At 69.6% G+C, this 88555-nt stretch carries 81 protein-coding genes (1 of these 81 cut by a window edge); 33 read left to right on the top strand and 48 right to left on the bottom strand.

Features of this window, described 5'->3' with window-relative positions:
* A partial coding sequence (locus AD72_RS06760) for a sigma factor (RefSeq protein ID WP_425480755.1) occupies nucleotides 1-325 on the bottom strand: 325 nt, incomplete at its 3' end.
* A 200-nt stretch (nucleotides 326-525) separates the two neighbouring features.
* On the opposite strand from AD72_RS06760, the gene ybaK reads away from it, so the two are divergent.
* Nucleotides 526-1002, top strand: coding sequence for a Cys-tRNA(Pro) deacylase (ybaK, locus tag AD72_RS06755; protein WP_031465537.1), 477 nt, complete (start codon nucleotides 526-528; stop codon nucleotides 1000-1002).
* A gap of 13 nt (nucleotides 1003-1015) precedes the next feature.
* Here the strand turns inward: ybaK and htpG are convergent, their stop codons facing one another.
* Genes htpG through AD72_RS06740 form a run of 3 tightly spaced genes read right to left on the bottom strand, consistent with a single transcriptional unit; the run spans nucleotide 1016 to nucleotide 4340 of the window.
* Complete coding sequence (htpG, locus tag AD72_RS06750; protein WP_031465536.1) at nucleotides 1016-2926, bottom strand: molecular chaperone HtpG; 1911 nt, start codon at nucleotides 2924-2926, stop codon at nucleotides 1016-1018.
* Between the two features lie 53 nt (nucleotides 2927-2979).
* A complete protein-coding gene (locus AD72_RS06745) occupies nucleotides 2980-3585 on the bottom strand; it encodes an alpha/beta hydrolase family protein (protein WP_031465535.1) in 606 nt (201 codons plus the stop codon).
* Complete coding sequence (locus AD72_RS06740; RefSeq protein ID WP_031465534.1) at nucleotides 3582-4340, bottom strand: SOS response-associated peptidase; 759 nt, start codon at nucleotides 4338-4340, stop codon at nucleotides 3582-3584. Before AD72_RS06740 ends, AD72_RS06745 begins: the two co-directional genes overlap by 4 nt.
* A gap of 54 nt (nucleotides 4341-4394) precedes the next feature.
* Between AD72_RS06740 and aroA the strand changes: the two genes are divergently transcribed.
* The 3 genes from aroA to AD72_RS06725 all read left to right on the top strand — a co-directional run bounded on the left by aroA (nucleotide 4395) and on the right by AD72_RS06725 (nucleotide 7666).
* Entirely contained in the window at nucleotides 4395-5654 is a 1260-nt protein-coding gene (aroA, locus tag AD72_RS06735) for a 3-phosphoshikimate 1-carboxyvinyltransferase (RefSeq protein WP_031465533.1), read from the top strand.
* Nucleotides 5651-6655 (top strand): ribosome small subunit-dependent GTPase A, encoded by a 1005-nt coding sequence (rsgA, locus tag AD72_RS06730; protein WP_031465532.1) that lies wholly within the window; start codon nucleotides 5651-5653, stop codon nucleotides 6653-6655. The genes aroA and rsgA overlap by 4 nt, the downstream gene beginning before the upstream one ends.
* Before the next feature lie 78 nt (nucleotides 6656-6733).
* The gene (locus AD72_RS06725; RefSeq protein ID WP_031465531.1) at nucleotides 6734-7666 is read left to right on the top strand and encodes an SCO4651 family lipoprotein; all 933 of its coding nucleotides are present in this window, start codon (nucleotides 6734-6736) and stop codon (nucleotides 7664-7666) included.
* 12 nt (nucleotides 7667-7678) lie between these two features.
* On the opposite strand, the gene AD72_RS06720 is transcribed toward AD72_RS06725, so the two are convergent.
* The gene (locus tag AD72_RS06720; protein ID WP_031465530.1) at nucleotides 7679-8185 is read right to left on the bottom strand and encodes a DUF6912 family protein; all 507 of its coding nucleotides are present in this window, start codon (nucleotides 8183-8185) and stop codon (nucleotides 7679-7681) included.
* A 23-nt stretch (nucleotides 8186-8208) separates the two neighbouring features.
* Complete coding sequence (locus tag AD72_RS06715) at nucleotides 8209-9603, bottom strand: WS/DGAT/MGAT family O-acyltransferase (protein ID WP_037345010.1); 1395 nt, start codon at nucleotides 9601-9603, stop codon at nucleotides 8209-8211.
* 74 nt (nucleotides 9604-9677) lie between these two features.
* Here AD72_RS06715 and AD72_RS06710 point away from each other — a divergent pair, with 74 nt between their 5' ends.
* On the top strand, nucleotides 9678-10448 hold the full coding sequence (locus AD72_RS06710; protein ID WP_031465528.1) for a TrmH family RNA methyltransferase: 771 nt from the start codon (nucleotides 9678-9680) through the stop codon (nucleotides 10446-10448).
* A 75-nt stretch (nucleotides 10449-10523) separates the two neighbouring features.
* Entirely contained in the window at nucleotides 10524-11009 is a 486-nt protein-coding gene (locus tag AD72_RS36380) for an Rv3235 family protein (protein WP_156365068.1), read from the top strand.
* Between the two features lie 69 nt (nucleotides 11010-11078).
* Here the strand turns inward: AD72_RS36380 and secA are convergent, their stop codons facing one another.
* The 17 genes from secA to AD72_RS06620 all read right to left on the bottom strand — a co-directional run bounded on the left by secA (nucleotide 11079) and on the right by AD72_RS06620 (nucleotide 31186).
* A complete protein-coding gene (secA, locus tag AD72_RS06700; protein WP_031465526.1) occupies nucleotides 11079-13865 on the bottom strand; it encodes a preprotein translocase subunit SecA in 2787 nt (928 codons plus the stop codon).
* A 147-nt stretch (nucleotides 13866-14012) separates the two neighbouring features.
* A complete protein-coding gene (gene hpf / locus AD72_RS06695) occupies nucleotides 14013-14690 on the bottom strand; it encodes a ribosome hibernation-promoting factor, HPF/YfiA family (protein WP_031465525.1) in 678 nt (225 codons plus the stop codon).
* Between the two features lie 415 nt (nucleotides 14691-15105).
* A complete protein-coding gene (locus tag AD72_RS06690; protein ID WP_031465524.1) occupies nucleotides 15106-15771 on the bottom strand; it encodes a ComF family protein in 666 nt (221 codons plus the stop codon).
* 57 nt (nucleotides 15772-15828) lie between these two features.
* Nucleotides 15829-17625, bottom strand: a complete 1797-nt coding sequence (locus AD72_RS06685; protein ID WP_156365067.1) for an LpqB family beta-propeller domain-containing protein — start codon at nucleotides 17623-17625, stop codon at nucleotides 15829-15831.
* On the bottom strand, nucleotides 17622-19283 hold the full coding sequence (mtrB, locus tag AD72_RS06680; protein ID WP_037345007.1) for an MtrAB system histidine kinase MtrB: 1662 nt from the start codon (nucleotides 19281-19283) through the stop codon (nucleotides 17622-17624). Before mtrB ends, AD72_RS06685 begins: the two co-directional genes overlap by 4 nt.
* A gap of 96 nt (nucleotides 19284-19379) precedes the next feature.
* On the bottom strand, nucleotides 19380-20057 hold the full coding sequence (gene mtrA, locus AD72_RS06675; RefSeq protein WP_020496361.1) for an MtrAB system response regulator MtrA: 678 nt from the start codon (nucleotides 20055-20057) through the stop codon (nucleotides 19380-19382).
* Between the two features lie 61 nt (nucleotides 20058-20118).
* Nucleotides 20119-22395: a SulP family inorganic anion transporter gene (locus AD72_RS06670; RefSeq protein WP_037345006.1), complete on the bottom strand. Its 2277-nt coding sequence runs from the start codon at nucleotides 22393-22395 to the stop codon at nucleotides 20119-20121.
* A 120-nt stretch (nucleotides 22396-22515) separates the two neighbouring features.
* Nucleotides 22516-23175, bottom strand: coding sequence for a dTMP kinase (locus AD72_RS06665; RefSeq protein WP_031465520.1), 660 nt, complete (start codon nucleotides 23173-23175; stop codon nucleotides 22516-22518).
* A 10-nt stretch (nucleotides 23176-23185) separates the two neighbouring features.
* Complete coding sequence (locus tag AD72_RS06660) at nucleotides 23186-23509, bottom strand: cytotoxic translational repressor of toxin-antitoxin stability system (RefSeq protein WP_231644746.1); 324 nt, start codon at nucleotides 23507-23509, stop codon at nucleotides 23186-23188.
* A gap of 96 nt (nucleotides 23510-23605) precedes the next feature.
* Nucleotides 23606-24043 carry a prevent-host-death protein gene (locus tag AD72_RS06655; protein WP_031465519.1) on the bottom strand — a complete coding sequence of 146 codons (438 nt, stop codon included), beginning with the start codon at nucleotides 24041-24043 and terminating at the stop codon, nucleotides 23606-23608.
* A gap of 128 nt (nucleotides 24044-24171) precedes the next feature.
* Nucleotides 24172-25662, bottom strand: coding sequence for an adenosylhomocysteinase (ahcY, locus tag AD72_RS06650; protein WP_031465518.1), 1491 nt, complete (start codon nucleotides 25660-25662; stop codon nucleotides 24172-24174).
* Between the two features lie 141 nt (nucleotides 25663-25803).
* The gene (locus tag AD72_RS06645; RefSeq protein ID WP_031465517.1) at nucleotides 25804-26751 is read right to left on the bottom strand and encodes a cation diffusion facilitator family transporter; all 948 of its coding nucleotides are present in this window, start codon (nucleotides 26749-26751) and stop codon (nucleotides 25804-25806) included.
* 12 nt (nucleotides 26752-26763) lie between these two features.
* A complete protein-coding gene (gene manA, locus AD72_RS06640; protein ID WP_031465516.1) occupies nucleotides 26764-27981 on the bottom strand; it encodes a mannose-6-phosphate isomerase, class I in 1218 nt (405 codons plus the stop codon).
* Nucleotides 27982-27996: 15 nt separating this feature from the next.
* A complete protein-coding gene (locus AD72_RS06635; RefSeq protein WP_031465515.1) occupies nucleotides 27997-29133 on the bottom strand; it encodes an SIS domain-containing protein in 1137 nt (378 codons plus the stop codon).
* Nucleotides 29134-29334 (bottom strand): Trm112 family protein, encoded by a 201-nt coding sequence (locus tag AD72_RS06630; RefSeq protein WP_031465514.1) that lies wholly within the window; start codon nucleotides 29332-29334, stop codon nucleotides 29134-29136.
* Between the two features lie 13 nt (nucleotides 29335-29347).
* Entirely contained in the window at nucleotides 29348-30724 is a 1377-nt protein-coding gene (locus AD72_RS06625; RefSeq protein WP_031465513.1) for a phosphomannomutase/phosphoglucomutase, read from the bottom strand.
* Between the two features lie 87 nt (nucleotides 30725-30811).
* Complete coding sequence (locus AD72_RS06620; protein WP_031465512.1) at nucleotides 30812-31186, bottom strand: DUF3499 domain-containing protein; 375 nt, start codon at nucleotides 31184-31186, stop codon at nucleotides 30812-30814.
* A gap of 120 nt (nucleotides 31187-31306) precedes the next feature.
* On the opposite strand from AD72_RS06620, the gene AD72_RS06615 reads away from it, so the two are divergent.
* Nucleotides 31307-31768, top strand: coding sequence for a metallopeptidase family protein (locus tag AD72_RS06615; RefSeq protein ID WP_031465511.1), 462 nt, complete (start codon nucleotides 31307-31309; stop codon nucleotides 31766-31768).
* A gap of 29 nt (nucleotides 31769-31797) precedes the next feature.
* Here the strand turns inward: AD72_RS06615 and AD72_RS06610 are convergent, their stop codons facing one another.
* Both AD72_RS06610 and AD72_RS06605 read right to left on the bottom strand, forming a co-directional pair.
* Nucleotides 31798-35043, bottom strand: coding sequence for a glycosyltransferase (locus AD72_RS06610; protein ID WP_063890714.1), 3246 nt, complete (start codon nucleotides 35041-35043; stop codon nucleotides 31798-31800).
* 26 nt (nucleotides 35044-35069) lie between these two features.
* On the bottom strand, nucleotides 35070-35378 hold the full coding sequence (locus AD72_RS06605) for a WhiB family transcriptional regulator (protein WP_231644745.1): 309 nt from the start codon (nucleotides 35376-35378) through the stop codon (nucleotides 35070-35072).
* 258 nt (nucleotides 35379-35636) lie between these two features.
* On the opposite strand from AD72_RS06605, the gene AD72_RS06600 reads away from it, so the two are divergent.
* The gene (locus tag AD72_RS06600; protein WP_031465508.1) at nucleotides 35637-36410 is read left to right on the top strand and encodes a site-2 protease family protein; all 774 of its coding nucleotides are present in this window, start codon (nucleotides 35637-35639) and stop codon (nucleotides 36408-36410) included.
* A gap of 13 nt (nucleotides 36411-36423) precedes the next feature.
* Here AD72_RS06600 and AD72_RS06595 read toward each other — a convergent pair whose 3' ends face one another.
* Complete coding sequence (locus AD72_RS06595) at nucleotides 36424-36990, bottom strand: class I SAM-dependent methyltransferase (RefSeq protein ID WP_082468789.1); 567 nt, start codon at nucleotides 36988-36990, stop codon at nucleotides 36424-36426.
* Nucleotides 36991-37044: 54 nt separating this feature from the next.
* Between AD72_RS06595 and AD72_RS06590 the strand changes: the two genes are divergently transcribed.
* From AD72_RS06590 to AD72_RS36375, 6 genes are all read left to right on the top strand, one after another.
* Complete coding sequence (locus AD72_RS06590; RefSeq protein ID WP_031465506.1) at nucleotides 37045-37794, top strand: AraC family transcriptional regulator; 750 nt, start codon at nucleotides 37045-37047, stop codon at nucleotides 37792-37794.
* 45 nt (nucleotides 37795-37839) lie between these two features.
* Nucleotides 37840-38829: a 2-phospho-L-lactate transferase gene (gene cofD / locus AD72_RS06585; protein ID WP_031465505.1), complete on the top strand. Its 990-nt coding sequence runs from the start codon at nucleotides 37840-37842 to the stop codon at nucleotides 38827-38829.
* Between the two features lies 1 nt (nucleotide 38830).
* A complete protein-coding gene (locus AD72_RS06580; RefSeq protein WP_031465504.1) occupies nucleotides 38831-40177 on the top strand; it encodes a coenzyme F420-0:L-glutamate ligase in 1347 nt (448 codons plus the stop codon).
* Nucleotides 40174-40710: an NUDIX hydrolase gene (locus tag AD72_RS06575; protein WP_031465503.1), complete on the top strand. Its 537-nt coding sequence runs from the start codon at nucleotides 40174-40176 to the stop codon at nucleotides 40708-40710. The genes AD72_RS06580 and AD72_RS06575 overlap by 4 nt, the downstream gene beginning before the upstream one ends.
* Before the next feature lie 51 nt (nucleotides 40711-40761).
* On the top strand, nucleotides 40762-42510 hold the full coding sequence (locus tag AD72_RS06570; protein ID WP_037345001.1) for a TIGR03767 family metallophosphoesterase: 1749 nt from the start codon (nucleotides 40762-40764) through the stop codon (nucleotides 42508-42510).
* Nucleotides 42511-42662: 152 nt separating this feature from the next.
* A complete protein-coding gene (locus AD72_RS36375) occupies nucleotides 42663-42815 on the top strand; it encodes a hypothetical protein (protein WP_156365066.1) in 153 nt (50 codons plus the stop codon).
* 9 nt (nucleotides 42816-42824) lie between these two features.
* Here the strand turns inward: AD72_RS36375 and AD72_RS06565 are convergent, their stop codons facing one another.
* Nucleotides 42825-43415, bottom strand: coding sequence for a hypothetical protein (locus tag AD72_RS06565; protein ID WP_031465501.1), 591 nt, complete (start codon nucleotides 43413-43415; stop codon nucleotides 42825-42827).
* A 63-nt stretch (nucleotides 43416-43478) separates the two neighbouring features.
* Between AD72_RS06565 and AD72_RS06560 the strand changes: the two genes are divergently transcribed.
* The 3 genes from AD72_RS06560 (at nucleotide 43479) to AD72_RS06550 (ending at nucleotide 46422) form a co-directional block, all read left to right on the top strand.
* Nucleotides 43479-43886 (top strand): PaaI family thioesterase, encoded by a 408-nt coding sequence (locus tag AD72_RS06560; RefSeq protein ID WP_031465500.1) that lies wholly within the window; start codon nucleotides 43479-43481, stop codon nucleotides 43884-43886.
* 44 nt (nucleotides 43887-43930) lie between these two features.
* Complete coding sequence (locus tag AD72_RS06555) at nucleotides 43931-45181, top strand: C39 family peptidase (RefSeq protein ID WP_031465499.1); 1251 nt, start codon at nucleotides 43931-43933, stop codon at nucleotides 45179-45181.
* 152 nt (nucleotides 45182-45333) lie between these two features.
* Nucleotides 45334-46422: an S-(hydroxymethyl)mycothiol dehydrogenase gene (locus AD72_RS06550; protein ID WP_031465498.1), complete on the top strand. Its 1089-nt coding sequence runs from the start codon at nucleotides 45334-45336 to the stop codon at nucleotides 46420-46422.
* Nucleotides 46423-46465: 43 nt separating this feature from the next.
* Here the strand turns inward: AD72_RS06550 and AD72_RS06545 are convergent, their stop codons facing one another.
* A complete protein-coding gene (locus AD72_RS06545) occupies nucleotides 46466-47686 on the bottom strand; it encodes an FAD-dependent monooxygenase (protein ID WP_031465497.1) in 1221 nt (406 codons plus the stop codon).
* Nucleotides 47687-47789: 103 nt separating this feature from the next.
* Here AD72_RS06545 and AD72_RS06540 point away from each other — a divergent pair, with 103 nt between their 5' ends.
* The 7 genes from AD72_RS06540 to hutI all read left to right on the top strand — a co-directional run bounded on the left by AD72_RS06540 (nucleotide 47790) and on the right by hutI (nucleotide 57231).
* The gene (locus tag AD72_RS06540; protein ID WP_031465496.1) at nucleotides 47790-48674 is read left to right on the top strand and encodes a GntR family transcriptional regulator; all 885 of its coding nucleotides are present in this window, start codon (nucleotides 47790-47792) and stop codon (nucleotides 48672-48674) included.
* Between the two features lie 55 nt (nucleotides 48675-48729).
* Nucleotides 48730-50178, top strand: a complete 1449-nt coding sequence (locus AD72_RS06535) for an FAD-binding oxidoreductase (RefSeq protein ID WP_037344998.1) — start codon at nucleotides 48730-48732, stop codon at nucleotides 50176-50178.
* An 89-nt stretch (nucleotides 50179-50267) separates the two neighbouring features.
* Entirely contained in the window at nucleotides 50268-51806 is a 1539-nt protein-coding gene (gene hutH, locus AD72_RS06530; protein ID WP_031465494.1) for a histidine ammonia-lyase, read from the top strand.
* Nucleotides 51803-53449: a urocanate hydratase gene (gene hutU, locus AD72_RS06525; protein WP_031465493.1), complete on the top strand. Its 1647-nt coding sequence runs from the start codon at nucleotides 51803-51805 to the stop codon at nucleotides 53447-53449. The genes hutH and hutU overlap by 4 nt, the downstream gene beginning before the upstream one ends.
* Nucleotides 53449-54633 (top strand): allantoate amidohydrolase, encoded by a 1185-nt coding sequence (locus AD72_RS06520; RefSeq protein ID WP_031465492.1) that lies wholly within the window; start codon nucleotides 53449-53451, stop codon nucleotides 54631-54633. The genes hutU and AD72_RS06520 overlap by 1 nt, the downstream gene beginning before the upstream one ends.
* Nucleotides 54630-55913, top strand: coding sequence for a formimidoylglutamate deiminase (locus AD72_RS06515; RefSeq protein ID WP_031465491.1), 1284 nt, complete (start codon nucleotides 54630-54632; stop codon nucleotides 55911-55913). The genes AD72_RS06520 and AD72_RS06515 overlap by 4 nt, the downstream gene beginning before the upstream one ends.
* A gap of 169 nt (nucleotides 55914-56082) precedes the next feature.
* A complete protein-coding gene (gene hutI / locus AD72_RS06510) occupies nucleotides 56083-57231 on the top strand; it encodes an imidazolonepropionase (RefSeq protein WP_031465490.1) in 1149 nt (382 codons plus the stop codon).
* Between the two features lie 12 nt (nucleotides 57232-57243).
* Here hutI and AD72_RS06505 read toward each other — a convergent pair whose 3' ends face one another.
* The 5 genes from AD72_RS06505 to AD72_RS06485 all read right to left on the bottom strand — a co-directional run bounded on the left by AD72_RS06505 (nucleotide 57244) and on the right by AD72_RS06485 (nucleotide 64538).
* Nucleotides 57244-58767, bottom strand: a complete 1524-nt coding sequence (locus AD72_RS06505) for a molybdopterin-dependent oxidoreductase (protein ID WP_031465489.1) — start codon at nucleotides 58765-58767, stop codon at nucleotides 57244-57246.
* A gap of 70 nt (nucleotides 58768-58837) precedes the next feature.
* On the bottom strand, nucleotides 58838-59017 hold the full coding sequence (locus AD72_RS06500) for a DUF6104 family protein (RefSeq protein ID WP_020496327.1): 180 nt from the start codon (nucleotides 59015-59017) through the stop codon (nucleotides 58838-58840).
* Nucleotides 59018-59030: 13 nt separating this feature from the next.
* Nucleotides 59031-62690 carry a multifunctional oxoglutarate decarboxylase/oxoglutarate dehydrogenase thiamine pyrophosphate-binding subunit/dihydrolipoyllysine-residue succinyltransferase subunit gene (locus tag AD72_RS06495; RefSeq protein ID WP_425480756.1) on the bottom strand — a complete coding sequence of 1220 codons (3660 nt, stop codon included), beginning with the start codon at nucleotides 62688-62690 and terminating at the stop codon, nucleotides 59031-59033.
* Nucleotides 62691-62886: 196 nt separating this feature from the next.
* Nucleotides 62887-63819, bottom strand: a complete 933-nt coding sequence (locus tag AD72_RS06490) for a Gfo/Idh/MocA family protein (protein WP_037344993.1) — start codon at nucleotides 63817-63819, stop codon at nucleotides 62887-62889.
* On the bottom strand, nucleotides 63816-64538 hold the full coding sequence (locus AD72_RS06485; RefSeq protein ID WP_063890713.1) for a class I SAM-dependent methyltransferase: 723 nt from the start codon (nucleotides 64536-64538) through the stop codon (nucleotides 63816-63818). Before AD72_RS06485 ends, AD72_RS06490 begins: the two co-directional genes overlap by 4 nt.
* 34 nt (nucleotides 64539-64572) lie before the next feature.
* Here AD72_RS06485 and upp point away from each other — a divergent pair, with 34 nt between their 5' ends.
* Complete coding sequence (gene upp / locus AD72_RS06480) at nucleotides 64573-65196, top strand: uracil phosphoribosyltransferase (RefSeq protein WP_031465485.1); 624 nt, start codon at nucleotides 64573-64575, stop codon at nucleotides 65194-65196.
* Nucleotides 65197-65210: 14 nt separating this feature from the next.
* On the opposite strand, the gene AD72_RS06475 is transcribed toward upp, so the two are convergent.
* From AD72_RS06475 to guaB, 4 genes are all read right to left on the bottom strand, one after another.
* Nucleotides 65211-66923, bottom strand: a complete 1713-nt coding sequence (locus tag AD72_RS06475; protein WP_031465484.1) for a GMC family oxidoreductase — start codon at nucleotides 66921-66923, stop codon at nucleotides 65211-65213.
* A 50-nt stretch (nucleotides 66924-66973) separates the two neighbouring features.
* Nucleotides 66974-67486 carry a GNAT family N-acetyltransferase gene (locus tag AD72_RS06470; protein ID WP_051898082.1) on the bottom strand — a complete coding sequence of 171 codons (513 nt, stop codon included), beginning with the start codon at nucleotides 67484-67486 and terminating at the stop codon, nucleotides 66974-66976.
* Nucleotides 67483-68607 carry a GuaB3 family IMP dehydrogenase-related protein gene (locus AD72_RS06465; protein WP_031465482.1) on the bottom strand — a complete coding sequence of 375 codons (1125 nt, stop codon included), beginning with the start codon at nucleotides 68605-68607 and terminating at the stop codon, nucleotides 67483-67485. Before AD72_RS06465 ends, AD72_RS06470 begins: the two co-directional genes overlap by 4 nt.
* A 79-nt stretch (nucleotides 68608-68686) precedes the next feature.
* On the bottom strand, nucleotides 68687-70153 hold the full coding sequence (gene guaB / locus AD72_RS06460; protein ID WP_156365070.1) for an IMP dehydrogenase: 1467 nt from the start codon (nucleotides 70151-70153) through the stop codon (nucleotides 68687-68689).
* 228 nt (nucleotides 70154-70381) lie between these two features.
* Between guaB and AD72_RS06455 the strand changes: the two genes are divergently transcribed.
* Complete coding sequence (locus AD72_RS06455) at nucleotides 70382-70792, top strand: DUF5319 domain-containing protein (protein WP_425480754.1); 411 nt, start codon at nucleotides 70382-70384, stop codon at nucleotides 70790-70792.
* 79 nt (nucleotides 70793-70871) lie between these two features.
* On the opposite strand, the gene AD72_RS06450 is transcribed toward AD72_RS06455, so the two are convergent.
* The 4 genes from AD72_RS06450 to AD72_RS06435 all read right to left on the bottom strand — a co-directional run bounded on the left by AD72_RS06450 (nucleotide 70872) and on the right by AD72_RS06435 (nucleotide 74114).
* Nucleotides 70872-71840 (bottom strand): anti-sigma-D factor RsdA, encoded by a 969-nt coding sequence (locus AD72_RS06450; protein WP_082468787.1) that lies wholly within the window; start codon nucleotides 71838-71840, stop codon nucleotides 70872-70874.
* Nucleotides 71840-72415: a sigma-70 family RNA polymerase sigma factor gene (locus AD72_RS06445; RefSeq protein WP_031465478.1), complete on the bottom strand. Its 576-nt coding sequence runs from the start codon at nucleotides 72413-72415 to the stop codon at nucleotides 71840-71842. Before AD72_RS06445 ends, AD72_RS06450 begins: the two co-directional genes overlap by 1 nt.
* A 182-nt stretch (nucleotides 72416-72597) precedes the next feature.
* The gene (locus AD72_RS06440) at nucleotides 72598-73194 is read right to left on the bottom strand and encodes a response regulator transcription factor (protein ID WP_026197018.1); all 597 of its coding nucleotides are present in this window, start codon (nucleotides 73192-73194) and stop codon (nucleotides 72598-72600) included.
* Between the two features lie 170 nt (nucleotides 73195-73364).
* A complete protein-coding gene (locus tag AD72_RS06435) occupies nucleotides 73365-74114 on the bottom strand; it encodes a hypothetical protein (RefSeq protein WP_156365064.1) in 750 nt (249 codons plus the stop codon).
* 303 nt (nucleotides 74115-74417) lie between these two features.
* Between AD72_RS06435 and AD72_RS06430 the strand changes: the two genes are divergently transcribed.
* Nucleotides 74418-74714, top strand: coding sequence for a WhiB family transcriptional regulator (locus AD72_RS06430; RefSeq protein ID WP_026197017.1), 297 nt, complete (start codon nucleotides 74418-74420; stop codon nucleotides 74712-74714).
* A gap of 140 nt (nucleotides 74715-74854) precedes the next feature.
* Here the strand turns inward: AD72_RS06430 and groL are convergent, their stop codons facing one another.
* Together groL and groES are read right to left on the bottom strand one after the other, a co-directional pair.
* On the bottom strand, nucleotides 74855-76474 hold the full coding sequence (gene groL, locus AD72_RS06425; RefSeq protein WP_031465476.1) for a chaperonin GroEL: 1620 nt from the start codon (nucleotides 76472-76474) through the stop codon (nucleotides 74855-74857).
* A 91-nt stretch (nucleotides 76475-76565) separates the two neighbouring features.
* Complete coding sequence (groES, locus tag AD72_RS06420) at nucleotides 76566-76874, bottom strand: co-chaperone GroES (protein ID WP_031465475.1); 309 nt, start codon at nucleotides 76872-76874, stop codon at nucleotides 76566-76568.
* 289 nt (nucleotides 76875-77163) lie between these two features.
* Here groES and AD72_RS06415 point away from each other — a divergent pair, with 289 nt between their 5' ends.
* A complete protein-coding gene (locus AD72_RS06415) occupies nucleotides 77164-78723 on the top strand; it encodes an alkaline phosphatase D family protein (RefSeq protein WP_031465474.1) in 1560 nt (519 codons plus the stop codon).
* On the opposite strand, the gene tsaD is transcribed toward AD72_RS06415, so the two are convergent.
* From tsaD to tsaB, 3 genes are read right to left on the bottom strand one after another with little or no spacing between them, the layout of a single operon-like run.
* Nucleotides 78720-79760 (bottom strand): tRNA (adenosine(37)-N6)-threonylcarbamoyltransferase complex transferase subunit TsaD, encoded by a 1041-nt coding sequence (gene tsaD, locus AD72_RS06410; RefSeq protein WP_031465473.1) that lies wholly within the window; start codon nucleotides 79758-79760, stop codon nucleotides 78720-78722. The genes AD72_RS06415 and tsaD overlap by 4 nt on opposite strands.
* Entirely contained in the window at nucleotides 79757-80245 is a 489-nt protein-coding gene (gene rimI, locus AD72_RS06405) for a ribosomal protein S18-alanine N-acetyltransferase (protein WP_082468786.1), read from the bottom strand. Before rimI ends, tsaD begins: the two co-directional genes overlap by 4 nt.
* Complete coding sequence (tsaB, locus tag AD72_RS06400) at nucleotides 80242-80877, bottom strand: tRNA (adenosine(37)-N6)-threonylcarbamoyltransferase complex dimerization subunit type 1 TsaB (protein WP_031465471.1); 636 nt, start codon at nucleotides 80875-80877, stop codon at nucleotides 80242-80244. The genes rimI and tsaB overlap by 4 nt, the downstream gene beginning before the upstream one ends.
* 56 nt (nucleotides 80878-80933) lie before the next feature.
* On the opposite strand from tsaB, the gene AD72_RS06395 reads away from it, so the two are divergent.
* Nucleotides 80934-82343 carry an acyl-CoA synthetase gene (locus AD72_RS06395; RefSeq protein WP_031465470.1) on the top strand — a complete coding sequence of 470 codons (1410 nt, stop codon included), beginning with the start codon at nucleotides 80934-80936 and terminating at the stop codon, nucleotides 82341-82343.
* A gap of 106 nt (nucleotides 82344-82449) precedes the next feature.
* Nucleotides 82450-84096, top strand: a complete 1647-nt coding sequence (locus AD72_RS06390) for an alpha-amylase family glycosyl hydrolase (protein ID WP_197284889.1) — start codon at nucleotides 82450-82452, stop codon at nucleotides 84094-84096.
* A gap of 12 nt (nucleotides 84097-84108) precedes the next feature.
* On the opposite strand, the gene AD72_RS06385 is transcribed toward AD72_RS06390, so the two are convergent.
* Nucleotides 84109-84681 (bottom strand): TetR/AcrR family transcriptional regulator, encoded by a 573-nt coding sequence (locus AD72_RS06385; RefSeq protein WP_031465468.1) that lies wholly within the window; start codon nucleotides 84679-84681, stop codon nucleotides 84109-84111.
* Between the two features lie 69 nt (nucleotides 84682-84750).
* Complete coding sequence (locus tag AD72_RS06380; protein ID WP_031465467.1) at nucleotides 84751-85122, bottom strand: SPW repeat domain-containing protein; 372 nt, start codon at nucleotides 85120-85122, stop codon at nucleotides 84751-84753.
* A 205-nt stretch (nucleotides 85123-85327) separates the two neighbouring features.
* Between AD72_RS06380 and ccrA the strand changes: the two genes are divergently transcribed.
* The 3 genes in view from ccrA to AD72_RS37105 are tightly spaced (at most 50 nt apart) and all read left to right on the top strand, a layout consistent with a single transcriptional unit that may run on beyond the window.
* Entirely contained in the window at nucleotides 85328-86659 is a 1332-nt protein-coding gene (ccrA, locus tag AD72_RS06375) for a crotonyl-CoA carboxylase/reductase (RefSeq protein ID WP_031465466.1), read from the top strand.
* 50 nt (nucleotides 86660-86709) lie between these two features.
* On the top strand, nucleotides 86710-88143 hold the full coding sequence (locus tag AD72_RS37110; RefSeq protein ID WP_051898063.1) for a coiled-coil domain-containing protein: 1434 nt from the start codon (nucleotides 86710-86712) through the stop codon (nucleotides 88141-88143).
* Nucleotides 88144-88151: 8 nt separating this feature from the next.
* Nucleotides 88152-88555 carry the 5' portion of a GNAT family N-acetyltransferase gene (locus AD72_RS37105; RefSeq protein ID WP_051898056.1) on the top strand. Its footprint extends 166 nt past the window's final position, so only the first 404 of its 570 coding nucleotides appear in the window; the start codon lies at nucleotides 88152-88154; its stop codon lies beyond the right edge, outside the window.

Here is an 88555-nt window from a genome sequence, read left to right as displayed (position 1 = left end):
GGTGCCTGGCGCTAGTGCCGTTGATGTAGGTGTTGGTCAGGATGCGGTACAGCCACGCCTTGAGGTTGGTACCGCGGCGGAACGAGGCGAACGCGGAGTACGCCTTCAGGTAGGTCTCCTGCACGAGGTCCTCGGCATCCGCCGGATTGCGGGTCATCCGCAGCGCGGCCGAGTAGAGCTGATCGAGCAGCGGCATCGCGTCGCGCTCGAACCGCGCCGCCCGCTCCTCGGGTGACTCCTGCGGCTCCTCCTCGGACACCGCCTCATTCACGGCCGGTTCGGTGACCGCCGTCGCCTCGTGTTCTTCGGCACTAGCGCCAGGCACCTGGCTCCCTCCGATTGCACTCCCTGTGCTCGTTTCGGGGCCTGCCTCGGCCCTCGCGGCCAAGGGTACTCGCCGTGGTCGCGGCGCCGTGCACGTGCGCGATCCGCTCGCCAGTTCGGTCATCACGTGTGCGGAAACGCCGGACCGGCCGCGCGCATTCCCGCTCCCACCGGCTGGCATGCACGTCCTACAGTACGGACATGGCGGGAAAGGCTACGCAGGCCACGAAGGTGCTCGACCGCGCGCGGCTGCACTACGCGCTGCACGGTTACACGGTCGAACAGGACGGCGAGTCCTATGGGGCCGAGGCCGCGGCCGCGCTGGGCATCGAGCCGGAACGGATGTTCAAGACGCTGGTCGCCGAGGTGGACGGGACGCTGCGGATCGGGGTCGTCCCGGTCTCCGGCAAGCTCGACCTCAAGGCGCTCGCCGCCGCGGCCGGGGGCAAGCGGGCGCGGATGGCCGAGGTCCCGGACGCGCAGCGGGCCACCGGCTATGTGGCGGGCGGGATCGCCCCGCTCGGGCACCGCCAGCGCATCCCGGTGACCGTGGACGAGTCCGCGCTGGTCTTCCCCACGATCTACTGCAGCGCGGGCCGGCGGGGGCTGTCCATGGAACTGGCCCCCGCCGACCTGGTGCACGCCGCCGGGGCGAACACCGCCCCGATCGCCGGCTGACGGAACTACAGCGCTACAGCGCCTTGGCGAGCCGGTCCGCCAGGATGTTGGCGAACCTGGCCGGTTCCCGCACCTCGCCGCCCTCGGCGAGCAGCGCCATGCCGTAGAGCAGTTCGGCGGTCTCGGCGAGGCCCTCGGCGCCGTTGTCCTCCTCGTATGCCTTGCGCAGCCCGGTGACCAGTGCATGCTTCGGGTTGAGCTCGAGGATGCGCTTCACGGTGGGGATCTCCTGCCCCATCGCGCGGTACATCTTCTCCAGGGTCGGCGAGACGTCGAAGGTGTCCCCGACGATGCAGGCCGGGGAGCTGGTCAGCCGGGAGGACAGCCGGACCTCCTTCACCTCGGCGTCCAGCTGGCCCTGCATCCAGGTGAGCAGATCGGCGTACTCCGCGCGCTCGCCCTCGGTGTCCGAGTCCTCGGAGTCCTCCAGGTCCACCTCGCCCTTGGCGATCGACTGGAACTGTTTTCCGTCGAATTCGCCGACCGAACCGACCCACATCTCATCGACCGGATCGGTGAGCAGCAGCACCTCGCGGCCCTTTTCCCGGAACGCCTCCATGTGCGGGGAATTCTCGATCTTGGCGCGCGATTCACCGGTGATGTAGTAGATCTGCTCCTGACCTTCGGGCATGCGCTCGATGTATTCCCGGAGCGTCGTCTGCTTTTCCGCGTCCTCGGTCGAGTCGAACGAGGAGCATTCCAGGATCAGCTCGCGGTTCTCGGTGTCGTCGAGCAGCCCCTCCTTGAGCGCCTTACCGAACTGCTCCCAGAACGTGGTGTAGCGCTCCGGATTCTCGGTCATCATCTCCTTGATGGTGCCGAGTACCTTTTTCACCAGGCGCCTGCGCACCGCGCGGATCTGGCGGTCCTGCTGGAGAATCTCCCGGGACACGTTGAGCGAGAGATCCTGCGCGTCCACGACGCCCTTGATGAACCGGAGGTATTCCGGCATCAGCGCCTCGCAGTCGTCCATGATGAACACGCGCTTGACGTAGAGCTGCACACCGCGCTTGCGTTCCCGCATGAAAAGGTCGAACGGCGCCTGCGCGGGAATGAACAGCAGCGCCTGGTATTCGAAGGTCCCCTCCGCCTTCATGTGAATGGTCTCGAGCGGATCGAGGAAATCGTGGCTGATGTGCTTGTAGAATTCCTTGTATTCGCTTTCCTCGACCTCGTCACGGGAGCGTGCCCACAGCGCCTTCATCGAGTTGAGCGTTTCGACCTCGGTCGATTTCTCGCCCTCGGAATCGGTCTTCTCCACCGTCATGCGAATCGGCCAGGAGATGAAGTCCGAGTACTTCTTGACGATGTCGCGCAGCACCCGCTCCTGGGTGTAGTCGCGCATCTGGTCTTCCTCGTCGGCCGCCTTCAGGTGCAGCGTGACCGAGGTCCCCTGGGTTGCGGAATCCACCGTCTCCACGGTGTAGGTGCCCTCTCCGGAGGACTCCCAGCGGGTCGCTTCGGTCTCCCCCGCCTTGCGGGTCACCAGGGTGACCTTGTCCGCGACCATGAAGCTCGAGTAGAAGCCGAGGCCGAACTGCCCGATCAGCTCCTGCGCGGCCGCCTCCGTCTTGCCCGATTCCTGCGCGGCGCGCAGCTCGGCGAGCAGTTCCGCGGTCCCGGACTTCGCGATCGTGCCGATCAGGTCCACAACCTCGGCGCGGGACATCCCGATGCCGTTGTCGGTGACGGTGAGGGTGCGCGCCTCCGGATCGGCGGACAGCTCGATGTGCGGATCACTCGTGTCCACCTCGAGGTCCTTGTCCTGATACGAGGCGAGGCGCAGTTTGTCGATCGCGTCCGAGGCGTTGGAGACCAGCTCACGGAGGAAGGTGTCCTTGTTCGAGTAGATCGAATGGATCATCAACTGCAGCAGCTGCCGCGACTCCGCCTGGAATTCGATCGTCTCTGCCTGCGGGCTCACTTGAAGTTCCCTCCATTGACTTGCGAAAAAATCATGACCACCAGTGCCGGCGATTATAGGACGGGCAGGGTCCGCTCGAGCCATTCACCGATCACCCTGGCGACCCCCGCGGTGTCCGCCTTGAGCGAATGATCCCCGGCAAGGGTCGCCAGCTCGGTCCGGCCACGGGCCACCGGACGGCCGAACGGGTCCCGCTCGCCCTGCACGACGAGGGCGGGCACCTCGACCCCGTCCAGTTCCTCCTGTCTGCTGCGCTCCGGTTTCCCCGGCGGGTGCTCCGGAAACGCGAGGCAGAGCACCGCCGCGGCCCCGCCTTCGGCGGCCGTGCGGCAGGCCACCCGGGCCCCGGAGGACCGCCCGCCGAACAACATCGGCAGCTCATCGCCGCGCAGCTGCCCGGCGACGGCGAGCCAGGCGGCGTCGAGCTGACGGGCCGGGGCCGGGGCGCGCCGTCCCGCGACCCGATAGGGCTGCTCCACCTGCGCGACGCTCACCCCGGCGGCGAGCGCGGCCTCGGTGGCCGCGATCAGATCGGGTGCGCCGAAACCGCCACCCGCCCCGTGGCCGAGCTGCAGCAGGGCACGAGGGCGCTCGGCCTCGTGCCGGTACACCCGTGCCGGACCGTGCGGGGTCTCGATCTCGGTCCCTGTCTCACTCATGGTTGCTCGAACAGGCTCGCCGGTGCTTCCGGTTCGTGCCGCTCGACCAGCGCGGCGCCGTTGTTGCGCACGCTGTTCACCCGCGCGCTCACCGGGCGCAGCTCGAGCTGTTCGGCATAGCCGGTGTCGGGGTGCCGCAACAGCTCGGTCACATCCCTGCTGTCCGGATCCAGCCAGTGCGCGAGCGCGTCCTCGGGAAGTACGAGTGGCATCCGGTCGTGGATCTCGGTGAGCGCCCCGGTCGCCGCCGTGGTGAGCACGGCGGCGGTCAGCAACAGGCCACCGTCGGGGGCGTGCCAGGCAGCCCAGATCCCGGCCATGGCCAGGCTCGCGCCGTCCTGGCGGGTCATGAAATACGGCTGCTTGACGAGCTTGCCGTGTTCGTCGAGGTCCTTGCGCCACTCGTACCAGCCGTCCGCGGGCAGCACACAGCGCCTGCTCGCCAGGGAAGCCTTGAACGCCGACTTCTCGTGCACCGATTCGGCGCGCGCGTTGATCATCCGCGCGGCGCCCTTCGTGTCCTTGGCCCAGTGCGGGACCAGACCCCAGCGCAGCACCCGCAGCGAGCGCTGCACCGCGGACGGATCCGCGACCCCGTGCTCATCGCGCGGATGCCGGTCGAGCACCGCGACGACCGGATCGGTCGGGGCGATGTTGTAGTTCTCCGAAGGCCCCTGCTCCCCGGTCCGGTCCACCGCGGCGAACTCGTTCGCCAACATCGCCGGGCTCTTCGCGGCCGCGTACCTGCCACACACATTTCCATCGTGGCACGTGGCGACCTGTCGCGGCGAGCATGGGATCATGTGCCCATGCAGACCGCATGGCCAGCCCCGACCGCACCGGCACCGGTACGCGCGACGGTGACCGTCCCCGGTTCGAAGTCGATCACCAACCGGGCGCTGCTGCTCGCCGCCGCGACCGCGGGCACCTCCACCGTCTCCGGGGCGCTGCGCAGCAGGGACACCGAGCTGATGCTGGACGCTCTGCGCGGGCTCGGGGTGGACTGCGCCGGTGCGGACACCGAACTGACCGTGACATCCACCGGAACCCCCTCGGCCCCGGCCGCCGTCGACTGCGGGCTCGCCGGAACCGTGATGCGGTTCGTTCCGCCGTTCGCCGCACTCGCCGAGGGCGCGGTGACCTTCGACGGAGACCCCTACGCGCGGCAGCGCCCGCTCGGCACGGTGCTCGACGCGCTGCGCGAACTCGGCGCCCGGATCGAGGGCTCGGCGCTGCCGTTCACCATCACGGGGGCGGGCACTCTGGCCGGCGGCGAGGTCACCATCGACGCCTCGGCCTCCTCCCAGTTCGTCTCCGGGCTGCTGTTGTCCGCGCCCCGGTTCGAGAAGGGCATCGTGGTGCGCCACGACGGCAAACCGGTCCCCTCGCTGCCGCACATCGACATGACGGTGGCGATGCTGCGCGAGGCAGGGGCCGAGGTGGACGACGGTGAGCCGAACACCTGGCGGGTGGAGCCCGGAGCGCTGCGCCCCCGGGGCTGGGTGGTCGAACCGGACCTGTCCAACGCGACACCGTTCCTCGCCGCGGCCGCCGCGACCGGCGGCAGCGTCACCGTTCCCGGCTGGCCCGCCGAGACCACGCAGCCGGGCCAGGGCATCCGGGCGATCCTGGAGCAGATGGGGGCGAGCGTGCGGTTCGCCGAGGGCGCGCTCACCGTGACCGGTCCGCGCGCGCTGTCCGGGGTGGATGTCGACCTGCACGAGATCGGCGAGCTCACCCCGACCGTCGCCGCGCTGGCCGCGCTCGCCCGGACCCCGTCCGAACTGCGCGGGATCGCACACCTGCGCGGGCACGAGACCGATCGCCTCGCCGCGCTCGCCGCCGAGATCCGCGGGCTCGGTGGCGTGGTGCACGAGCGCGAGGACGGGCTGCGCGTGGAGCCCGCCCCGCTGCACGGCGGTGCCTGGCACGCCTACGACGACCACCGCATGGCCACGGCAGGGGCGATCGTCGGGCTGGTGGTGCCCAGGGTGGACATCGACGACATCGGTTCCACGGCCAAGACGATGCCCGAGTTCCCGAAGCTGTGGCGGGGCATGCTCGCGTGAAGAACCGGGACTGGCGCTCGATCGACGAGTCCGATGTGCGGGTTCGCCCCTCCAAGGGCACCCGTCCCCGTTCCAAGCGCCGTCCCGAGCACGCCGACGCGGTACCCGCCCTGGTCACCACGGTCGACAGGGGCCGCTGGTCCTGTGCCGTGGACGCCAAGCAGGACCGGGAGGTCGCCGCGATGCGGGCCCGCGAGCTCGGCAGGACCCCGATCGTGGTCGGTGACCGGGTGGACCTGGTCGGCGATACCTCCGGGCGCCCGGGCACCCTGGCCAGGATCGTGCGGGTGGCCGAACGGTCCAGCGTGCTGCGCCGCACCGCCGATGACACCGATCCCTATGAACGGGTCGTGGTGGCCAATGCCGAGCAGCTGGTGATCGTGACCGCGCTGGCCGATCCACCGCCGCGCGCCGGGTTCATCGACCGCTGCCTCGTGGCCGCCTACGCGGGCGGGCTGCGGCCGCTGCTCTGCCTGACCAAGTCCGATCTCGCCGACGCGGACGAGCTGCGCGGCGCCTATGCCGAGCTCGAGGTACCCACCGTGGTCACCCGCGCCGACCGGGAGAACACCGAGCTGGCCGAGGCCCTGCACGGCACTGTCTCCGCACTCGTCGGGCATTCCGGGGTGGGCAAGTCCACCCTGGTCAACCAGCTCGTGCCGGATGCCGACCAGCGCATCGGCGCGGTCAGCGCGGTCGGCAAGGGGCGGCACACCTCGGTCGCAGCGCTCGCCCTCCCGCTGCCCGGCGGCGGATGGGTCGTGGACACTCCCGGCGTGCGCTCCTTCGGGCTCGCGCACGTCACCCCCGAGGACATTCTCACCGCCTTCGAGGAGTTCGCCGAGGCCGCCGAGGAGTGCCCGCGCGGCTGCGGCCACCTCGGCCCGCCCGGCGATCCGGGCTGCGTGCTGGACTCGATCGTCACCGAGGGCAATGGCAGTCACGGAAGGTTGCTTTCTCTGCGCAGGCTGCTCGCGTCCCGGGCGGGCGTTGCCGGATAATGGTAGGGTCCCGCTCGGTTGTCTTTGGTTAATCGGCAATTCTCGAACACTGTCATAGCGGAGCCGATAGGAAGATAAATGGTGCGCAAACGGGGACTCACGATCGGCGCGGGAATAGCCACACTCGCCCTGCTGGCCGGCTGTGGATCAGCGAATGAAAACGCCATGCAACATCCGGGAAACAATGCCGCGAACGCCGATCTGAGCAACACGTTCCGGGATGTCACCACCTTGGTCGACACGGTTTCCTACAAGCAGAACACCGCGAAGACGAGCAAGGTGAAGCTGTCCGGGAACGTGATGGGCCAGCAGCTCACCGGACAGGGCGCGATCGACCTGTCGAACATCGGCTCCCCGGCGATGAACATGACCGTGAACGCCATCGGCAAGCAGATGAGCATGGTCTTCAAGGACAAGGCGATGTACGTGCACCTGCCCGAATCCGAGCGCGCGGCCGCGGACAAGTCCTGGGCGAAGATCGATGCGAATGGCAACGATCCGCTTTCCAAGACCATGGGCAAGATCTTCACGCAAATGGGCGATTCCGCGGATCCTTCGAAAACACTCGAACGGATTAAATCAACCGGACGTCTCATGGGCGCCAAGCAGGAAAACGTTAACGGCCAGCGAACCACGCATTACACCATTCGGATGGATACGCGGAAGCTTTTCAAACAGCAGGTCGACGAGTTGAGCAAATCACTCGGAAGCGGTATTCCGAAGCAGGCGGAACAGGAACTGAACAAATCCACCGCGCGCATGCCGAAAACCATGCCCGCCGATCTGTGGCTGAACGACGGACAGCTGCCGGTCAAGTTCACCATGACGCTGCCCTCGGCAAATACGGTCGGTGGCCATGCCACACCGGTAAAAGTGAACGCGAATTACTCCGACTGGGGTAAACCGGTCAGCATTCAGGCGCCCGGCAAGGACCAGGTGACGGACTTCGGCGCGATGCTGCGTGCCGAACTCGGCAAGCTGTCCATGGCCATGCCGCGCGGCGGCAAGTAACCCCCGGGTCCCTCAGGACGGGCCGTGCTCGAACAGCTCGAGGAAGAACGGGAGCTCCTGCGGGGCGTACCAGGACAGCTCGTGGTCCTCGGCGGAGCCGACCGCGAATTCGGCGTCCCCGTCCCCGAGATCGGCCGCGTCGATGACCTCGGCGGCCTTCGCCACATCCCCTTCGGCCTCCGCATCGTCCACGTGCACCGCGGCCACCGTGCTCAGCGCGACGGGACCGGTGAGCCGGACCGCGGCGAGGTCCAGATCGGCGCGCGGGGTGGCGTCCTCGACATCCGCGGCGATCACCGCCCGGCGCCGGGGCGTCTCCTCCTCGGCGGACAACAGCCGCAACGCGGCCCGCGCCGCCTCGAGCAGCGCCGCGTACTCCAGCTCCTCGGTGTTGCCCGAGGTGTAGGACTCGCGCAACGCCGGAGTGAGCGCGAAGGCGGTGCCGCCGACCGCGGTCAGCTCGGTCTTGTCCACCAGTTCGCGCAGCATCGGGATGGTCGCCGGCAGGTAGATTCGCATTTCGGTCCTGTCCTTGTTCGGTATCAGTTCGTCAGTTCCGCGGATTCCAGCTCGGCCGTTCGCCGGTGCAGCTCGCCCAGTTCCGCCTCGAGCAGCCCGGCGAGCTCGCCGACATCGGCCAGCGCGGCACGATCGGCGTTGAGTCCGAAGTAGACACCGCCGTCGTAGGAGCTCACTCCGATCGCGAGGGCCTGGTTGCGCAGCAGCGGAACGACCGGGTACATCTCCACCATCCGCGCACCCGCGGCATAGAGCGGGACCTGCGGGCCGGGGACATTGGTGATCACCAGATTGAACACGTGCCTGGTGAACCCGCTCGCGGTGCGGGAGCCGAGCGCGTGCAGGGTCGCCGGTGCGAGCCCGTGCGCGTGCAACAGGACCCGCGCCGCCACCGAGTGTCCCGATTCGGTGTGCGCCCGCAGCTGGTTGCGCACCTGGCGCAGCCGACCGAGCGGATCCGGCTCACCGACCGGGAGATCGACCAGATAGGGAGTCACCGTCTCGTCGTCGTCCTCGTTCGTGGACAGCGGGACGAGCGCGCGCACCAGACTGCCCGGATCCAGCGGTTCCCCGCGGCCGGTGAACCAGCTCCGCAGTGCCCCGGCGACCACGGCGAGCACCACGTCGTTGACCGTGGCGCCGACCCGTTCGGCGATGTCCCGGTAGGCGCCCAGTTCCGTGGCGCCGGTGGCGAACCTGCGGTGCGGACCGAGGGCGGTGTTCAGCGGCGAACCGGGCGCGGGGCGGGTCAGCGCACTGCGGAGCGCACCGAGGGTGTCCCGGCATTTGCGCACGCTCGCGGCGAGGTCCCCGACCGCGAGCCGGGCGGTGTCCAGCAGCTCGACCGGACTGGCCAGTGCCTCGCGCAGGGCGTCGAGCAGCAACCGGGGCCCGCTCGGCGCGGACCGGGGTGACCAGGACCAGCCCGCCTCGGCGCGTTCGCGCGGACCGGGATCGAGGATGGCCTGGCCGATCTCGATCGCGTCGATACCGTCCACGAGGGCGTTGTGCGTCTTGGTGATGATCGCCAGCCGGTCCTCGGCAAGGCCTTCGACGAGATAGACCTCCCACAGCGGGCGTTCCCGGTCCAGCGGCCGGGACATGAGGCGTCCGGTGAGCTCGCGCAACTGCTCTGCCGAGCCCGGCTTGGGCAGCGCGGAACGGCGCACGTGGTAGGTGATGTCGAACCGCTCGTCGTCCACCCACACCGGGCGGGCCAGCTGCAGCGGTACCTCGAGGACCCGCTGCCGGTAGCGCGGGATCAGGGCGAGCCGCCGCTCCACCAGATCGACGAGCGATTCGTAGTCGAAGCCGGTGCGCGGGCGCGCGAACACCGCGACACTGCCGATGTGCATCGGGGTCGCCGGGTCCTCGGCGAAAAGCAGCGAGGCGTCGAACGCGCTGAGCCGGTCGGGCATGGGACCGATCGTCGCACATCCGCGCAGCACGGCGCCCCGAGCCACCAGCGACGCCGCCTGGGAGACTGACCGGCGTGACCGACAAGCAGCGCTCGCCCCGGGACCGGTTCCTGACCGTCTACGGGCGTAAACCCGTGCTCGAAGCACTCGGTGATCCGGAACTGACCGTGGACAAGGTGGTGCTCGCCGAGACCGCGCGCGGGGAACCGGTGCGCACCATCCGCGCGGCCGCCCGCGAGCGCGGGGTCCCGGTGCACAGCGCGAGCGAACACCGGGTCAAGGTGCTCGCCGGGAACGGAAAGCAGGACCAGGGTGTGCTCGCCGATGTGCTCGCCCCGCGGATGCGCCCGCTCGCCGAGGCGCTCGAGCCGGGGAACGGGCGGCTGGGCCCGGTGCTGCTGCTGGACGGGATCACCACCCCGGCGAATGTCGGCATGATCCTGCGCACCGCGACCGCGGCGGGCCTCGCGGGGATCGTGGTGCCGCACAAGGGCGTCGCCTCGCTCGATCCGCTGGTGGTCAAGGCCTCGGCCGGGATCGCCTTCCACGCGCCGATCCTGCGCGCCCCGACCGCGGCCGATGCCGCCGAGCAGCTTTCCGAGGCCGGGTACCGGCTGTTCGGGCTCGCCTCGGACGGGCCGGAAGGGCTGTTCGAGGCCGGGTTCCCGGACCGCGTGGCGTTCGTGCTCGGCGGCGAGACCTCCGGGGTTTCCACCGCCGTGCGCGCGCACATCGGTGACTGGCTCTCGATTCCGATGCCCGGTGCGGCCGAATCGCTGAACGTCTCCGCGGCCGCCGCCGTGCTGTGCTTCGAACTGGTGCGCCGGGATCACACCGGCGGGTGAGTTCTGTCCGGACCTGTGCCGCGCTCCGCACTGTGCATGCGTACCGGATCGCGCCACGGGAAAGGGAGGTTCACCGTGTTCGCCATACCCCGACCACGACCACGAAGACTGCTCGCCGAGGCTCCCAACGGTGAGCCCGAGGCCGGTCGCCTCGGCGCCGCCGACCCACCCGGCGCGGACGGGCCCGGTTTCCCGGCCGCGGTCCGCCCGCTCGACCGCCGTTTCCCCGGGCAGCGCACCCTGGCCGCGCTGCTGCGGGCGCTGCTCGAGGTGCTCGACGGCCGCCGCCCACTCGGCGCGCTGGGGAACCGGGCCTTCGACGGGCTGCTCGCTCCCGCGGTGACCGCGGGAATCACGAACCGCATCCGCACCAGGGGGTTCAGCGCGGAGCGGATGCTCACCGGGCTCGCCTTCGCGATGACCCACCGGGCGAACGCGCTGGAGATCTGGGGCAGCGCGCGGGAACCCGCTTCCGGGCGGACGGTCGCGCTCGCCGCGCGCGTCGAACTGTGCGGTGCACACCTTCCCTGGTGGTGCACCGCCTTCACGGTGCTGGACTGAGCGGCGCCGGAACGAACGAAGCGGTACCGCGGGAGCGTGCTCCCGCGGTACCGCCTGGCCGAACCCGGATCAGCCGCGCTTGGCGGCCTTCTTCTGCTTCTTCGCCCGCTCGCGCTCGGCGGCGCGCCGCTCCCGGCGGGTGACGCCGCCCTGCTCGTCCTCGTCGTCCCCGCGGCTGTGCCGTGCCTCGGCCTGCCCGTCCTCGTTCGGCCCGGACAGGGTCAGCTGCGATTCGGCGGGCTCGTCGAGACCTTTGCCGCGCAGTGCGGGAGGAACCTGGCTCTCCTCGGCAGCGGGCGCCGCGCCCTGCTGCTGCGCGGCCTGGCCCTCTTCGCCTTCGGCGGCCTCGACCTGGAGGTTGAACAGGAAGCCGACCGATTCCTCCTTGAGGCCCTCGAGCATGCCGTTGAACATGTCGTAGCCCTCGCGCTGGTACTCGATCAGCGGATCGCGCTGCGCCATCGCGCGCAGGCCGATGCCCTCCTTGAGGTAGTCCATCTCGTAGAGGTGTTCGCGCCATTTGCGGTCCAGCACGGACAGCAGCACCCGCCGTTCGAGTTCGCGCATCGCGCCCTCGCCGACCATGCCGTCGATCTCGGACTCGCGCTCCTGGTAGGCCCGCTGCGCGTCGGAGACGATCACCTCGCGCAGCGACTCCGGGGTGAGGTCGTCCAGGTTGCCGGTTTCCTCGTCAGCCACGCCCTCGGTCAGCTTCTCGTGGTCGAGCGAGATCGGGTACAGGGTGCGCAGCGCGGACCACAGCTGCTCGAGGTCCCAGTCCTCGGCGTACCCGTCACTGGTTGCGCCGCTCACGTAGGCGGTGACCACATCGGTGACCATGTGCCGGATCTGCTCCTGCAGATCCTCGCCCTCGAGGACCCGGCGGCGCTCGGTGTAGATGACCTTGCGCTGCTCGTTCATCACCTCGTCGTACTTGAGCACGTTTTTGCGGATCTCCATGTTCTGCGCCTCGACCTGGGTCTGCGCGCTCTGGATGGCCTTGGAGACCCGCTTGGAGGTGATGGCCATGTCGTCCGGGGTGTTCAGCCAGTTCATGATGCTCTCGACCAGCTGCGCGTTGAACCGGCGCATGAGCTCGTCGGTCAGCGAGAGGTAGAACTTCGACTCACCGGGGTCACCCTGACGCCCGGAGCGGCCGCGCAGCTGGTTGTCGATGCGCCGGGACTCGTGCCGTTCGGTGCCCAGCACGTACAGCCCGCCGGCCTCGCGGACCTCCTCGGCCTCGGCCTTCACCGAGTCCTTGGCCTTCTCCAGCTCCGCGGGGTAGGCCTGCTGCCACTGGTCGAGGTGCTCGACCGGGTCGAGACCGCGCTCACGCAGCGCCCGCTCGGCGATCGTCTCGGGGTTCCCGCCGAGCATGATGTCGGTACCACGACCGGCCATGTTGGTGGCCACGGTGACCGCACCCTTGCGCCCGGCCTCGGCCACGATCAGCGCCTCGCGATCGTGGTGCTTCGCGTTGAGCACCTCGTGCGGCACCTTGCGCTCCACGAGCAGCTTGGAAAGGTACTCGGAGCGCTCGACCGAGGTGGTGCCGATCAGCACCGGCTGGCCCTTCTCGTAGCGCTCGGCGATGTCGTCGGCGACCGCGGCGAACTTGACCTCCTCGGTCTTGTACACCACGTCCTTGCCGTCCTTGCGGACCATCGGCCGGTTGGTCGGGATGCTGACCACGCCCAGCTTGTAGGTCTGGTGGAACTCGGCAGCCTCGGTCTGCGCGGTACCGGTCATCCCGGAGAGCTTGTCGTAGAGCCGGAAGAAGTTCTGCAGGGTGATCGTGGCCAGCGTCTGGTTCTCGGCCTTGATCTCCACGTGCTCCTTGGCCTCGATGGCCTGGTGCATGCCCTCGTTGAACCGCCGCCCGGCGAGCACCCGGCCGGTGAACTCGTCCACGATGAGCACCTCGCCGTTGCGGACGATGTACTCCTTGTCCTTCTTGAACAGCTCCTTGGCCTTGAGCGCGTTGTTCAGGTAGCCGACCAGCGGGGTGTTCGCGGACTCGTAGAGATTCTCGATGCCGAGCTGGTCCTCGACGAAGGTCACCCCGGCCTCGGTGACACCCACGGTGCGCTTGCGCTCGTCCACCTCGTAGTGCAGGTCCTTGCTCATCAGCGGGGCGAGCCTGGCGAACTCGGTGTACCAGCGCGCGGACTGCTCGGCGGGCCCGGAGATGATCAGCGGAGTACGCGCCTCGTCGATGAGGATCGAGTCGACCTCGTCCACGATCGCGAAGTTGTGCCCGCGCTGCACGCACTCGTCGATGCTCCAGGCCATGTTGTCGCGCAGGTAGTCGAAGCCGAACTCGTTGTTCGTGCCGTAGGTGATGTCGGCCTGGTAGGCGGCGCGCCGCTCCTCGGGCTGCTGCTCGGCCACGATCACCCCGACGGTCAGGCCGAGGAAGCGGTGGATGCGGCCCATCCACTCGGCGTCCCTGGAGGCCAGGTAGTCGTTCACGGTGACGACGTGCACGCCCTTGCCGGAGATGGCGTTGAGGTAGCAGGGCAGCACCGCGGTCAGCGTCTTGCCCTCACCGGTCTTCATCTCGGCCACGTTGCCCAGGTGCAGCGCGGCACCACCCATGAGCTGCACGTCGAACGGCCGCTGGCCGAGCACCCGCTTACCGGCTTCCCGGGCCGTGGCGAAAGCCTCGGGCAGCAGCTGGTCGAGGGTCTCCCCCTCGGCGTAGCGCTCGCGGAACTCCTGGGTCTTCGCGGTGAGCTCGGCATCGCTGAGTCCGGTGAAGTCCTCCTCGATGCTGTTGATGTGCTTCGCGATATTGCTCAGCCGATTGAGCATCCTGCCTTCGCCCGCGCGAAGTACCTTCGAAAGGACCATCAGGTCGACCTCACTCGCTTTCGCCTGTTCACCAGTACAGCCATGCAGCCTTCTCTCGAGCAGTCATGGTAGGCGTCCGGGCAGACCGGAGCCCCCACGGCCCGCAAGGACAACGTGGGGGCTCCGGAAATCGTTCCTCGGGGCGGCTCAGCTCAGCCTGATCACCCCGTAGTCGAAGCCTCGCCTGCGGTAGACGACGCTCGGCCTTCCGGAGGTCACATCCGAGAACAGGTAGAAGTCGTGACCGACCAGTTCCATCTCGTAAAGTGCCTGGTCAACGGTCATCGGCTCGGCGGAATGCTGCTTCTCGCGCACGATCCGGCCGGGCAGGTTCTCCTCGTCACCGGCTTCGAGGCGTTGCTGGGGGATCTCCCCGTTCACCTCCTGCTCCCGTGCCGGTGCCTCGAGCACGGCCGTGGCCAGCGCCCCGGCCCGGCCGTCGAACTTGGCGACATCGGGAACCATGCGCGGCATCTCGCCGTTCGTCGCGGCGGCGACCGAGGCCGGGGTGCGCCTGCCGTGATGCACCTTCCGGCGGTCGTGTGCCTTGCGCAACCGCGACTCCAGCTTGGCCACCGATGCGTCGAGCGCGGCGTAGAAATCGCCTGCACACGCCTCGGCGCGGACGGTCGGCCCTTTCCCCCTTGCGGTGATCTGCACTCGCTGGCAGTTCTTCGCCTGCCTGCGGTTGGGCTCGTGAATCAGTTCGACATCGCACCGGATGAACTTCTTGTCGTACCGCTCGAGTCGATCCAGCTTCTCCGCTACGTGCACCCGGTAATGCTCGGGGACCTCCACGTTGCGGCCCTTCACGATGATGTCCATACACGACCTCCATCACTTGGTGCAGGGGCTTTCGAACACCACGCGCTCCGCCTCGGCCGGCTCGGTGGGTTCGAAATCGAATCGGTATGGCGCCGGACCCGTCAGCTCATCGCGGCGTCGGCGCCAGGAACATGGCGGTTCGCCTCCCTCCCGTCGCTGACTTCAGCGATTGCGGTGCACGGTAGTCGGATCGCGGCGGTTTCGACAGCCCCCTGGGAGGCTGAACCACCGTCGATACGCAGCGTGGTTCGCTGCCCGGTGTTCCTCGGCCGGTCCGGATTCCGGCACCCGTTCGTGCGTAGCCGAGCGCCCTCGAGACCATCGATCGGGTGCCCGTTCCGCGTCGCACATCCGACCAACGGACGAGTAGCCGGACGGGTTCCCACCTCGCATTTCACCCGACAGAGTGACGCGTTCACGGTCGTGCCGGTGAGGTCAACGCGAGCGCGGCGACCGGGCGGACCCCGCGCGAACGCAGTGCCCTGGCGCAGGCGGTCACCGTGGCCCCGGTGGTCACCACGTCGTCGAGCAGCACGACCGCCTCTTCGCCGCCGGGCAGGGCTTCCCCGGTCAGCCGGAGATGCCCGGTGAGGTTCGCCAGCCGGGCGCCGCGGTCGAGCCCCACCGAATCGCGCACTCCCCTGGTCAGCGCGAACGGCTCGGCGACCCGTGCACCGTCACCGAGCAGGGCGGCCACCTCCCGTGCGATCCGGCTCATGTGCGCCCCGCCGCGGGCCACCGATGCCCGCCGCGCCGAAGGGGCCGGCACCAGGCACACGGTGCGCCGGTCGGCTCCGTGTTCGGCCGCGCGCACCCCGGGGACCGCGGTGGCGAACACCCCGGCGAGCTCGCGGGCCAGGTCGCGGCGGTTGCGCTCCTTGTAGGCGAGCACGGCGGCCCGGGCGCTGCCGGTGTGCCCGGTGATCGCGTACACGCCGAGCCGGGCGAGCCTGCTCGGGCCGGGCAACCGCACCGGCCGCGCGCATCCGGCCCGGCAACGCGCGCACCAGCCGCTGCCCCGCGCCGCGCAGCCGACGCAGGTGCGCGGCAGGACGAGATCGACGAGTTCGGCGAGCGGCATGCGGTCATGGTGCACCGCGGCACCGACAGTTCCGGCCCGCTCCGCGCTCCCCGCCGGTCAGCCGGGATAGAAGGGATCGGCGCCCTTGCTCGAGGAACCGAGCGGCACCCAGGAGTCCCCGCCCTGGGCCGAGCTGAACGCGGACCCGCTGGCGACCGCGATGAACGGCTGACCGGGGGCGGCCGCGATCCGCTGCACCGGCGGCGACATGTTCGTGGTGGGCAGATTGTGCACGTACAGCCCGTCCGCGCTCACCGTGGCCAGCGAGTCCGCGTTGCGCCCGGAGACCACGACCAGCTGGGTCTGGCTCACCCAGTCCAGATCGCTGACGTTCGTCAGGTTGTAGCCGATCTGGGTGGGCGCGGACAGCTGCGCCTGACCGTCGGCGTTGCGCAGCACCGTGCTCACCACGAGCTTGCCGTCCACGATCGCGGCCGCGTGGATGCCGTCCCTGGACAGTCGCAGATCGCTGATGGCCGCGCCCTTGCCGAACCGGTCGAACAACTGGCTCGCGTCGACCTCGGTGACCTGCCAGCTCTCCCCGTCCCGGTGCAGGCGCAGGATCCGGTGCCCGTCCGCCACGGTCCACACCTCGTAGCCGACCTGGCTCTGCGGGCTGCCCGCGGTCCAGGTCGGCCTGGTGAACTCGGTCTCGGCGAGGTCGGGCACCTCGCGCACGCTCTTGCCGAAGGTGCCGATCCGGATCCGTTCGCGCTTGTCCCGCCCGGCACACACCATGGCGATCTGGTCCCCGTCAAGCGAACGGGCCCCGGAGGCCGCCTGGCAGTCCGAGAGCCCTGCCGTCGCATCGATCTTGCTCGCGTCGTCCTTGCCACCGGCACCCGAATCGGAGGACGGGCTGAAGGACTTGAGCACCCCACCGGCCACGTACAGCGGTCCCGCGTCCTGGGAGGGGGAGAACAGCGAGTACGAGGGCAGGTCCGAGTACTTGTAGTACTGCTTCTTCGGGTCCAGCGGCGCCCCGTCACTGCGCACCTCGATCTGGCCGCCGACCACCCCGCGCAGCGAGCGCACGATCTGCTCGATCATCCCCTTGCGCTGCGTCTCACTCGCCGTGCCGACCGGCGGGAGGTTCACCTCGACCGAGTCCGGATTGGTCGCCTTCACGGTGGCCTGCTGTTCGGAGTCGATGGTGGTGAAGTTGTTGCGCACGGCGGGCTGCAGCGCGGCCGACGGTCCCTGGATGAGGTCGTTCACGATCCGGCTCGCGATCTCGGCTGCCGGGCCACGCGGCAGATAACGCACATCCGGGATCGGGGCCTGCAGCTTCGGCTCCATGAAGTTCAGGGTGACCTGCTGGAAGGCGCGCTGGAAATCGGCGACCCGGATGACCAGCCCGTCCGCGACGGTCCGGATCCGCCACTCGTTGTTCCGGTCCTTCGCGACGGTCATGTTCTGTTCGTAGCTCTGGTCGTTGCCCTGCGCGGCTTGGAAGCTGCCGTCGGCGGCGAGGGTGCCGATCTTGCGGGCGCGCAGCAGCACGCTCTGCTGATTGGGATCGCCGGGCACCTCACCGGGGTTCGGGTTGGTGCTGAAGTCGTTGCCGATCACCGTGATCTGCCTGCCCGGGTTCCAGGTCTTGGCGCGCTCCCCGGCGATGAACGAGCGCGGCACCGCGTGCCCCTTCGTGGTCTGCGCATTGGCCAGGACGAAGGAGCGGACGAGGGCCCACTGGTCCTCACCGGTCTTGGGGCCGTCGATGGTGGGGCCGGTTTCCCCGATGGGCTGGTTCTGCACCGCGACCGGCTGGTTCTCGTCCTGGATACTCGCGCAGCCGGCCAGCAGCAGCGCGACCAGCAGCACCGGAAGCGCCGAGCGCACACCACGTCTCACTGCTCGGTCACCTCCTCGCCCCCAGAACGCGCGGTCACCCGCTCGGGTTCGGTCTCCGGTGCGTCAGGGTGCGCGGATCCGACAGGCGGCAGCCCCACCGGGCTCGCGGTCAGTTCCGCCTCCGGGGTACGGGGCAGGGTGAGCCGGAAACAGGCCCCCTGATCGGGGCGGCCCCACGCCTCGAGCCAGCCACCGTGCAGCCGCGCGTCCTCGAGGCTGATGGCCAGCCCGAGACCGGTGCCGCCGGTACGCCGGTTCCTGGACGGATCGGCCCGCCAGAACCGGTTGAACACCAGCTCCTCCTCCCCGACGCGTAGGCCGACCCCGTAGTCGCGCACGGCGATCGCGACCGCGTCCCGGTCGGCGCGCAGCACCACGCGCACCGGTTTGCCCTCACCGTGATCGACCGCGTTGGCCAGCAGATTGCGCAGGATCCGTTCCACCCGGCGCGCGTCGATCGAGGCCGGGGTCTCGTTCTCCGGGACGTCGAGCACGATCTCGGTCGTGGTGATCCCGGCGATCCCGCGCACCGAATCGGCGGCACTGCGCACCACGCCGAGCACATCGACCGATTCGATGGACAGTTCCTCGACACCCGCGTCCAGCCGGGAGATCTCCAGCAGGTCGGTGAGCAGGGCCTCGAACCGGTCCAGCTCGTCGACCATCAGCTCGGTGGAGCGCGCGAGCCCGCTCGGGAACTGCTCCCGCGAGGCGTAGAGCACGTCGGCGGCCATTCGCACCGTGGTCAGCGGGGTGCGCAGCTCGTGGCTGACATCCGAGGTGAACCGGCGCTGCAACTGGCTGAACTCCTCGAGCCTGCGGATCTGCTCGGCGATGTTGTCCGCCATGGAGTTGTAGGAGTCGCCGAGCCGGGCGACGTCGTCCTCCCCGACCACGCGCATCCGCTCGGAGAAGTCCCCGGTCGCGAACCGGTCGGCGATCTCGGCGGCCTGGCGTACCGGGCGCACGACCTGGCGCAGCACCAGGTTCACGATGCCCGCGAGCAGCAGCACCAGTACGAGTCCGGCCACGAGCACCGCGACCTGCACGATGCTCAGCGTCTGCTTCTCCGAGGTGAGCGGGAACAGCAGATACAGCTGCACCGGGCTGCTCGCACTGGTCAGCGAGGTGCCGACGACGAGGAAGGTGGTCGGCCCGCTGCGTCCGTTCAGGGTGGTGATCTGGGTGGCGGTCGTCCCGCCCTCCACCAGCTGGCGCAGCTTGGATGGCACCTGCGTGGCGTAGGTGCCCACCGGGTCTACCCCGGTCGCCGAGATCACCGGCTCGAACTCACCCGCCCCGGAACGCCCGTCGTGCAGGCTGCCGCCCCGGGCGGACACCAGCTGGTCGAGGGCATCGGAAAGAGACGGGCCGAGGGTGTCCTGGCCCGGGCTGGTCTTGGCGAGGATGTCGCGCAGTTCGCCTGCCGAGGCCGCGGTCTGATCGATCGCCGCCTTGCGCTTGGTGGTGACCAGCTGGTCGGTGATCTGCACCTGCAGCAGCATGCCGAGCACGAACACGACCGCGGCGGAGAGCGCGAGGCAGCTGGTGACCACGCGTACCTGAAGCGAGCGCCGCCAAGCGGTCCCGAACCGCGCCGAGCACCTGCGCGCCCAGGCGGCGAACCGTCTCGCCCGCTCCGTCACCGTCGTCGCCACGATCCCGCTCGGACCAGTCCGCTCACGGCCTCACCTCGCTGGCGCTCGGCTCGGCCGTGCCCAGGCGCTGTATCCATGGTTCGCTCGCAAGCTCGCTCACGGTGGCCCGGCCTTGTATCCGACCCCGCGCACGGTCAACACCACCTCGGGATGCTCCGGATCGCGCTCGACCTTGGACCGCAGCCGCTGCACGTGCACGTTGACCAGCCGGGTGTCCGCGGCGTGCCGGTAACCCCAGACCTGCTCGAGCAGCACCTCTCTGGTGAACACCTGCCGCGGCTTGCGGGCCAGGGCCACCAGCAGGTCGAACTCCAGCGGGGTCAGCGAGATCGGTTCCTCGCCCCTGGTCACCTGGTGACCGGGCACGTCGATGCTCAGGTCGCCGATCACCAGCGACTCGGCCGGTTCGGCGTCCAGCCTGCGCAACCGGGCCCGCACCCGGGCGACCAGTTCCTTGGGCTTGAACGGCTTGACGATGTAGTCGTCGGCGCCGGACTCGAGCCCGAGCACCACGTCCACCGTGTCGCTCTTGGCGGTGAGCATCACGATCGGCACCCCGGACTCCGCCCGGATCGCCTTCGCCACATCGATCCCGTTCATCCCGGGCAGCATCAGATCGAGCAGCACGAGGTCGGGCCGCATCTCACGCATCGCGGGCAGGGCCTTGGTGCCGTCCCCGACAACCGCCGTCTCGAATCCCTCCCCGCGCAGCACGATGGTGAGCATCTCGGCGAGCGCCGGATCATCGTCAACGACGAGCACACGTGCCTTCATGTGTCCATCGTCCCATCACGCGTGTGGTTCTCGACGTGCGGCCCGACCGTTACCGCGTGATTCACCCGGATGTCGCACCCTCGGGGACCACCCGTTCGGCCTGTGCCTGCACTGGGACGGTCGGCCCCTCGGAGACCGGGACGAACCGCCGGGTTTCCTCGTCCATGGTGAGCAGCCGCCCGCTCGGGATGTCCAGGAACATGCCGACCAGCTGCAGCTTCCCGGTGGCGACCGCATCCGCGACCACGGGATGGGTGTGCAGGTTGCGCAGCCCCTCGGCCACGTTGATCATCGCGAGCTGGTCGAGCTCACCGAATCCGTCCTCGGCCGCGGCCCTCGCGATCGGATCGCCGTCCCGCCAGCGCGCCATGGTGGGGGCGGCGGTGGCCAGCCAGTCACCGAGCGGGCCGTCCGTGGGCTCGCCCGCACTCAGCGCCTGCATGGCACCGCAGCCGGAGTGCCCGCACACCACGAGCACGGGAACCTCGAGCACCCCGACGGCGAACTCGAGCGAAGCGGCGACCGAGGCATCGGTCCCGGAATCCCTGGCGGGCACCACGTTGCCGATGTTGCGCACGGTGAACAGGTCCCCGGGACCACTCGAGGTGAGCACATTGGGCACCATCCTGCTGTCCCCGCAACCGATCCACATCGCCCGCGGACGCTGCCCCTCGGCCAGCTTGGCCATGTGCGGGCGCATGAGTTCCCGGGACCGGATCTGGTACTCCCGGATACCGTTGAGCACCACGTCGAGCGACTGCGAGTGTTCCGCGGTCCCGGCCCGCTGTTCCCCGGCACGCTGTTCCCCGGGGTGCTCGATGCGCTGCCAGTGCGACCACGGGGTGAACCAGCGCGGCAGATGCCTCGTGCGGACCTCCCGGCCGCGCTGCAGCGAGGACTCCAGTCCGGCCTGGCCGATCTCGTCCACGTGCACGGTGCCACCGGCCGCCTCGTGCCGGGTGACCCAGCCGTGCAGGTACTCGTAGGCGGCGTGGTCGAGGTAGTCGGTGATCAGTTCGACGACCACGTGCGAGTTCGCCGGGATCCGCCCCAGTTCGTGGGCCAGCCGCGGAATGGACAGGAAGGAGAGCTTTCCGTGCACCGCGAGCCGCCAGGTGTGGTCATCGGCCTGCTGCGCCCGGATCGAGGCGATCACCACCCGGTACACCACGAGCAGCAGGGACAGCGCCAGCCCGATGAGCACTCCCTCGAGCAGGTTGAGCAGCACCACCGCGACCACGGTGACCGCGTACACCAGCGATTCACCGTGCCGGTGCAGCTGTTTGATCTGGCCGAGGTTCACCAGTTTCGCGCCGACGTGCACCAGCAGCCCGGCCAGCGCGGCCAGCGGGATCAGTTCGACGACCGAGAACAGCAGCGAGGAGAACAGCAGCACCCAGACCCCGTGCAGGATCGCCGAGGCACGGGACTTGGCTCCGGCGGTCACGTTCGTGGAACTGCGTACGATCACCCCGGTGATGGGCAGGCCGCCGATCGCCCCGGAGACCGTGTTCGCCGCGCCCTGGCCGATCAGTTCACGGTTGAGGTTCGCGCGCTTGCCGGTGTGCATCCCGTCCACCGCGACCGCAGAGGCGAGGCTTTCCACGCTGGCGATCAGGGTGATGGTCAGCACCGCGACGATGATCGCGCCGAGGTCCCCGGTCGGCAGCACCGGAGCGGTCAGCGAGGACAGGATCGAGCCGGGCAGGTCCACCCGGGGCGCGTCCGATCCGGCGAGCACCGCGATCAGCGTGGCTCCCGCGATCGCCACCAGCGGACCGGGCACCACTCGCGCCTTCTTCGGCAGCAGCGGCCAGAGCAGCAGCACCGCGATCACCCCGAGCCCGAGCAGGGTCGCGTCCCCGTGCAGGTTCGCGATCTGGCCCGGCAGCTCGGTGAGGTTGTCCACGAAGCTGCTGCCCGCCGTGCCGCCGAGCACCACGTGCAGCTGGCTGAACACGATGGTCAGCCCGATTCCGGCGAGCATCCCGTGCACCACCGAGGGCGAAATGGCCAGCGCGGCCCGCGCGGTGCGGGACAGGCCGAGCAGGATCTGCAGCAGCCCGGCGGCGAGCGTGATCGCACAGGTCGCCTGCCAGCCGAACCGGTTGATCAGGTCGGCGACGACGACCGTGAGCCCGGCCGCGGGGCCGGATACCTGCAGGGGCGATCCGCCGAGAGCCCCGGCGACGATCCCGCCGATCACGGCGGCGATCAGTCCGGCGATCACCGGCGCTCCGGAGGCGACCGCGATCCCCAGGGAGAGCGGTACCGCGATGAGGAACACGACCAGCGAGGCAGGTACGTCGTGTTTCAGGAATCTGGTGGCAGCGGCCAAAGCCGTCCCCTCTCGTACGTCGAGTCGGAAATACGCGATTCAGGCATACGAGACGGGAACGAACCCGCCTTTTAGTAAAGTTCCGTTTACCTAGCGAGTTCACCTGGTGTTAACCGAATGTCACCGATCGGTAGCATAGATCAACTGTCCAAGACGCTTCGCTTCCGCTTCGGTACCCTCCGTCGTCCCCGCGACCACGTGCCAGGGCGAGACCCAGTTCCGCACGGCGAGTTCCCGGTACACCTCGAGGCACCGGCGCTGCAGACCACCATCGGATTCGTAGCTGTCCCGCGCACGGTCGCTCTCCACCGATTCGCGGTGCTCCGCCCGCCCCTGCGCGGTCTCCGCGTCCACATCCAGCAGCACCTGCAGATCCGGGGCACGCAGACCGAAGCGGTCCAGCTCCAGTGCGCGCAACCACTCCACGAACTCCCCGTCCGCGCCCTGCCCGAGCCGCGCGGCCGAGTAGGCGGCGTTGGAGGCGAGGTACCGGTCCGCGAGCACCACGTCGTGGGTGGCCAGCAGCTTCTCGATCGCCTCCCGCGCACCCCTGCGGTCGAGGGCGAACAACAGCGTCATCGCGTACACCGAATCGGCCAGATCTCCCAGCCGCCCGTGCAGCGCATCCGAGGCGAGCTCGGCGTGAATGTCCTCGCTGTAGCGCGGGAAGGCCAGCTGGGTCACCCGCGCCCCGCACCGTTCGAGTTCGGCGGTCAGTGCCGTGGTCAGCGTCCGCTTCCCGGCCCCGTCCAGCCCTTCGATGGCCACCAGTGCACTCATGACCGGGAGACTAGCCGCCGCCCATCCAGTACTGCCGGGCACGGTCGATGGCCTCGTCCCTGCTCATGACCGCGACCTCGGCCTCACCGACACCGGCCCGGTGCACCAGCAGATGCACCAGGTCGGCGGGAAGCGAATCCCGCTGCCGTTGCGGCTGACCGCGATCGGGTAACACACCATCGCGCACGCAGTCCCAGAAGCAGTCCTCGTCCACCCGGAGCTGATCGCGCAGAATGTGCCGCCAGAGCCGAGGGCCGTAGTCGGTGCGGTCGACCGGATGCGAGATCCGCGTGCGCAGCACCGAGCCGTCCGGCAGCGCGAACTCATAGGTCACGTGATGGGTCTCGGTATACCCGCGCGTTCCGGACCAGCTGCCACCCTTCAACCTCACAGAACCGCTCGTGATCCCGGCGCGTGGAAGCCGGCGGGCTCACTCACCCATCGCCCGCGCCGGCACGGTGTCCCCCACGATCCAGTCCCGCAGCTGCTGGTCGTCGCTGAGCGCGATGAGCTGCACCAGCCCCCAGTTGCCCTGGTGATTCGGCGCGTCGAGCAGATGATCCTGCCAGTCCTCGGCGTACTCCCGCAGCGCGTCGATCATTTCCTCGACCGCCCCGTCGAAGGTGACACCGTCCGCGGCGATCGGCACTCCCTCGACGAAAGCGGACCAGCCGTCCCGCTCCGGGATCACCTCGACGTGCGCGGGCAGGCAGGTCACCAGGATGTTCTGCAGATGCACCACATCCACGACGGCGGTGCGCGCCGAGTCCCGGCGCACCGTCGCCACTCGCCCGTGCTCGGCCGCGTCCAGCAAATCCTTCAGATGTGTTCGTGCGGCCGTATAGCTGTCGTAGTGCGTCACGGTCACCGCCGATCACCCCCAGTCGCATCCTCGTACTTGTCCAGGATGCACCGCTGGCCCAGGTACGTCAGTACTTGACGTACCTGGGCCAGCGAATGGTGACTCAGTTCAGTGACTCGGTTCGGTCACCCGGCTCAGTACCGGTAGTGCTCCGGCTTGAACGGGCCCTCCACGTCCACGCCGATGTACTCGGCCTGGTCCTTGGTGAGCTTGGTGATCTCGCCACCGAGCGCCTCGACGTGGATCTTGGCGACCTTCTCGTCGAGCGCCTTGGGCAGCCGGTAGACCTCCTTGTCGTACTCCGCGTTCTTGGTGAACAGCTCGATCTGCGCGATCACCTGGTTGGAGAAGGAGTTCGACATGACGAAGCTCGGGTGCCCGGTCGCGTTGCCGAGGTTGAGCAGCCGTCCCTCGGAAAGCACGATGATCGAGTGCCCGTCCGGGAAGATCCACTGGTCGACCTGCGGCTTGATGTTGACCTGCCGGATACCGGGAATGCGGGAGAGCCCGAGAATGTCGAGCTCGTTGTCGAAGTGGCCGATGTTGCCGATGATGGCCTGGTTCTTCATCAGCTGCATGTGCTCGGCCATCACCACGTCCTTGTTCCCGGTCGTGGTGATCACGATGTCGGCCTCGCCGATGGCGTTCTCCAGCTTCTTGACCGGGTAACCGTCCATCAGCGCCTGCAGCGCGTTGATCGGGTCGATCTCGGTGACCGTGACCCGCGCGCCCTGTCCGGCCAGCGATTCGGCCGCGCCCTTGCCGACGTCACCGTAGCCGCAGATCAGCGCGCTCTTGCCGCCGATCATGACGTCGGTGCCGCGGTTGATGCCGTCGATCAGCGAGTGCCGGATGCCGTACTTGTTGTCGAACTTCGACTTGGTGACCGAGTCGTTCACGTTGATCGCCGGGAACAGCAGTTCACCGGAGGCGGCGAGCTGGTAGAGCCGCAGCACACCGGTGGTGGTCTCCTCGGTGACACCCTTGACGGACTTGCCGATCCCGGTCCACTTGGCCTTGTCCTTGGCCAGGGACTCGCGCAGCACCGAGAGCACGACCTTGAACTCGTCCGGGTCGTCGTCCTCGGCGTTCGGCACGACACCGGCCGCCTCGTACTGGGTGCCCTTCTGCACCAGCATCGTGGCGTCCCCGCCGTCGTCCAGGATCATGTTCGGCAGCTTGTCACCGGGCCAGGTGAGCATCTGCTCGGTGCACCACCAGTACTCCTCGAGCGTCTCGCCCTTCCAGGCGTAGACGGCGACACCCTTCGGGTCCTCCGGGGTGCCGTGCGGGCCGACGACGACCGCGGCGGCCGCTTCGTCCTGGGTCGAGAAGATGTTGCACGAGCACCAGCGCACCTCGGCACCGAGCGCGACAAGCGTCTCGATCAGGACCGCGGTCTGCACGGTCATGTGCAGGGAACCGGAGATCCGTGCGCCCTTGAGCGGCAGGGCTTCGGCGTACTCCCGCCGCAGCGCCATCAATCCGGGCATCTCGTGCTCTGCGAGCCGGATTTCCTTACGGCCGTACTCGGCGGCCGCAAGATCGGCCACCGCGAAATCAAGGCCGCCGATGTTACGCGCGTACTTGCTAGCGGTGTTGTTCGAGATGTCCTTGACGGTCATCGCGTTTTATCCTCCACTGGATCTCGATGGGCATCCCTACCCTAGGGCCATTGCGGTGCCGGGTGGAACCGCCAAGATGCCCTGTAACTGTCGAATCCGTCACCGCTCGCGGCTTGTAGAAGACGCAGAGTAGCGACACGTTTACCCGTCTTCGGGTGTTTTTCGCGGCGAGCCGGACAATTCGGTACGCAACAGATCCGGTTCGAGGTAGATCCACCGCGCGGTCGGCACCCGCTCCCGCAGCCGTGCCTCGGCCGCGTCGATGGCCGCGGCGACCTCGGCCATTCCGGGCTCGCCGTGCAGCGCGATCTTGGCCGCGACCAGCAGTTCGTCCGGGGCGAGGTACTCGGTGCGCAGGTGGATCACGGTGCGCACCGCACCGGATTCGAGCTCGGTCACGATGGTCCGGTAGAGCGTCCGGTCCACGCCCTCCCCGATGAGCAGGCTCTTCATCTCGACGATCAGCACGATCGCGATCACCGCGAGCAACGCCCCGATGGCCAGTGTGCCGATCCCGTCCCACACCGGATCACCCGTGAGCACCGAGAGGCCCACCCCGGCGAGCGCGAACACCAGACCGAGCAGCGCGCCGCTGTCCTCGAGCAGCACGACCGGCAGATCCGGGTCCTTGGCCGAGGTGATGAACCGCCACCAGCTGCGCCCGCCACGCACCTTCGCGGTCTCCCGCATCGCCGTGGTGAAGCTGTAGCCCTCCAGCGCCAGCGCCACGACCAGGATGATCACCGCGACCAGCGGGCTCTCCAGCTCGTGCGGCTCGGCGATCTTCTCCACGCCCTCGTAGATGGCGAACAGCGCGCCGAGGCTGAACAGCAGCAGGGCGACGACGAAGGCGTAGAAGTAGCGGTTGCGCCCATAGCCGAAGGGGTGCTCGGCGTCCGCTTCCCGGTCCGCCGCCTTCCTGCCGAGCAGCAGCAGTCCCTGGTTGGCGGTGTCGGCGATGGAGTGCACGCCCTCGGAGAGCATCGAGGAAGAGCCGGTCACCGCGAACCCGGCGAACTTCGCGACCGCGATCCCCGCATTGGCACCGAGCGCGGCGATGATCGCTTTGGTACCCCCCTCAGCCGACATGCCGTGCTCCTCTCACTGACCGCTTGGCAGGCTCGCACGGTAGACGGTGGTGCGAATGTGCTCCTCGACCGGGGTGACCGAAATGTCCCCGTCCTTGGCGGGCGACCACACGGCCTCGCCCTTGCCCAGTACCCGTTCGTGCCCGCTCGCCGCGCGCAGCAGCGCGGTCCCCTCGGTGCACAGCAGGATCTGCGGGCCGCACGCGGTGAGCACCGCCCTGGCCGCGGCGCCGTCCAGCTCGGCGACGGAGAGTTCGAACTCCTCGGCGGAGGTCTGGTAGCGGCGCACCGCACCGTGCTGTTCCCCCTTGAGCACCGGCATCTCGTCCGCGGCGAAGTCGAGCACCCGGAGCAGTTCGGGCACATCCACGTGCTTCGGGGTCAGCCCGCAGCGCAGCACGTTGTCCGAGGCGGCGAGGATCTCGATCGCGGTCCCGCGCAGATAGGCGTGCAGGTTCCCGGCGGCGATGTGGATGGCCTCACCCGGTTGCAGCACCAGCCGGTTGAGCAGCAGCGCGGCCAGGATCCCCGCGTCACCGGGATAGCGTTCGGCGAGCTCGAGCGCGGTGCGGCACTCCAGGTCGAACTCCCCGCGCTCGCGCACGTGCCGCACGCAGGCGTCCACCACCGCGGGAAGCAGCTGCTCGAGCGCACTCGAGGGCAGCGTGACGAAGGTGGTGAACAACGCGCGCAGCCCGTCCTCGTCCGGCTGCCCGGCGAGCAGTTCGGTGTAGGGCCGCAGCGGCTCGCAGTCGAGCGCGCGCAGCAGTTCGACGCTGCGGCGCGGTTCGCGGAATCCGGCGAGCGCGTGGAACTCGGAGAGCGCGCACAGCAGCTCGGGCTTCGCGGTCGGGTCCGGGTAGTTCCGTTCCGGCGCGTCCCGCGGGATCCCGGCGGCCTCCTCCCGCGCGTACCCCTCGGCGGCGAGTCCGGCGGAGGGGTGCGCCTGCAGGGAGAGCGGTTCGTCGGCGGCGAGCACCTTGATCAGGAACGGCAGCCTGCCCGCCCAGCGTTCGGTGATCTCGGTGCCGAGGTGCCCGTGCGCGTCGAGTTCGAGCAGTTCGGTCAGCGCCGTGCCGTCCACGGTCGAGGGGCTGGCCGGATGGGCGCCGAACCACAGTTCGGCCTCCGGGTGCGGGGCAGGCGATGGGTTGCCGGTCAGCTCGGCGATCACGGTTCGCGAGCCCCATGCGTACGGCCGCACGGTACCCCGCAGCAGTTCCAACGTCAGCTCCAACTCGTCCGATCAGACCCGCGACGGCGCGAGCGTGCCCTCACCACCGAGCACGCCGGTGGCGAGCCCGAGGTAGATGGCGGCGAATTCCAGGCGCACGGCGAGCACCATCGCGGCACAGGCACCCACGTGCCGACCGGCCTGAGCGGTCAGTTCCTCCGCGCTGGAGAGCACCTCGATACCGGTGAACGTGCCCTCCGCGGCCTGCGACACCTGCCGGGTCGCCTCGTCCTCGGCCACCGTGAACAACAACGGACGAACCGGCGGTGCGGTTCCGATCTCATCGAATTCGGGGTCGGCGAAGATGTCCGTACCGCTGCTCTCCCGCAGCGCGGCGGCGCGCAGCGCTGGGCGTTCGACCACCGCGCGCACATCGCAGACATCGGCGACCACCCCGGCATGCGCGGCCAGCGCGGAACCGGCGTGCGCGGCGACCGCGGTCGCGACCGGATCGGTGCCCCACAGCAGCGGAGTGCGCCCGGCGAGGCGCTGGGCGAGCAGCTTCGCCGGGTTGACGAAGGATTCGGCGCGCGGCTGATCGCGTTCAGCCTCCCCGTCGAGCGCATCGGCGAGCACGGCGAGCAGATCGGGTTCCCCGGTGCCGAACAGGCCGAGGGCCCGCACCGTGGCGAGGGCGGCCGCGACCGCCCTCGGGAAGGCGAAACCGTGCGGCATCGGCACCCGGGCGGGCAGCAGCCGCGCCTTGCCCGCGGCAGCGGCAGCGACCGGGCCCTCGTCCGGGGCAGCGAGCACCACGCTCGCACCACGGCGGGCCGCGAGGTCGATCGAGATCGCGAGTTCCCGGTCCCCGGGGTCCTCGGTACTGGCCAGCACCACATCGAGCGGGCCGATCCAGGAGGGCGCCTGCTCGGCCGCCACCACCGGGATCGGGCAGGCCGCGCCGAGCAGCGCGGCCACCAGGCGGGCGGTGTCCGTGCTCGCCCCGGGCCGGGTGAGCAGCACGAGCGCGCGCGGGCTCGAACCGTGCAGTTCCTCGATCCCGGCCTCTTCGGCGGCCTCGGCGGTCGCCCGGACCTGGGCACCGGCACCCGCGGCGGCACGCAGCAGCCCGCCCCGGTCGACCTCGGCGAGCTTGGCCGGATCGTCGAGCAGCGCGTCGTCGAGCAAGGCGATCACTCCCGCGCTCATCTAGATCCCGTCCGTCCCACCGCTCGCCTCGTCGAGGAGCAGCACCGGGATCCCGTCCCGGACCGGATAGCTGCGCCCGCACCCGGTGCAGGTCAGCGCGTCGGCCTCGGGATCACCCGGCGCACCGGGACGCAGTGGCGCGTGGTCCGGCGCCGGGCAGGCCAGGACCTCGAGCAGCCCATCGTCGAGCCGTACCGCCATCCTCGCTCCCTCCTCAGCCGCGCACGATGGCGAGCACATCATCGCGCAGGGTTTCCATCGCCTCGGTGGTCGGCGCCTCGACATTGCACCGCAGCAGCGGCTCGGTGTTCGAGGCGCGCAGGTTGAACCACGACCCGTCGGGCAGGCTCACGGTGAGCCCGTCCATCTCGTCGATCCGCGTCCCCTCGCGCGCGCCGAAGCTCTCCTTGATCGCGGCGAGCTTGGCGTCCTGGTCCACCACCGTCGAGTTGATCTCCCCGGAGGCGGCGTAGCGGACGTATTCGCTGGTCAGCTCGGAAAGCGGGCCCTGCTGTCCACCGAGCGCGGCCAGCACGTGCAGCGCGGCGAGCATCCCGGTGTCCGCGTTCCAGAAGTCCCGGAAGTAGTAGTGCGCGGAGTGTTCCCCGCCGAAGATCGCGTTCGTGCGCGCCATCTCGGCCTTGATGAAGGAGTGCCCGACCCGGGTGCGTACCGGCTTGCCGCCGTGCTCGGCCACGATCTCCGGGACCGCCTTCGAGGTGATCAAATTGTGGATGATCGTGGAACCCGGGGCCTTGCCCAGCTCGCGTACCGCGACGAGGGCGGTGATCGCCGAGGGCGCGACCGGTTCGCCGCGCTCGTCGACCACGAAGCAGCGGTCCGCGTCCCCGTCGAAGGCCAGCCCCGCGTCCGCACCGAGCTCGCGCACCTTGACCTGCAGGTCGACGATGTTGGCCGGGTCGAGCGGATTGGCCTCGTGGTTCGGGAAGCTGCCGTCCAGTTCGAAGTACATCGGCACGACCTCGACCGGGAGGCCGTCGAACACCCGCGGCACCGTGTGGCCTGCCATGCCGTTGCCCGCGTCCACGACGACCTTCATCGGGCGCACCCCGGAAATGTCCACCAGATTGCGCAGGTAGTCGGCGTAGGCGCCGAGCAGATCGCGCTCGCTGACCGTGCCGTGCCCGTCCCCCTCGCTGCTGACCCCGCGCTCGACCTCGGCGCGGATCTCGGCGAGCCCGCTCTCCTGGCCGACCGGGGCGGCGCCCGCGCGGCAGAGTTTGATGCCGTTGTACTCGGCCGGATTGTGGCTCGCGGTGAACATCGCGCCGGGCATGTTCAGGTACCCGGAGCCGAAGTAGAGCATGTCGGTGGAGCACAACCCGATGCTGACCACGTCGAGCCCGGCCTCGGTCACCCCGCGCGCGAAGGCCTCGGCCAGGCCCGGCGAGGATTCGCGCATGTCGTGGCCGACGACCACGCTCGCCGACTCGCGCCGGACCAGATTCGCGAACGCCGTACCGAACGCGGCCACGAGCTCGGCGTCCAGCTCGGCGCCGACCACGCCACGGATGTCGTAGGCCTTGACGATGCCGGAAAGGTCACGGCTCGACGCTTCCTGCTGTGGCAATGCTCGTGTCCTCACTTGTCCGAACCCGTCCGGCCCGCTCGCTCGATCCTCGCCTTTCACGCGGAAAGCCTACCGTCGGGGGTTCGGTCAGTCACCCGGCGGCGTCGGCAGGGCGCGCAGGTGGCCCCGTCGCCCGCCCGAGCGATCCGCGGGGTCCGCGGGCGGATCCGCCCTGTCGTCGAGCCGCTCGGCCATCCCCGCCTCGCGCACCGCCTCGGCGAGCGCGGTCAGGTCGTCCTCGGACGTCTGGTCCGGACCGAACTCACCCTCGTGGCGGACCACTTCCCAGCCGCGGGGGACGGTCAGCTTGACCGCGTGCTCCTCGCAGAGGTCGTAGCTGTGCGGTTCGGACGCGGTCGCCAGAGGCCCGAGCACCGCGGTCGAATCGGCGTACGCGTAGGTCAGCGTCGCTACCGCCGGGCGCTGACACCCGGCCCTTGAACACGTTCGCTGGCTTCGCACGGGAAGCGACGATAGCCCCACGGTCCTGGCGCGCACATCCCGACACGCTCGAACCACCCGTGTGGTCGTGTCTCGCCGAGGCCCGCGACCCGTCCAGGCGTGGCGAACTACAGTGGACTGATGGCACGCGCGCACAGCACAACGGCACGGCTGGCCGGACGGCGACGCAGGGACCGCAGGGGGCGCGGCGTGCGCGGCCCGCTGTTCCCCTCGAGCCTGCCCGCGGCGAGCAGCCGCTCGGAACGGTTCGACACGCTCGTGCTCGACGCACTGGAGCCCATCGAGCGGCGCTGGCGTACCCAGCTCGCCGACCTGGACATCGCCGTGGACGAGGTGCCCGAACCGACCCGGCCGGGTGCCGACGGAGTGATCACCGACCGGGATGTCCCGCTGGCCAGACTGGTGCCCGCGGGTATCGACGGACGGGGCATGCCCACCAAGGCGCGCATCGTGCTCTACCGGCGGCCGCTCGAATCGCGCACCAAGGACGCGATGGAGCTCGCCGAACTGGTGGGCGAGATGCTGGTCGAACAGATCGCCGCGTACCTGGGTATCGATCCGGACTCGGTGGTCGGCGAATAGGTCCGAGCCGGCCCACGAAAAGCCAATCCTCAGCGGCGCCGAATAGGGATGGCGGTGAGCAGGGTCAGCAGCACCGCCGCTCCCTGCACCAGCAGCAGCACGTTGCGCAGCGCCGAGGAGTAGGTGATCCGCACATCGGCCCCGTTCTCCGGGACCGAGACGCTGACCTGGTGTCCCCACGCCTTGGTCAGCGGCGCCTCGCGGTCGCCGATCGTGGCCCGCCAGCCCGGTTCGAGTTCCGCGGCGACCACGAGCAGCCGGCCCCTCGATCCCTCGGCCACCCGGACCGCGACCTCGGGCGGCCGGGAGGCGACCGTGGTCACCGAGTTCTGTTCCGGCCGGGCGGGTGGCTCTCCCCCGGTCACCGCCAGCTTCGCCAGTGCGGGGGCGATCAGCGTGGCCGGCGCGCTCGCCTGGCGCAGCCGCAGTACCGGGCGGCCGTCGCTGCTCGGGCGCACCTGGTCGAGCAGTTCCGGTGCGGCCTGCCGGATCTGCCCGGCCTGTTGCCGGTCCGCCGGGACCACGTAGCCGACCCCGGCCTGGGTGGCCTCACCGACGAAGGCGCGCACGGTCCCCGGATCGGGGGCGCGCAGGGTGTGGCTCCATTCCGCGAGCCGCTGCCGCGCGCTCGGCACCGCGGGCAGATCGTCGTCGCCGAACCAGGGGGTGTCCCCGGCGCGCAGCCGGGTCGGTTGCCCGTGGGTACCGAGCACGAGCACGGAGGTGTCGGTCGCGGCGAGCTCGGCCTGCTGGGCTTCGGCGAGCCGGGTCCCCCCGCCGTCGCGCACCGGTCCCTGCGCGCCCGAGGTGAGCGCGGAGGCGGCGAGCGCGGCCACCCCGAGCGCGCCCGCTGCGGCGAAGGCGATCCGGAAGCTCGCCGCCCAGTGCATCCGGCCCGGGGCACTGGCCCGCGCGATCATCAGGATCGCGCCCGCCCCGGCGAGCAGCAGCGGGCCACCGGCCCAGGCGCGCACCGGTGCGCCGCCGTCGATGCCGGGCACCGGGAAGACCGCCGTGGCGATCGCGCCGAGCGCACCGAACACCAGCACCACGAGCCCGCTCGCCAGCCACTTCCCCGGCCGCAGCACGATCGCGAGCAGCGCGGCGAACAGCACGAGCGCGCCGACCAGCGGGAAGCTGCCCGGCCCGCCGGGATCGAGCGTGGCCAGCCCGGTGACGGTGGCATGCGCGCCGCCGAGGTTCGCGCCGATGCCGTGCAGCAGCACCCCGGGATGCTGCACCAGCACCGCGGGCCAGGGCAGCAGCAGGGCCACCGGCAACAGCACGAGCACGATCAGCGAACCCACCCGGCGCCGCGCGTCACCGTGTGCGGCGGGCACCACGACGAAACCGACCAGCCCGAGCGCCAGCAACAGCAGGTAGACCAGCGGGGAGAACGCGCCGAGCACGGCGAGCCCGAGCGCGCACAGTGCCGTGGCGGGCAGCCAGTTCGCCCGCCCGGCGATGCGCGCCTCCGGAAGCAGCACGGTGCGCAGTCCGGCGAGTACCAGCGGCAGCAGGATGTGCACCCCGACCGCGTCGAGCCTGCCCTGGGCGACCGCGGTGGTCGCGGCGGGCAGCAGGGCGTACCCGGCGGCGAGCAGCGCGCGGATCCAGCGCTTGGCGGGCAGCTTGCGCATGGCGAAGTAGGCGGTCAGCCCGGCCAGCGGGAAGTCGAGCAGCAGCAGGAGCGAGACCGCGACCGCGGGCCCGCCGGCGAACCAGAACGGCGCGCCGAGCACTCCGAGCACCGCGAGCACGGCCGGTGCCTGCCCGCCGGTGCCGCCCGCGACGGGGTGCCAGCCGCTGAAGTACTCCTGCCAGGTGGCGGCGAGATCGGGCACCGGGAGCAGCCGTCCGCCCGCGAGATCGATGCCGAGCCGGTCCCGGTTCGCCAGCAGGGCCACCGCGAGCAGGCCCACGGTCAGCAGCAGTACCGGGGCGAGCAGCACGTGCCGCAGCACCTGGGCCCGGGAGAGTTCCACCAGCACCAGGTCCTCGCGGGGTGCGGGCGCGTCCCGCGGATGCGGGGAGGGCCGCTCTTCGCGGGGCACCACAACGGTGTTCGCGGGCAGCCTCGGTCCCCGGCGCGCGGCGAGTTTGCCGTAGTTCACCGAGGACGCGGGGATCGCCTGGCGGCGCGGTTCCGCGGGGATCACGGTCGGCGCGGCGGTGTTGGGCTGTTCGGTGACCCGGCCAAGGGCCCCTGGTTCGGCGAGCCCGCGGCGCACCAGGGCGGCCACGATCGCGCGCAGCCCGGCGCGCAACCGCCTGCGCCGGGTGGTCAGCAGCCCGCGGGGGTCCCCGTGGGCACGGGCCGCGCGCGCCGCACGCAGGCCACCGCCGAGCGCCCCGCGCAGGGCACGCAGTTCCGCGCCCGCGTCGGCGAACCTGGCGAGCAGGGTGAACGCGAGCGCGCGCAGTACCGCGAGCACCGCAAGCCGGGGCACCCCGAGCAGGTAACCGAAGGTCCCGGTGTTGGCCAGGAAGGTGCGCATTCCCGAGGTCCGGTCGGCCAGCCGGGCATCACGGACGCGACGCGACGCGGCACGCGCATGCCGTATCCGCGCGGCGGGCACCACCAGCACCAGGTGATCGGCGGCGTTCGCCCGCCAGCCGAGGTCGATGTCCTCCCCGAACAGCCGGTAGTACTCGTCGAATCCGCCGAGCTCGTCCCACACCTCGGTGCGCACGAGCAGCCCGGCGCTGGATACCGCCAGTACCTCGGTATCGCGCTCGAATCCGGCGTCCCCGCCGCTCGCCCAGCCCGGATCGGCGGCCAGTACCCCGCTCTGCCGGTGCCCCGAGGCGTCCGTGGACAGTCCGGCCTCGACGATCAGCCGCCGGTCGGTCCAGTCCAGCTGCAGCGGACCGAGCACGCCGACCGAACGGGCCGGTTCGGCGGACGCGAGCAGCGCGCCGAGGCAGCCGGGATCGGGTGCGGTGTCGTCGTGCAGCAGCCAGATCCACTCGGCCGTGTCACCCCAGCGTTCCCGAGCGTGCGCCACCCCGGCATGAACCGCGGCCGCGTAACCGGTCTCCCGGTCGAGGGTGAGTACCTCGTCCACGACCGCGGACGCTTCGAGCAACCCGGCGGTGTCGTCCACCGAGCCGGTGTCCACGGCGACCACTCGCAGTGGGCGGGGGCGCGACCGCGCGATCGCCTCGAGGACCTCGGACAGCCATTCCTGTCCGTCATGGCAGACGAGCACACAGAGCACGCTCGCGGTATTCGCCGGTCTCGGCCGAGGCTTCGTCGCGCGGTCGGAATTCACGCCCTTACCCTACTGAGCGGTAATCGTCATACGGCGCGGCGCTTGAGCTTTCTCCGCTCCCGTTCGGAGAGACCGCCCCAAATGCCGAACCGCTCGTCCTGGGCGAGCGCGTATTCCAGGCACTCGGCGCGCACTTCGCACACCGAGCAGATCCGTTTCGCCTCGCGGGTAGACCCACCCTTCTCCGGAAAAAACGCTTCCGGATCCGTTTGCGCGCACAGGGCGCGCTCCTGCCATGTTTGCTCTTCAGCTTCTTCGAACAGCTCGGAAAAGCCATCCAACGCGTCGACCGGAGTCAGGAACTCCTCGCCTTGCACTGGCTCGTTCTCCTCCATGCCCGTCCGCCTCCTACGCAATCCGCACTCCCGGGCTGGCTGACGGACGCCATTCCCCCGACAACCGAGTCGGAACCGATACTCGACACGACGACGAGAATGACACCGATGTGATTACACATGTGTTATCCGCCTCGGTCAAGTTGGGGCCCCGCGAACGAGTGGTCCGCTCACCCCGAACTCACACCGGCGGGTTCCCGCGACGACCCGTGCGTGCCCCGAGAGCACCGCGGGCCGGACTACTGGGACACTAACCCGGTGAGCGCAACCAGCAAGATCAGCCCGATCTTTCTCGCCCTGCTCGGCGTGACCGTCCTCGGTGGGCTGCTGTGTGCCTTCGGCACCGCGAACAAGTTCCTGCTCGGCCTCGGCGCGATCCTGCTCGTGTTCGGCGGTTACGTGGTCACCCTGTGCCTGCACGAGTTCGGCCACGCGATCACCGCCTTCCGCGGCGGCGACTGGGCGGTGCGCGGCAAGGGTTATCTCAACCTGGATCCGCGCCGGTACACCGATCCGGTGCTGTCCCTGCTGCTTCCGCTGCTGATCCTGGCGATCGGCGGCATCCCCCTGCCGGGTGGGGCGGTGTGGATCAATCACCACGCGCTGCGCAACAAGAAGGTCGAGTCGGCGGTATCGGTCGCCGGGCCCGCCGCGAACCTGGTCGTGGCGATCGTGCTCACCCTGGCCGTCGCGCTCGGGTTCCGCGGCGCCACGCTCAGCTTCGGCAGCATCTCACTCGGCGCGGCGCTGACCTATCTGGCGATGCTGCAGATCCTGACCTTCATCATCAACATCCTGCCGATCCCCGGGCTGGACGGCTGGGGCGCCATCGAACCGTGGTTGCCCTACCAGGCCCAGGAATTCGGCCGGAAGGTCCGCCCGTGGGCGCCGCTGGGCCTGTTCGTCATCCTGATCGCGATCCCGCCAGCGGTCGGCGTGCTCTACCAGATCGTCGGCTTCATCCTGCAGGCCTTCGGCGGCAGTTACGAACTGGCGCTGATCGGTCAGCAGCTGGCCATGCCCTGGCGCTGATCCGCGTTCGGCCTCAGCGCGGTTTCCTGGCGAAGAACCGCACCCGCCGCTTCGGCACGTGCTGCACGTGCACATCGGCGAATCCGGCCGCCCGCAGTCGCTGCGGCAACCGGTCGGGATCGAGCACCACCATCGTGTCGCCCAGGTGCAGCAGCCGGAATCCGAGGTTCTCCAGGTTGTCCATGCCCGCGAACACCCCACCGGGCTCGACCACCCGGAAGGCCTGCGCGAACAGTTCGTCCTGGGCGGCGACCGAAGGCACGTGGTGCAGCATCGTGAAGCACACGACCGAGTCGAACCGGTCGTCGGCGAACGGCAGCCGCGCCCCGTCCCCGTGCACGATCTCCGCGCGCCCGGCGAACTTCCGCTCCAACAGCCGGGCGCTGGCCTCGTCCACCTCGACCGCGGTCAGTTCCGGCACCCGTCCCGCGAGCACCTCGGTCGTCGCCCCGAACCCCGGGCCGATCTCCAGTACCCGTTCGCCGAGCGGAAGCGGATCGAGCACCCGCGGAAGTTCGTAGGCCACGGCCCTGGCCCACAGCCGGGAGGAGCAGAGCATGCGGTGCACCCGATTCATCATGGCTCGACGCTAACCGGGTGTGCACCTGTCACACAGTCGCTAGGCTGCCATTCGATGTCGGGATTCGGACAGCCTTCCGGAGCCTTCGTGGCCAGCTTCGAACTGCGCGGCGGTCAGTGGTTCGACTGGCACGAGCACCCCGCGCACCAGCTCGCCTGGGCCGAGCACGGTGTGCTGCAGGTGCACACCGCCGACGGCACCTGGGTGCTTCCGCCGAGCCTCGCGCTCTGGTTGCCCGCGCAGACCCGGCACACCACCGGGGCCACCGCGAACGCCCGGCTGCGCAGCCCGTACTTCTGGCCGGAGCGGGCTCCCGCCACTCCCGGGCAGACCACGGTGGTGGCCATCGACGGGCTGTCCAGGGAACTGATCAACTACCTCGCCGAGGGCGCACCGGAGACCGAGACCCGCTCCTGTGCCGAACACCTGCTGCTCGCCCGCCTGGCGCCGGTCCGGGTCCCGGTGCTGCGGGTGCCGGTGCCGCGCGACGAACGGGCCCGGGTGGTCGCCGAGGCACTGCTCGCCGATCCGGCGCGCCCGGAAAGCCAGCAGCAGTGGGGCCGGATCGCCGGGGCGAGCGCGCGCACCCTGGCCCGGCTCTGGCTCGCCGAGACCGGGCTGAGCTTCGAGCAGTGGCGCACCCAGGCCCGCATCCAGGCCGCGCTGCCGCTGCTCGCCGAGGGACACCCGGTCGCCACCGTCGCGCACCGGACCGGGTATGCCACCGCGAGCGCGTTCACCGCCGCTTTCCGCCGCCACCTCGGGGTCCCGCCCAGTTCCCTGTTCCCCGGTCGGCAGCAGTGAGGACTGCTTCGCCCGCCGGACGGGGCGAGTGCGAGGATCGGGTACGTGAAGGTTGTGGTTGTGGTCGGCGGGGTCGGCGGGGCCCGGTTCCTGCTCGGGGTCAAGGCGGCGCTCGGTCTGCCGCCGATCGGCGAGGGCACCGGAGAACACGAGATCACCGCGCTGGTGAACACCGGTGACGATGTCTGGATGCATGGGCTGCGGATCTGTCCGGACCTGGACACCTGCATGTACACGCTCGGCGGGGGCATCGACACCGAACGCGGCTGGGGACAGTCCGGTGAGACCTGGGCGGTCTCCGAAGGACTGAAGGCCTATGGCGCGGACCCGGACTGGTTCGGGCTCGGAGACAAGGACATCGCCACCCATCTGGTGCGTTCCCGGATGCTGCGCGCGGGTTATCCGCTCTCCGCGGTGACCGAGGCACTCTGCGATCGCTGGCGTCCCGGGGTCCGGCTGCTGCCGATGACCGACGACCGGGTGGAGACCCACGTCGTGATCGACGATCCGGACGGCGGCGAAGGGCGCAAGGCGATCCACTTCCAGGAATGGTGGGTGCGCTATCGCGCCGAGCTGCCCGCCCACCGCATTCTCGGGGTCGGCGCGGAGGAATCGGGCCCGGCACCGGGCGTGCTGGACGCGATCGCGGAGGCCGATCTGGTGCTGCTCGCGCCGTCGAACCCGGTCGTCTCGGTCGGTTCGGTGCTCGGGGTGCCCGGCATCCGGGACGCGCTCGTCTCCGGGCCAGCCCCGGTGATCGGGGTTTCCCCGGTGATCGGCGGGAAACCGGTGCGCGGCATGGCCGATGCCTGCCTGCAGAGCATCGGGGTGGAGACCACGGCCGAGGCGGTCGGCACGTTCTTCGGCGCCCGGACCGATGGCGGGCTGCTCGACGGCTGGCTCGTCGCCGAGGGCGACGAGGCCGAGGTGGCCGGGGTGCGCACCCGCGCGATCCCGCTGCTGATGCACGATCCGGAAACCACCGCGGCGATGGTGCGCGCGGCGTTCGAACTCGCGGAGGTTGGTCTTGGCTGAGATCTTCGAGCACGCGGCAGGCGGCCCGGTCCAGCTGTTCGGCGTGCACGGGATCGGTGAACTGCGTCCCGGCGATGATCTGGCCGAGGCGATCTGCACGGCCGCGGACTGGCTCGCCGACGGGGACATCCTCGTCGTGACGAGCAAGGTCGTGTCCAAAGTGGAGGGACGACTGGTCACCGCGCCGCAGGATCCGGAGGAACGCGAGGAACTGCGCAGGCAACTGGTCTCCGAGGAATCCACCCGGGTGGTCGCGCAGATCAAGAACACCCGTATCACCCAGAACAAACTCGGCATCGTGCAGGCGGCGGCCGGGGTGGACGCGTCCAATGTGGACCGTGGCGAAATCGCGCTGCTGCCCCGGGATCCGGACGCCTCGGCGGCACTGCTGCGCACCGCGATCGCCGAACGGCTCGGGGTCCGGGTCGGCGTGGTCGTCACCGACACCATGGGCCGAACCTGGCGGGTCGGGCAGACGGACGCGGCGATCGGTTCGGCGGGCCTCGAAGTGCTGCACCGTTACGCGGGCCAGGTGGACAAGCACGGCAATGAACTCGCGGTCACCGAGGTCGCGGTGGCCGACGAACTGGCCGCGGCCGGGGATCTGGTCAAGGGCAAACTGCACGGGGTGCCGGTGGCGGTGGTGCGCGGACTCGCACTGCCGGACGACGGATCGACCGCGCGCGAGCTGATCCGGCCGGTCGACGAGGATCTGTTCTCCCTCGGCACCGCCGAAGCGATCGCCAAGGGCCGCAAGGAGGCCGTGCTCACCCGGCGTTCGGTGCGCTCCTTCGCGCCGGATCCGGTGCCCGAGGCCGACATCCGGACCGCGATCGGTTCCGCGCTGTCCGCCCCGGCCCCGCACCACACCTTCCCGGCGCGGTTCGTGTGGCTGCGCTCGGCCGGGAAACGCGTGCGGTTGCTGGACGCGATGCGCGAGGCCTGGGTCACCGATCTCGTCGAACAGGACGGGCGTGATCCGGAGTGGGCGCGGCGGCGCACCGAACGCGGCCGGATGCTCTACGAGGCCCCGGAACTCGTGTTGCCCTTCTGGGTGCCCGATGGCGCGCACGCCTATCCCGACGAGCGCCGCCAGCACGCCGAGGCGAGCATGTTCTCGGTCGCGGGTGCCGCCGCGGTGCAGGGACTGCTCGTTTCCCTCGCCGCGCACGAGATCGGCTCCTGCTGGGTGTCCTCCACGATCTTCGCCCCGGAGGTGGTGCGCGAGGTGCTCGAGCTGCCCGCGGACTGGACCCCGCTCGGCGCGGTCGCGGTCGGGTACCCGGCCGATGGACCACTCGAACCACGGCCGCCGAAGGACACCACGAAGGGGCTGGTCGAGCTGTGAACGTGCGCGCCGACGCGCTGGCCACCCTGCGGGACTGGCGTCCGGAATCGCGCGGCCAGGAATCGCTGCGCGAGGCGTTTCTCGGGTTCCTCGAGGCACGCGAGGACTCCTGCGCCCGCGAGTGCGCGGCGGGGCACATCACCGCATCGGCACTCGTGGTGGACGCCGGGGGCACCGACACGCTGCTGACCCTGCACCCGAGGGTCGGCGCCTGGCTGCAGCTCGGCGGGCACTGCGAGCCCGGGGACGAGAATCTGCGCGCGGCCGCACTGCGCGAGGCGAGCGAGGAATCCTCGATCACCGGGCTGGAGATCTCCAAGGAGCCGGTGCACATCGACGTGCACCCGGTCACCTGCTCGCTCGGGGTGCCGACGCGGCACTTCGACGTGCGCTACCTGGTGCGTGCCCCGTCCGGCGCGCAGGCGGTGCGCAGCGAGGAATCCGACGACCTTCGCTGGTGGCCGCTGGACGCGCTGCCCGGCACCGAGGTGAGCGCCCTCGCGGAGGCCGCCCGTTCGGCCATGTGGTGGTAGACGCCCGCAAACGCGCTGGACAGAATTACCCCGGAACGAAGGGGTGAACACATGGATCCGGTGAGTAGGCGGCGGTTTCTCGCCACGGGTGGTGCGGCCGCCGCGGCATTGACCTTCGGGGGAACGGCGGGGGCGGCGGGGCTGGACCGGGCGCTGCGGGAAACCCGGCGCCGGGCGATCGCTCCGGCGGGCACGACCCTGGAGACGGTCGCGACCCAGCAGGGGAACTCCGGCTATCGCACGCTGACCGCGGGCCCGGGCTGGCCGTTGGTCACCCGCACCGACCTGAGCACCGGCGCGAGCGGCCGCGATGACCGCCGCCGGGCGCTGGCCAGTTTCGTGCAGTTCACCGACATCCACATCGTGGACGCGCAGAGCCCGATGCGGTTCGAATACCTGCATCCGTTCACCGGATCCGCGCACCGTCCACACGAGACACTGACGACACAGGGCGGGACCTCCCTGGTGCGCCGGGTCAACTCGCTGACCACCGGACCGTTCACCGGGCGGGCACCCGATTTCGTGGTGTGCACCGGGGACAACACCGACAACCACGAGCGAATCGAGCTCGACTGGTATCTGAGCATGCTCTCCGGCGGGACCATCGTGCCGAACACCGGGAACGCGGGCGAATACGAGGGCGTGCAGAATTCCGGCGCCACGCTGTACTGGAATCCCGGGAATTCCGTGAAGGACATGTACAAGGACAAGGGATTCCCGTATCTCCCGCACCTGCTTTCCACGGCCATCCAGCAATTCGAAAGCCCCGGACTGCGCATTCCGTGGTACGCGGTGTTCGGGAATCACGACGACAGCGTTTCCGGAACCCTCCCGCCGGGACTCCCCTTCGTGGACGCGATCTACACCGGAACGCTGAAACTCGAAGGACTTTCCTCGAGCAGCGAGGCCGAGAAACTGGCCGGTGCCATGCGGGAGAATCCGCGCGCCGCCGCGGACGCCCTGCCGCATCTGGACGGGCCGATCCGGGTGGTCGCCGCCGATGAACGCAGAAAACCGTTCACCCCGAAGGAATTCGTCAGCGCGCATCTCGCGGACGAGGTCACCGGAAAGGGTCCGTTCGGGCACGGTTTCAGCGAACGCAATGTCGAGGAGAATTCCGGGTACTACACGTTCCCCATCGCCGAAGGCGTTGTCGGGATCAGCATGGATTCCACCTGCCGCGCCGGATTCGTGAACGGCGCCATCGGCACCGCGCAATTCGAGTGGATCGAACGGGTGCTCACCAAGGGAAGTTCCCGCTATTACGATTCCGAGGGGAAACTCGTCAAACAGGACGCGAGCGATACGTATTTCCTGTTGTTCAGCCACCACACCTCGGACACCATGGACAACGGCGTGCCCGATCCCGAGCGGCTGTTCGAGAAACGGCACACCGGGGCCGAGCTCCTCGCCCTGTTGCACCGCTTCCCCAACGTGCTGGCCTGGGTCAACGGGCACACCCACCGCAACGAGATCAGCCCGCGTCCCGGAGACCGGCCGGAGCAGGGATTCTGGGAGATCAACACCGCCTCGCACGTGGACTACCCGCACCATGCGCGGATCATCGAGCTCGCCGACAACGGCGACGGCACCCTCTCGCTGTTCACCACGCTGATCGAGGCGGAGAGCCCGTACGAGACGAACTACGCGGACACCAGTCCCCGTGGGCTCGCCTCGCTGTACCGCGAACTCGCCTACAACGACATTCACCGCGATCAGGACTTCCTCGGCGCCGCGAAGGACCACAACACCGAGCTGCTGCTGACCGATCCGCTCGGCGCGCGAAAGTCCGGTCGCTGAGCGATCGGACGACCGCCATCAGCGCATGGCTACCGGAAAGGCGTGGTTCCGTTGGGGAAATCCCGACGACCCGCACGACGAGGCGAGCGAGTCCGGGAATGCCGCGCAGCCACGCCCTGGCCCGGGCCAGATCTGGGCGCACGTGCTGGCGGATGGACTGGCTACCAGACGATGCGGACGATGAAGCCGAGGGAGACACCTTCGAATCCGAATTCTTCCGGGACGTCCTGCACTGGGCGCTGGCGCGGACCTCACGGGTATACATCGCCGAGCCGGACCAGAGCCGCAGCCCGCTGCGGGAATGACACGGGCCGCTAGTCCTTGTGCAGGCCGTCCAGGACCAGCCCGGAGGACCAGGCCTGATCGATGAGCCTGCCGATATCGATCCGCATCAGCGCCGCGGCCCGCTCGGAGCGCACCAGCCGGTCGATGTAGCCCTTGGTGTGTTCGCGCACCTCGGCGTCCACGTTGCCCACCCGCTGCAGGGTGCGCGCCACCATGCCGGGCAGCGCCAGCTGCAGGGAGATGTCCTCCTCGGCCATCTCCGCGATGTCGATGACGATCAGCAGCGGGGCGACCAGCCGCAGGGTGATCCGGTTCGTGTTGAGCATCAGCGCCTCGAACCGCACGGTCCGTCCGGCCACCCGCACGCTGATGTGCACATCCACCTCGGTGTGCACGTCGACCCGGGTCCCGTCACCGCCGCGCGGCTCACCGTGCACGAACCGCACCTTCCCGGTCGCCTTCGCGGTGGCGATCCCACCCGGGCCCACCGGAACCGGGCCGAACTCGATGTGATCACCGACGAGGTCGCGCACGATCGCGGCGATCCGGTCCGGGCTCGCCGCTCGGCGCAGGAACTCCGCGGCGAACCCATCGGGCGACAACGCGGTGTCAGGCTCCATACGCACTACGGTAATGACCGGCACCCCGCCCGTGTGCCACTCCCACCCGTTCGAGGAGGCGTAATGGACCAGGTCGACGCGCAGGCGACCGAGGCGCTGCACCAGCTCATCCCCTTCGCGGGGCACCTCGGTATCGAGGTGATCGTCAACACACCGGAGCAGGTACGCGCCCGGTTGCCCTGGCAGGACCGGCTGTGCACGGCGGGTGGCATCTTCCACGGCGGCGCGCTGATGGCGCTCGCGGACACCGTCGGCGCGATGTGCGCGATGGCGAACATCGAGACCAGGTCCCCGGGCTCGGGAACCGCGACCGTGGAGTCCAAGACGAATTTCCTGCGCCCCGGGAAATCGGCGAACGCGACGGCCGGGGCACTGCACACGGGGAAACGCTTCGTGGTCGTGGAAACCGAAATCCGTGACGATGACGGGAAACTCGTCGCGAAGGTGACGCAAACCCAGGCCGTCTTGTAGGCGAACTGTTTACAGCGCGCGCGTGCTGGGTGAAAATCACCCGCATGCGTGCGAGAAGAGTTCTGCTCACCCTGCTCGGTGCGGTGCTGCTCGCCACGAGCGCCATGACCGGTCAGGCCCTCGCACAGCAGCGAACGGTCGACTACCACCAGTGGGCCTCGGCACGCGGTTTCGCGCAGGGGCACGCGGACGGAGTGCGCGCCGAAGGAGACCGGATCGCGTTCGCGAAGCCGACCGGCAGCCGGGACTACGAGGGGCACCGCTACGAGTCCGCGAACTGGACCTCGCCGCGTTACTCCCCCGGTGTCTCCGCCGACCAGATCGTCACCTCGTGGAACGCGCGCACACCGAAGGGCACCTGGCTGGAGGTCGGGCTGCGGGTCACCGGTACCGATGGGCGCACCGGCGGCTGGTACTCGATGGGCCGCTGGGCCTCCGGGGACACCGACATCAAGCGCACCAGCGTCAAGGACCAGTCCGACGCGGTCGGTTCGGTGGACACCGACACTTTCTCCGCCGCGGACGGGGTGCGGGTCGGCTCGTACCAGTTGCGGGTCTCGCTCTACCGCGCCGCGGGCACCACGGCGAAACCGAGCGTGTCCCTGCTCGGCGCGATGGCCTCGGCGGTCCCGCCGCGGTTCGAGGTTCCGCCGTCGAAGCCGGGCGTCGCGCGCGGAGTCGAGCTGCAGGTGCCGCGCTACTCGCAGGACGTTCACAAGGGCGATTTCCCGCAGTACGACGGCGGTGGCGAGGCCTGGTGCAGCCCGACATCGACCGAGATGGTCGTCGAGTACTGGGGGCACCGCCCGTCTCCCGCCGAGATGCGCTGGATTCCGCGCCCGCACCAGGATCCGACCGTGGACTACGCGGCGCGCTACACCTACGACACCGCGTATCAGGGCACCGGGAACTGGTCGTTCAACGCCGCCTACGCGGGCCGCTACGGACTCTCCGCGCACGTGACCCGGTTGACTTCGCTCAACGAACTCGAACGCTATGTGCGCGCCGGGGTCCCGGTGATCACCTCGCAGTCCTTCCTGGAGTCCGAACTGCCCGGGGCGGGCTACGGCACCGCGGGACATCTGATGGTCGTCATCGGCTTCACCGGGAACGGCGACGTGATCGCCAACGATCCGGCGAGCCCGAACGACAAGGCGGTGCGCCACGTGTACCCGAGGCACGCCTTCGAGAACATCTGGCTGCGCACCAAGCGCCATGACGCGGACGGCAAGCTCGCCTCCGGAAGCGGCGGAACGGCCTACATCTACACGCCGAAGGGATGGTCGATCCCCTAGAAACTCCCCGGCCGGGTGCTGCCCCCCGAACCGCCTGGCCGGGACGATTCGGTGGCCGGGCAAATCCGTGGCATTCACGGGTTGCCCGGCCACCGGTGTGTCGGTGATCATATGCGGGCATGCGTACCTGCTAATCAAGGAGCTGGTCATCGTTGTCCCAACACGTCAAGGGTGTCGTAGTACGGGAAAAAGACGCCCCGGCAACCGTCGAAACGATCGAGATTCCTGATCCCGGTCCCGGTGAGGCGGTCGTCAAAATCTCCGCTTGCGGGGTCTGCCATACCGACCTGCACTACAAACTGGGCGGTATTTCCGACGAGTACCCCTTCCTGCTCGGGCACGAAGCCGCGGGCGTCGTCGAACAGGTCGGTGAGGGGGTCGCCGACCTGGAACCCGGTGACTACGTCATCCTGAACTGGCGTGCGGTCTGCGGTGTCTGCCGGGCATGCAAACGCGGCAAGCCGTGGTACTGCTTCGACACCTTCAACGCGGCCGAGCCGATGAAGCTCGCCGATGGCACGGCGCTCTCCCCGGCACTCGGGATCGGAGCGTTCGCCGAGAAGACTTTGGTCCACAGTGGACAGTGCACGAAGGTGGACCGGCGTGCCGAGCCGGAAGTGGCCGGGCTGCTCGGCTGCGGCGTGATGGCCGGGCTGGGTGCGGCCATCAACACCGGCGGGGTCGGCCGCGGCGATTCGGTCGCGGTGATCGGCTGCGGCGGGGTCGGCAACGCCGCGATCGCGGGCGCCCGGCTCGCCGGCTCGAATCCGATCATCGCCGTCGACCTGGACGAGCGGAAGCTCGGCTGGGCCCGCGAACTCGGCGCGACCCACACGGTCAACCCGAAGACCGACGGCGATCCGGTCGAGGCGATCCGGGAACTCACCGGTGGTTTCGGTGCGGACGTGGTCATCGACGCGGTCGGCCGTCCGGAGACCTACAAACAGGCCTTCCACGCCCGTGATCTCGCGGGAACCGTGGTACTCGTCGGCGTCCCCACTCCGGAGATGCAGCTCGAGATGCCACTGCTCGGGTTCTTCGAACGCGGTGGTTCGCTGAAATCCTCGTGGTACGGCGATTGCCTTCCCTCGCGCGATTTCCCGATGCTCGTGGATCTGTATCTCGAGGGACGGCTGCCGCTGGACAAGTTCGTCACCGAGAAGATCGGGATCGACGATGTGGAATCCGCCTTCGAGAAAATGCATTCCGGCGAGGTACTGCGCAGCGTCGTGATGTTCTGATCGGTGTGGTGTCCGTGCGGGACCGCCCGCACGGACACCACCCTCAGCGCGGAACGGGCAGCCCGTAGTCGGCCAGCGTGACCGTGTCCGCGGCCTCGGCGATTCCCCCGGTGAACCGCTCCTTTCCAGGCAGGTAAGGCATCGCCCTGGTGAACAGCGTGCGCAGGCCGAGCTCGATGCGGCTCGGCGGCAGGAATCCGCGCACCCCGCCGGGCGGATCGGTCGTCGCGGCCTGTACGAAGGGCCGCATGATCCGCTCGTACTCGGCGAACGCGCGCCGGTGCTCCCCCTCGGCCCGCGCCAGCTCCCCGGCGAGCACGTAGGCGCCCACCAGCGAGGTACTCGTGCCCAGCCCGAAGGAACCGGCGAAGGCCGAATCCCCGAGCAGCACGGTCCGGCCGCGGGAGTAGGAATCGATGCGTACCCGGCCCGCCCTCGCCAGGTAGATGTCGTCCTCCCCGTCGAGCTGGCCGAGCAGATCCGGAACCTCCCAGCCCGCCCCGGCATAGACCCGGCGCAGCAGGGCGCGGCGTTGCTCCGTGGTCTCGGGCTGCCGCGGCAGCTGCGGCCCGGCGAAGGCGAACATGCCCCGCGCCTCGCCCTGGTCCCCGACCGGATAGAGCACGGCGTTCCGGCCGCGGAAACCGTTGCCCGCGGGCAGCCCGTAGAACAGCTCCCAACCGTGCAGCGGTTGCCGTAGCCGGGCCGGGAAATAGCAGGTGTAGTACCCGCGGTCGGCGACGAAATCCCGGTACGGGCCGAAGGCTAGCGAGCGCACCCGCGAACCGGTCCCGTCCGCGCCCACCACGAGGTCGAAGGTCCGCGTGGCGGCGTTCGCGAACTCCACCTCCACCCCGTCCACCCGCTCGGTGAGCCCGGTGATCGTGTCCCCGTAGCGGTATTCCACACCGTCCTGCGCGGCCTCGGTGAGCAGCCGGACCAGATCGCCGCGCACGATCTCCAGATCCGCGATCACCCCGCCGTCCCCGAAGTCCGCATTGCTCATCCGCGCAAGGTGCCGCCCACGGGAGTTCACATAGGCAATGCCGTGTACCCCGGTGTGGTGCGCGCGCACCGCGTCGAGCAGTCCCATCCGCTCGAGCACCGTGCGCGCCGTTCCCCGGACATCGATCGCCTGACCGCCGAGCCGCGGTTGCGGAGCACGTTCCACCACGGTCACCGCGAAACCGTGCGCGCGGAGCCAGTAGGCGAGGGCGGGCCCGGCCACCCCGGCCCCGGAGATCAGTACCGTTCTGTTCTTCATGAGAACACCGTACGAACGGATCAACCATCATGGCAGGTAAAACTAGTACACTTGTCACCAATCCATGGATATTGGCCGAACTGTACTAGTACGGAGCCCGATCATGCGCGAACCGCCACCGTATCTGCGCATCGCCGCCGACATCCGGGCGCGCATCGCCGGGGGCACCCTGGCCACCGGCGACCGGGTGCCCTCGACGCGGCAGCTGACCCGGCAGTACGGCGTGGCCATGGCCACCGCGACCAAGGCACTCGATGCCCTGCGCGCCGAGGGGATCCTGGAGTCGAAGCCCGGATCGGGCACCGTGGTGCGCGCCGTCCCGCACCGGAAACCGGAAACCGAACCCGCGACCGGACGGGAGGCGGTCGTGCGCGCCGCGGTCGGGCTCGCCGATTCCGACGGGCTCGACGGGCTGTCCATGCGCCGGGTGGCCGCCCGGCTCGGCGTCGCCACGATGACCGTGTACCGGCATGTGCGCGGCAAGGAGGACCTGCACCTGGCGATGCTCGATGCCGCGTTCGCCGAATTCCCGCTGCCCGCGGCATTCTCCGGGGACTGGCGGCCACGGCTCGAATTCGCGGCCCGCCGGATGTGGGAGGCGCTGCACGCCCATCCCTGGGCCGCCTCGCTGGTCTCCATGGCCCGCCCGCAGATGGCCCCGCATCTGGTCGGCTACACCGATTTCGTCATGCGCGCCCTGCTCGAGCACGGCATCAGCGCCGAAACCGCGATGTACGTGCAGTACAACCTCTTCAACCAGGTGCGCGCCTACGGGCTGACGCTCATCGACGAGACCGCGCACCATCTGGACACCGGAATGGACACCGACACCTGGGCCGAGCACAGCAAGCTCGCCGATTCGGTGGATCTGGATCGCCTTCCCGGTCTCGGCGCCCTCGTCTCGGCGGGGTTCGACTTCGATCTGAACCGGCTCTTCGAGTTCGGCCTGCGAAGGTTGCTCGACGGCGTGGAGATCTACCTCGCATGAACCGGGCCCCCTTCGGCGCGTCTTCCCGGTTGGGAGATCGAAAGGGGTGCCAGGGATGGGAATCAGCCGCAGAGGAGCACTGACCGCGTTCGGGGCGGGAATCGCGGGCGTGACCGTCGGCGGATGCGCGAGCGCGCAGGGCCGGGCGGTCACACAGCAGACCACGTCCGCGCCCGTGCGGACCGCGGCCACGCCGACGGCCGCGGCCGCGCCGGATCTCGGCACACTGGCCAGATCGCTCGGCACGCGGCTGGTCCAGCCGGGCGCGCGCACCTACGGAAGCGCGCACCAGCTGTTCAATCCGCTGTTCGACAACCGGAAACCCCGTGCCGTGGCCCAGATCGCGAACGAGTCCGAGGTGGCCGCCTGTGTGCGCACGGCCGCGGCGGCACGGCTGCCGATCGCCGCACGCTCCGGTGGGCACAGCTACGCCGGATACTCCGCGCCGAACGGGGCCCTCGTCGTCGATCTGGCCCGCCTCGCCGGGGTGCGGGTGCATCCGGACGGCACCGCGGTGATCGGGGCGGGCGCGCGGCTGGGTTCGGTGTACTCCGCGCTGGCCAAGGCGGGACGTGCACTGCCCGCGGGATCCTGCCCGACCGTGGGAATCTCCGGGCTCACCCTCGGCGGCGGGGTCGGCGTGCTCACCCGCAAGTACGGGCTGACCTGTGACCGGTTGCGCTCGCTGCGCATCGTCACCGCGGACGGCACCGTGCGCACCGCCTCCGCGGACCAGGAACCGGATCTGTTCTGGGCACTGCGCGGTGGTGGCGGGGGCAATCTGGGCATCGTCACCGAACTCACCTTCGCCACCGTGCCCGCGCCCCGGCTCACCGTGCTCACCATGAGCTTCCCGCCGGGCAGCGCCGCGAAGGTGTTCGACGCCTGGCAGCGCTGGCTCCCCGGCGCACCCGCCGAATTCTGGACCAAGTGCACCGTGACCAGCGGCGCCCAGCCCGCTGCCCGGATCGCCGGCTGCTTCACCGGGAACGCCAAGGCATTCGCCCCGCTGCTCGCCGAACTGCGCAAGCGGATCGGGATCGCCCCGAAAACCGTGCACACCGAGGAAAAGGACTACGGCGCCGCGATGCGGTTCTTCGCCGGATCGAGTGCGCGGGAAACCTTCCACGCCACCTCGGCCGTGCTCACCGCACCGCTGGACGCCGCGCGGCTGACCCGGCTCGCGCGCGGAAAGCCCGGGGTCGCGGTGATGTTCGACGCGCTCGGCGGGGCCGTTTCCGCGGTCGGTGCCACGGAAACCGCCTTCCCGCACCGCACCGCGCTGGCCACCGTGCAGATCTACAGCGGGACCGATCAGGCCCGGGTACGCGGAATCCGGGACGGGCTCGGCCTGCCCGGCAGCTACGTCAACTACATCGATCCCGGCCAGCCGAACTGGGCGCAGGCCTATTACGGCGGCAATGCCGGGCGGCTGCGGGCGATCGCCGAGAAGTACGACCCGCACCGGTTGTTCGACTTCGCCCAGGGGCTGAGCAGGATCTGAGCGTCACCCAAAGGGTGTTGTCTGGGATCCCAGACAGAACGCGGCGCACCCCGCTCGCGGTGCCCGCCGCGAAGGGGTGGAATGACCGCATGGCAATCATCACCCTCGACGCCGGCCGCCCGCTCGCGGCGAGCGAGGTGGCCGCGGTCGCCCGTGGCGGCGCGTCCATCGAGCTCAGCGAGGCCGCGCGCACCGCAGTCGGCGAGACCCGCGAACACATCGACAAACTCGCCGACGCCACGGAACCGACCTACGGGGTCTCCACCGGGTTCGGCGCGCTCGCCGTGCGCCACATCCCCACCGAGCGGCGCGCCGCACTGCAGCGTTCGCTGATCCGCTCGCACGCCGCGGGCGCCGGGGAACCGGTCGAGCGCGAGGTGGTCCGCGCGCTGATGCTGCTGCGGCTGCGCACCCTCGCATCCGGGCGCACCGGGGTCCGGGTATCCACCGTGGACAAGCTCGCCGCGATGCTCAACGCGGGGATCACCCCGGTGGTGCACGAGTACGGATCGCTGGGCTGTTCCGGGGATCTCGCGCCGCTGTCCGCGGTCGCGCTCGCGCTCTGCGGTGAGGGCGAGGTGTACGACGCCGAAGGCAACCGGATCGCCGCGGCCGAGGCCCTCACCCACGCCGGGATCGAACCGGCGCAGCTCGCCGAAAAGGAAGGGCTCGCGCTGATCAACGGCACCGACGGGATGCTCGGCATGCTCGTGCTCGCGGCCGCCGATCTGCGCCGCTGCCTGGACATCGCCGATGTGACCGCGGCGATGAGCGTGGAGGCGCTGCTCGGCACCGACCGGGTGTTCGCCCCGGAGCTGCACGAACTGCGCCCGCAACTCGGCCAGGCCGAATCCGCGCGCCGGATGCTGGCGCTGCTCGCCGATTCGCCCATCGTGGCCAGCCATCGCGGGCCGGACTGCACCCGGGTGCAGGACGCCTACTCGCTGCGCTGCGCGCCCCAGGTGCACGGCGGAGCGCGGGACACCCTGGCGCACGCGGAATCGGTCGCCGAGCGCGAACTGGCGGCTACCGTGGACAATCCGGTCGTGCTCCCGGACGGACGGGTGGAGTCGAACGGGAACTTCCACGGCGCCCCGATCGCCTATGTGCTCGACTTCCTCGCCATCCCGCTCGCCGATCTGGCCTCCATGGCCGAACGGCGCACCGACCGGATGCTGGATGTGTCCCGCTCGCACGGACTGCCGCCGTTCCTCGCCGATGATCCCGGGGTGGACTCCGGGCTGATGATCGCCCAGTACACCCAGGCCGCGGTGGTCTCCGAACTCAAGCGCCTGGCGGTGCCCTCCTCGGTCGACTCGATCCCTTCCTCGGCGATGCAGGAGGACCACGTGTCCATGGGCTGGTCGGCGGCCCGCAAACTCCGCAATGCCGTGCGCGGACTGGAAACCGTGCTCGCCGTCGAACTGCTCACCGCGGCACGCGCCCTCGATCTGCGTGCCCCGCTCGAGCCCGGACCGGCGACCGGGGCGGTACGTGCCCTGCTCCGCGAGCGGGTCGACGGCCCCGGCCCGGACCGTCACCTCGCCCCGGACATCGCCGCGGCCGAGGAACTCGTGCGCTCGAACGCCATCCCGGAAACCGTCTCGACCTACCTGGAGAAGCGATGACCATCCGCTCCGCCCGCGGCACCACGCTGACCGCCAAGAGCTGGGAAACCGAAGCACCGCTTCGGATGCTGCACAACAACCTGGATCCCGAGGTCGCCGAACGGCCCGAGGACCTCGTGGTCTACGGCGGCACCGCGCGCGCCGCGCGGGACTGGCCGAGCTTCCACGCCATCGGCCGCGAGCTGTCCACTTTGGAGGGTGACGAGACGCTGCTCGTGCAGTCCGGAAAACCGGTCGGCGTACTGCGCACCCACGAATGGGCGCCCCGGGTGCTCATCGCGAACTCGAACCTGGTCCCGGACTGGGCGAACTGGCCGGAGTTCCGCAGGCTCGAATCCCTCGGCCTGACCATGTACGGGCAGATGACCGCGGGTTCCTGGATCTACATCGGCACCCAGGGAATCCTGCAGGGCACCTACGAGACCTTCGCCGCGGTCGCCGAGAAGCGTTTCGGCGGCAGCCTGCGCGGCACGCTCACCGTCACCGCCGGGCTCGGCGGGATGGGCGGGGCGCAGCCGCTCGCGGTCACCATGAACGACGGCGTCGCGCTGTGCATCGAATGCGATCCCTCCCGGGCGAAGCGCCGGGTGGAGCACCGCTACCTCGATGAGCTCGCCGACGACCTGGACGACGCCATCGCGCGGGTGACCAAGGCCAAGGCCGAGCGGCGCCCGCTCTCGGTCGGAGTGATCGGGAACGCCGCCGAGATACTGCCGGAACTCCTGTGCCGCAACGTGGATGTCGACATCGTCACCGACCAGACCTCCGCGCACGACCCGCTTTCCTACCTGCCACGCGGGGTGGACCTGGACGACTGGGGCGACTACGCGGAGAAGAAGCCGGACGAGTTCACCGATCGTTCGCGCGAATCCATGGCCGAGCACGTGGAGGCGATGCTCGGATTCCTCGACCGGGGCGCCGAGGTCTTCGACTACGGCAACTCGCTGCGCGGGGAGGCGAAGCTCGGCGGCTGCGAACGCGCCTTCGACTACCCCGGTTTCGTGCCCGCCTACATCCGGCCGCTGTTCTGCGAGGGCAAGGGCCCATTCCGGTGGGCGGCACTGTCCGGGGATCCCGCGGACATCGCCGCGACCGACCGCGCGATCCTGGATCTGTTCGGGGACAACGAATCCGTCTCGCGCTGGATCAGGATGGCCGGTGAGCGGGTGGCCTTCCAGGGCCTGCCCTCGCGTATCTGCTGGCTCGGCTACGGGGAACGCAACCTCGCCGGGCAGCGGTTCAACGAAATGGTGGCCTCCGGCGAACTGTCCGCTCCCGTTGTCATCGGACGCGATCACCTGGACTGCGGATCGGTCGCCTCCCCGTACCGCGAGACCGAGGGCATGGCCGATGGTTCGGACGCGATCGCCGACTGGCCACTGCTCAACGCGCTGGTGAACACCGCGTCCGGGGCGACATGGGTGTCCCTGCACCACGGCGGCGGAGTCGGCATCGGGCGTTCCATCCACGCCGGCCAGGTCACCGTGGCCGATGGCACGAAGCTGGCCGGACAGAAGCTCGAGCGGGTGCTCACCAACGATCCCGGCATGGGCGTGCTGCGGCACGTGGACGCCGGATATCCGGAGGCCGAGCGGGTCGCCGAGGAGCGCGGCGTGCGCATTCCGATGCGGGACGGCCAGTGATGCTCGACCAGATCGCCGATATCGGTGCCGATCCGGTCCGCGGCGGCTATTCCCGGCACGTGTTCGACGCGGCCGAGATGAACCTGCGCGAGTGGTTCGCCGAACGGGCCACCCGCGCGGGGCTCGAGGTGGAGACCGACCGCAACGGCGCGATCTGGGCCTGGTGGGGCGAACCCGGACCGGACGCGGTGGTGACCGGAAGCCATCTGGATTCGGTACCCGGCGGCGGGGCCTTCGATGGCCCGCTCGGCGTCACCTGCGCACTCGAGGCCGTGGAATCCCTGCGCGGCAAGGGTTTCACTCCGGCCAAACCACTCGCGGTCACCGTGTTCCCCGAGGAGGAGGGCGGCCGGTTCGGGGTCGCCTGCCTCGGTTCCCGGTTGCTCACCGGGGCGGTCGATCCCGCCACCGCGCTCGCGCTGCGCGACCGGGACGGGATCAGTTTCGCCGAGGCCGCGAGCGCGCGCGGGTTCGATCCGGACCGCTTCGGCCGCGATGACCGGCTGCTCTCCCGGATCGGCCGGTTCGTGGAGCTGCACGTGGAACAGGGACGTGGACTTGTCGATATGGGGCTACCCGTCGGCGTGGCCAGCGACATTCTCGCCCACGGACGGTGGCGGTTCTCTCTTGCCGGACAGGGAAACCACGCGGGAACCACCGCGATCACCGACCGCAGGGACCCGATGGTGCCCGCCGCGGCCGCGGTGCTCGCGGCCCGCGAGGTCGCCGCGAAACATCCTGGGGCGCGGGCCACTGTCGGACGGCTGAACCCGGTTCCCGGCGGGGCCAACGTCATCGCCTCTTCCGTGGAGTTCTGGCTGGATGCCCGCGTACCGTCCACATTGGACACACGGGAGATCGTCGCGGAGATCGAGGCCGCTGCTCGGCTCGCCGCCGAGCGCGAGGGCTGCACCCTGAACGTGCGCGAGGAGTCCTATGGAGACCGCGTGGTCTTCGACCCGGAGCTGCGCGACGAGCTCGCCGGAATGCTCGGCGGGGTACCCGCGCTGGAGACCGGGGCCGGGCACGATGCGGGCATCCTCGGCTCGCGGGTACCGACCGGAATGCTGTTCGTGCGCAATCCGAGCGGGGTCTCGCACGCCCCGGAGGAGTTCGCCGAGCCGGAGGACTGCACGGCAGGAACCGAGGCACTGGCAAAGGTATTGGAGCAGCTCGCGGGATGAGGACACTGTGGTGCGAACGGGCCTGGCTGCCCTCCGGGATCACCGAGGGCGTACTCCTGCGCACCGAACACGGCCGGATCACCGAGATGACCACCGGCGCGCCCCGAACCGGAGAAGCCCTCACCGGGCTGGTGTTTCCCGGTTTCGCCAACACCCATTCGCACGCCTTCCACCGGGCACTGCGCGGGCACGTGCACGGCACCGGGACGTTCTGGAGCTGGCGCGAGACCATGTACGCGCTGGCGAACCGGCTCGATCCGGACAGCTACTACACGCTCGCCCGCGCGGTGTACGCGGAGATGGTCCTCGCCGGATTCACCGCGGTCGGCGAATTCCACTACCTGCACCACGATCGCGACGGCCGCCGGTACGCGGACCCGAACGCGATGGGCGAGGCACTGCGCGCCGCGGCCGCCGAAGCGGGAATCCGGCTCACCCTGCTCGACACCTGTTACCTCGCGGGCGGAATCGGTGCGGAACTGGCCCCGGAACAGGCCCGGTTCGGTGACGGGGACGCGCAGAGCTGGGCACAACGCGTCGCGGAACTTCGTCCGGATGCCAACACACGGATCGGCGCGGCGATTCACTCGGTGCGTGCCGTACCGCGCGAACAACTCGGGGCGGTGCGCGGGGTTCCGCTGCACGTGCACCTTTCCGAGCAACCCGCGGAGAACGAACAGGCGCTATCCGCCTATGACCGCACCCCGACCGAACTGCTCGCCGAGGCCGGGGCGCTCGGCCCGGAAACCACCGCGGTGCACGCCACCCACCTGACCGAGGCCGACCTCGCCCTGCTCGGCGAGGCCGGAGTGTTCGCCTCGATCTGCCCGACGACCGAGGCCGACCTCGCCGACGGAATCGGCCCGGCGCGCGAACTCGCCGACGCCGGGGCGACCCTGGTGCTCGGCACCGACCAGCACGTACGCGTCGATCCGTTCGCCGAACTGCGCGGGCTGGAATACGGAGAGCGGCTGCGCACCGGAGAACGCGGCCGGTTCACTGTCGAAGCGCTGGTGCGTGCCTCCACAGTGGACGGCCACGCCGCCATCGGCTGGGACACCGGCGGAATCGCGATCGGCTCGCCGTGCGATCTGGTCGCCGTGGACACCGCGAGCCCGCGCACCGCGGGCAGTTCAGCGCACGGGATCCCGCTCGCCGCTTCGGCTGCGGACGTGCACACCGTGATCGTCGGCGGCGAAACCCAGGCGAGCGAAGGAAAGCACGAACGGCTCGGCGAGGTCGGTCCGCTGCTCGCCGAACAGATCGAAAGGCTCTCATGACCTCCACTGTGCTGGCCCGATGCGACCTTCCCTGCGCTGCGACATCGACTCGGCATCTCACTCGCTCCGGGCCTCCCTCACTGGCGCTCGCTCGTGTCCTCACTCGATCGGCGCCTTCGCAGGCTCACTCGCTGGCGCTCCCTACGATGCTCAGGAAGGACCGCCTCTCATGACCTCCACCCTGATCACCGGCATCGGTGAGCTCACCACCCACGACCCCGAGCTGGGCTCGCGCACCGACGCCGCGCTCGTGCTCGACGGGGAGCGGATCGCCTGGGTCGGCGCGGCGTGCGCGGCACCGGAGGCCGATGTGCGCGTGGACGTCGAGGGGCGGGCCGTACTGCCCGGCTGGGTGGACAGCCACTCGCACATGGTGTTCGCCGGGGACCGCACCGCGGAATTCGCCGCGCGCATGGCCGGGCAGTCCTACAGCGCGGGCGGGATCCTCACCACCGTCGCGGCCACCCGCGCGGCCGACGACGCCGAACTCACGGCGAACCTGCGCAGGCTGGTCACCGAAGCCGTCAGCCAGGGAACCACCTGCATCGAGACCAAGACCGGCTACGGTCTCACCACCGAGGAAGAGGAACGGGAAGCGCGGCTCGCCGCCGGGCTCGTCGACGAGCTCACCTACCTCGGCGCGCACCTCGTGCCCGCGGAAACCGAAGCCGAGTCCTATGTGGACACCGTGACCGGCCCGATGCTCGACGCGGTCGCCCCGTACGCGCGCTGGGCGGATGTGTTCTGCGAGCGCGGCGCGTTCGACGAGGACCAGTCCCGGCGGATTCTGCTTGCCGCACAACGAAAAGGGCTCGGCCTGCGGGTGCACGGAAACCAGCTCGGCGAGGGCCCCGGGGTGCGCCTCGCCGTGGAACTCGGCGCTGCGAGCGTCGACCACTGCACCTACCTCGCACAGTCCGATGTGGACGCTCTGGCCTCGAGCGACACCGTGGCCACCATCCTGCCCGCCTGCGACCTTTCCACTCGGCAGGCCAACGCACCGGCACGGGCCCTGCTCGACGCCGGAGCCACCGTCGCGCTCGCCGCCAACTGCAACCCCGGATCCAGCTACACCACATCCATGGCCTTCTGCGTCACCACCGCCGTGCTGCAGCTGCGGATGAGCGTCGCCGAGGCCGTGTGGTCCGCCACCGCGGGCGGGGCGCGAGCGCTACGGCGCACCGACGTCGGCGTGCTCCGCCCTGGCGCGCGGGCCGATGTGCACGTGCTCGACGCGCCCTCGATCACCCACCTCGCCTACCGCCCCGGAGTCCCGCTGACCTGGGCGGTGTGGCGCACCGGAACCCGCGAACGCTGAACATCACGCGCACTACCGGTTCGCGGGGTCCGCGGTGACCAGAACCGTGTGCCAGCCCGTCGCCCCATCCGGCACCGGATCGGCGCGCGCCTCGGTCTGGGTGTACCCGGACCTGTCGGTGGCCCGGCACTGGATGGTGTGTTCCCCGCGGCCGAGTTCGACCGGGATCCGCCACATCCGCCAGGTGTCCGCGCTGACCTCGGTGGAGAGCTGCGCGCACTGCCACGGTCCGCCGTCCACCCGCACCTCGACGGCCTCGATCCCGGTGTGCTGGGCCCAGGCGATCCCGGCCAGCATCGTCCGGCCTTCGGGTACCCGCTCCCCCGCACGCGGGCGGTCGATCCGCGATTCGGTCTTGATCGGCCCCCATTTTCCCCAGCCGCGCTGTTCCCAGTAGGCCTGTTTGGCGAACGTGGTGATCTCCAGATCCACGAGCCACTTGGTCGCCGAGACGTAGCCGTACAGGCCCGGAGTGACCATCCGGACCGGGAAACCGTGCTCGGCGGGCAGCGGTTCCCCGTTCATGCCGAGCGCGAGCAGCGCACCCCGCCGCGGATCGTGCAGCACATCCAAGGGGGTGCCCGCGGTGAATCCGTCCGCGCTGGTGCTGAACACCTGCTGGGCGCCGGGCCGGATCCCCGCTTCGGTGAGCACCTCGTGAATGGGTACCCCGACGAAGGTGGCGGTGGAGATGTATTCGCCGCCGACCTCGTTGGAAACACAGGTCATGGTGATCGTCTTCGCGACGAGCCCGCGCTCGCGCAGATCCTCGTAGCCGAGTTCGAGTTCACGCTCCACCATGCCGTGCACCCGCAGCCGGTAGTCCTCGGCACGCATGGCGGGCACGGAAAGCGCGGTGTCGATCCGGTAGAACTCCGGATTCGGCGTGATGAACCGCGGCGTTCCGGAACCGGCGAAGTCCGCGCCCGCGGGGATCGGTGGCGCGGGCGTGCGCGGCCGCAGCGAGCCGACCGCGAGCCGGGAACGCTGAGTGTCTCCTGCCCCGGCCAATGTGTCACCGACGAACCAGGCCACGGCGGCACCCGCGCCGACCCCGACCGAACCGAGCAGGAACCGCCTGCGCCCGATGCTGGGTTCCACCCGGTTCGACACCGCGGCGGCGCGCAGCAGGCCGAACACGGCGAGCCCGGCGATCACGGCGACCAGGGGCGCGATCGCTCCGCGCGCCCCGCGTTCGGCGATCCCCGCGGCGAGACCGGCCATCCCGAACAACCCGATGACCGCGAAACCGAATCCGGATCGGCGCCGCGAACCGAGACCGGCGAGCACCGCAGCGGCGGCGAGCACCACGGCCGCCCCGGCGAACAGGACCGTCTTGTCAGATTCCCCGAACGCGCGGATCGCCCATTCCTTGAGCGGTTGCGGGCTCAGGTCGACCGCTGCGTCACCGACCACGGTCAGCGGTCCGTACCCGGGCCCGAGAAAACCGGCGACCAACTGCCCGGCCCCGAGCGCGGCGGCCGCGGCGAGCAGGCCGATCAGGGCGAACCGTATGCGGCCGGTTGGAGAATCCACAGGGCAAGCGTAAGGCCGTTTCCCGACGACCAGGCGGGAAACGGCCTTACGAGTGCCTTACGAGAGGCGGCTATTCCTCGATGTCCTCGTCCTCGCGGGCGAGGAAGGTCGCGAGGCGTTCCACCGCGGTCTCGAACTCCGGGTTCGCATCGACGAAGGCGCGCAACCGCTCGGCCAGCCAGGCGAGGCTGACCTCCTCGGCACCACGCCTGGCTTCGAGCTCCTCGATTCCTCGATCGGTGAAGTACACGACCCGTCCCGGATCAGGAGAACGCCTGCTCGATGATCTTGGCCTGCTCCACCTCGTGCACCTTGACCGAGCCGGAGGCCGGGGCGGACATCGGCCGCCGCGACACCCGCTGAATCCCGCCGCACTGCTCGGGCAGCTTCTCGGGAAGGTGCAGCCCGAGGAACGGCCAGGCGCCCTGGTTGGCGGGCTCCTCCTGGGCCCACACCACCGACTGCCGGTTCGGGTAGCGGTCGATGGCCGCGGCGAGCTTGCGCTCGGGCAGCGGGTAGTACTGCTCGAGGCGCAGGATCGCCACATCGGTGCTGCCGCGCGAGGCGCGCTCCTTGGCCAGCTCGTAGTAGAGCTTGCCGGAGGTGAGCACCACCTTGCGCACCCCGGCCGGATCGGGCGCGGTCGGGTCGTCGAGCACCGAGTGGAACTTCGAGCCACCGGTGAAGTCGTCCACCGCGGACACACAGGCCTTGTTGCGCAGCAACTGCTTCGGGGTGAACACGATGAGCGGGCGGGAGACCCCGTCGAGCACGTGCCTGCGGAGCAGATGGAAGTAGTTCGCCGGGGTGGACGGCATGGAGACCGTCATCGAGCCCTCGGCGCACAGCTGAAGGTACCGCTCGATGCGTCCGGAGCTGTGGTCCGGCCCCTGCCCTTCGGCGCCGTGCGGGAGCAGCAGCACCACATCGGAGCGCTGGCCCCACTTGGCCTCGGAGGAGGAGATGAACTCGTCGATGACTGCCTGCGCGGTGTTGGCGAAGTCGCCGAACTGCGCTTCCCAGAGCACCATGGCCTCCGGGTTGGCCACCGAGTAGCCGTATTCGAAGCCCATCGCGGCGTACTCGGAAAGCGCCGAGTCGTAGGCGAGGAACTTGCCGCCGTTGTCCCCGTGCAGGGTGGCCAGCGGGTTGTACTCGGCACCGTTCTTGCGATCGATGGCGATGGCGTGCCGCTGGGTGAACGTGCCACGCCGGGAGTCCTGACCGGCCAGCCGCACGAACCGGCCCTCGGACACGATCGAGCCGAACGCGAGCAGCTCCGCGAAGGCCCAGTCGATGTCGCCCTCGCGGGCCATCTTCGCGCGTCGCTCCATCACCGGTTTCACCCTGCTGTGCAAGGCGAATCCCTCGGGCACGTTGATGAAGCTGTCCCCGATCGCGGTGAGCAGATCGCGGGAGACCGCGGTCGGCACCTTGCTCGGCATCGCCTGCTCGGACTCCACCGATGGCGAGACCTCGGCCGGATGTTTCTCCAGCTCGCGCACCTCGTTGAACACGTGCTCGAGCTGCGAGGAGAAGTCCTTGAGCGCGTTCTCCGCGTCCTGCACGGTGATGTCGCCGCGGCCGATCAGCGCCTCGGTGTAGGTCTTCCGAACGCTGCGCTTGGCGTCGATGATCTCGTACATCGCCGGCTGGGTCATCGAGGGATCGTCGCCCTCGTTGTGCCCGCGGCGGCGGTAGCACACCATGTCGATCACGACGTCCTTGTTGAACGCCTTGCGGTACTCCACGGCGAGCTTGGCGACCCAGTAGCAGGCCTCCGGGTCGTCCCCGTTGACGTGGAAGACCGGCGCGCCGATCATCTTCGCCACATCGGTGGAGTACTGCGAGGAACGGGCCGCCTCCGGCGCGGTGGTGAACCCGACCTGGTTGTTGATGATCACGTGCACGGTGCCGCCGGTACGGTAACCGCGCAGCAGCGCCAGGTTCAGCGTCTCGGCGACCACGCCCTGACCCGCGAACGCCGCGTCCCCGTGGATCGCGACCGGCATGACGGTGAACGCGCCCTGTCCCTTGTCCAGGTAGTCCTGCTTCGCGCGCACGATGCCCTCGAGCACCGGGTCCACGGTCTCCAGGTGCGAGGGATTCGAGGCGAGCGAGACGCGCACCTCTCCGTCACCGAACATCCGGAAGTACTTGCCCTCGGCGCCCAGGTGGTACTTCACGTCGCCGGAGCCGTGCGCCTGCCCGGGATCCAGGTTGCCCTCGAACTCCCGGAAGATCTGCGCGACCGGTTTGCCGACGATGTTCGCCAGCACGTTGAGCCGACCGCGGTGGGCCATGCCGATGACGACCTCGTCGTAGTCGTACTCGGCAGCCGAGTCGAGCACCGCGTCCAGCAGCGCGATCACGGTCTCGCCGCCTTCGAGGGAGAACCGCTTCTGCCCGACGTACTTCGTCTGCAGGAAGGTCTCGAACGCCTCGGCCGCGTTCAGCTTGGACAGGATGTACTTCTGGACCGCGGTTTCCGGCTTGTCGTGGGTGACCTCGACCCGTTCCTGCAGCCAGCGCCGCTCGTTCGGCGAGAGGATGTGCATGTACTCCACGCCGATGGTGCGGCAGTAGGAGTTGCGCAGTACTCCGAGAATGTCGCGCAGCGGCATGAACTCCTTGCCCGCGAACCCGCCGACCGGGAACTCCCGGTCCAGGTCCCACAGGGTCAGCCCGTGCTGGAGGATGTCCAGGTCCTCGTGGTGCCGCTGCCGGTAGTTGAGCGGGTCGATGTCGGCCATCAGGTGCCCGCGGGTCCGGTAGGCGTCGATCAGCTCGAGCACCCGCGCGGTCTTGTCCACCGCGCCTTCCGGGATGTCCTGCACCCAGCGCACCGGCTCGTAGGGCAGCCGCAGCGAGGTGAAGATGTCGTCGTAGAAGTTGTCCCCGCCGAGCAGCAGCTCGTGGATCAGCTTCAGGTACTCACCGGACTCGGCGCCCTGGATGATGCGGTGGTCGTAGGTCGAGGTGAGCGTGATGATCTTGGAGACGCCCATCTCGACGAGCGCCTTCTCGCTGGAGCCCTGGAAGTGCGCCGGGTACTCCATCGCGCCGACACCGATGATCGCGCCCTGGCCGACGGACAGCCGCGGCACCGAGTGGTTGGTGCCGATACCGCCCGGGTTGGTCAGCGAGATCGTGGTGCCCGCGAAGTCGTCGGCGCCGAGCTTGCCGTCCCGCGCCTTGCGCACGATCTCCTCGTAGGCCTGCCAGAACTGCACGAAGGTCTTGTTCTCGCAGTTCTTGATCGAGGCGACGACGAGGTTGCGGCCACCGTCCTTGGCCGGGAGGTCGATGGCGAGCCCGAGGTTGATGTTCTCGGGAGTGATCGCGACCGGCTTGCCCTTTTCGTCGGTGCCGTAGTGCCGGTTCATGTTCGGGTAGCTGGCCAGCGCACGGACCATCGCGTATCCGATGAGATGGGTGAACGAGACCTTGCCGCCGCGGGTGCGCTTGAGGTGGTTGTTGATCACGATGCGGTTGTCCGCGAGTAGTTTCGCGGGAACCGCGCGCACACTGGTCGCGGTCGGCAGCTCGAGCGAGGCCTCCATGTTCTTGGCGATCGCGGCGGCCGGGCCGCGCAGCGGCTTGCGCTCCTCGCCCTTGCTCTCCTTGACCGGAGCGGCCTTGGCGGCCTCGGCCGGAGCGGGCTTGGCCGGCTTGCTCGGCGCGGCCTGGCCGGAAGCGGCCTGGCTGGGTGCGGCCTGGCTCGGCGCCTTGTTCGGCTGCTGTACCTCCGGCTTGGGCGCGGCTGGAGCCTGCTGTTGCTTCGGTTGCGGCGGGGCTTCCTGCCCGTTCGCCGGAGCCTGCCGCGCAGCGCTCGCACCGTTCTGGTTTGGCTTGTAGTCCGCGAAGAATTCGTGCCAAGCGGGGTCTACCGACGCGGGGTCGGCAAGGAACCGGTCGTACATTTCCTCGACCAGCCACTCATTGGGGCCGAACTGGGACGCAGTACCGCTGGTGGTCACGGCTGACGCTCGCCTCGATCCATCTATTCGTACGTGATTGACACACCGTCTCCCAGGTTAGACGCTTCTGTCCGCGCTTTCATACCTGGTCGGATTACTCCGTAGCGTGATATCTCACAACCTTACCGCTACGGGAACTTCACTCTTTCCCTCCTACTGACCGGTACAGGGCGTCCAGGATGCGAACCGTCGCCGCCGTCTCGCCCAGTGGGACGAGCGCCTCGGGTTCCGCCGCCTTCGCCGCGCGCACGAAGGCGTCCAGCTGATAGCTGTAAGCGGTCCTGCGCGGGAAATGCCGCACCGTCCTGGTGTCCCCGAGCAGCACGGCGAGCTGGTGGCCGAGGTGCGGGGCGAACGGATTGATCAGCCGCAGCTCGCCTTCGGCCGCGTACACGTGGGTCACCGGCCGTGGCAGCGCGAGCCGCCAGTTCGCCGCGCGCAGCACGGCCCGCCCGCCACCGGCGAGCCGCAGCCGCGCGTGCATCGAGCGGTTCCCGCCGCGGGCCGAACGCGGTTCCGGTTCGCCCTCGGTCTCCGCGCGGGCGAGCACCCGCAACAGGTCCACCGCCTCGTAACCGAGGCCGTGCACCACCGGGCCGCGCCGTTTTCCCGGCATACCGGCCGAGAGCACGATCTTGCGCACCACACCGAGTTCACCGGAATCGAGCACCGTGCGCGCCGCGCGTACCAGCGGGTGGTACCGCTGCGGCAGGTTCTCGGTCAGCACGAGCCCGTTGTCAGCGGCGAGCTTCGCCAGCTCGCGCACAATGTCTTCCCCGGTAGCCAGCGGCCGCTCGCACAGTACGTGTTTGCCCGCTTCGAGCGCGGCCCGCACCCACTCCGCATGCCGGTCGTTCGGCAGCGGCAGGTACACAGCGTCGATCCCGTCATCGGCGAGCAACGCCCGGTAATCCCCGGCCACGTGCGGTATTCCGTGTTTCGCCGCGAAGTCCCCGGCCCGCGCGCGATCCCGGGCGGCGACCGCGTGCACCTCCACATCCGGGCAGGCCTTGGCCGGTTCGATCAGGGTGCGCCGCGCGAACGGGGCGGCGCCGAGTATTCCGAACCTCACCGTGGTCTGCTCGCCGTCACCAGTTGACTCACCATGTGCGAACTCCCCCGTACCTCGCTCAGTCCGGCCTCCCGAGCCAGTTCGGCGAGTTCCGCCGCCGGCCGCAGCCACAGTTTCCCACTCCGTTCGAGACCACCGCGCACCCGTTCGTTCGGCCGCGCGACACCGGGCGCGAGCACGCAGAGCCGTCCGCCGGGACGCAGCACCCGCGCCATTTCCGCGAGCATCGCGGCGCCCTCGCGCACCAACTGGATCGTGTAAGCCGAGTGCACCGCGTCGAACACCGCGTCCCGGAACGGCAACCCGGTCGCGTCCGCGCGCACGAAGGCGGTGTTGGGCGCGGCGGTTCCGGCCGCGCGGCGCAGCATCGGAACCGAGAGGTCCAGCCCGACAACGAGTCCCCGGGGACCGACCAGTCGCGCCAGTTCCCCGGTCACCTGCCCGGGACCGGTGCCGATGTCGAGCACCCGCTGCCCTCCGGTGAGCCGCAATTCCCCGACGCGCGGCCGTACCGCGGGGAACACCGTGCGCACCAATGCGGCCAGCCGCTCGTATCCCGAGGCGCCCGGTCCCGATTCCCACAACCGCTGTACCGGTCCAGCCGCCGATTCGGTGCTGCCGAGCAGATCGAGATATCCGGAACCGGTGTCCGGTTCCGCGGGCGGCTCACGCAGCAGTTCGAGCACGGTCGCCATCGCGTCATCGGCCCTGGCTGTCATGTGCCAAGGCTACGGCTGCATTACGGTGTCCGCTATGCACGTCTCCGTCGTCGACCATCCGCTCGCCAAGGCCCGGCTGACCACCATGCGCGATGCGCGCACCGGCAGCTCCGCCTTCCGGCACGCGCTGCACGAGCTGACCATGATGCTGATCTACGAAGCGATGCGGGAAGCTCCGGTCACCGCGGAGCGCATTCACACCCCCGTCGCGCGCACCGAGGGACACCGGCTGAGCACCCCGCCGTTGCTGGTGCCCATCCTGCGCGCCGGGCTCGGCATGGCCGACGAGGCACACAAACTCATTCCCGGCGCCCAGATGGGATTCGTCGGGCTCGCCCGCGACGAGACCACCCTGAATCCGGTGCCCTACCTGGAATCCCTGCCCCAGGACCTCGCCGCAACCCCGGTGCTCGTGCTCGATCCGATGCTGGCCACCGGCGGATCCATGCGGCACACCCTCGAGCTGCTCGCCAAGCGCGGGGCCACCGACATCACCGCCGTGTGCGCCGTCGCCGCCCCCGAGGGCATCGCGGTGCTCGAGGAGACCGGGCTTCCGGTTCGCCTGGTCACAGCGAGCGTGGACGAACGGCTCAACGAGTCCGGATTCATCGTTCCCGGGCTCGGGGATGCCGGGGACCGCCAGTACGGCGAGCGGTAGACCGACCGCGAGCGTCAGACCAGCGGCAGGCGCAGGGCCCCGGGAGCGGCTTCGGGAACGGCCGGGTGGTTCGGCGCAACCGGGGCGATGCGCAGGTATCCGCTCGCCTGCTCCGGCCGGGGATCCACCTCGCCCTTGTTGGGCCAGTACGCGAAGGCGCGCTCGGCCTGCGCGGTGATCGTCAGCGAGGGGTTCACGCCGAGGTTGGCGGAGATCGTCGAACCGTCCACAATGGACATATCGGGGTAGCCGTAGGCGCGGTGGTAGGCGTCGATCACCCCGTGCTCGGCATCGGCTCCGATCGGGCAGCCGCCGATGAAATGCGCGGTGAGCGGAATGTCGAACAATTCTCCCCAGGTACCGCCCGCGAATCCGCCGATGTGTTCGGCGGTGCGCAGATTCGCCTGGTGCCCCGCCGGAATGAAACTCGGATTGGGTTCGCCGTGTCCCTGTTTCGAGGTGTACACCTTTTTGCCGAACCAGCCGCGTTTCAGGTACGTGGTGATGGAATTGTCCAGGCTCTGCATGACGAGCAGGATGATGGTGCGCTCGCTCCAGTGCCGTGGCTGCAGCAACCGCAGTACCTTCGCGGGTTCGGCGATCGCCGTGCGCAGGGCCTGGCGCCAGCGCGGTTCGTCCAGATCCCCGTCGGTGGCCAGGGTCTGCAACAGCGCCATCGCGTTGCTTCCCTTGCCGTAGCGGACCGGCTCGATGTGCGTGCGATCGTCGGGGTGGATCGAGGAGGTGATCGCCACCCCTTGGCTGTAGTCGTGTTCCGGGTCCACGTTCATGCGCCCGGCCCCGATGATCGCCTCGGAATTCGTCCTGGTCAGTTCGCCGAGTTTGCGGGAGAGCCGGGGAAGCCTGCCCTGGTCGGCCATGCTGTGCAGTAGCCGCTGGGTTCCCCAGGTCCCCGCGGCGAGCACGACCTGGCCCGCGCTGATCGTGGTGCGGAATCGTTTCGTATGGGTCCCGGTCTTGCGCACGTCGATGTCCCAGCCGCCGCCCTCGCGATGGTTCAGTCCGGTGACCGTGGTCATCGGGATGATCTTCGCGCCACGCTGCTCGGCGAGATGCAGGTAGTTCTTCATCAGGGTGTTCTTCGCCCCGACCCGGCAGCCGGTCATGCACGAGCCGCATTCGGTGCAGCCGGTGCGTTCCGGGCCCTCGCCGCCGAAATACGGGTCACTCGCGGGCTTGCCCGGTTCCCCGAAGAACACCCCGACCGGGGTGGCGTGGAAGGTGTCCGAGATCCCCATGTCCGCGGCGACCTTGCGCATGACCTCGTCGGAGGGGGTGATGGTCGGGTTCGTGACCACCCCGAGCATGCGCGAGGCCTGGTCGTAGTACGGCTCGAGTTCCGCGCGCCAGTCGGTGATGTGCGCCCACTGCCGGTCGGCGTAGAACTGCTCGAGCGGCCGGTAGAGGGTGTTTGCGTAGACCAGCGAGCCACCGCCGACCCCGGCCCCCGCGAGCACCATCACGTCCTTGAGCAGGTGGATGCGCTGGATGCCATAGCACCCGAGCTGTGGGGCGTACAGGTAGTCGCGCAGCTGCCAGGAGGTCTTGGCGAAGTCGGCATCGGAGAATCGCCTGCCCGCCTCGAGCACGGCGACCCGGTACCCCTTCTCGGTCAGCCGCAGCGCGGCGACGCTCCCGCCGAACCCGGAACCCACGACGACCACGTCGTAGTCGTGCCCAGCAGCTGTGGTGGTGCGCGCAGTCATGCGCCGATACTAAACCATGTTTCTGACTAGTAGTAAGTTCTTGTCCGCCGCTACTCCCCCGTGATGGCGGGGTCCTCGCGCAGCACGGCGTAAAGCACCACGTCACGACGTATTCCGGCGCGCAGCTGGGCACCGCGCAGCACACCCTCGCGGCACATCCCGATCCGCTCCAGGCAGCGCTGTTCGGCGAGGTTGTCCACATCGGTGCTGGCTTCGATCCGGTACACATCGGTATAGGCGAACAGGTACTCCAGGAGCAGCCGTTGCGCGGCGGTACCGATCCCGCGGCCACGCGCGGCTGGGGCGAGCACGATTCCGATGTTGTAGGCGAGGCACGGGTAGCTGGGCCCGTGCAGCATCGCCACCCAGCTGACCGCACCGAGCGGTTCCGGCACGTCGTCACGCCGGATGGTGAACGCCCCGCCCTCCGCACCGACCGGAAGCGGGCGCGGATCGTTGTCCACGTCGAACAGGCCGTCACCGACCGCCTGCAGATAGCCGCGATCCTCGTCGGTGTACTCGGTGAACCGCAGCCCGTACCCCTCGATGGCGGCGGTGGTCAACCACGGACCGCCAGACCGACCTTCTGGAACTCCTTGAGGTCGGAGTACCCGGTCTTGGCCATGGCCCTGCGCAGCGCGCCGAACAGGTTGGAGTCCCCGCTCGGATCCGTGGTCGGCCCGTAGAGCAGCTGCTCGAGCGGGGCGAGCCGGTCCGTCCGGCAGACCCCGCTGCGCGGCATGGACGGGTGCGCGGCGGACGGGGTCCAGTACCACCCGCTCGCGGGTGACTCATCGGCCGCGGCGAGCTGCGCGCCGAGCATGACCGCGTCGGCGCCGCAGGCGATGGCCTTGGCGATATCCCCGCTGCTGTCCATCGAACCGTCCGCGAGCACGTGCACGTAGCGCCCGCCGGTCTCGTCGAGGTAGTCCCGGCGCGCCGCGGCGGCCTCGGCGACGGCGGTGGCCATCGGGATGCCGATACCGAGCACGTCTCCGGTGGTGGTGACCCCGGTGAGCTCGCCGTAGCCGACGATCACCCCGGCGGCCCCGGTCCGCATCAGGTGCATGGCGGTGCGGTAGTCGCTGACCCCGCCCGCGATCACCGGGACATCGAGCTCACCGATGAAGTCCTTGAGGTTGAGCGGCTGGCGCCCGGCGGAGACGTGCTCCGCGGACACGATGGTGCCCTGCACGACGAGCAGTTCGACCCCCGCGGCGAGCAGTACCGGGGTGACCTCGGCCGCGTGCTGCGGGGAGACCCGGGCGGCCACGGTGACCCCTGCCTCGCGCACCGTGCGCACGGCCTCGGTCAGCAGGTTCTCCTGGATCGGGGCGGCGTGCAGCTCCTGGAGCAGCCCGACGGCCTTGGCCGGATCCTCGGTCGCGGCCTCCACCAGCCGCGCGATGGCCTTCTCCGGCTCCGCGTGCCGCGCCCAGATGCCCTCGGCGTTGAGCACGCCGAGCCCGCCGAGCCGGCCGATGCGGATGGCCGTCTCCGGGGACACCGTGGCATCGGTGGGGTGCGTGACCAGCGGGATGTCGAAACGGTAGGCGTCGATCTGCCAGGCCGTCGACACATCCCGGGAGGAGCGGGTGCGCCGCGAGGGCACGATGTCGAGGTCGTAGAACTCGTACGCCCGGGTCGCGGTGCGGCCCGCGCCGATTTCCACTTGATCCCGCATGCGGGCTGTCCTTTCGTCATTGGCCGGCCCGGATCTTGCCCTCCGGCGGCCCCGCGGCAGTGTACGCGCCCAGCCGGGGTCAGCCGCGCGAGTAGTTGGGCGCTTCCACCGTCATGGACACATCGTGCGGGTGCGACTCCTTCAGCCCCGCCGCGGTGATCCGCACCAGCTTCGCCTGCTGCAGCGCGGCGATGGTCTCCGAACCGGTGTAGCCCATACCCGAGCGCAGCCCGCCGACGAGCTGGTGCACCACCTGGGCGAGCGGCCCGCGGAACGGGGTGCGGCCCTCGATGCCCTCGGGGACCAGCTTGTCCTCGGAGAGCACGTCGTCCTGGAAGTAACGGTCCTTGGAGTAGGACTTGCCCTGTCCCCTGCCCTGCATCGCGCCGAGCGAGCCCATCCCCCGGTAGGTCTTGTACTGCTTGCCGTTGTGCAGGATCAGCTCACCAGGGGATTCCTCGGTGCCCGCGAGCAGGCTGCCGAGCATCACCGAAGAGGCCCCGGCCACGATGGCCTTGGCGATGTCCCCGGAGAACTGGATGCCACCGTCGGCGATCACCGGGACATCCGCGGCCGCGCACACCTGGTTCGCCTCGTAGATGGCGCTGATCTGCGGCACCCCGACTCCGGAGACGACCCGGGTGGTGCAGATGGAGCCCGGCCCGACACCGACCTTCACCCCGTCCGCGCCCGCGGCGACCAGTGCCGCGGCCCCGGACCGGGTGCCGACGTTGCCGCCGACGATGTCCACGCTGTCCCCGAACTCGTGCTTGAGCTTGGCCACCATGTCGCACACCGCCCGCGAGTGCCCGTGCGCGGTGTCCACGACCAGCACATCCGCCCCGGCGTCCACCAGCGCCATCGCCCGCGAATGGGCGTCCGCGCCCACCCCGACCGCGGCGCCGCAGAGCAGCCTGCCGTCCGGGTCCTTGGTCGCGTTCGGGTACTGCTCGGTCTTGACGAAGTCCTTGACGGTGATCAGCCCGCGGATCTTGTTGTCCCCGTCGACGATCGGCAGCTTCTCCACCTTGTGCCTGCGCAGCAGCCCGAGCGCCACATCGGCGGTCACCCCGACCTGCGCGGTGACCAGCGGTGCCCTGGTCATCACCTCGGCGACCGGGCGGGTGTAGTCCACCTCGAAGCGCATGTCCCGGTTGGTGACGATGCCGACCAGGGTGCCGTCCGGATCGGTGACCGGAAGCCCGGAGATGCGGTACTGGGCGCAGAGCGCGTCGACCTCGGCCAGGGTCTGGGTCGGCGAGCAGGTGACCGGATCGGTGACCATGCCCGCCTCGGAGCGCTTCACCGTCTCGACCTGGCGGGCCTGTTCCTCGGCGGCCAGGTTGCGCTGCAGGATGCCGATCCCGCCGAGCCGCGCCATCGCGATGGCCATCCGCCCCTCGGTCACGGTGTCCATCGCCGCGGAGGCGATCGGCACACCGAGCCGGACGTTGCGGGAGAACCGGGTCGAGGTGTCGGCTTGGCTCGGAATGAGGTCCGATTCGTCCGGGAGCAGCAGCACGTCGTCGAAAGTGAGCCCGAGCATGGCGAACTTCGCGCTCGGATCGTTCGCGACGAGGGCCGATCCCGGCTCCTCGACACCCGTCGGTGCGGTGTTGACGTTCGACGCCACGTGGGTCATGACCGGTGTGCCCGCCTTCGGAGTAGTCACGGTGTCTGCGGTGGTTCCCATCGTATTCGACCCGGCTCACCGAAAACCGGACGGCGTGTCATTGGCAACTCGGTGCGGGCGCTCCTCGGCTTAACGAGTACCGTGAACCTCGTGCCGTATGATGCGATGCCCCCTGACCCGTTCGCCGACGATCCCGAGGATCCGGCGAACGAACTCGGTGCCGTGGACCACGGTGAGGAGCGGACCGAGCCGCTTTCCGAGACCGAGCGGGCCGAACTGCTCGAGGATCTCGCCGATCTGACCGTGTACCAGGCGCTGCTCGAACCACGCGGAGTGCGGGGCATCGTCGTCGACTGCGGTGACTGTGCCGAACCGCACTACCACGACTGGGAGCTGCTGCGAGCCAGCCTGGAGCAGTTCCTCGAGGCCGGGCAGATGCGCCCGCACGAGCCGGCCTTCGATCCGGACCCCGTGCACTACGTGACCTGGGACTACTGTCGCGGATTCGCGGACGCGGTGCGCACCGTCCCGGAGAACTCGGACGCGCACTGAGCCGCGTCGCCCCTGACGAACGAAGAGGGCCCGGACCAGCCGTGGTGTGGCTGTGTCCGGGCCCTCTTCACGTACTAGCTCAGGTGGCCGGGGCGGCGGGTTCCTGAGCGGTCCGCCCGCCCTCGGTCGCCCCGCTCGGCGAGTGGTCGTCCGGGCTGCTCGGATTGTGCCCGCCGCCACTCGGGTTCGGCGTGGTCGTCGGCGGCGGAGTGGTGGTGTCCGGCGGCTTGTTGCCCGAAGAAGTACCCGGTGACGTGCTCGGATCCGGCTTGCTCGTCTCCTGCGGCGGATTCGGGCTCGACACCATGGTCGGCTTTCCGGTCTGTCCGTTGCTCGGTGGCCCCTGCGGCGGGCGTGCCGGGGAACCGTTTCCGTTCGGCTTGTTCGCCTGCGCGCCGAGCTGATCGGAGAGCTGTTCACGACTGTCCGAGAGCTGCTTGCGCCCGTCCTCGTCGCGCACGTCCCGCAGCGAGTCACCGACCTGGTTGAGCATCACGCGGCACCGGTCCGAGTTGCCGCTGTGCAGCGCCACCTTCGCCTGGGCGAGGTCCTTGCGCACGTTCGCGGCCGCTTCGACCGAGGTCGCGTGGTCGGAGTAGAGCACCTGGGTGACGCCCCACAGCGTGTCCCCAGGTACCGCGGAGCGGGCGGCGATCCCGACCACGGTGAACCCGATGAGCAGCACCGCGGCCGCACTGGTGAGCGGGACCAGGAAGCGGCGCTTGCGCCGATCCCTTCCGGTGAGCTCCTCGTTCGCCTCGGTGACCACCCGGGCGGCGGTCTCGGTGTCGACGAGTTCACCGATCGGTTCCGCGTCCACCTCCCGACGCCAGGCGAGCAACAGCGCGTCCACCCGGTGCCGGGACATCGGCCCGGACAGTTCCGAGTCGCCGCTGCCGAGCGCGTCCAGCAGCGCGTCGTCGGCCTGCAGCGCGGAGAGGTCGACCGTCGAGCCGGCCTCGTCCGCGCCCGTCATACCGGTCCTGTCGGTGGCTCTCGGGTCCGGTTCGGGGTCTCTTCGCCCGCTGTTGTCCCTGCGTTTCACCATCAGGCGACCTCCTCCGCAGCGACGAGCTTGCGTAACCGCGCAAGCGCCCTGTGTTGTGCCACGCGCACCGCACCGGGCGTCGACCCGACCGCCTCCGCGGTCTCCTCGGCGGAAAGCCCAACCACCACGCGCAACACGACGATCTCCCGTTGCTTGTCCGGAAGGGCGGCCAGGAGCTCACCCATCCTCGCGGACAGCTCTTCGGCGAGTACCGCCGCCTCCGGCTGCCCGATGTCCGTTTCCTGTTCGTCCGGTACGTCTTCTACCGGATCGGCGCGGTTGCGCGCTACGGATCGATGGGCATCGGCCACCTTGTGAGCGGCGATGCCGTAGACGAAGGCAAGAAAAGGCCGCCCCTGGTCCTGATAGCTCGGCAAGGCCTTCAGCACCGCGAGGCACACCTCCTGTGCCACGTCGTCCGCGGACACGAACGACCGTTCGGAACGGCCGACCCGCGCCCGGCAATAGCGCACGACCAGGGGACGAATCGTCGCCAACAGACGCTCGAGCGCCGCCTTGTCGCCGCCGATGGCGGCGCCGACGACCGAGTCGAGTTCGTCCCCCGCGGTGGTCATCGCTGATTACTGTCCCGGTGTTACCGAATGAGCCCTGACATGTGCCGGTGCGAACGTTCGACAACTTGCACCGGCCTCACGCCACCGTACCCGCTCACGCTGGGTACACAGCGCCTCAACGCCGATTTTGTGGCGTTGTCGGCGCTGGCGCAACCAGGGAGCGGGTACGGGCGTCTGTCGAGTCAGGCCACCAGACCGCGCCGGAATCCGTGCGCGACGGCCTGTGCACGGTCTTTGACGCCGAGCTTGCGGAACAGCCTGCGGGCGTGGGTCTTGACGGTGTCCTCGGAAAGGAACAGTTCCCTGCCGATCTGACCGTTACTCTTGCCCTGGCTCATCCCGCGCAGCACCTGGAGTTCACGGTCGGTGAGCGCGACCCCCGGATCGGACTGCTGGCGCTGCGTCGGCACCGGCGCCGAGGACAGGGTGTGCGCGAGCGCGGCGACCAGTTCCGGGCGCGAGGCGTCCCAGCGCAGGTAGCCACGGGCGCCACCGGCGATCGCGGCCGCGATACTGCTCGCATCGTCCGGTGCGCCGAACACGATCACGTTCGCCTGCGGGCTCGCGGACACGAGCCGGCGAGTGGCCTCGACCCCGGTCGGCACCGCCCGCTGCGTGCCGACGAGCACGACGTCCACGGGCTGCCGTGAGAACCGGGTCAACAGTTCATCACCGTGCGCGACGCAATCGATACGACTCACCCCGGGTACCGCGGACATGACTCGCGTGAGTCCCTCGCGCACGCTACGTCGATCGTCGCAGATGAGGACCGTTGTCACGGGTGCTCCTTCCAACTGGCTTACCCGAACCCGCTCGCGAGGCCTACCGACCGGTACGCCGGATCGCTTGCTAGTTCAAGCATCAAGTGAGTGACCTTCCTACTCCCCCTATCGGCCATCCGAGTCCGCACCTTGACACGATCTGGTTCTTTATCCTTCAAGTAACCGAACTAGGCTCCTGAGCTGTGGAAGTCACCTGCTTGGAGCAGCGCGTTCGGCATCCAGGGGGATCGCCTGACCATACGCCTTCCCGCCGCATCGGTTGCGGAGACAACGCTGGTCAGTGCCTCCCGCGCGAGTTCGATCGCGCGATCGGCGAGCGGTGAGGGGACCGATTCGGCCGTACCGCTGAGTAGCAAGGCAATAGGCCAAACAAGGGACACGATGCCCCGATCAAGCGATGCGCGGAGTGCCTCCTCCGCCAGCCGGGCTCCGCGAAGCAGACCACCCTCGGTTTTTTGCATCGACGAACATACGGCCAATTGCATGGCGGATTTGATGGCATGTCGCCCGGATGGCGCCGAGCAGGCATACTCATGCGTTTCCTCCGCCACGACGAGGGCATCCCCCGCGCGATCACAGGCGAGCAGCCATTCGGTCCGCACCCATCCGTACCGGATACGTGACCGCCAAGCGCTCAGTGGCACGTTGTCGTGCACATACCGTAGCAGTTCATCGCATCGCCCCAAACGACCACTACCGATCGCATCAGCGGCCAACCCGACCAGCGCATCCGCTCGCGCACCGTCGGTGTCCGGCTCCGCTGCTGGCGCCAGCAAGCGCAACGCCGAGGCGTCCGCGTGGTATCCGTCCGCGTGACCGCCGATCTGGCGCCGGTGCGAGGCGAGCGTACTCGCGGCGAGCGAGGCGGAGACCGGGTTGGCGTGCGCCGCCTCGCCCCGGGTCAGTGGTTCGAGCACACATCGCGCCGCCGCGTACCGCCCCGCGGCCCCGAGCGCGACCCCTTGGCACCACGCCTCGCGCGGCCCGTCCGGGACCCCGTTCGCGAGCGAGCACACTCCGAGTGTGCGTGGGGTACCGAAGGCGAGCTCGCGATAGCGGCCAAACGGGTCGTCGCACACTGTGTCGGTATGCATCGTGCTTGTCATAATTGCTGGCCCACCCGCTGGAGTGACGGCTCTTGCCCCTCGAGGTCATACGCCATACGGTGATCAACATTACGCCAAATGGAGTCAAACTCGCCGTTTCAGGAGGCGGTGGAGATGTCCGATACGCGTAGGCTCCCAGGGCCGAACGCCGAAGTATGGGAATGGCAAATGTACGGCGCGTGCCGGGGGATGGAGAGTGCGACCTTCTTCCACCCCGACGGTGAACGTGGTCCGGCCCGAGCCCGAAGGGAGCAACTGGCCAAGCAGGTGTGCGCACACTGCCCCGTGCTCGAACTGTGCAGAACACACGCACTGCGCTCACGCGAGCCGTACGGCGTGTGGGGCGGAATGTCGGAATCCGAACGGGAGAGCGTACTGCGCACCAAGGGCAAACGACTGGCCGCGGTTTAGCGGGAACCGATCGTGCGCCCCGCCCGTCAAAGGACCACCGAGGGCAGGGAGGCAACTGGCCCGGGACATCAGGAGATGTCCCGGGCCAGTCTGTTGTCCGGCCGCCCGCGGAGCCTGTTCAGCCCACGCGCGCGAACCGGTCAGTGTCCGTGGCCGTGCCCGTGACCGGCCGCGTCCTGCTCTTCCTCTTCCGGCTTCTCCACGACGGAGCTCTCCGTGGTGAGCACCATCCTGGCGATGGAGGCCGCGTTGGTCACCGCGGAACGGGTCACCTTGACCGGGTCCACGACGCCCTGCGCGATCAGGTCGCCGTACTCGTGGGTGGCGGCGTTGAAGCCGGAACCCCAAGCGGCCTCGGCGACCCTGGTCACCACGACGGCGCCCTCGTCACCGGCGTTGCTGGAGATCCAGTACAGCGGGGCGCTCAGCGCGTCGGCGACGATCTTGACGCCGGTCGCCTCGTCACCGCTGAGGCCGAGGCCGCCCTCGAGCACCTTCGCCGCGTGGATCAGCGAGGAACCGCCGCCGGGCACGATGCCCTCCTCGACGGCCGCCTTGGTGGCCGCCACCGCGTCCTCGATCCGGTGCTTGCGCTCCTTGAGCTCGGTCTCGGTGGCCGCGCCGACCCGGACGACCGCGATGCCGCCGGCCAGTTTGGCCAGCCGCTCCTGGAGCTTTTCGCGGTCCCAGTCGGAGTCGCTGGCCTCGATCTCCTTGCGGATGAGACCGACCCGGTCGGTGATCGCGTCCTTGCTGCCGCCACCGTCCACGAGGGTGGTGGTGTCCTTGGTGATCACCGCGCGGCGCACGGTGCCGAGCACCTCGATGCCCGCATCGGAGAGCTTGGTGCCGACCTCCTCGGCGATGACCTGGCCGCCGGTGACGGTGGCGAGGTCGTCCATGAAGGCCTTGCGCCGGTCACCGAAGTACGGGGCCTTCACCGCGACCGCCTTGATGGTCTTGCGCAGCGAGTTCACCACCAGGGTGGAAAGCGCCTCGCCCTCGACGTCCTCGGCGATGATCAGCAGCGGCTTGCTCGCCTGCATGACCTGCTCGAGCAGCGGGAGCAGATCGTTGAGCGAGGAGATCTTCTCCCGGTGCAGCAGCACGAAGGCGTCCTCGAGAACCGCTTCCTGCGCCTCCTCGTCGGTGGCGAAGTAGCTGGAGAGGTAGCCCTTGTCGAACTGCACGCCCTCGGTGACGTCGAGTTCGGTGGCCATCGTCGAGGACTCCTCGACAGTGATCACGCCGTCCTCGCCGACCCGCTCGAGCGCTTCGCCGAGCAGCGCGCCGATCGACTCGTCGCGGGAGACGACGGTGCCGACCTGGGTGACGTTGTCCCGGCCCTTGACCGGGGTGGCCTTGTTCTTGAGCTCCTCGACGACCGCCTCGGCCGCCGCGGCGATGCCCGTGCCGAGCTGGCTCGGGTTCGCCCCGGCCGCGACGTTGCGCAGGCCGTGCTTCACCAGCGACTGGGCGAGCACGGTCGCGGTCGTGGTGCCGTCACCGGCGACGTCGTTGGTCTTGGTCGCGACGTTCTTGGCGAGCTGGGCACCGAGGTTCTCGAACGGGTCGTCCAGCTCGACCTCGCGCGCGACGGTGACGCCGTCGAGGGTGATGGTCGGGCCGCCGAACTTCTTGTCGAGCACCACATGGCGGCCCCGCGGGCCGAGCGTGACCTTGACCGTGTCGGCCAGCTGGTTCACGCCGCGCTCGAGCGCCCGACGAGCGTCGTCGTCGAAGCTGAGTTGCTTTGGCATGCTTTGCCTTTCTCAGGAGTGTGGAACGCAGAAGCCCCGGCGACCCCGGAGTGGGGCCACCGGGGCTCCTGTATTGCCTGTGACCGTGTGGTCAGTTGACCACGGCAAGCACGTCGCGCGCGGAGAGGATGAGGTACTCCTCGCCGTTGTACTTGACCTCGGTCCCGCCGTACTTCGAGTAGATGACGACGTCGCCCTCGTTGACGTCGACGGGAACCCGGTTCCCCTTTTCGTCGACGCGACCGGGGCCGACGGCGAGGACCTTGCCCTCCTGGGGCTTCTCCTTCGCCGTGTCCGGGATGACGAGACCGGACGCGGTCGTCGCCTCGGCTTCGCTCGCCTGGACAACGATCTTGTCCTCGAGCGGTTTGATGTTCACGCTCACCGCTAGGACCTCCATGGGTCGAATGAAAGCGTTGGGTAGGTACAAGTTAATGTGGTCCGGGACACGTGTTCCCGAGCCACGAGTGACGGCTCGCACCACCCCGTCGTCGCGGGTGCCGAGGCGGCTTGCGCCGTTCGTTTAGCACTCTACCCGCCCGAGTGCTAAACCTTCAAGCGGCTCCGATTCTCCTTGTGATGCTGTCCGGCTGTTCACCGCGCGATCACTTCCACGCCGGGCCGCCGACACCTTCCCTCGTTTGGGTTGTTCGCGAAGAAACTCCCGAACCATCCCGAGGTGAACCGCCATGACCACCACCCGCCGCGCCCTGCTGCGCGGGGCCGCGCTGACCGCGGCCGCCTCCGCCGTCGCCGCCGTTCCCGCGAGTGCCCAGTCCCCGGTACGCCCGCGGCCCCGGGCCGGTGATCCGTTCACCCTCGGCGTGGCCTCCGGGGAACCGGACGCGCACAGCGTGGTGCTCTGGACCAGGCTCGCGCACGATCCGCTCGCCGAGGACGGGTTCGGCGGCATGCCCGCGAAGGCCACCGAGGTGGACTGGGAACTGGCCGAGGACGAGCGGTTCACCAAGATCGTGCGCCGCGGGACCACGAAGGCCGAGCCCGCTTCCGGGCACTCGGTGCACGTCGAGGCGAGCGGACTCAAACCGGGAGCCGAGTACTTCTACCGGTTTCGCGCGAACGGGCATCTGTCCCCGCACGGGCGCACCCGCACCGCGCCCGCGGCCGGGGTGCTGAGCACTCCGCTGCTGCTGTGCTTCGCCTCCTGCGCGCACTACGAGTACGGCTACTACACCGCCTACCGGCACCTGGCGGCCGAGGAGCCCGATCTGGTCGCGTTCCTCGGCGACTACCAGTACGAGAACGGTGGTTCGAGCGGCAAGGTGCGCAAACACGCCGGACCGGAGACGGTCTCGCTGGCCAACTACCGGCAGCGGTACGCCCAGTACAAGGCGGACGCGGATCTGCAGGCCGCGCACGCGATCGCGCCGTGGACCCCGGTGTTCGACGACCACGAGGTGGAGAACAACTGGGCCGGAGAGGTACCCGAGGAGTCCGATCACGCCTCCCGCAAGGAGTTCCTGGCCCGGCGGGCGCGGGCGTTCCAGGCCTACTACGAGAACATGCCGCTGCGTCCGGCCCAGCGCCCGGACGGTTCGGCGATCCAGCTCTACCGGGAGCGCGCCTGGGGCGGGCTGGTGAACCTGCACATGCTCGACACCCGGCAGTTCCGCGACGACCAGCTCTCCGGGGACGGCATCAAGTACGACCCGCACCGCAAGGATGCCCACCGCACGATCATGGGCGCGGACCAGGAGCGCTGGCTCGGCGACCGGCTGCGGTCCTCTGCCGCGCGCTGGGATGTGCTCGGCCAGCAGGTGTTCTTCTCCCAGCTGGATTTCACTCCGGGCGCGGGCGAGACGAACAACATGGACGCCTGGGACGGCTACGCCGCGAACCGGGACCGGATCGTGGACGCCTGGGTCGCCGCCAAGACCCGCAATGTCGTCGTGCTCACCGGGGATGTGCACGCGAACTGGGCCGCGGACATCAAGAAGCGGTTCACCGACCCGGAATCCCCCGTCGTGGGCACCGAACTTGTGACCACCTCGATCACCAGCAACGGGGACGGCTCGGACACCAACAAGGACACCGCGGGGATCCTGAAGGAGAACCCGCACGTGAAGTTCTACAACGGCCAGCGCGGTTATGTGCGGACGAAGTTCACCCCGTCCGAGGTGCGCGCCGACTACCGCGTGGTGCCCTATGTGAGCCGCAAGGGCGCGCCGATCTCCACCCGGGCGAGCTTCACCGTCGCCGACCGTGAGCCGGGACTGCACCGGAACTAGAGACTGATCAGTTCCACCGGCATGGCCGGATCCGCGCCGAACTCCATCGCCGTCGGCGCGACCCCGGCGTGCACCAGCGCGGCACCGAGCGCGGCGATCATGGCGCCGTTGTCGGTGCACAGCCGGGGCCGGGGCACCCGCAGTTCGATCCCGGCCGCGGCGCAGCGCTGGGCGGCCAGCCCGGAGATGCGGGAGTTCGCCGCGACCCCGCCGGAGATCAGCAGGGTTCCGATGCCGTATTCCTCGGCGGCGCGCACCGCCTTCATGGTCAGCACATCGGCGACGGCTTCCTGGAACGAGGCCGCGACATCCGCGACGGGAACGGTCTCCCCCGCCGCCTCGGCGCGCTCCACCCACCGCGCGACGGCCGTCTTGAGCCCGGAGAAGGAGAAGTCGTGCCGGGCGTCCCGCGGTCCGGTCATGCCGCGGGGAAAGGCGATGGCCTCCGGGTCCCCTTCCGCGGCGAGCTTGTCGATCGGCGGGCCGCCCGGATACGGCAGTTCGAGCAGCCGCGCCACCTTGTCGTAGGCCTCCCCCGCCGCGTCGTCGATGGTGGAGCCGAGCTCGGTGATCTTGCCCGCGAGATCCTCGACGAGCAGCAGCTGGGTGTGCCCGCCGGAGACGAGCAGGGCCAGGCACGGACTGGGCAGCGAGCCGTGCTGCAGCGTGTCCGCGGCGACGTGCCCGGCGAGGTGGTTGACCCCGTAACAGGGTTTGCCGAGCGCGAGCGCGTACGCCTTGGCCGCGCCGACCCCGACCATCAGCGCACCGGCGAGCCCGGGCCCCCTGGTGACCGCGAACGCGTCCACGTCGGAGAGCGCGAGACCCGATTCGGCGAGCGCGCGATCCATCGTCGGGCGCATCGCCTCCAGGTGCGCGCGGCTGGCGATCTCCGGGACCACCCCGCCGAACCGGGCGTGCTGTCCGACGCTCGAGGCGACCTGGTCGGCGAGCAGGCGCACCGAACCGTCCGCGCCGAGCTCGGCGATGCCGACACCGGTCTCGTCGCAGGAACTCTCGATCCCGAGGATGATCATGACTTGTCCCTCATCATCGTGTACGCGTCCGCACCCGATGGCTGGTAGTAACCCTTGCGCACATCGAGTATCCGGAACCCGCGCCGCTCGTAGAGCCGCTGTGCCGCCTCATTGTCGGTGCGCACCTCGAGGAACACCGCGGCCGAGTGCGCGTCCGCCTGCGCGAGCAGCGCGTCCAGCAGCAGCGCGCCGATTCCCTTGCCCTGCGCGGATTCCGTGACCGCGATGGTGTGCACCTCGGCCTCCAGGTCACCGGGCCTGCCGAGCAGCGCGAGCCCGCCGTAGCCGAGCAGTTCGCCGGAACCGGTGTAGGCGCCGAGGTAGTAGTGCCCGGCGTCGAGTTCGGCCCGGAACGCCCGCGCGCTCCACGGATCGTCCCCGGCGAACAGTTCGCGTTCCAGCTCCGCGCACCGGTCCGCGTCGGTGTGCCGCAGCGGGGCGAGCGTGACATCGCCCGCTTTCTGCTCGACGTCTTCGGGGATCACCGGCTCACCCGTTTCCGTCCGGCCGGCTCTTTCGCGTCCGGGCGGCGCAGATACAGCGGGGTGAGCGCGGCGGGTTCGGTGTTCGCGCGCACCGCGTCCTCGGCGGCATGGACCAGACCGAGCGGATCGCAGGCGAGGACTTCGCCGTCGAGCACCCCGTCGCCGAGGATCCGGGTGATGCCGTGTTCGGCGGCGACCGCGCGCACCATGTCCGGGGCGCCCACATCCGGTCCGGCCACTCGGGTCCCGTCCGCGCCGTAGACCGCCCAGTAGAGCTCCTTGCGCCGCGCGTCGGTGGCCACCAGGAACGGGCCGGGACCGGCGAGCGCCGCGATCGCGTCCAGGGTGCACACCGGGTACACGGGGACCTCGAGCGCGTGCCCGAGCGCCGCCGCGGTGACCATGCCGACCCGGAGCCCGGTGAACGCGCCGGGTCCGACGCCGCAGACGATCGCGGCGATCCCGGCGGGCGCCCGGCGCAGCAGCTCCCGCACCTCGGGCCCGAGCAGTTCGGCGTGTGCCCGGGTCCGGCTCACGGTGCTGGTGGCCGTGACCCGTACCGCGTCCGTGGTCAGCTCGACGATCCCGGCCGTGACCACGGGGGTCGAGGTGTCGATTGCGAGGACGTGCACAGTCGCCGAGGATACGTGGCTTGCCAACGCAGGCCCGCACGTGTTCAGTCTCGGGCATGAAGTTGTCTGATCTCGGCGCGGCCGGCAGCAGGCTCGCGCTGCGTTTCCCCGAACTGACCCTGGACTACGCCGGGCTCGCCGCCGCCTCCGGCGCGGTCGCCGAGGCCGTGGCGGGCAAGCGGCGGGTCGCGGTGTACGCGAGCGCGCGCCCGCACACCGCCATCGCGGTGCTCGGCGCGATCGCGGCCGGGGTGCCCGTCGTCCCGCTCAACCCGAAGCTCGGGGACCGCGAACTCACCCACATCCTCACCGACTCCGCGCCCGATCTGCTGCTGTGCGCCCCGGACGAGGGCGGCCACATCGCGCTCGACCGGCACGAGGTCGATCCGGCGGCGCGGGCCTCGTTCACCGAACCGGCGACGGATTCCGAGGACCCGCTGTTCATCGTGTACACCTCCGGGACGACCGGGGCGCCCAAGGGTGTGGTCCAGCCGCGGCGTTCGCTCGAGGCCACCGTTTCCGGGCTGGCCGAGGCCTGGGCCTGGACCGCCGAGGACGTCGTCGTGCACGGGCTCCCGCTGTTCCACGTGCACGGGCTGGTGCTCGGCACGCTCGGGCCGATCCTGCTCGGCGGGAGCGTGCACCACCTGGGGCGCTTCGAAGCCGAGGCGGCCGCCGAGGCGCTCACCGCGTACCCGAGCACCATGCTGTTCGGCGTGCCGACCATGTACTCCCGCGTCGCGGAGGCCGTCGAGGCGGACACCGGGCTCGCCGGGCGGTTCGGCGCGGCCCGGCTGCTCGTCTCCGGTTCGGCTCCCCTTCCGGCGAGCGTGCACAAGCGGATCACCGCGGCCACCGGGCAGCAGATCATCGAGCGCTACGGGCTCACCGAGACCTTCATGAACACCAGCGTGCGCATCGACGGGGAACGCAGGCCGGGCACCGTCGGCCTGCCACTGGCCGGTGTGGACCTGCGGATCACCGACGACGCGGGTACCGAGATCGGTGAGCCCGGGCTCGTCGGCGAGGTCGAGGTGCGCGGGCCCAACGTGTTCCGGGAATACCTCAACCGGGCCGACGCCACCGCGGAAGCCTTCCGGGACGGCTGGTTCCGCACCGGGGACATGGCCACCCGGGATCCGGACGGCTATCTGCGCCTCGTCGGGCGGCGCTCGACCGACCTGATCAAGTCCGGCGGCTACCGGATCGGCGCCGGGGAGATCGAGAACGCGCTGCTCGAACATCCCGGGGTCGCCGAGGCCGCCGTGACCAGCGAGCCGGATGAGGATCTCGGTGAGCGCATCATCGCCTGGATCGTCTCCTCGGCGAGCCCGGCGAGCGAGGCCGAGCTGATCGAACACGTCGCGAGCACGCTCACCCCGCACAAGCGCCCGCGCGTCGTCCGGTTCCGGGAATCCTTGCCCCGCAACGATATGGGCAAGATCCTCAAGCGCTCGCTCGGCTGATCGGGGGCTGTCGCCGCCGGGACCGGCCGGGTAGCGTCGGGCACCGCGGAATTTCCTTCGCAGAATTTTTTCTGCAGAATTTCTTCTGCAGAGAGGAGTCTGGAACATGGGCGTTTCCCGGCGATCCTTCATGGCCGGTGCCGGCCGCACCGCGATCGCCTCGGCGTTCGCGGCCCCGGCCCTGGCTTCCCCCGATTCCCGGCCCCAGCCCGGCTGGCTCGCCGATGCGGTGCTCTATCAGATCTATCCGCAGAGTTTCGCGGATTCGAACGGCGACGGGATCGGCGATCTCGCCGGTATCGCCGATCATCTCGATCATCTGTCCTGGCTCGGGGTCACCGCGGTCTGGCTGAATCCAGTCTTCGTCTCACCGTTCACCGATGCCGGGTACGACGTGGCCGACTATCTGACCGTGGCCCCGCGCTACGGCACCAACGAGGATCTGGCGCGACTCGTGGGCGCGGCACGGAAACGCGGCATCCGGGTGCTCCTCGATCTGGTCGTCGGGCACACATCCGATCAGCATCCGTGGTTCCGGAACTCGCTGCACGATGATTCCGATCGCCGCTATATCTGGGCGAGCCCGGACCAGCTTCCCGGTGGCGAGCTCCCGGAGGATTTCGTCCCCTCCCCCGGACCGCGAAAGGGCGCGTTCCGGAAGAACTTCTACGCCACCCAGCCCGCGATCAATTTCGGCTACGCGCGGCCCCGGGACGGCGAACCGTGGCGGGAACCTGTCGACGCGGAAGGGCCGAAGCGGAACCGGGCCGCGGTGCGCGAGATCATGGCGCACTGGCTGGACATCGGGGTTTCCGGATTCCGCTGTGATATGGCCTTCTCACTCGTCAAGGACGATCCGGGATACGTCGAGACCGGGAAACTGTGGAACGAGCTGCGCGGCTGGCTGGACCGGAAGTATCCCGATTCCGCGCTCATCGCCGAATGGGGCGATCCGGCCACCTCGATACCGGGCGGTTTCAACGCCGATTTCCTGTTCCACTTCGGCGGTCCCGGCGACGGCGCGCCGTGGAAATCGCTGTGGAAAGAGCATCCGTTCTTCGGCGCCGAGGGCACGGGCACCGCGCGGATCTTCGTGGACGCCTGGGAAAAAGCGCACGCGAGCACCCGCGAACTCGGCTACATCTCGCTGCCGACCGCCAATCACGATGACGCCGACCGGCTGAACAACGGGGTGCGCACCCGCGCGGAACTGCCCGCCGCCTTCGCTTTCTGGCTGACCTGGCCGACCGTGCCCGCCATCTACTACGGCGAGGAGATCGGCATGCGGATGCTCGACGGGCTGCCCGACAAGGAAGGCAGCAACGGCAGGCAGCGCAACCGCACCCCGATGCAGTGGAACACCGGGGCGAACGCCGGATTCTCCACCGCCGCACCGGAAAAGCTGTACCTGCCCATCGACCCGGACCCCGGCAGGCCGGATGTCGCGGGCGAGCGCGCGAAGCCAGGTTCGCTGCTGAACTTCGTGCACCGGATGATCGCGCTGCGCAAGGCGAACCCGGAATTCGGCGCGCTGGGCAGTGTTCGCGTGTTCGGCACCGGATACCCGCTGACCTATCTGCGCGGGGACCGGTACCTGGTCACCGTCAACCCGCGCCGGGAGACCGCGCGGATCACCGTCGAGGATCCCCGGCTGCCCGGAGCGCGGGCGATCGAGAACAGCGGCACCCACGTCGAGGGCGGGAACCTCACCGTGCACGGCTTCGGCTACGCGATCCTGGACCTGAACGGCTGAGCGGATTCCGGTTCAGCTCGCGAGTGCCTCCGCGACGAACCGGACCTCGGCATCCATGCTCGCCCCGTCGCCGTGGCCCGCGCCGCCGTCGTGCCGGGCCATGGAGTGCCGGAAACTCAGCGCGTGCGCCAGCAGCGCGGCGGCCGCGGAAATCCGTTCGGCCGCGATGCGGTGCCTGCTCGCCGCGGTGATCACCTCACCGATCTGCGCGACCATCTTCCGGTAGCGGGCCTGGAGCGCGTCCCGCACCACCTCGTGGGTGTCGGCCTCGCGCCAGAGCAGATGGGACAACAGCGAGGAACCATCCAGATTCCGGTCCAGCCGGTCGACGAACCGGCACAGGCTCGTGCACACATCCCCGTCGACCACGACCTCGCCCAGTTCCACGTGCTCGCTCGGCAGTTTGTCGACCAGGGCGGTGAGCAGATCGGGTTTGCGGTTGAAGTAGTAGTGCACGAGGCCCTTGGGCACCTGCGCCTCGGTGGCGATCTTCGAGGTGGGGGTGGCGTCGAAACCGTGGCGGGCGAACAAATCCTGGGCGGCCGCCAGAATGCGTTCGCGGGTGGAATCCTCGGTCTCGGCCATGACGATCATCCTTACTCACATGAGTGGGGCCCACAACCGATGTTGTGGGCCCCGGCTACCGGATTCGGATCAGTGCTGGCCTGCGGCACGGTGCGCGGAAGAGGCCATCGGCAGGGCGAGCACCCCGGCGATGACGGTCACCCCGCCGAGCACCCACGCCCACCAGGACGTGGTGTACAGGTCCGTGGTGAAGCCGAGCACCCACGGCGAGACGAACAGCAGCGCACCGAGCACGATCTGAATGCCCTCGCTGGCCAGTGCGCCCGGTTGAGCGAGCGACCACAGACCGTCGATGGCGATCAGCGCACCGAGCACGATCATCGTCCACATCGCGGCCGTCGAGGTCGTCAGCCAGATCGGTGACAGCGCGGCGACCACACCGGCGGCGAGTTCGACCCAGTCTTGCGGACGGCTCCATGACCTGGTTGTCATCGTGGCCATCTCGATCACCTCCTGTGTGAAGTACATGTTTGATGATGCTCTTGGTTGGGCGCCCGGTCAAGATTGCGCGTCACCACTCGCGGTGACCTCCATCTCACCGCCCCCTTGAGCGATGCCGAAGGGGTAGCCAGGGCGATTACCCGTCGGTAACCTCCCGGAGCAATCCACCATGTCCACGACAGTCCGTCCTTGGAGGCCCACTGCCATGGAGAAGATCCGCGACGCGATCCTCAACGACCGGCTTGCCGATGTCGCCGACCTCGAGGTGCCGGACAGCTACACCGCGGTGACGGTGCATGCGGACGAAACGGAAATGTTCGCCGGGCTCGAGACGCGGGACAAGGACCCGCGTAAATCGCTGCACGTCGAAGAGGTCGCCACGCCGGAACTGGGCCCGGGCGAGGCGATCGTCGCGGTGATGGCCTCGGCGATCAACTACAACACGGTGTGGACCTCGATCTTCGAGCCGCTGCCCACCTTCGGGTTCCTGAACAAGCTGGGCAAGACCTCCCCGCTCGGAGCCCGCCACGACCTCCCCTACCACGTCGTCGGCTCCGACCTGTCCGGTGTCGTGCTGCGCACCGGCCCCGGGGTGCACGCCTGGCAGCCCGGCGACGAGGTGGTCGCGCACTGCCTGGATGTGCAGCTCGAACACGCCGATGGGCACAACGACACGATGCTCGACCCGGAGCAGCGCATCTGGGGCTTCGAGACGAACTTCGGCGGGCTCGCGCACCTCGCGCTGGTCAAGTCCAACCAGCTGATGCCGAAGCCGAAGCACCTCACCTGGGAAGAGGCCGCCTCGCCTGGCCTGGTGAACTCCACCGCCTACCGCCAGCTCGTCTCGCGCAACGGGGCGGACATGAAGCAGGGCGATGTGGTGCTGATCTGGGGCGCTTCCGGTGGCCTCGGTTCGTACGCCACCCAGTTCGCCCTCAACGGCGGCGCTACCCCGGTGTGCGTGGTGTCCAGCCCGGAGAAGGCCGAGATCTGCCGCTCCATGGGCGCCGAGCTGATCATCGACCGCAACGCGGAGGGGTACCAGTTCTGGAAGGACGAGGAGAATCAGGACCCCAAGGAGTGGAAGCGGTTCGGCAAGAAGATCCGCGAACTCACCGGCGGTGAGGACGTGGACATCGTGTTCGAGCACCCGGGCCGGGAGACCTTCGGCGCCTCGGTCTACGCCACCCGCAAGGGCGGAACCATCGTGACCTGCGCGTCCACCAGCGGCTACATGCACCAGTACGACAACCGGTACCTGTGGATGAACCTGAAGCGGATCATCGGCTCGCACTTCGCCAACTACCGCGAGGCCTGGGAGGCGAACCGGCTGATCGCCAAGGGCAAGGTCCACCCGACGCTGTCCCGGGTCTACCCGCTCGACCAGGTCGGGCAGGCCGCCTACGACGTGCAGCGCAACCTGCACCAGGGCAAGGTCGGCGTGCTGGCGCTGGCCCCGGAGGAAGGGCTCGGCATCCGGGATCAGGAGCTGCGTGCCCGCCATCTGAACGAAATCAACCGGTTCAGGGGCATCTGATCCCGGCTCGGTTACCCGGCTTGCCGGATTCGGGCGGTACCGTATTGCCCATGGGACTCTCCGACGGCGATCTCGTCCCCCTCGGGACCGGATTCGACATCGTGAAGAAGGGGTACAGCCGTACCCAGGTCGAGGAGCACCTCGAACGGCTCGACGGCGATCTGCGCCTGCTCGCCGCCGATCGGGACGCCGCGGTTTCCCAGGCGACCGAGCTCGCCCGTCAGCTCGAGTCGGCGCGCGCGGACCTGGACGAGAAGAGCCAGCAGATCGACCGGCTCTCGCTGCCGCCGACCACGCTGGAAGGGCTCTCCGAGCGGTTGCAGCGGATGCTGCGGCTCGCCCAGGACGAGGCCGCCGAGACCAGGGCCCGTGCCGAGGCCGAGGCGGGCCACATCCGCGGCCGCGCGGAGGCGGACGCGAACGCCCTGCGGGCCCGCTACGAGCAGCTGATCGGTGAGCTGGACAAGCGGCGCGCGGACATGGAAGCCGAGCACCGCGGGGTGCTGGCCAAGGCGAACGCCGAGGCCGAGCAGATCGTCAAGGATGCGGAGACCGCCCGGCAGAAGGCCGATGCCGAGGCCGAGGCGGCCCGGGTCCAGGTCGAGGAGGACTTCGAGATCGCCATGGCCTCCCGGCGTACCGAGGCGATGCGCGAGCTCGCCGAGGCCGAGGCCACCTCGAAGGCGGAGTCGGAGCGCCGGGTGCACGAGGCGGGCGAGGAGGCCGCGAGCATCCGCGCCAAGGTGAACGAAGAGGTCACCGCGCTGCGTGCGAAGGTCGCCGAGGAACAGCGGGTCAGCAAGGCCGACGCCGCCCAGCGCATCACCGAGGCCACCGAAGAAGCCGCCAAGATCCGCAACCAGGTCAACGAGGAAGTCACCGCGCTGCGCGCCCAGGTCGCCGAAGAGCAGCGGGTCAGCAAGGCCGACGCCGCCCAGCGCATCACCGAGGCCACCGAAGAAGCCGCCAAGATCCGCAACCAGGTCAACGAAGAGGTCACCGCGCTGCGCGCCCAGGTCGCCGAGGAACAGCGCGCTGGCCAGGCCGAGGCCGAGCAGCGGCTGCGCGAGGCCGATCAGGAGTGCAAGCAGCGCCTGGACGAGGCGACCCAGGAAGCCCACCGCAGGGTGGACGAGGCCACGGCGGAGGCGAACAGCCGGATCGACCAGGCCAACGAACGCGTCGACGTGCTGCGCTCGGTGCGCGCCAAGGTCGCCGAGCAACTGGCCTCGGCACGGGAGCTGCTCGCCAGTTCCACGCCCTCGCTCGAGGAGCTGCCCGCCGAACGCGGCGCGGGCGAGGACCCGGAGTTCGCCGACTTCGCCGGGGCCGCCGAGGACCAGCGGCCGGAAAACGAGCAGCCGCCGAACGAGCAGCCCGGGGACAGCCAGGAAACCCACGAGGCCGAGGTGGAGGATCTGGAGCACGACCGCCCGACCGAGAGCCTGCCCGCGCCAGGGCACCTCGGTCAGCGCGGCGCCTGAGTACCGCGGTGTCCGAAGCGACGGAGCCCGAGGGCGACGCGCCGCCCCGGCTGGTGCACACCGAACGGCTCGTGCTGCGGGCCCCGACCGCGCGAGACCTTGCCGCGTGTGTGGCGGTGCACTGCGATCCGGAAGCCCATCGGCACACCCCGCGCGGGCCGCGCACCGAGAAGCAGGCGGGTGAACTGCTCGAGATGCTCCTGCGCGACTGGTCCGAACACGGAATCGGCTACTGGGTGATCGAGCACGAGGACGAGCTCATCGGTTTCGGCGGGATCCGGCACGCGTGCGAGGACGGGGAACCGGTGCTCAACGTCTACTACCGGTTTCTGCCGAAAGCCTGGGGAAAGGGATTCGCGCAGGAGATGGCCGAGGCCGCACTCGGCTACGCGCGGCGCGCGCTCCCCGCGGT

Source organism: Sciscionella sediminilitoris, assembly GCF_000737195.2.
GTDB lineage: Bacteria > Actinomycetota > Actinomycetes > Mycobacteriales > Pseudonocardiaceae > Sciscionella > Sciscionella sediminilitoris.
Note: the sequence above shows the minus strand (reverse complement) of the source record. Positions and strands in the feature narration are given on the sequence as shown.

What these genes read in the sequence shown, in the direction of transcription:
- AD72_RS06555 (WP_031465499.1), top strand. Translation starts at nt 43,931, where the DNA reads ATGCGTGCGAGAAGAGTTCTGCTCACCCTGCTCGGTGCGGTGCTGCTC.
- AD72_RS06475 (WP_031465484.1), bottom strand. Translation starts at nt 66,923, where the DNA reads ATGACTGCGCGCACCACCACAGCTGCTGGGCACGACTACGACGTGGTC.
- AD72_RS06395 (WP_031465470.1), top strand. Translation starts at nt 80,934, where the DNA reads ATGAAGTTGTCTGATCTCGGCGCGGCCGGCAGCAGGCTCGCGCTGCGT.
- AD72_RS06430 (WP_026197017.1), top strand. Translation starts at nt 74,418, where the DNA reads ATGTCCGATACGCGTAGGCTCCCAGGGCCGAACGCCGAAGTATGGGAA.
- AD72_RS06560 (WP_031465500.1), top strand. Translation starts at nt 43,479, where the DNA reads ATGGACCAGGTCGACGCGCAGGCGACCGAGGCGCTGCACCAGCTCATC.
- AD72_RS06545 (WP_031465497.1), bottom strand. Translation starts at nt 47,686, where the DNA reads ATGAAGAACAGAACGGTACTGATCTCCGGGGCCGGGGTGGCCGGGCCC.
- AD72_RS06630 (WP_031465514.1), bottom strand. Translation starts at nt 29,334, where the DNA reads ATGGCGGTACGGCTCGACGATGGGCTGCTCGAGGTCCTGGCCTGCCCG.
- ccrA (WP_031465466.1), top strand. Translation starts at nt 85,328, where the DNA reads ATGGAGAAGATCCGCGACGCGATCCTCAACGACCGGCTTGCCGATGTC.
- AD72_RS06645 (WP_031465517.1), bottom strand. Translation starts at nt 26,751, where the DNA reads ATGTCGGCTGAGGGGGGTACCAAAGCGATCATCGCCGCGCTCGGTGCC.
- secA (WP_031465526.1), bottom strand. Translation starts at nt 13,865, where the DNA reads ATGGTCCTTTCGAAGGTACTTCGCGCGGGCGAAGGCAGGATGCTCAAT.
- ahcY (WP_031465518.1), bottom strand. Translation starts at nt 25,662, where the DNA reads ATGACCGTCAAGGACATCTCGAACAACACCGCTAGCAAGTACGCGCGT.
- hutI (WP_031465490.1), top strand. Translation starts at nt 56,083, where the DNA reads ATGACCTCCACCCTGATCACCGGCATCGGTGAGCTCACCACCCACGAC.
- AD72_RS06445 (WP_031465478.1), bottom strand. Translation starts at nt 72,415, where the DNA reads ATGACCACCGCGGGGGACGAACTCGACTCGGTCGTCGGCGCCGCCATC.
- AD72_RS06520 (WP_031465492.1), top strand. Translation starts at nt 53,449, where the DNA reads ATGCTCGACCAGATCGCCGATATCGGTGCCGATCCGGTCCGCGGCGGC.
- AD72_RS06385 (WP_031465468.1), bottom strand. Translation starts at nt 84,681, where the DNA reads ATGGCCGAGACCGAGGATTCCACCCGCGAACGCATTCTGGCGGCCGCC.
- groES (WP_031465475.1), bottom strand. Translation starts at nt 76,874, where the DNA reads ATGGAGGTCCTAGCGGTGAGCGTGAACATCAAACCGCTCGAGGACAAG.
- hutU (WP_031465493.1), top strand. Translation starts at nt 51,803, where the DNA reads ATGACCATCCGCTCCGCCCGCGGCACCACGCTGACCGCCAAGAGCTGG.
- AD72_RS06690 (WP_031465524.1), bottom strand. Translation starts at nt 15,771, where the DNA reads ATGCCGCTCGCCGAACTCGTCGATCTCGTCCTGCCGCGCACCTGCGTC.
- AD72_RS06615 (WP_031465511.1), top strand. Translation starts at nt 31,307, where the DNA reads ATGGCACGCGCGCACAGCACAACGGCACGGCTGGCCGGACGGCGACGC.
- AD72_RS37110 (WP_051898063.1), top strand. Translation starts at nt 86,710, where the DNA reads ATGGGACTCTCCGACGGCGATCTCGTCCCCCTCGGGACCGGATTCGAC.
- hutH (WP_031465494.1), top strand. Translation starts at nt 50,268, where the DNA reads ATGGCAATCATCACCCTCGACGCCGGCCGCCCGCTCGCGGCGAGCGAG.
- AD72_RS06720 (WP_031465530.1), bottom strand. Translation starts at nt 8,185, where the DNA reads ATGCGAATCTACCTGCCGGCGACCATCCCGATGCTGCGCGAACTGGTG.
- hpf (WP_031465525.1), bottom strand. Translation starts at nt 14,690, where the DNA reads ATGGACATCATCGTGAAGGGCCGCAACGTGGAGGTCCCCGAGCATTAC.
- ybaK (WP_031465537.1), top strand. Translation starts at nt 526, where the DNA reads ATGGCGGGAAAGGCTACGCAGGCCACGAAGGTGCTCGACCGCGCGCGG.
- AD72_RS06535 (WP_037344998.1), top strand. Translation starts at nt 48,730, where the DNA reads ATGGGAATCAGCCGCAGAGGAGCACTGACCGCGTTCGGGGCGGGAATC.
- AD72_RS06415 (WP_031465474.1), top strand. Translation starts at nt 77,164, where the DNA reads ATGACCACCACCCGCCGCGCCCTGCTGCGCGGGGCCGCGCTGACCGCG.
- AD72_RS06590 (WP_031465506.1), top strand. Translation starts at nt 37,045, where the DNA reads ATGTCGGGATTCGGACAGCCTTCCGGAGCCTTCGTGGCCAGCTTCGAA.
- mtrA (WP_020496361.1), bottom strand. Translation starts at nt 20,057, where the DNA reads ATGAAGGCACGTGTGCTCGTCGTTGACGATGATCCGGCGCTCGCCGAG.
- AD72_RS06665 (WP_031465520.1), bottom strand. Translation starts at nt 23,175, where the DNA reads ATGAGTGCACTGGTGGCCATCGAAGGGCTGGACGGGGCCGGGAAGCGG.
- AD72_RS06485 (WP_063890713.1), bottom strand. Translation starts at nt 64,538, where the DNA reads ATGACAGCCAGGGCCGATGACGCGATGGCGACCGTGCTCGAACTGCTG.
- AD72_RS06570 (WP_037345001.1), top strand. Translation starts at nt 40,762, where the DNA reads ATGGATCCGGTGAGTAGGCGGCGGTTTCTCGCCACGGGTGGTGCGGCC.
- upp (WP_031465485.1), top strand. Translation starts at nt 64,573, where the DNA reads ATGCACGTCTCCGTCGTCGACCATCCGCTCGCCAAGGCCCGGCTGACC.
- AD72_RS06450 (WP_082468787.1), bottom strand. Translation starts at nt 71,840, where the DNA reads ATGGTGAAACGCAGGGACAACAGCGGGCGAAGAGACCCCGAACCGGAC.
- AD72_RS06515 (WP_031465491.1), top strand. Translation starts at nt 54,630, where the DNA reads ATGAGGACACTGTGGTGCGAACGGGCCTGGCTGCCCTCCGGGATCACC.
- AD72_RS06745 (WP_031465535.1), bottom strand. Translation starts at nt 3,585, where the DNA reads ATGAGTGAGACAGGGACCGAGATCGAGACCCCGCACGGTCCGGCACGG.
- AD72_RS06565 (WP_031465501.1), bottom strand. Translation starts at nt 43,415, where the DNA reads ATGGAGCCTGACACCGCGTTGTCGCCCGATGGGTTCGCCGCGGAGTTC.
- AD72_RS06540 (WP_031465496.1), top strand. Translation starts at nt 47,790, where the DNA reads ATGCGCGAACCGCCACCGTATCTGCGCATCGCCGCCGACATCCGGGCG.
- AD72_RS06605 (WP_231644745.1), bottom strand. Translation starts at nt 35,378, where the DNA reads ATGGAGGAGAACGAGCCAGTGCAAGGCGAGGAGTTCCTGACTCCGGTC.
- AD72_RS06380 (WP_031465467.1), bottom strand. Translation starts at nt 85,122, where the DNA reads ATGGCCACGATGACAACCAGGTCATGGAGCCGTCCGCAAGACTGGGTC.
- AD72_RS36375 (WP_156365066.1), top strand. Translation starts at nt 42,663, where the DNA reads ATGGACTGGCTACCAGACGATGCGGACGATGAAGCCGAGGGAGACACC.
- AD72_RS06635 (WP_031465515.1), bottom strand. Translation starts at nt 29,133, where the DNA reads ATGAGCGCGGGAGTGATCGCCTTGCTCGACGACGCGCTGCTCGACGAT.
- AD72_RS06465 (WP_031465482.1), bottom strand. Translation starts at nt 68,607, where the DNA reads ATGCGGGATCAAGTGGAAATCGGCGCGGGCCGCACCGCGACCCGGGCG.
- AD72_RS06715 (WP_037345010.1), bottom strand. Translation starts at nt 9,603, where the DNA reads ATGCCCGACCGGCTCAGCGCGTTCGACGCCTCGCTGCTTTTCGCCGAG.
- AD72_RS06595 (WP_082468789.1), bottom strand. Translation starts at nt 36,990, where the DNA reads ATGATGAATCGGGTGCACCGCATGCTCTGCTCCTCCCGGCTGTGGGCC.
- tsaD (WP_031465473.1), bottom strand. Translation starts at nt 79,760, where the DNA reads ATGATCATCCTCGGGATCGAGAGTTCCTGCGACGAGACCGGTGTCGGC.
- AD72_RS06725 (WP_031465531.1), top strand. Translation starts at nt 6,734, where the DNA reads ATGGTGCGCAAACGGGGACTCACGATCGGCGCGGGAATAGCCACACTC.
- aroA (WP_031465533.1), top strand. Translation starts at nt 4,395, where the DNA reads ATGCAGACCGCATGGCCAGCCCCGACCGCACCGGCACCGGTACGCGCG.
- guaB (WP_156365070.1), bottom strand. Translation starts at nt 70,153, where the DNA reads ATGCTCGGGCTCACTTTCGACGACGTGCTGCTGCTCCCGGACGAATCG.
- AD72_RS06495 (WP_425480756.1), bottom strand. Translation starts at nt 62,690, where the DNA reads ATGTACGACCGGTTCCTTGCCGACCCCGCGTCGGTAGACCCCGCTTGG.
- AD72_RS06390 (WP_197284889.1), top strand. Translation starts at nt 82,450, where the DNA reads ATGGGCGTTTCCCGGCGATCCTTCATGGCCGGTGCCGGCCGCACCGCG.
- groL (WP_031465476.1), bottom strand. Translation starts at nt 76,474, where the DNA reads ATGCCAAAGCAACTCAGCTTCGACGACGACGCTCGTCGGGCGCTCGAG.